This window comes from Acinetobacter sp. YH12023, from assembly GCF_013420135.1.
GTDB lineage: Bacteria > Pseudomonadota > Gammaproteobacteria > Pseudomonadales > Moraxellaceae > Acinetobacter > Acinetobacter amyesii.
This window is the reverse complement of record NZ_VOYU01000001.1, coordinates 230,687-315,109: the sequence shown is the minus strand read 5'-3', so window position 1 is coordinate 315,109 and position 84,423 is coordinate 230,687. Positions and strand designations below refer to the sequence as shown.

The window sequence follows — 84,423 nt, the reverse complement described above, 5'->3', positions numbered from 1 at the left end:
CTGTCGGAGCTAAATTTAGCGGGTTCCAACGGAACTGACCATCATTCATTTCACTAATTTTACCAATACCCGGAAATGGTAAATGTGCAAATGCAACGAAGGTTTGCTCTTGAGCAAAACGTTTAAAAATTGCTAAACGAGTTTCACTGGCTTTGACCGGATCGACATCAAAATCAACAGATAACTTGGGTTGTTCAAACTGTAAATGATACGAATGAACCACATCCCCGAGGATAGCAAAACTTTTAGCTTGCGACTTTAAGATAAAAGAATAATGCCCTGGTGTATGCCCAACACTCGGTAGTACTTCTAAGCCATTAATCACCGAACCAACGCTAAAGGTCTTAAAACTTCGCATAGTTTGATAAGGCGCAATCGCAGCTTTAATTTTTGCAACGGTCGCTAAATAACCTTCACGTTTTTCAGCAGCCAAAGTGTCGACGGTATTTTCACTTAACCAATACTGACTTTCTTGCTCATTGACGTAGACCGTTGCATTTGGAAACACGGCCTTGCCTTGTTTCGCAATGCCACATGCATGATCTGGATGTAAATGGGTTAAGAAAACACTGCGTACACGATTAAGCTTATAGCCGGCCGCTTCAATATTTTGTGCAATAGAACCTAAGTTTGGTCCAAAACAACTGGCTGCACCACTATCAACAAGACTGATGCCGCCTTGTCCATCATCAATCAGATAGGCATTGACACTGGTTTGTATGCCTTTGCTCTGATCAACCGCAAGCTTTTGGAATAAAGCACTGACTTCTTCTGGAGTTAAATTTTGTTTAAACAAATCAGGACTTAATTCGAGTGTCCCATCTTTTAAAGCAATGACTTTATATGCACCCACTTGGAAAGGATAAAATCCCATGGGCTGTGTCACATTCGTTTTGATTTCCGTTTGAATAACTGCCGGCTCTGCACTGACAAACTGGCTGGTTAAAAGTGTTGCTGCAAGCACAGCAAAACTAAAATTTTTCATTGTTGACCTATATCACTTTTATTATTTCATGCAATGAAGCAAAGGCTTCAAAATTAAAAATTTTAAACGCCTTTATTGTGCCTGAAATTCAGGCAAATTTTAAGTCTCATACTGGATAAACATAGCACTAACTTGATACAGGCACATGTAAATCATCCTAAACTTTTAAGCCTAATAAAATAAAAGCTGAATGCAAGAAAACTTTAAGCTTGGCATGCTATATTTTCGCCAGTTTTTAAATCTATACGTCTGTACAGTACTATGAGTGAAATTTCCCCGTTTAAAGGTAAATCTGGACTTAAACGAATTTTTAATGCAACGCAATATTCCCTCGACGGATTCAAAGCTGCTTATCAAAATGAAGCTGCATTTCGACAAATTGTCTGGATGAATATTGTGCTTATTCCCACCAGTTGCTTACTCGATGTGAGTCGTGTTGAACATGTCCTTATGGTAGTGGTGTGTTTATTTGCCTTAATTGTTGAGTTATTCAATTCTGCTATTGAAGCCGTGGTCGACCGGGTATCTTTAGACAAGCATCCACTTTCTAAAATTGCCAAAGATATGGGAAGTGCAGCTCAATTTGTCGCTTTAGCAATTATTTTTTTTACTTGGTCAATTATCCTTTTGCCTTAAATAAAGGGGGTCTCATTATATTTGCAGGGTTATGCCCTGCTTTTTTATATCGACACACTTCAATAAATGGATTTAAGAAGATTTTAAAGCCATAAAAAAACCCAGCTTTCGCTGGGCTTTTTTCGAATCAGTTCAATGCTTAGTGAGCAGCGAATTGGTTCATTGTGTTTTTCGCATCGTCACCCGCTTTAAGCGCGTTGTCACCAGCGAAGATTTCTTTGTGGTCGTCACCGATGTCTGAACCAGCCATTGCTTGGTGTTTCACACATGCAATACCACCGCGGATTTCTTTACGTTGTACGCCAGCAACATAAGCCAACATACCTTCAGAACCGAAGTAACCTTGAGCAAGTTCATGTGTAGAAAGCGCAGCTGTGTGGTAAGTCGGAAGTGTAATTAAGTGATGGAACACACCCGCTTCACGAGAAGCATCTGCTTGGAATGTACGAACTTTTTCGTCAGCTTCAGCAGCTAATTCAGAGTTATCGTACTCAGCGCTCATTAATTTAGCGCGGTCGTATGCAGATACGTCTTTACCTTCAGCAACCCAACGATCGTACGCTTGTTGACGGAAGTTTAATGTCCAGTTGAATGATGGAGAGTTGTTATAAACAAGTTTCGCATTTGGAACAACTTCACGTACACGGTTAACCATGTGAGCAATTTCTTCAACGTTTGGAGTCGCAGTTTCGATCCAAAGAAGGTCAGCACCATTTTGAAGGCTAGATACACAGTCAAGTACAACGCGGTCGATTTGCGTGTCTGGACGGAACTGGTACAAGCCAGAAGCAAGACGTTTTGGACGGTGAAGTTTACCGTTACGCTTGATTAGGATTTCGTCTTCTTGAGCTTCTGAAATGTCAATTTCAGTTGTGTCTAAGTAGCTGATGTATTGAGAAGCGATGTCGCCTGGCTCTTTAACCACTGGGATTTTTTGAGTCAAGTCAGCGCCTTCAGAGTCAGTACGAGCAACGATGATACCGTCATCAAGACCCATTTCTAAGAATGCATAGCGAAGAGCGTGGATTTTCGCGATGAAGTCTTCGTGTGGAACTGTAACTTTACCAGCTTGGTGACCACATTGTTTAGCGTCAGATACTTGGTTTTCGATTTGTAGTGCACAAGCACCCGCTTCGATCATTTTCTTAGCTAGTAAGTAAGTCGCTTCTTCGTTACCGAAACCAGCGTCGATGTCCGCAATAATTGGCACAACGTGAGTTTGGAAGTTGTCGATTTGAGCAGTGATTTCTGCAGCTTTAGCAGTATCACCTGCTTCGTTTGCTTTTTTAAGCGCACGGAATAAGTCGTTTAATTCTTTCGCATCAGCTTGGCGAAGGAAAGTGTAGATTTCTTCGATCAATGCAGGAACTGAAGTTTTTTCGTGCATAGATTGGTCAGGAAGTGGACCAAATTCTGAACGAAGAGCTGCAACCATCCAACCAGAAAGGTAGATATAACGACGTTCAGTTGTACCGAAGTATTTTTTGTTCGCAATCATTTTTTGTTGTGCGATAAAACCGTGCCAGCAACCTAATGATTGAGTGTATTTGCTAGAATCAGCATCATAAGCAGCCATATCACGACGCATAATTGCAGCTGTATATTTCGCAATGTCTAAACCAGTTTTGAAACGGTTTTGCATTTGCATACGTGCAGCATCTTCTGGGCTAATATCGCGCCAAGTGCTTCCGAATTTTGCTTTTAATTCACGGATTGCATCAATCGCTGTTAAGTATGTAGACATGATATGTTCCTGTAATAATATTAGGATTTTTCTGCAACGTAAGGCTAAAATCATACCCTCGAATGATTGTTCAGATTTAGAACACTTCGTTGCGATAGACACAGAGTAGATTGACTAAAAAAATTAATCCAATATTCTGCATTAATTTTCAGTATTTATTTAAAAAATATGTAGATTAAAGTCGTATTATAATAATTAACCAATATTTGCAAGCATTTGTATTTAAATACTTTTATTAATATATTTTGCTAATTTTTTTGTCTATTTTTCAAACATTTTGATGAATTATTCTTCATTAGACTTAAGTCGACTGAGCATTCACTTTTAAAAAAAACAGCATTTTTTACGCCATTTTTGCCCAAACTTACCAAACTAAATGCATGGTTATTCCGTCCTCAAATGATCATGTAAATGAGATATTTCATCTAATTTTTTTGTTTTATGAACATCGCATCACATAAACAAAATTGCTCCGTATTTTTATTATATTTATTTAAAAATATCGTTCTAAACGGGTAATAAGTGTTTAAGAAATATGTGCTGTCGCTTCAGCAAATTTGTCTTAAAACTGCCGAATTTTAGTACAATAGTACACGTCATTTTTTCATCCATTTTTTACACAAGCCTTAGTAGTTATGGCATAATCAGATAAATTTCATGATTTTATTGTCGGTATTTATTTTATGAATCTGGAGCGGGTCGATCTCAATCTATTAATTTATCTTGATGTACTTCTTCGTGAAAAAAATGTGACTCGTGCTGCCGAGCAACTGGGTGTAACTCAGCCCGCGATGAGTAATATTTTACGTCGTCTACGCAACTTATTTAATGATCCACTTCTTATTCGTTCTTCAGAAGGTATGACACCTACAGAACGTGCGCTTGAATTACAGCCACGTATCCGTGATGCACTTTCTGACCTTTCGATGATTTTGGAACCCCGTACCGAGTTCCGCCCTTACACCTCAAATCGTGTCTTCCGCATCATGACTTCAGATTATGCTGAAGCAACACTGGTGCCGCGCCTAGTAAAAGCTTTGCGCTCAGAAGCACCCAATGTGGTTCTCGATTTTTTAACGCCTAGTGATGTGTCTTATCGAGATATGGAACAAGGTAAAGTCGACTTGGCGATTAACCGCTTTAATGAAATTCCGCAAAGTTTCCACCAAGTTTTGGTCTGGCGTGACAGTTTTTCATGCCTTTTAAATGCCAAGCATCCTGCTGCAAATAATTTAAACCTGAAAAGCTATCTGGATGCACAACACATTTGGGTGTCTAAAACAGGTATGGGTGTCGGTTTTGGTGTCAACCCAGAAAAACAAGCGGGTCTAGGTTGGATTGATCAAGCCTTAGAACGTATTGGCCAAAAACGTAAAATTTCAGTTTTCACCCGTCATTATCAAATGCCGGGCTTATTGGCATCGAATGTTGACTTGGTTGCAACTCTGCCAAGCCGCATTGCTCGACTTCAAGCCAAAAGTCAAAACCTGTTACTTCGTGATCCACCATTCTATATTCCTGAATTTGAATTAAAAATGGCTTGGTGTCCATTACTTCATCATCACCCCGCTCATCGCTGGTTACGTCAACTTATCTTGTATGTTGCACGTCAAATGATTGAAGAAGAAAACCGCGAATACTTAATGAATAACTCTCAGTTTTCACAGTATCAGTAATTAATTCTTTAATTCCTTATTAATTCAAACGTATACTGTCACTATATAGGTAGTAGTTAAGACTACTACCTTGCCCATTTTTGTGTTAGAAATACAGAAAAATAGAATGAATCACAAACAGGTGTATTCGTGAGCCTTTTCCAAAATATTGTCATTATTATTCTCCTGATCGTCGGTGCGGGTTTTCTTTCACTAACAGAAATTGCCCTTGCGGGTGCACGAAAAGTAAAACTTAAAATTTTGGCTGAATCTGGAGATTCACGTGCACAACGTGTGCTTGACTTACAAGCCAACTCAGCAGACTTTTTCGCCGCATCACAAATTGGCTTAAATGCCGTGGCAATTCTTGGCGGTATTTTGGGTGAAGGTGCTTTTCGTCCTTATTTCATTAGCTTAGTCACTCGTTTTTATCAGGGCCCGTGGACTGAAACTATCGGTTTCACCCTGTCGTTTACTTTAGTCACCTCCTTATTCATTCTATTTGCTGATCTGATGCCAAAACGTTTGGCGATGATCGCACCTGAAAAAATTGCCGTTGCTGTTGTTGACCCGATTCAAATCTTTATTAAAGTGTGTAAGCCAATGGCGTGGGTGATTAATGCCATTGCCAATTTGTTGTTTCGTTTATTTAAAGTGAATACAACACGTGATGACAATATTACCTTTGACGATATTTCAGCCGTGATGGATGCCGGTGCTCAAGCTGGTGTACTACAAAAGCAAGAACACCACTTTATTGAAAACGTATTTGAGCTGGAAGAACGTAACGTCCCTTCAAGTATGACTACACGTGAAAACGTGGTGTACTTTACCCTAAAAGAATCAGAAGCCAGTATTCGTCAAAAACTCGCTGAATTTCCATATTCGAAGTTTTTGGTCTGTAGTGAAAATATTGATGACGTGATTGGCTATGTGGATGCCAAAGATATTTTGGTTCGTATCCTCAACAATCAGTCACTTCTACAGCTCAATGAAAATACTATTCGTAATGTCCTCACGATTCCAGATACATTAACACTGTCTGAATTACTCGATCGCTTTCGTTCAACCAAAGAAAAATTTGCCGTAGTAATTAACGAATACGCGTTGGTTGTCGGCGTTATTACCCTCTCCGACATTATGATTACCGTGATGGGCGACTGGGTAACACCGATTGAAGCAGAACAACAAATTATTAAACGTGATGCAGATTCTTGGCTTATCGATGGCAGTACACCAATTGAAGATTTAAAGCATGCCCTCGCTTTAGATGAAATGCCCGATGAAGAAAACTATGAAACCCTTGCGGGCTTTATGATGTTTAAACTACGTAAAATTCCACGTCCAGCGGACTTTGTTACTTATCATGGCTACAAATTTGAAGTTGTGGATGTAGACCACTTTAAAATTGACCAATTATTAGTGACCCGCTTACAACAGGCTGAAACTGAACTTGATACACCAGAAGAATCGGATTAATTCGATTCTTCTTTTTTCTAAAACAATAAAATATAAATACGATGGAATACGAAGATGTCTTTTTCACTTAAAGCGATTTTGACTTGCTTTAGTTTTTATACTGGGGCTTATCTGATCTATTATTTTTTCAAAGCTCATCCACAACCTTTATTTCTATTGCTCGGTGTTGCACTGATCGTCACTGCTTGGTTTTTAACGCCTTATCCTTATGAACGCGGTCGACAACAATATGACGAAATCATGCGTTTTGGTCTGTTCTTTTATAATCCCTTAATTTTTTGGTTCCGATTTTTTAGTTGGCCGATTCGGACCCTACTGTCTATTTTTGCTTAAGCGCACTTATTGTGATCAAACTGGATCTACACGCACTTACAGTTCTCTACAGATGTTGAATATATGTAAACAGACCATTTTTTTTGAATAAAAATTAAAATAAATCAAAAAATCCCGCTTCCCTAATACCTTCATTATTAATGACTATTTTTCATCAAAATAGTGATGTATTTCACATTTTCTCACCTTTGTTTTGACTGATGAAATTTCTCTTTATGCTCTGCCCCTGGATTTAAAAACAGCTTTATATTTCAAAGGAATGAACCATGTTAACCGTACTCGGTTTGGGCATGATCTTGTGCTTTATGTATTTGATCATGTCGAAACGCTTAAGCCCACTTGTCGCACTGACTTTAATTCCCCTACTTTTTGCCTTGATTGCGTGGTTACTTGGTTTTTATTTTGACAGCTTGTCACACATACAAATAAATGAAATTGGCGACATGATGATTGAAGGTGTAAAAAAACTTGCACCGACTGGCATCATGCTGCTTTTTGCGATTCTGTATTTTGCCATCATGATTGATACAGGTTTGTTCGACCCTTCGGTGAAATTTATTTTAAAAATGGTCAAAGGTGATCCCTTAAAAGTTGTCCTTGGAACCATTACCCTGACGTTAATTGTCTCTTTGGATGGAGATGGTTCTACAACCTATATGATCTGTGTTGCGGCCATGCTGCCACTCTATAAGCGCTTAGGTATGAGCCCATTGATTATGGCATGTTTGATTATGCTCTCTAGCGGCATTATGAATCTTACACCTTGGGGTGGGCCTACTGCCCGCGCCGCCAGCGCGCTTCATGTCGACCCAAGTGATGTATTTGTTCCGATGGTTTTACCGATGTTATTTGCCATCGGCTGGTTGTACTTCTTAGGAACGATGTATGGTCGAATGGAAAGAAAGCGTCTGGGAATTGTCCAATTGGATATCAGTCATGGTGAAAACATTCAAATCTCAGATAATCCAGAAGCCAACCGCGCAGATCTACGTTGGTTCAATGCACTGTTAACCGTCATTTTGATGATTTGTCTGGTTTTCAGTATTTTACCTATGCCTATTTTATTCATGGTGGCTTTGTGTATTGCGCTAGTCGTCAACTACAAAAATGTCGACTTGCAAAAAAAGTTAATCGCACATCATGCAGGTAGTGCTTTAAACGTGGTCGGTATTATTTTTGCTGCAGGTATTTTTACCGGTATTTTAGCTGGAACAGGTATGGTAGAAGCCATGTCCAAAGAACTTGTGGCAATTATCCCTGAAAGTATGGGCCCCTATTTAGCACCGATCACCGCTGTCATCAGTATGCCGATGACTTTCTTTATGTCGAATGATGCTTTCTATTTTGGGGTTTTGCCGATTCTTTCCGATGCTGCCGCTCATTATGGAATTGCACCTGTAGAAATGGCACGTGCCTCCATCGTAGGGCAACCTGTACACCTACTCTCTCCGCTTGTTCCTTCGACCTATTTACTCTGTGGACTTGCAGGTATCGAGTTTGGACAACATCAGAAATTTACCATTATCTGGGCTGTAATCACGTGTTTTGTCATGTTAGCAGCGGGTCTAATCTTTGGAATGTTTCCGTTTTATTCGAGCTTAACTTAAAAAGTTAAAGATAAAAAAAGCACCTGATGGTGCTTTTTTTATGCTTAACATTACTGAACTAGCCAGTGTTTTACACTCACAGGTTCATTTGTAGTGATTAATGCTTTGAAATTAATGCTTCTAGAACAGCTTCATAATGAATACGAATGTCATCTTCTAAAATTTTATAGACATTGTCGAATTGCACCATTGGCCAGCCTTCTTTCCAAAATGGGAAAATATTATGCAGGTCATGAGTCACCGTTGCGTCTTCACGTACAATTGCTTGTGCAACTTGTGACAATACTTGTGCAGTTTCAGCACCATCAATCGCTAAATAATCGATACCACGAACTTTCAAAATACGGATACGGTCTTTCTTATAGCGAATTTTTTTACTTTGGCCTTCATTTAAGCCTAAAGCCAAAGTCACAGCTTCAACAAATTTATCTTCAAATGCTTGATTTAATTTCACCAAAGCTTGTTTATGAGCCTCTTGACGACCAGCTTTCCCCCCACTACGAATCACTTCATTTGCTTCAGTATTTAAAACATCTGATTTCATCGACTGAAGAATGTCTAGAATTTCGATATCGCTTAATGTTTCAGGAGAATGATCAGTCATAAACTGCCTATAAAAACTTAATATTCAATAAGTATGTATTTTCGCATAAAAGCAGCGTGAAAACTGCGACCTTCGCTATAGAAATTGCGTTTTCTCTTATAATGTTCAGATATACAACATGATTTAGAAAAAAAATTCTGTCAAAAATATCGAAATCAACTATATTACTTTCACGCTTTAATATTAACGTCACAATATGGCTCAAAAGAAACAGGCTGCGCTTTACCTTCAACAACTGAAACAGCAATATCCAGCAGCCTTTAAACATAATTATTTATTTTATAGCCAACTGAAAACTCAAGGCATTTTAGACGAACTCAAAGAACTTATTCCTTGGGTTTTGGCGGCGATGATTTTTATTTCTTTGAGCATGAGTATTGGTCATGCAGTGCAACTGTATTTTCCTGATATGAGTGAGTTTCGAGCTCATGGTATTGCTGTACTGAGTATTATGCTGTTTTTCATGCTGGTTGTGCCCTTAGTCATCAAGCAAATCAAACACAGTTCAATGTCCCTGTATCAAAGTTTGAAGAATACGCCGTTCAGACTTGCGATCGTGATTTTATTACAATTACTCAATATCGCCTTTTTACAAAGCACCTTCGTTCAATCTGTATTGTTCTTTTTCGCCATGAGTTTCGGCTTTGTGCGTTTTTATAAAGAAAATCTATTCAAAGGTGGAAGTAACACGCAAGAATACTATTTTCTGCAAGAGACACGTCGTATTGCTTATTGGTCGTATAAACAAATGCTTAAAGCAAAATTACGTTTAACACTCAGCAATCCAAATCAAGCAAATCATAAACAGTTATCTGAGCGCTTTACACAGTTCCAAAATTTGCACATACAAATGCTACATCAGGAAAATCAGCTATGTAAAAAGCTAAAGCACCAAAATGTTGAACATTATCTTGATGAGTTAATGAAATAAGTTGACTTTGGTGTAGTGAAAAAAACTTTAATTCACTGCTCAAAATGTCATTCAATACATCAATATTTTTGAATATTTTCAACTTATATGCATGAATTGATTGATTTTAAAACAAACACCATCAAATACACTTGCCAAGGTCCATTTCGTCCTCTATTATTGCGCACATGCCCGAGTGGTGAAATCGGTAGACACAGGGGATTTAAAATCCCCCGCCCACAAAGCGTGCCAGTTCGAGTCTGGCCTCGGGCACCATTCTTATACTTTTAAGATTGGTGCAATAAAAGATCCAGCAATTTGCTGGTTTTTTTATGCCTAAAATTTATAAATCTATTATTATTCAATGCCAATATCTTCAGATTTTGATCTCCCTACACTACAACTCAAGCATCCCGATGCCTTTTATCAACGGCTGCTGTTTGCGCATTTCAAAATTATCAATCTAACGCCCACTGCACCCGTTTTAATCTTTAGCTTTTGCCTGATACTTTTTATCTCACTTGGCAGCGCCGCACTTGGGCATATACTTTCAACGGCACTTTCAATTCACGCCCCCAAAATGGCGTTCAATCTTGGTGTATTGATTATTCTTCCTTTGATCTATTGCTATGTTTGGTATGCACATTATCAAGCACGTTTTAGCAGTAAGTTTGCAGTTCAACGTCTGCAAATACAGCTGTATCTCCTTGGGGGATTCACACTTATCCTCGCTACTAACTTTAAATATCTACAAACAGATGTATTAAACCTCATCAGTCTCTGTGGACTTTTTTTCAGTCTTTTTTTATGTGTATTTACTGAATTGTTTTATAAACGTGATAGCAGTGCCATTGAACGAGTAAAACTACAAAAGCTTCGCCAACTGGCATTTTGGTCTTATCAACAATCCTTAAAACAAAAAGAGCATCAAACGTATTTCTACGCCCTACACTTACAAGCCATGCAAGAAGAACAGAAACTATCAGCATCGATCAAATCATCGTTTAAAGATTTTATAGACAAAGCTAAATAATTTTTTAAATCCCTAGACACAAAAAAGCCCTGTCACTACAGGGCTTTTTTTAAAGTTCAATTACCATTCTCGGTTAGCAACTAACTCTTCCATTTCAATATCCATATGGCCTTCGTCTTGCAGCACCATCATCATGGCTTCTGCAATATAATCTGCAGCCGTATCATCCAAAGACGAATCTAAATCTTCAAATTGAGGTTTCATCTTATTGAGCTGTGCTACCGTTTCATTGGCAAAATGGTAGATATCAGTTGAACTTAGATCTGCTTTTGCGATTTTCTTCGCAAATTGAACAACCAATAACTTCACCTCTGCAACCAACACATCTGGGTAATATTCATCATCAAACATGGGTAGCAGTAAATCTGCAAACATACGAAACTCTATCACAAAACATTCAGGGCGCTTATATAACACAAATACTACAATTCACCAAATTTATTGGGATTCAGTATTTTCAAATCACACTGCATTCTGCATGGCTTGCCAAACACGAATCGCATTTACCGTCGCTTTGACATCATGTGCGCGAACCATACATGCACCTTGTTGAATGCTGAGTAAATGCGCTGCAACCGAGCCTACAGCGCGATTTTGTGCATCTGCACCGCCAAGTGCTTCACCGATAAAACGCTTACGTGATAATGCAGACAGGATCGGATAGCCCATGTTATTCAATTGATAGAATTGCTGTAAAAGCTTTAAGTTTTGCTGCGCATTTTTAGCAAAACCAAAACCCGGATCAATCATAATATTTTCTGCACGGACGCCTGCGTCCAATGCATCTTGCACACGTTGCTTTAATTCATCGATGACGTCAGCAACGACATCTTGATACTGATCTAGATTATTCATCGTGGTGGGTTCTCCACGCATATGCATAATGATCACTGGAATATCCAGTTTTGCAGCGGTTTCTAAGGCATTCGGCCGAGTTAATGCACGTACATCATTCCAGATATGCGCACCTGCTTGAACCGCTGCCTCAATCACCTCAGGTTGCGAGGTATCGATAGAAATCACCACATTGTGTTTGGATAAGGCTTCAACGACGGGTACGACTCTTCGAATTTCTTCTTCAACCTCAACAACAGATGCACCCGGACGTGTTGACTCACCACCGACATCAATCACTGTCGCGCCATCCACTATCATTTGTAAGGCATGTGCTATAGCTTGGTCTTTACCATTATGTTTGCCACCATCACTAAAAGAGTCCGGTGTGACATTTAAAATCCCCATCACATGTGGCTCTGACAAATCTAATTGCAAATTACCACAGTTTAAAATTTTATTAGGCAAAGACACCAACTTCATAGTACACATCCCAGATTTTGCTGCGCTTATTTTAACGCTAAGTTTGCTCAGCATTGCGCTCACATGCATTTATTTTCATATAAAAAAACCACCCGAAGGTGGTTTTAAAATTTTATGCTTTTGGCAATGACGGTAATGGTGGTGGAACATCTGGACCATCCGTTGGTGTAACATCAATCACTGGATTTTCAGCGATGTACACTTTTGGTGGTTGAGGTTCACGACCTTCCATAATGTCACGGATTTGATCACGATCAATGGTTTCCCATTCAAGCAATGCTTTCACCATGGCATGTGCGATATCTTTGTTATTTTCAAGAATATCGCGTGCAACTTTATATTGTTCATCTAAAATGCGGCGAACTTCACGGTCAACTTCAAGCTGCGTTGCTTCAGAAATCACACGACTTCCTAAACCACCCATGAATGACTGCTGTGAATCATCTTCATAAACCATGACGCCCATTTTATCGGACATACCGTATTTAGTAACCATTGCTCGTGCCATTTTCGTTGCACGTTCAAAGTCATTTGAAGCACCAGTCGACATTTGGTTAATGAAGACTTCTTCTGCAATACGACCACCAAACAAAATTGAAAGTTCATTCAACATTTTGTCTTTGTAATGGCTGGTTTGGTCATGTTCAGGCAACTGCCAAGTCACACCCAATGCCCAACCACGCGGCATGATTGTCACTTTATGCACAGGGTCTGTACCCGGCAATATTTCAGCAACAATTGCATGACCTGCTTCATGATAAGCCGTCGCACGACGTTCTTCTTCACGAATCACCATCGATTTACGTTCAGGACCCATGTAAAGCTTATCTTTCGCATCTTCAAAGTCATGCATATCGACTGTATTCTTGTTACGACGTGCAGCAAACAGTGCCGCTTCGTTTACAAGGTTAGCCAACTGAGCACCCGAGAAGCCCGGTGTACCACGTGCTAAGACTTTGACATCTACACCAGTCACAGAAGGTAATTTTTTCAAATGTACATTCAGGATTTGCTCACGACCTTTAATATCAGGTAGAGACACCATCACTTGACGGTCAAAACGACCCGGACGAAGTAAAGCTTTATCCAATACGTCAGCACGGTTTGTTGCAGCAATGACGATAATACCTTCGTTGCCTTCAAAGCCATCCATTTCAACCAACATTTGGTTTAATGTTTGCTCACGCTCATCATTACCACCACCTGTACCTGAACCACGGTGACGACCAACGGCATCGATCTCATCGATGAAAATGATACATGGTGCATGACGCTTTGCTTGTTCAAACATGTCACGGACACGAGACGCACCCACACCCACGAACATTTCAACAAAGTCAGAACCCGAAATACTAAAGAACGGTACTTTCGCTTCACCCGCAATCGCTTTAGCAAGTAAAGTTTTACCTGTACCCGGAGGACCAACCATAAGCACACCTTTCGGAATGCTTGCACCAAGTCGTTTGAACTTAGATGGATCTTTTAGGAAGTCAACGATTTCAACAACTTCTTGTTTAGCTTCATCACAGCCCGCAACATCAGTAAATGTCACTTTGATTTGGTCTTCAGAAAGCATTTTTGCTTTTGACTTACCAAAACTCATTGGGCCATTCTTACCACCAGCTCCACCACCCATGTTGCGCATAAAGAACATGAATAACAGAATGATTAAAAGAACAGGGAAACTTGCAATCAGAAGTTGCATCAAAATACTTTGACGCTGTGGCGCTGTACCTTCAACAACAACATTGTTCTTGATTAGGTTCGGCATAAGTTCAGGATCTTGAACCGCAGGACGGATACTTTCAAACTCAGAACCGTTTGATTTTTCGCCACGAATTCTTTCGCCATCAATGGTGACTTGTTTAATCTGACCCGCATTTACGGCTGCCACGAACTCAGAATAGTTCATCGCGGTCGGTTGATTGCGGTCACTGACGTTGCTGAAGATTAAAACCAGCACGCCTAGGATAACCAGCCACAACACGGCATTCTTAAAAAGATCGCTCAAAGCTTTATTCCCATTTCTATCTAATTCGTTCAATCCCATTTACATGGGTGACTCTAATACTTACGCTGCAGAGTAGCTTCGCAATAATTTAAAAACGTACAAAATGCACAATTTTTAACGAGTTGGCAAGTAAACTTTACTTGAAAGCTTTCTTACGTCCCTGCCCGATTAAAAACACTTCTTTAGATCGAGCACGTGAAGCCGCCGGTTTTGCTGTTTTCAGCACATCAAATGTGTCTACAACTTGCTTACGGTATTCATCAAATCCAACACCTTGGAACACTTTAACAACAAATTGTCCATTTGGTCCAAGAACCTTTTGAGCAAAGTCGATTGCTAATTCACAAAGATAGATCTGACGCGGTTGATCTACAGCCTTATTACCTGATGTATTGGGGGCCATATCTGAAATTACAACGTCTACAGTACGTCCATCTAAAATTTTTAACAATTCATCGAACACTTCTTGTTCACGAAAGTCACCTTGCAAGAAGGTCACATCGGGTAAAGCATCCATGGGTAAAATATCTGAAGCAATCACCAAACCTTTGTCGCCAACAAGTTTACCGGCAATTTGCGACCAACTACCTGGTGCAGCACCTAAGTCGACAACGGTCATGCCAGGCTTGATCAATTTGTATTTTTCTTGAATTTCAAGCAATTTATAAGCGGCACGCGCACGATATCCTTCCTTTTGTGCTTTTTTCACAAAGGGGTCATCAAGATGCTCACGCATCCAGTCACGACTACTTTTGGATAATTTCTGGTTAGTAATGCGTGTAGCCATAACTCTCTAAATAAAAAAAACTTCTCAGTCTTGATTGTACGTGAAATTCTGCACTTTTGCAGTAGACATGTGTATCTAAAAAGCAGCTTAAATCATGTTTTTTTCAATAATCTTCATCGAGAAAATGCCGATTAAATACAGCGCTTCAACTTTGATTTTGCTATACTAGGTCGTTTTTAAAATTAGGTTATATTTATGGCGGCTTTATCTATTCAAGAACGTAAACGCTTACGTCAAATTGGTCACACCCTAAACCCAGTTGTAATGGTTGCGGACAAAGGCTTATCAGAAAGCGTTGTTGAAGAATTAAACCGTGCGTTAAACGACCATGAGTTAATTAAAGTGAAAGTTGTGGCAGAAGACCGTGAAGCTCGTGCTGCAATGATTACTGAAATTGCGACTGTTTCAGGTTCTGAAGTTGTTCAAACGATTGGTAAGATTGCTTTGATTTACCGCAAAGCGGCAAAACAAAATGCAAAACTGTCTAACCTTGTTCGCTACGCACACCTGTCTAACTAATCATTTATGGCAAGTTTCGAACTCAGCGCTTTTGATCGTCGCTTTCAGGCTGTATCAGTCGTTGGTGCTATCGAACAACAAAGCCCATATACTTTAAATGTGGGTTATTGGATTCGAGACCCAAACCAACTGATTCAATGGCCAGAATTGGTATCAGCTCACCCACGAATCGATTTTTTGTGGGAACAGACCTGCTTAGAAGTTTTTATTGGTGTACACAATGAAGACTTTTATCGTGAAATCAACCTCTCCCCTTCACAAGCTTGGCAGGCTTACCAGTTTGAAGAATATCGCTATCCAGAAGATATGCCGCCACAAGCTGCTTACGATATTGAACTGAATCAGTTGAAACGGACGCACTATGGCTTAAATGTCAGTCTTGATCTAACAGAATTTATGCTGAAGTACAAACTTAAATGGGAAGATCTCTATATTGGTCTAACTGCAGTACTGAAAACCTCTCAAGGTGAACAGTACTATGCCATGCAGCATAGTAGTCCAAATGCTGACTTTCACAACAAACGTGATTGGCTACATCAGTTCTAAATTTTTAATGTTTTGATCTTCGATAAAAAGCAAAAGTACGATCTTTTGTTTTTTTATTGCCTGTCTATTTTTAAATAACTGCTTTGGACTTAAATGTACCATTCACAATAAGGGAGCCATTAATGACTCCCTTATGCATAGTGCTAACTTGATGTTTAATTCGCTCTCACCCAATCCAGCTCCTTGGAATGACTAGATTTAACTTAAGCGTTTTAAAATTCATGTCATTCACAATTAACTTTTAAGATCTGTGGTTTGATCCGTAACATCAGCTTTCAGTGGTGAAACTTTTTTCCACGCTTCTAAAGTATGTTCCTTAGAACGCTTAAATGTTTCTGTTAGATGATCTTTGTGTTTTCCTGAAATTTGGGTCACATCTTCTTTCAGCTCTTTTCCAAGTTTTGAAAGATCATCAATAACCGTATTAAACTCAGTTTTCACAAATTCTTTGAGTTCACTAAAATCTTTTTGCGATGAACCAAATTGAACTTTTAGCTGATCAAGTTTATTCAACACATCTTGCTTCAACTGACGCAATTGATCTTGCACACTAGCATTCAACTGCTTTGCCTCTGCTCCGATCTTTTCTTTGCTTTCAGTGACCGCTTCTGTGGCTTGGACACTCGCTTCTTTTGCAACTTGTTCAAGCTTTTCAGCACCTTCGATAACGACTTCTTTCAGGGAGGATTTAGCCGCTGTTTGTTTTTGTTGTGTTGCCATGACTTTGTACCTATAGTTTTTGCTGACCGAACCACAATAGCGCTTATTGATAAATTTTAATTTATGATTTGTCTGACAATAATTAATTGCTTACATTTTTCTACGATTTTGCAAAACCAAACTTTATTCTAAAATGCAAGCGCTTTATCTGCTTTATTCCTAATATTTACAATGGACTTCCAGTGGCTTTCTGCGTATAATGCCGTGTTAAGTTCAAGCGAGCAGATGTAAGGAGGGTAGGTTTTTAAGCAGCCTTCCTTTTTTTTCGTCTTCTCGCTTTTTTACAGCCTAAATTTCAGGAGCTTTGGTTTGAGCACCCCAGCAATTTTAGCCCTTGCCGATGGTACTATTTTTAAAGGTACTTCAATTGGCGCATCGGGTAGTACGACTGGTGAAGTCGTTTTCAACACTGCCATGACTGGCTATCAAGAAATTTTGACTGACCCAAGTTATGCACAACAACTTGTGACCCTAACTTACCCACATATCGGTAACACAGGTTGTAATGATGAAGACGCTGAGTCAGGTCGAATTCATAAAGTATGGGCCAACGGATTGATCATTCGTGACCTACCTTTATTGCATAGCAACTTCCGTGCTGAGCAATCACTAAGTGATTACCTTAAACAACACAATGTTGTTGCTATCGCAGATATTGATACTCGTAAATTAACGCGTATTCTGCGATCAAAAGGTGCGCAAAACGGTTGTATCCTTGCTGGTGAAAACGCGACTGAAGAAGAAGCGTTAGCTAAAGCACGTGCTTTTGGTGGTCTTAATGGTTTAGACCTTGCAAAAGAATGCTGTGATCCGACCGGTTTCGAGTGGACTGAAGGCTCTTGGGCGCTTGGTAAAGGTTTCGCTCAACCAGAACTTAAATTCCATGTTGTTGCATACGATTACGGTGTCAAAACCAACATCTTACGTATGCTCGCAGACCGCGGTTGTAAATTGACTGTCGTGCCTGCGCAAACTCCTGCTGCTGATGTACTTGCTCTTAATCCAGATGGCGTGTTCTTATCGAACGGTCCCGGCGATCCAGCAGCATGTGATTATGCAATTGAAGCTGTAAAAACAATTGTAGAAGACGCACGTTATGTACCTGTATTCGGTATTTGCTTAGGTCACCAAATTCTTGCACTTGCATCAGGTGCAAAAACTGTGAAAATGCCTCACGGTCACCACGGTGCTAACCATCCTGTACAAAACTTAGAAAATGGTACAGTGATGATTACTTCTCAAAACCACGGCTTCGCAGTGGATGCAGAAACTCTTCCTGCAAACTTGAAAGCAACGCACAAATCGCTGTTCGACCAAACCCTTCAAGGGATTCATCGTACAGACAAACCTGCGTTCAGTTTCCAAGGTCACCCAGAAGCAAGCCCTGGTCCACATGACTGCGCACCACTGTTCGATCATTTCATCGAACTTATCGAAGCATCTAAGAAGTAATTAAGGAAGCATCATGGCTAAACGTACAGACATTAAAAGCATCTTAATTATTGGTGCTGGTCCGATTGTGATCGGTCAAGCATGTGAGTTTGACTACTCAGGTGCGCAAGCATGTAAAGCCCTTCGTGAAGAAGGTTACCGAGTTATTCTTGTTAACTCTAACCCTGCAACGATTATGACTGACCCTGCAATGGCAGATGCAACGTATATCGAACCGATTACGTGGCAAACTGTTGCAGCGATCATTGAGAAAGAACGCCCAGATGCAGTTCTTCCAACAATGGGTGGTCAAACTGCATTGAACTGTGCCCTCGCCCTTGATGAGCATGGCATTTTAGAAAAATACAATGTTGAATTGATCGGTGCGACTAAAGAAGCAATTGAAAAAGCCGAAGACCGTAAACTCTTCGACCAAGCAATGCGTAAAATTGGTCTTGAATGTCCAAAAGCTGACATCGCTGAATCAATGGAAGAAGCGTTAGAAATTCAAGCACGCTTCGGTTTCCCTGTGATTATCCGTCCATCATTTACGATGGGTGGTTCAGGCGGTGGTATCGCATACAACAAAGAAGAATTTATCGAGATCTGTGAACGCGGTTTCGACCTTTCTCCTACTCACCAACTTTTAATTGATGAATCATTGATTGGTTGGAAAGAGTACGAAATGGAAGTTGTTCGTGACAAAAACGACAACTGTATCATTGTATGTACCATTGAAAACTTTGACCCAATGGGCGTGCACACAGGTGACTCAATCACTGTTGCCCCTGCACAAACATTAACAGACAAAGAATTCCAACTTTTACGTAATGCCTCTTTAGCAGTACTTCGTGAAATTGGTGTAGAAACGGGTGGTTCGAACGTTCAGTTCGGTATTAACCCGAAAGATGGCCGTATGGTTGTGATCGAGATGAACCCTCGTGTTTCTCGTTCATCTGCTTTGGCATCTAAAGCAACCGGTTTCCCAATTGCAAAAATTGCAGCGAAATTGGCAGTCGGTTATACCCTTGATGAATTGAAAAATGACATCACTGGCGGTACAACTCCTGCATCATTCGAACCTGCGATTGACTATGTTGTGACTAAGATTCCTCGTTTCAACTTCGAGAAATTCCCACAAGCTGATGCAACTTTAACTACACAGATGAAATCTGTGGGTGAAGTCATGGCAATTGGCCGTAACTTCCAAGAGTCAGTACAAAAAGCGCTTCGTGGTCTTGAAGTGGGTGCTGCTGGCTTTGATGAAAAAATCGAAGTGGGTACTGAAGGTGCGAAAGAGAAAATCCTTCAAGAACTTAAAGTGCCTGGTCCTGAGCGTATTTGGTACGTTGGCGATGCATTCCGTCATGGTTTCACGTTAGATGAAGTGTTCGCTGCGACGAATATTGACCGTTGGTTCTTGATCCAAATCGAAGACATCATCAAAACTGAAGAGAAAATCAAATCTTTAGGTTTTGGTGACTTAAACGCTGACAACATCCGTTCGTTCAAACGCAAAGGTTTATCTGACCTTCGTATTGCGAAATTGATGGGTATTTCACAAAAACAATTCCGTAAACACCGTTGGAACTTGGGCGTGACCCCTGTTTACAAACGTGTAGATACATGTGCGGCTGAATTCGAATCTGATACAGCTTACATGTACTCAACTTACGATGAAGAATGTGAAGCGAATCCGTCTACTCGCGACAAGATCATGGTCATCGGTGGCGGTCCTAACCGTATTGGTCAAGGTATCGAATTCGATTACTGCTGTGTACACGCTGCCCTTGCAATGCGTGAAGACGGTTATGAAACTATCATGGTGAACTGTAACCCTGAAACGGTTTCTACGGATTACGACACATCAGATCGTTTGTACTTCGAACCAATCACTTTGGAAGATGTACTTGAAATCGTACGTATCGAGAAGCCTAAAGGCATTATCGTTCAGTACGGCGGTCAAACTCCGCTTAAATTGGCTCGTGCTTTAGAAGAAGCTGGTGCGCCAATTATCGGTACATCACCTGACGCGATTGACCGTGCAGAAGACCGTGAACGTTTCCAACAAATGATTCAACGTCTACAACTTCGTCAACCAAACAACAGCATCGTAAAATCTGCTGAAGAAGGTATGGCTGAAGCGGCAAAAGTTGGCTACCCACTTGTGGTACGTCCATCTTATGTACTTGGTGGTCGTGCGATGGAAATCGTGTACAACGACGAAGAATTGAAACGTTACTTACGTGATGCGGTTCAAGCATCTAACGAAGCGCCAGTACTTCTTGACCACTTCCTAGATGATGCAATCGAAGTTGACGTAGACTGCGTATCTGACGGTAAAGACGTTGTGATCGGCGGTATCATGCAGCACATCGAACAAGCTGGTATTCACTCAGGTGACTCAGCATGTTCTATTCCTCCTTACTCTTTATCTAAAGAAGTTCAGGACGAAATGCGCCGTCAAACCATCGCTATGGCGAAAGAGCTTGGCGTAATTGGTTTAATGAACGTTCAGTTTGCTGTTAAAGGCACTGACGTATACATTCTAGAAGTGAACCCACGTGCATCACGTACTGTTCCATTCGTATCTAAGTGCATTGGTGAATCTTTAGCGAAAGTTGCTGCGCGTTGTATGGCTGGTCAATCTTTAGAATCTCAAGGATTCACTACAGAGATTATTCCTGAACACTTCTCTGTAAAAGAAGCAGTGTTCCCATTCAACAAATTCCCTGGTGTTGACCCAATTCTTGGCCCTGAGATGAAATCTACAGGCGAAGTGATGGGTGTAGGTAAAACATTTGGTGAAGCGTTCTATAAAGCTGTGTTAGGCTCTAATGACCGTTTACCAGGCCTACCAACGGAAGGCGAAGTTAAACATGCATTCTTATCTGTTCGTCATTCTGACAAGCCTCGTGCTGTTGGTATTGCGAAACAGTTAACAGATCTTGGCTTCAAAGTCATCGCTACTGGCGGTACTTATGATGTGATTAAAGATGCTGGTATTGAATGTGAACGTGTGAACAAAGTGACTGAAGGCCGTCCTAATATCGTAGACCGCTTGAAAAATGGCGAAGTTCACCTCATTATCAATACAACTGAAGGCAAACAGGCTCAAGAAGATTCATTCTCGATCCGTCGCTCTGCATTACAAGGTAAAGTGTATTACACAACTACCCTTAACGGTGCTGATGCAGTATGCCAAGCTTTAGCAATCAAATTGCCAATGGATGTATACCGCTTACAAGACCTTACTAAAGGTTAATTAAGTTACCGAGAAGTCCCGCCACCTCTCGGTGGCGGGCTTTTTTTCATTTCTAGGTCAGTAAAAATTTTACTGATTTTTTCTTTTTACAAACATGAGGGACAACAATGCAACGTTATCCTATGACTCCCGAAGGCAAAATTGCCTTAGAGAAAGAATTACAGCAACTTAAAAGTGTTGATCGTCCACGTATTACTGCAGCAATTGCTGAAGCGCGTGAACATGGGGATTTGAAAGAAAACGCTGAATACCACGCTGCTCGTGAGCAACAAGGTTTCTGTGAAGGCCGTATCCAAGATATCGAAGGTAAATTGGGTGCTTGCCAAGTGATTGATGTTAAATCACTTGAGCAAAATGGCCGTGTGGTTTTCGGTGTGACTGTGACCATTGAAAACTTAGATACTGAAGAACAAAAGACTTATAAAATCGTTGGTGATGACGAAGCAGATTTTAAAATCAACAAAATCTCTGTGAATTCACCAATTGCGCGTGGTCTTTTGGGTAAAAACGAAGGCGACGATGTAAAAATCAACACACCACAAGGTGAAGTTGAGTATGAAATTTCTAAAGTTGAATATCTTTAATTCATTAAGATAAGCAATTTTAAGCCCCTCTTTTGAGGGGTTTTTTATATTCAGACAATTGATTATCAACAACCCCACTCTATCCTTCTTTTAACAATCCTGACGCAAAGACTTGAAAGGCATGTAATGCTTCTGGGAGTGCCTGTTCAGGATGCTCACTGGAGGCGACCCAAAGTGCGGCATTCATGGCAGCGCCATTTAAAAACACGGCAGCCGCTTCAGGATCTACTGCTTTAATTCGATCTACTGCCAATAACTGTTGTACGCACTCACGGGTAGACTGCAAACATTTGTTTTGACTGGGCCAATGTGCAGGATCTCCCAATACAGCTGGCCCATCACGCAGTACAATACGCTGAAATTCAGGATTCAAAGCATTTTCAATATAGGCTTGCCCTTCAAGCATCAGCCCTTCCCAAAGATCTTCAGGCTGCTCCAGATGCTGCTGGGCAGATGAAGCCATTTCTGAATCAATTTGATCGACCACAGCAGCAAATAAGCCCCGTTTGTCGCCAAAATGATGGTACAGCGCGCCACGGGTCAGCCCCGCGTCTGCCGTGAGTTTATCCATGGACGTGTCTGCATAACCATACTCAGCAAATGCACGACGTGCTACTTCAATCAGTTTCTTGCGGGTTGCCGCCATTTTTTGTTCACGAACAGACATTGCTTTGCTTACCTCATCCTTACCAAAATTTTAATTGACATACGGCCCGTATGTCAATTATGTTTACATACGAAGCGTATGTGAAAACTTATGCCGTTTTTAAAAATATTTTTTTAAATTTAACATTAAGCGAGAATGGTCATGACAAGAACTGCAATATTTCCCCAAGATCGGCATGCTTTGTATGAACAGCATGGTTACTCGGCTGCCATCAAATCGGAAGATTTACTCTTTGTATCAGGTCAGGTTGGTAGCCGTGAGGATGGTTCTCCTGAACCTGATTTTGAGAAACAGGTAGAACGGGCTTTTGAAAACCTGGCTGCAACATTGGCAGCTGCTGGTTGTACTTTTGATGATATCGTTGATGTCACCACCTTTCATACTGATCCTGAACAGCAATTTGAAAGCATTATGAAAGTCAAAAATCAGGTATTTACCCAAAAGCCTTATCCGAACTGGACAGCGATTGGTGTGAATTGGCTGGCGGGTTTTGATTTTGAAATTAAGGTCATTGCCCGTATTCCTCAACAATCTAAAACCACCTAAAAACTTAGTTTTGCCATCAGTTCATTTGTGGAATTGGATTGTTCACCAGCGTAAAGATCTATTCGGTATAATGGCACATTCCCTATTTTTGTATCCCAGTTATGTCTGAAAAATTGATTAATTCACCTGTCAATCATTGGTGTGAATTTGAGTTCATCTCTAAAACAGTGAAGAACCCAAATATTCACATCAAAGGTAATTATTCATATTATTCTGCATATTGGGATCAGGGTTTTGAGCGCTGTGTGGTGCGTTATCTGCATGATAAACCTGCAACAACTGAGAAGCCGATAGACCAACTACATATCGGTAATTTTGTCTGTTTTGGCGCAGAATGCGTGATTATGATGGGCGGTAACCAACTCCACCGCACAGACTGGATTTCAGCCTTTCCATTTGATACACGGAGTTTTGTCCCTGCGGGTGACACAATCATTGGTGATGGCTGCTGGATCGGCTCACGTGCCATGATTATGCAAGGCGTGACACTGGGTGAAGGTGCTGTCGTTGCTACAGGTGCTGTGGTGACTAAAGATGTGCCACCTTATGCAGTAGTAGGCGGAGTCCCTGCTAAAATTATTAAATATCGCTTTCCTGAAGAAGATATCAAAAAACTACTTTCCCTCAAGCTCTATGACTTAGATGAAAAGCAGTTTTTAAAGATGCGGGAAAAATTGCAGACGGATGATGTTGATACATTAATCAAATATCTAGATTAAATCCCGATTCAACATAGTTTTTCCAATCAATTATAAAATCATCGGAGTGTTTTAATTTCTGGATAGCAAAGGGAGTATAAGTTTCCAGCATATACAATTCTTTGGCATCTTGTTGTCCCACTGATACATATTTTTCATTCAATGTTACTTGTTTATTATATAAATTTCCTATATGAAATTCATCAATGAAATATTCAGTTCGTAGTTTACTGATAATAATATTTCCAAGAAATTTACTGTCACTAAAAGACAAATTAAATTTTTCAACTAACTTACTTAAAACTAAACGAAATATTTTCAAATCTTTTGAAAATTCCACACCAAATACAAACGCAATTAATATTAGGTTTTTTCTAAAATCATTAGTTTTCAAAATAGCATATTGATTAATTTTTCTTTTTAATTCACGTGAGTTGAAGTTTTTATAATTTTGTAATGCTAATACCCAAAAAAAGAATTCATTTAAAGCTTCTTTATGCTCCATCTCACCAATTCTATAAAGTTCTTCCTTCAATACATTTTCATAGTTAATATAAGGTTCCAAATTTGGAAATTTAATTGTTAAATCTATAAATTTTTCAAAATAATCAGCTGTTATCTCTGCTTCATAACCATAAAAATTCTGAACTGACTGTGATAATTGTGGCTTATTCATCACCAAAACAAAAACAATTTTAGGAATATCAAAGAAATGTTTAACCCTTTCAATTAATCGTATCGCAAAATCAGGACGACAACGATCCAACTCATCAATAATAAAAACTAAGGGATTTTCTAAACTTGCAGCTAACTCAGTTAATGTACTTTTAAAAGCCTGCAAAGATTGTTTTTCCTCTTCATAGCTATCAATCTTAGCTTGAATTGCTTCTGTAACTTTTTCTCCAATATTTTCAGTCACTTTATCAATTGCATCATCAAGTTTATCTGTGATTTGCTCACTATCAATTTTAATAAGTGGAATAATCCCACCCGTTAATGCACAGCTAATCATTGAAGCAATAAGTGTTGGAGCTAGAGTTAAAAGTCCTTGCTGCATAACTGCCGTTGCTTTCTTAAATTTATGCACTAAGGGCTTATTTTCGGCTGTTTTATCTAACTTTGAAGCAATTTCAGATGCAATTACCAAAAAAGGATCATCCAAATAATCATTAGCAAAAGCATCTAGGTAAATCACGTTATGCTGAGAATCATCTAAATGTTTCGCCCAGTGACGAACAAACCACGTTTTGCCTTCACCCCATCGTGCATCCAAAGCAAGAACAGCACCGCAGTTTAAACGATCGACGTAATTTGTAAGTTGCTCCCCTAAACGACGGCGATCCCAAAGATCACCTTCCCATGCAGTTTCAATATTCTCAAAATTATCTTTAGGCCAGTTTAATTGGTTATCTATCATTTCTATTTATATTCATAAAGTTAACTATGTATTGAGTATAGCAGTAGCGCTATAAATTAACATTTAACACATGAGCATCTCGTAACTTGTCATAGCCTTTTCTCCAAATTCATTCTATAAAGAACTCACAAAATAAAAAGATCACTACTTTTCAGGATGAATGATGACGAGAACCACTCAATTCTCAGGCATATTTATACTTTCCCTGCTGGCAGCAGTCGTCGCAACTTTTTGCGATGCGATTCATGTCTATACCCAGACGCTTAGTTATCCCAACCCATTATTTTTCCATCAAGCTTGGTGGGTATTCCCTGGCTTTTTTATTGCCTTTGCTTTCATGGCATTTAGCTATATTCAACTTACACAACGACTTAAACACTATGTAATGACTCAGCTCAGTTGCCATCACGATGGTACAGCTCCATTAGTTGAGGCTTTAGTACTCTTTGCGATTGTCTACATACTCAGTGGTTTTGGTAACTTCCACCCAGAAGCATTGTGTTGGATTTTCTATATTAGCTTTTTTATTCGCTGGTTATTTAGCTATGAGCGTACATGGCTACTGATATTAGCCATTATGCTTGCCATTGGTGGGATGTTCTTTGAAGGACTATTGGCTGAGTTTGCTTTAGTTAAATATCGCTATTCAGAAGTTTTTAATGTGCCGTATTGGCTCGGTGGCGTATATATGCATGGCGCATTTGCCTTACGTGCAGGTATGCGTCGTTTTGTTTATCGTTAATTTTTTAAATTTGGAAAATTGAGACATAAAAAAAAGACCACTCAATCGGAGTGGTCTTTTTTTGAATATGGTGGCTATGACGAGACTTGAACTTGTGACCCCCGCATTATGAGTGCGGTGCTCTAACCAACTGAGCTACATAGCCTTAAACTGTGCGCGCATTATGGAGGGATATTTAAATATCGTCAAGCCCATAATGCGCGTATTTGATCAAAATTTGTTGAAGTGAACCGATAAGCCGGGTTCTGTCGAGGACGATCATTCCTCTAGGCGTACAATCACTCATACGCTCAAGCGACCTACCCGGATCCAGCATGGGCCATGCCTAAAGGATCCCTATTTGGTCTTGCTTCCGGTGGGGTTTACCATGCCGTGAACTGTTACCAGACACGCGGTGCGCTCTTACCGCACCCTTTCACCCTTACCTCCGATTTCGATTGCTCGAAACCATAATGAAGGCGGTCTACTCTCTGCTGCACTTTCCGTCGGCTCACACCGCCCAGGCGTTACCTGGCACCTTGCCCTATGAAGCCCGGACTTTCCTCCCCTGCTTTAGTCACGGAGACCTATACACAGCAGCGATCGTCTGGTTCACTTCGGGGCGCATTCTAACAAATCTGACAACTAATTGCTTGATGTTTTTTGAGCAGTTAGTTTTTCGTACTTTTGTTGAAGCTGTTCCTGAGTTTCAGGATGTGCCGGATCCAATGGAATACAATCCACCGGACAGAACAACTGACACTGCGGTTTATCGTGATGCCCAACGCATTCCGTACACAAATCAGGGTTAATCTCATAAATGAGTTCCCCCATGAAAATCGCCTCATTGGGGCATACAGGTTCACAGACATCGCAGTTGATGCATTCATCAGTGATATATAAAGACACTCTACCAACCTTGCTGTTGTTTACGCTTAAAGGCTTCCACAACAGCTTGTGGTACAAACTGAGTGACATCACCATTTAAACGTGCAATTTCACGCACGAGCGTAGATGAAATAAACGAATATTGCTCTGATGGGGTTAAGAACACGGCTTCAAATTTACTGTCCAAACGGCGATTCATATTTGCCAATTGAAATTCATATTCAAAATCTGAAACTGCACGTAAACCACGTAACACGGCTGTTGCTTTTTGCTCGTTAAAGAAGTTGACCAACAGCCCATCAAAACCTACAAACTCAACATTTGACAAATGACTTAAAGACTCTTGCGCTAGTGCAACACGTTCTTCCAGACTAAACACAGGGTTTTTGTGATGTCCAATTGCAATTGCCACGACAACTTCGTCAAACATGCGTGATGCACGTGTCACTAAGTCGATATGACCATTAGTAATTGGATCGAATGTGCCCGGATAAATTACACGAGTTTTAGACATCCAGTTGTACTCTGTTATTTTGTAGATGGGTATTTTAACAAAATCTTGATTTATAGGTGAAGTCAGCTTGTAAATTTAAAAACTTCATCTTATTCAAAGTTCGGGTACAATAGTGCTAAGTTTGGAAGTTTTTGATTATGACGAAAGCAGTAGTTAAAAAAAATAGTAGCAGTACGATTGCCCTAAATAAGCGTGCGCGTCACGATTATTTCATTGAAGAAAAATTTGAAGCGGGTCTTTCATTACAAGGCTGGGAAGTCAAATCAATGCGTGCGGGTCGTATGACTATCGTAGAGAGCTATATTACGTTTAAAAATGGTGAAGCATTTTTATTCGGCGCTCAAGTGCAACCTTTACTGAGTGCTTCGACACATGTGGTGCCTGAAGCAACACGTACTCGTAAATTATTGCTGAACCGCCGTGAAATTGAAAAACTACAAGGTGCAATTAACCAAAAAGGTTATTCATGTGTGCCTTTGGCATGTTACTGGAAAGGTCCTCATGCCAAACTTGAAATTGCCCTAGTAAAAGGTAAACAGCTTCACGACAAGCGTGCAACGGAAAAAGACCGTGATTGGCAGCGCGATAAAGCCCGTATTTTTCATAAATAAGTTCAATAAAAAAACCTCCATCTTGGAGGTTTTTTTATTTTTAAATTGCAGATTTAGCAGAATTTCAATCCACCAAAACAGTTGGTCCGAACTTCCTGATTTCCCAATACCTGATTTTTTAACGTTAAATTGGCCGCACCGGCATTACTAAGGTTAATTGAACCTACATTTTTATAAATTGGCAGACCAAATGCTGCACCAACAGCAGAACCTAAGGGAATATAAATTGGTTCATTGGTTAAAATTTGCGATACTTTTTGTGCAACTTGAGGCAAGACGCCTGAAATATCCACTTCAGATGTTGGATTTAATTTGCCAATATTGATCGGGTCTTTAAATGACATCCACCAACCTGTACGTGCAATATCATCTGCATTGGCATCTGGCCAACTGATATCTTGAGATTGAAGCGATAAATAACCTGCTGTGCCATTTAATGGAATGTTATGAATCATATTTAAGGCTTGCTCAAAGGTAATATTCATTTTCAAACCATCAATTGATGAGCCAGAATCCATAAAGAACTGCGCCCCTTCTACCCATAACAAATTACGGTCAAGTTTGACCTGTAAACTACCACTATCACGGTTGAGTTGAATCGATGGCACTGTCGCACTGATATTTTTGGCAACGGCTTGAGTTTGTCGTTTTCCGTTGATAGTAATTTCAGGGACGGTAAACGGCACATTCATTGAGGGAATTTTTAAGCCCTTACTATTTTCGGGTTGGCTGATAAAGCTACGATCATTGTTCCAAATCGTATTAATCACCAAGTTACCGGATAAAGTCTCACTGCTGCTATCCCCAAAGATCGCTGCTTGGGTTTTTGCTGTCCCTGTAGTCGGTGCAATTTTCATATAACCGCTCAGTGACTTAATCCCATCAGTCGGCGCACCCGTGTTTTGAATACCTGTGGTCAATAAACCTGTAATTGATTCAGCACTGACACGGAAGCCTTTAACTTCACGTAATGCGGCTTGTTTTGGGTTTTTAATTGCAAATTCAATAAACGGATTTTTCAGTTCGGCACTGGTTGACGCTCGATCACCATTAAAGACGGGATTACCGTTGGTATCAGTTGAAGTAGCATTACCACTCAACGCCAGATGACGAATATCAATATCACAGCCATTTGACCCATTTACCCCACCACAGCCGAGTTGCAAACTTTTGACATTGACGTTCAGATCCATGACGGCATCTAAACTGAGTTTGTAGAAACCAATATTTTCATCGACCATTTGTTGGTTGACCAAAATAGGATCGGTATAGGACATATTCATCAATGCAGCACCATTGATGGCAGACAATTCTTCATCGGCTAATCCCACCAATCCTTCTGCTGCAAAAACAACGTCAGAAACACATAAGGTCAATGCCATTGCGACTATTGTTTTTTTCACGATTATTTAATCCTTTTTAATATTCGTCACTCATCCCGAGTGAAATTTATGAGAAGATTAAATCAATAGCGTTGGCGTAAATGAATGGCAATTTGTGACACGCATCACAACTCAATTATACAAAATGCCAATTTTCACGAATTTTAGGCCAATAAAAACCCCAGTAACATTTCCATCACTAGGGTTTTCAAAGATTTATAAATGATAGTTCAAACGATTTATTTACAAATTAATTAACTTTATTTAACAACAGTCCCAGATATTCACCAAACCAAATAGCGGTTTCTAAATCACCCGCAGGTGGCGTGACTTCAACAGGCGCATTATCCGATTGTGTCATTAAACCTAAAAAGCTCGACATCCGATTTAAATCTGTTGTGCTTCGTCCAGTTGGCATCAATGGAAGACCGCTCCACAACATGCCGTGCTGCATGGCGAATAAATTGATTTGCTGCAATACTGCCAATTTATCTCCACTTAAGCCGCCACCATTGGTAAAACCAGCGGCTAACTTGCCTTGCCATGTCCGTGCTAACCAGCGTTTAGATGATTGCTCCATGAATAATTTCATTGCCGCACTCATACTGCCCATATAGGTTGGGCATCCAAAAACGATGGCATCTGCACTGTCCAATTCATCCCAATCCACATGCTCTACATTCATGAGATTGACTTTTACACCGGCTTTTTCTGCACCTTGTACAATGAAATTCGCCACTTTGGCAGTGTGCCCATAGGGGCTGTGGTAAACAACAGCAAGAGATTTAGCAGTCAAAGACATAACATTTAAAAGTCGATAGATTCAGTCAAGTTTAGCATTTTCAAAGCATAAAGACGAATGTTGCCATACGTCCTGTTTTCGCTTCTCGGCGATAAGAAAAATATTCTTCAGCTTGCAAAAAGGTACATTGGTCGCCACCGGTTACAGCTTTAACCCCATGTAATGCAAGAATATAACGCGCTATCGCATAAAGATCAGCATAATATTTGCCTTCCTTTACACCAGCTTTAAATGCACTTTCAAGTTCTGGATATTTGGAACAAAAGGCAGCTTTGACTTCTGCGCCAATTTCAAAACTCTCTTGGCAAATAGCTGCCCCCAACCAAGCCCATGTTGGCTGAGTGTGCATGGCTGCAATGGTGTTTTCCACAATACCATTAGCCAAGCCCTTCCAACCTGCATGCAGATTGGCAACTTCTGTCCCGTCAGCATTACCCAAAACCACGGGTAAGCAGTCTGCGGTCATCATCATCAGGGCATGATGTTTAGACTGCGTGACCATACCATCGCCTTCGGGTGCAACAAAGTTGATCTGTTCATCAATGCGATGGCATAGCGTACTGTGCGTTTGGTTCATCCAACTGATTTTATTCACGCCATATTCAGCAAAGTCTTTGAGCAATTGCATCCGGTGCTTTTGCACACGCGCTGCATCATCTCCTACATGCAATGCCAGATTAAATCCTGCCAGCTCAGGTTGTTCAGCGGGTTGCGTCTGATCATGATGAACTCGAGTTTGTCCCACAAAAACACCCTGTGGAAGTCCCTGAACAAATTGCATGTTACCGTCCTTTTCTATCTATGGCGTGTAAATCAGTTTTAAAACTTAATAAGCTTTGTTTTCACTACGTAAAACTTCAACCAATTGATTAAAGTCTTCAGGCCATGGTGCTTCAAACATCATGTCTTCTCCTGTACGTGGATGAACGAGACCCAATTTAACCGCGTGTAACGCTTGACGTTTAAAGCCACGTAAAGTGTCATCTAATAACATCGACGCGCCTGCAGGCATACGTACACGTGGTACATACACTTGATCGCCCACAAGACCATGACCGATATAAGTGAAATGCACACGAATTTGATGGGTACGACCCGTTTCTAAACGTGCTTGAACGCGGGTAAAGTTTTGGAAACGTTCTTTCACATTGTAGTGAGTCACCGCATCTTTACCGCCCGGCAAGACTGCCATTTTGATGCGATCGACAGGATGACGTTTAATTGGTTCATCGACTGTACCGCCAGCAATAATGTTGCCATATACGATCAAATCGTAAATACGGTAAACCGATTTCTTCGCCAATTGCTTACTTAAAGAAAATTGGGATTCGAGGTTTTTCGCAACAACCAACAAACCTGAGGTGTCTTTATCAATACGATGCACCAAACCTGCACGGGTCAACTCTGAAGATTTTGGGTAATGGTGCAAAATTGCATTCACCAATGTGCCTGTACTGTTTCCAGCGCCCGGATGTACAACCATACCGACAGGTTTATTAATCACCATAATATCGTCATCTTCATAGACAATATTAAGTGGAATATCTTCAGGTAAGCTACGTGTTTGTGCTTCTAACTCGACGTCTAAAGTCAATAACTCTGTGCCTTCGCATTTGTACTTTGGTTTCACAGTGTTACCATTGACCAACAAATGGCCCTCTTTGAGCCACTGTTTTAGCTTTTCACGAGAAAAATCAGTCCAAACCAGTGCTGAAACCTGATCAATACGTTGTCCTAAGTAGCTTTCATCCAATTGAAATTGCAACGATAAACGTGTTGCAGTTGAGTCTGAAGTATGATTATCTGCATCCTCAGAATCTTCAAGTAAATTGAAATCAGTTTCAGGGAAATTAGAATTGGAAGATTGTGCTTGACTCATTTGCTCATTCAGACAAAAGTGGTTTAATAGTTCAATTGTAGCTCATTGCCCGTATTAACAGAGGAATTTTTATGTCGCTACCAAAATATAAAATGACAATGCTTGCTCTAACAATAGGCATTGCATCGGCAATGGTAGGCTGTAGCAGTAATCCAAAGAAAGAAGTGGTCGACACAGGTCCACAATCAAGCGAACAGATTTATATCGAAAAAGCACAAAAAGCGCTTGAACGTAACCAATATACAGATGCAGCAAAACACCTTGAAGCTCTAGAGACCTACTACCCTACAGGTAACTATGCGCAGCAAGCACAACTTGAACTATTGTATGTAAAGTTTCAGCAAAAAGACTATGAAGGTGCGATTGCACTTGCAGACCGTTTTATTCGTATGAACCCACAACATCCGCAAGTTGATTATGCGTACTACGTGCGTGGTGTTTCAAACATGGAGCAAAACTACAACGGTTTGCTTCGCTATACTTCTTTAAAGCAATCGCATCGTGATGTGAGCTATCTCAAAGTGGCTTATCAAAACTTTGTCGACTTTATCCGTCGCTACCCATCGAGTGAATATGCAGTCGATGCCGCACAACGTATGAAGTTCATCAGTCAAGAATTGGCTGAAAGCGAAATGAATGCGGCGCGTTTTAATGTGAAGCGTAAAGCATGGTTAGCTGCTGTTGAACGTTCACTTTGGGTGATCGAACATTATCCGCAAGCACCGCAAGTTCCAGAAGCTCTAGCGACTGTAGCCTATGGTTACGACAAACTTGGTGATAAAACCACGTCTCAGCAATACATTGAAGTACTTAAACTGAACTATCCAAAACTTGTGAAGTCAGACGGTACGGTCAATATGCGTGCTGCACGTAGTGAAGGCAGCTTCCTTAACCGTGCAACTTTGGGTATTTTCGGTAAAGAAGCACAGACGATGTCTGAGCAAACCTCTACAGACGTAGTTGAAACCGATGAAGAAAAACGCAGTTTAACCAATCGTTTAAGCTTTGGCTTATTGGATCGTCCTCATAGCGAAAAAACTGAGTCGTCAGAATAAGCTGAATAATATAGTCGCAACGAAGGTCGATTTTTCACAAAGGGCAAGTTAGAATACTTGCCCTTTGATCTTTTCAGGATCTACAGATTCGGTTAGATTAAAAGGTATACAATAGTTCGATGGACGATGCTGTACTGCATCTCCACCTGAACTTACAGCATTGCTGATTTCAACATATTTCACGAACTGCCCAAATTCAATAGATAGACAGATAAAACAGCATGGCCATTCCTCAACATACAATTGATCAAATTTTAGATCGCACCGATATTGTCGATGTGATTGGTCAATTTGTGAAATTGAAAAAGACTGGACGCACCTACTCAGGATGCTGCCCATTCCATCAGGAAAAATCGCCATCTTTCCATGTCTATCGTGATAAACAATATTTTCACTGCTTTGGTTGTCAGGCCAATGGTAATGCCATCCGTTTTTTAATGGATATTGGTAGCCGTAACTTCATCGAAGTAATGAAGGATTTATCTAGCCAAACGGGTATTGAACTACCGAAAGACAATAACGATTCCAATAAACTCAAATATAAACGCGAATCTAAACCCAAACCTGTACAAAAACCTGCAATCGAAGCAAAAGCTCTGCCGCCCAAAACAGGCGAAACCGACACAAATCCTGCTGCAGTAAATTTCGAACACGACCCATTTGCTGAGTTTCAAAATAACGAAGACGCCTTTTATGGGAGCGATCCGTTTGCTCACTTTGACCAAGTTGCCAATGGTTTTGAAGATGTGCCGCAAGACGGAAACTTATATGACTTGCTGGAAAATGTCGCACAGTTTTATGAGCAACAACTTCCGCTCAGTCCAATTGGGCAAGCTTATTTTAAACAACGGGGTCTCAGTGCAGACACCATCGCCTATTGGCGTTTAGGCTATGCCCCTGAAGATTGGCAACATCTGGAAAAAGCCTTTCCACAAGATATCGAAGGACTCAAACTTCTCGGTTTGATTCGCACCAGTGATAGTGGTCGTGACTTTGACTTACTGCGTGAGCGAGTGATTTTCCCGATTCGAGATGCGAAAGGTCGCGTGGTCGGTTTTGGTGGTCGTGCCCTAAATGATGAAATCAAACCGAAGTACATCAACTCCCCTGACTCTGAAGTTTTCCATAAAAACCAGTTACTTTATGGTTTATATGAAGGCCGTAAACAAAAAGCCCAAGATTGGTTAATGGTCGAAGGTTATATGGATGTCATTGCCCTACAGCAATATGGCATTCATGGCGCTGTTGCAACCTTAGGAACCGCGAGTAATCCTGAACATTTAAACATTTTATTTAAGCAAAATAGCCGCATTACCATTGCATTTGATGGAGATGCCGCAGGTCAAAAAGCAGCTCGACGTACGCTCGAAATTGCCCTTCCATTACTGAATGATGGTCGTGAACTTAAATTCTTTGTTTTGCCGAATGACCACGACCCAGATTCATTGATCCGTCGTGAAGGTATCGAAAATTTTCGACGTTTATTGGATACCTCACCGCTACTTTCTGAGTTTGTTTTTGCACATTTAACGCAAAGTCATAATGTTGCTTCGCCTGAAGGTAAAAGTCAGGTGATGGGTGAACTCAGACAGCTCACTGAACTGTTGCCGAAAGGTGGTTCATATCGTTATTTGCTACAACAATATTTCCGTGAAAAATTAGGGTTTAGCCGAAAGTGGCAGCCTCAAGTCAATAATGATGCATCATTGAGCTTTAGTACAAAAATTGATGCTGAAGAATATGTAATTGCGATTTTAATCAATCATCCTTATCTCTACATTCACTTTGAGCCTTTACGTGCCTTAGTGTCACAAGATCTCTTGCTTTATCACGTTTTAAATATTTTCAATGTGATTTTTGATGAATTGCCTGATGACCCAGAGTTATCCACCTATTATGTACTCGGTGCTTGTGCAGCACATCATCATGAATTACAACATATTTTAGAGCATGCCAATATCAGCGATTATACGTCATCACCTGAACAAGCAGATAAACTTGCGGCAGATTTATCGACAAAATTGCAATATCAATTCTTACAACTCAAGATCAAGTCGAATAAGTTTTCTAGCCTTGCAGAAATGCGTAATTTAAAACAACGTATTTATGATATTGATAAAAAAAGATCACTCACGCTCCTTGAAGATTAAGTTTTAATTTCAAGTTCAAGCTGTGAACAACATACTATTCAATGAATCAGCTTATTTATTTCTTTGGTTTACGGCGATTTTCAGCCACATTAACTAAATCTTGTTCTAACATTTCAAAATAAGCAGGGTCTTCCGCCATCGCTGCATTGCGCAGCACGATAGAGGTCGGATGCAATAGTTTTTGGGTTAAACGATGCGACATTTCTTGCATAATTGTAGCCGCATCTTCACCCTTTTGTAGACGATTCAGCGCCAAAGTCAGTTCTTCTTGACGCAATGACTCCCCATGTTCACGGTATGCATGAATCGTCGAGCCAGCCAAATTCACTTTTTGCTGTGTGATTAAATCTGTCGCAAGCTGATTGACCATGACTTCGGCTTCAACTGCCGCCTGACGACGCTGAGCCAAATTTTCTTCAATGACAGTTTGCAGGTCATCTACACCATATAAATAAACGCCATCTAAACTTTCGACTTTGGCTTCAATATCTCGTGGTACAGCCAAATCGACCAACAGCATTTGTTTATAACGGCGTTTTTTCAATGCTGCTTTGACATCCGCAAAATAAATCACTTGATGCAAGCTTCCAGTACAACTTGAAATTACATCTGCGCGATGTAAATTGTCTGCCAAATCTGCAAAATCAATTATTTCAACTTCTACACGATGAGCAATCTCTTGGGATAAAGCTTCGGCACGGGCACGTGTACGGTTACAGATAATAATTCTGCCCACACCCATTTCGGCCAAATGCTTTGCAACCAAGCTATTCATTTCACCAGCAGCAACAATCATGACCGTCAATTTTTCAGGCTGACTAAAAACCTGTAAAGCTAGCTGAGCAACGGCATAGCCCATCGACACTGCATGACTTCCTACGGCTGTTTCAGAACGCACTCGTTTTGCCGCATAAAAGGCATATTCAAAAATACGGTTTAAATTTGGGGAGACAGTTTCGGCATCTTTGGCTAAGGACAAAGCCGTTTTAACTTGACCTAAGATTTGAGGCTCACCAAGCATGAGCGAATCCAAACCGCTAGCCACACGCATGAGGTGTGTCACCGCCTGTGCATTTTCATAACGATACACATGATTTGACAATTGCTTTACATCAATACCATTTGATTGGGCAAGCCAATTCAATACCATGTCTGCATTTTCAGACATCGCATAGACTTCAGTACGATTACATGTAGATACCACCACCATGTCATTGAGTTCAGGTGCATGGCTTTGCTGTTCAAGCAGCGCTGTTAACTTTTCAGGGTTAAATGCAATCTGTTCGCGCAGTTCTACAGAGGCGGTTTGATGGTTGACACCCAATGCAAAGAAAGACATATCAGATCATCATTTCGCTAAATTTATGCTATTGTGCATTATCGGCGTCATAAAAAGCATTACTTGGATCAAGAAAAATTGCGTCTAACAAATAGCCGACTGAACGGCCAGACAATAAAGCAGTATTCTACCACATTCTTACTTGTTGGTAGCATGGCTTCTACTGCCCCAATTCGGGCCGTGGGAGAAGTTTACCATGCAAATTCAGGATATGATGCAATTAAACAAAGTATGATTGCAGAATTTGCCTTAGCTTATAACGACATCCCAACCGCGCTTCATAATTACACCGTGCTTGCAATCAAAAGTAAATCCACCATGGTCAAACAGCGTGCTTTAAACGTTGCTATTGAGCAAAATGATTTACAAGCAGCCTTAGATATTGCTACACATTGGGTTGTGCAAGAACCTGAAGATGTACCAGCATTATTTTATTTATCACATATTGCTTTGAAAGCCCATGAATATGAGCTTGCCGCCGAAACACTTGATAAAATTTTAACCATTGACCCAAATGCAGATTTAGAACAAATTTTGGCGGGTATTTCCCCTGAATCAGAGGAAGATCGCGCTTATCTGATTCAAGCACTGACCGCTAGCAAGGAGAAAACCAACCCTTCTATTTTGGTCTTAGTCGCAGGTTTACAAGCTCAAAATGGTGCCTTTGCTGATGCCTTAGACACCATTAATTTAGCACTGAAAAAACGCCCGAAAGTGACTGGCTATATCTTAATGAAAGCCAATTTACTTATGTCGTTAGGCGATGAAAAAGAAACCTTAAAATGGTTCGAAAAATCCAGCCGTAAACACCGCAACAATATGGAAGTTCGCTTAGCCGAAGCAAAATATTTAATTAAAATCAATCAGTCAGAATTAGGTCTAGAAAAACTCGAAGATATACTAAAGAAATGGCCATCTGCTGAAGAACCGCTATTTATGGCAGGTTTGACCAGTATTGACTTAGAGCTTTATGAAAAAGCCGAAAAGTATTTGGTGGAGTTACGTTATTCAAGCAAATACCAAAATGAAGCGTATTACTATCTCGCAGTAAATGCTGAACGCAAACAGCATTATGAAACGGCAAAAGCCTATTATCGCCTTGTTGATGGCAGTCTTTATACAGTTTCACGGCGCAATATGATCAGCATTTTTAGCCAGCAAAATAAGCTGCATGATGCACTGCGCTTTTTAACCCAAGAGCGGGTTAATTATCCTCAACATGCCAGTTTCTTATATCTTGCTCAGGCAGATATTTTAAAACGCATGAACAATAAAAAAGCAGCAGTCCGTTTGCTTGATGAAGCGGTAAAAAACTTGCCCGAAGATCCTGAGCTCATTTATGCCGAAGTTCTACTGCTCGACGCCCATCAAGATAAAGATAGACTCGACCAATTACTAAAACAATTACTTAAAATTGAACCCAATAGCCCGACCTATTTAAATGCATATGCCTATACCTTGGCGGTACAAAATAGACGCTTAGATGAAGCCCGAAAATACGTCGAACATGCCTTAGAATATGCTCCTGAGCAAGCCTCAATTTTAGATACGTTCGGTTATATTTGTTATTTGCAAAATGATTTTAGTACATCTGCATCTGTTTTGGCCAAAGCGTATGAACTGAGTAATAGTTTAAAAATTGGCATTCGCTATGCACGATCAGTCTTCATGCAAGGTGATATGCATAAATTTGACGCGTTGTTACAACAACTCCAACAAAAACATCCGAATGATCCGCAATTAGAGCAACTACATTCGTTATTGTTACCCCAACCCATGAAAAAGAGTTAGAAAGACTTTATGCAAGTATCTTCAAAATTTGGGGTATCTGCCCTGACCTGCTGCGCTTTATTTTTTACCGGTTGTCAGCAATATGTTAAAACACCCGATCAACCCAGCCCTGAAGAAGTCGCTGCAAATCAATTCAACTTACAAGGTAAGATTGGTGTGCGCACGCCACAACAGTCAGGAAGTGCTTTTTTTACTTGGGTTCAAGACCGCAATGAATATGACATTGAACTGAGTGGCATATTAGGTGTTGGAAAAACTCAAATCAGCGGTAAACCCGGTCAAGTTCAACTCAATAGTGCAAAAACCGGTTTGATTGAAGCAGCAACACCAGAAGAATTACTCGAACGTGCTACCGGTTGGCAAGCTCCCATTACCCACCTCATCGACTGGGTACAGGCGCGCCCTGCAACCACACAAGCAAAAATTCAACGCGATACTGCGCAGCGTCCACAACAGATTATTGAAGATGGTTGGACCGTTGACCTCAGTTATAACGAGACTGCGACGGTACCGAACAAGTTAATTTTAAAACAAGCACTTGAATCCGGTCAGGAAAACCGTATTACAATGGTGATTCAAAATCGTTAATTTGCCTAAAAGCTGAACTATGACTTCCATGATTCGTGTACCTTCTCCTGCAAAACTCAATTTGTTTTTGCACATTACTGGCCGACGTCCTAATGGATATCACGAATTACAAACGATTTTTCAGCTCATCGATTTATCAGATTGGATGGAATTTCACCCACTTGCAAATTCTGCTGATGAAAATTTTATTCAAATTGAGGGCTTAAACAGCGTTAATCTAGAGCAAAATTTAATTTATCGTGCTGCTCAAATACTCAAACCGTTTGCTAAAGCACTGACTGCACAAAAAATCCACATTGAAAAAAATATTCCGATGGGTGCAGGGCTCGGCGGTGGTTCATCCAATGCAGCCACCACCCTAATCGTGCTTAATCAACTATGGAAATGCGGTCTAAATACCGAACAACTTGCAGAGTTCGGCTTACAACTTGGGGCAGATGTTCCAGTGTTTGTACATGGTCTAAATGCATGGGCAGAAGGCATCGGTGAACACTTAACATTCATAGATTTAGCTCGAAAACAGTACATTGTGTTAAAACCTGATTGTTTTATCAGCACTCAACTGCTTTTTTCACAAAAAACGTTGACAAGAGACTCAAAGCCCACTAAATTTTGCGGCTATCAGGAAACGCCATCTGATTTTGGAAATAACTTTGAGCCTGTGGCACGAAGCTTATATCTCGAAGTCGATGAAGCAATGCGGTACTTAGATCAGTTCGGTACAGCAAAGCTTACAGGTACAGGTGCTTGTGTATTTACTGAAGTGACTGAAAATATGAATATTGATGACATATTGAAAAATGCACCATGTAAATCTTACTTGGTTCGCAGTTTGCAAGAATCACCATTACGTCATTTTGAGGTTTGATATAGGGGCGTCGCCAAGTGGTAAGGCACCGGGTTTTGATCTCGGCATCCGTTGGTTCGAATCCAGCCGCCCCTGCCATCATTTTTCACCTGTAGATGTAATTGCTGTAAAGTATTAGGGGCGTCGCCAAGTGGTAAGGCACCGGGTTTTGATCTCGGCATCCGTTGGTTCGAATCCAGCCGCCCCTGCCATTTACTTTATTCGCTATTTCATCAATTTAGGGGCGTCGCCAAGTGGTAAGGCACCGGGTTTTGATCTCGGCATCCGTTGGTTCGAATCCAGCCGCCCCTGCCATTTACTTCAAAAAAGACAGAGCATAATTTGCAGTATCTTTGTTGTTTCAACTTGACAAAATACTGTAAAAATATTAAAGTTCTGCCGCATTAGGGGCGTCGCCAAGTGGTAAGGCACCGGGTTTTGATCTCGGCATCCGTTGGTTCGAATCCAGCCGCCCCTGCCATCTAATTCTCCAATTTGCCAACCGCCAAGGGTGCTTCATGCCCAATCTTGTCGTTTTTAGTGGATCTGCACATCCACAATTCGCCCAAAAAGTCGTTAGCCACCTTCACATCCCTCTAGGTGCTGCATCTGTAGGTCAATTTTCTGACGGTGAAATCGCTGTCGAAATTACTGAAAATGTTCGTGGTAAAGACGTATTCATCGTACAACCAACTTGTGCTCCAACTAACGATAACCTTATGGAAATCTTAGTTATGGCTGATGCTTTGCGTCGAGCAAGTGCTGGTCGTATCACTGCTGTCATTCCTTATTTTGGTTATGCTCGTCAAGACCGTCGTCCACGTTCAAGCCGTGTGCCAATTACAGCAAAAGTTGTTGCAGATATGCTCACAACTGTTGGTATTGACCGCGTTGTCATGATCGACCTTCATGCTGACCAAATCCAAGGTTTCTTCGATATTCCTGTAGACAACATCTACGGTACTCCTGCACTTTTAGCAGATCTTCGTCAACAGTCACACGACAACTTAATGGTTGTTTCTCCTGACGTTGGTGGTGTAGTACGTGCGCGTGCTGTAGCTAAGCAAATGGGTGATATCGATCTTGCGATCATCGACAAACGCCGTCAAAAAGCGAATGAATCTCAAGTAATGCACTTGATCGGTGACGTTAAAGGCCGTGACTGTGTCATCGTTGATGATATGGTGGATACAGCAGGTACATTGTGTAAAGCTGCTGACGCACTAAAAACTTTTGGTGCTCGCAAAGTTGTTGCTTACGCAACTCACCCTGTACTTTCTGGTAAAGCTTTAGAAAACTTGAAAAACTCTGTGATTGACGAATTGGTTGTAACAGACACTATTCCGCTTTCAGAAGAAGCTCAAGCTCTTGGTAAGATTCGCCAAGTTTCAGTTGCAAGTATGGTTGCTGAAACAATTCGTCGTATTAACAACGAAGAATCTATTAGCGCAATGTTCGATTCTTATCTATAATATAGCGCTAAATTTAAAAGCCCTGCCTTTTGGTGGGGCTTTCTATCACTAGACTGGTCGAAGGTCTAGTCAATTAAACTTAAATAGGAATGTCTATCATGGCAAACTTCGTATTAAATGCAGTAGCACGTGAAGAAGCAGTACAAGGGAAAGGTTCGAGCCGCCGCCTTCGTCTTCAAAATAAAGTACCAGCAATCATCTACGGTGGTGCAGCTGAACCTGTAGCAGTTACTTTGGAACTTCGCGAACTTGTTAAAGCTTTAGAAAACAACGCATTCTTTGAAGAAGTTGTTGAAATCAACATCGACGGTAAAGCTGAAAGCGTTAAAATCCAAGCTTTACAACGTCACCCAGCTAAAAACACTCCTATGCACGCTGACTTCAAACGCGCATAAGTGTTAAATGGTGTAAATGAGTGAGTAAACTTTCACTGATTGTTGGTTTGGGTAACCCTGGTTCTGAGTATGCCCAAACCCGCCATAATGCAGGCTTCTGGTTTGTAGAACGCCTTGCAGAACAATATGGCATTCAACTCAAAGCTGATCCTAAATATAAAGGCATCAGTGGTCGTGGTAATATCGAAGGTCAAGACGTTCGTCTGCTGTTACCTACAACCTTTATGAACCTCTCTGGTCAAAGTGTTGTTCCCTTCGCTAAATTCTATCAAATTGCTCCCGAAGCAATGCTTATCGCACACGATGAACTTGATATGAACCCTGGTGTCATTCGCCTGAAAACTGGCGGTGGTCATGGTGGTCATAATGGTTTACGCGATATCGTCCCGCATATTGGTCCAAATTTCCATCGTTTACGTATTGGTATTGGTCATCCTGGTTCTAAAGAACGTGTCTCAGGCCATGTCTTAGGTAAAGCACCAAGTAGTGAACAAGGCTTAATGGATGATGCTATTGCACATGCCTTATCACGTACTAAATTGTTGGTAAGTGGTGAGATTCAGCAAGCCATGAACCAAATCAACGCTTACAAATAGAACTGACAATTCCACAAATTGTTGAACAATACTTATTGCCATCTGAATGATTTCAGAGCAAAATGCGCTTGCATTTGACTGCTCACCCAGCATTCAAGAGATTGTTCCACCATAAGATACGATCTTAGGTCTACCAAGGAGACGCTAGCCATGCTATCTCGTTTATTAAAAGCTAAAATCCACCGTTGCGTCGTTACACAAGCAGAATTACATTATGAAGGTTCTTGTGCAATTGACGGTATTCTTCTAGATTTAGCCGGTATCCGTGAATATGAAGAAATTCATATGTGGAACGTGACTAATGGTAAGCGTTTTACCACTTATGCCATTCGTGGTGAAGAAGGTTCTGGCATTATCTCTGTAAATGGCGGTGCTGCTCACCAAGCAGATATTGGCGACTTGATGATTATCGCAACTTTTGGCGATTTCACAGAAGCTGAAGCAAATGCACATAAGCCACGTTTAGTCTATGCGAACCCAAACAACACTGTGAACCACACAGCGAACTGTATTCCAGTTCAAGTTGCTTAATTCAAGCATTTAAAGATTCTAAAAAGCCCGCAAAATTTGCGGGCTTTTTTATGGCTGAACTATGCATTATTGACTGCAAAAATTCAGTATTAGACGCATATCACTACATACAACTCAACAGCTCAACTTATCTCCCCTGCTCTCGGGCCCTTCCACCATGCTTGGTTTTGTTTACAATCAAAGGGCTGTAAATGCTCTCCGACCAACCCCACCAACAAAGGCTGACCATTTTCTTGTACCTTTAGCTCTGCATATTGCGCATCGCGATAGCACGACTCCAAGCCTTCAGCAAATAAAAAGCTTCTCGCAGCGGGATATAAACCCTCAAATCTATTGTCAGGATTTTTGAGCAGCAGTTTTGTGGATGAGCTTGGATACTGCGCTAACAACTCTGGGTTGAAACTGGTTCGAATCACTCTACGCTGTGCATCAAGCTGCACATAACTCACAATACTTTTTTGATCGACAAAATAGTCACGGTGTAAATTTTCAGCATCGTTCACTTTGGCAGCCTGCCCATTGGCAGATTGCTCTTTTGATGGCTGACCACCAAAATAGAGCTGATAATTCAAGGCCATATAATCACCTTGAATCAAAGAGCGCGGATCGACAGGCTGCAGCTTTACATAAATACTCTGACTGTTTGCCAGATGCCATTCATGACGTGCAATCATCAGTACGAATATAAAAATACTGAGTACAGCCAAACCAACAGGAAATATTTTTTTATTAAGTATGGTCATCACACATCTCCCCCTTGTTTATGCTGTTTCGCAGATAACATCTTGGTAATGCCAAGCAGCAAAAGGCCAGAGATCAAAATCGTTAAACTTTTCAATAAAAAACTCAGACCCAAATTGTAGTACAGCATCCATAAGCTAAAAATGATCAACACGATGCTCAGGGCTTTAACCAAAGATTGCTGATAGACCTGCGCCCATGCCAATAAAAACAATAATAAGAAAATTTCAAAATAACCCATCGCAATCAGCACAAGACCCAATAGCAGTAACAACCATTTTTCGCTCCCCGCCTGTTTTTTCTGATTTGCGATGTAAAGGCCAAGCCAAACTACAGGCAACAGATAACCGATAAACAGGTCAAGAACACCATGTTGGGTCTGTTCAAACTGTAGAATGTTATTTGACAACGTCTGCAACACTACACCCGCCAATGCGATGCATAACATCCATAACACAACACTTTTTCGATACATCGTGTGCAACCACGCTGTTGCACTCCCGAGCAAGAAAATCAGTAGAATATAATTCAATCCGATCACAGCTAAGATGACATGTTCATCGCTCATAAAAAGATCGGCATCAAATAGTGTGGCCACTGCAAGGCCGTATCCTGAAATGAGTTGAATAAAAACAATAAACCAATGCATTCGACTAAACAAACAGAGCAATATAACGCCAATTTGCAACACTAAAATAAACGAAATGCTATTGGTTAAGCTCTCTGTATGTATGAAGACCGCAGATTGGCCACATACCCATAAGCAGTAAGCAAATTGGCGACTAAAGACAATTTTAGCACTTCGAATCAACCACCAAGCCACAGCCACAAAAACTAAGCCCATGACGATCGAAAACGCTTTCCAATAGGTCAGCAATAAGCTCGATAAAATAATGCCTGCCAACCATGCCCCAATAGCTAAAGGAATAACCGCAAATTTAGTCTGTGGCAGAAATTTCATCAGTGCCCAACTGATCACCGCAAACCAAGCAAATATCAGCAAGGCAAAAACCAACAATCCTGCACTCGAGTCAGATAAAATATGTTCTGCCCATTGGAAAATCAAAATACTGAAACTCGCGGCGAGACCTGCAGCTTGTAAACTGGTTTCTAATGCACGATGTTGTCGATAAAAATAGATAATCAGATAAATTGGAAGCAACAATGCAAAAATTAAATATTGCCATTGATACTGCTCTACCCCATTTCCACAGTATAAAAACATGCAATACATCGACATTAGTGTAATGAATGCAATAAATACAAAGCGCAGCGCAGCATAATATTTCAAACAAAACGTCACACAAATTGCCGTCAATATATTCATGCAAAGTAAATACCACCATGAATGATCAACGATTAAATAGCTTTGTTTAAAATATAAAAATAATGCCAATTGACTGATCAAACACAGTAACGCAAAGACTCCGATATTCGATCGATATAACCAAGGTAAAAGCAGCAAAGCCCAGACTAAAAATAACAGATAACTGTCTGCACCTGTTTGATAGACCTGCCCAATCACAGCCAAACTCAATCCGAGCAACAAAGCACTTAAAGCATCTAAACTTTGCTGAATCCAAACACGACTTGCAACATATACACTCGTCACAGCACTCAGCAGCAACAGCAACATTGGAATTGCCAATTGAATGAATTTTGGCAACATCAACCAGTTTGCCGCGATCAAATACACGAAACTGGCTGCTATCAGTGCAACACCGATTACTTGCAGATACCGAATAACCTGTACATCTTGGAACAGATCTGTTGAAAACTCTTGATCTAACTGTGAATGATGCAGCTTTATATTCTGCTGCTGAGAATGCTGAGGAGCGGTCATTTTTTATCATTATGCAATCATGGTTGATTTATCGGCACGATAGCATGCTTTGACACACTTTATATAAATGCTTACAAATCCAATCTTATAACTTTACTTATCTAAAATTTTGCAAATGATTCTAAGCAATAATCCCCCATCATCACTCAAACAGGTCTATACTCAAGACACATCGCTTCAGGGCGGGGTGAAATTCCCCACCGGTGGTAAATTTGCTGGGTTGAAAGCCCTGCAAAAAGCCCACGAGCCAATCGTTTAAACGCGATTCGCAGATCAGGTGCAATACCTGAGCCGACGGTATAGTCCGGATGAAAGAAGACGACGTCACATCTCTATATCATTGATCATTTTCAATATATATCGTAACGCCACTATTTCACATGTCCTGAAATGTTCAACCGTATCTAAAATTTACGCGAGCGTTTCAATGTCTAGTTTAATTCAACCCGAAATTTTCTTTTCTGCCCTTCCACCTGCAGAACAGCGCATGCTGCAAGCCTTAGAAGACATTCGTCAAGGCAAGCCTGTTTTAGTCATGGACGATTTTGACCGTGAAAATGAAGCCGACCTGATTGTTGCTGCAGAAACACTCACTGTAGAAACCATGGCACGTATGATTCGTGACGGTTCAGGGATTGTCTGCCTGTGTTTAACCGATGCTCAGGCTAATCATTTAGAACTTCCACCCATGGTGTCTGATAACTCTAGCCATTTTAAAACTGCCTTTACCGTCACCATTGAAGCTGCGGAAGGTGTTACTACTGGCGTTTCAGCAAAAGACCGAACAACTACAGTCAAAGCCGCAATTAAAGATGGTGCTGTTGCTAGTGACTTAAACCGTCCGGGTCATGTTTTTCCTTTACGTGCGCGTGAAGGCGGCGTATTGACCCGTCGTGGACATACTGAAGGGACTATTGATCTGGCACGTCTGGCCGGTTTAAAACCTACAGGTGTTTTGTGTGAATTAACCAACCCAGACGGCACAATGGCCAATGGCGTACAAGTTTTAGCGTATGCACAAACCCATCATTTGACTGTACTCACCATTGAAGAAATTGTGCAATATCGTTTACAGCACAATCTCTAGTGCGAATTAATTAAAGCTCTACACATTCATAAAAAGGCTGATTGAATCAGCCTTTTTTATTTTTTACTGCATATTTCAAATTAAGAATTAAACCGTGAATATGCTATAGATCCCGTAGATGGCAACTACCACTAAAATCAGCCCACACAGTGCCAACAATTTTTTATACCAGCGTGATTTCGACAATCGATGAAAAGACAAATACACAAAAGACAAGGTTGCGAAATCTAAAACAATCCAACTCAGGGTCAACACAATTAAACTCAGATTAAGATGAGGAGTAATTCCTACAAACTGCGGAAAAAATGACGCGAAGAAAATAATATCCTTAGGATTTGAAATCCCCACAATTAGTCCTTGCTTAAAACCCCCTTGTGCTGCTTTTAACTGCAGAGATTGTACAGTGGGCTGTATAGTTACTTCTTTTAAAATATCAAATCCAATATAAGCAATATATAAACAACCCAGTATTTTGATGCCATCGAGCCAATGCGCATTAACATTTAAAATGCCTTTTAAAATACATACTGACAGCACAATCAAAATCAGTGACGCAAAATTTGTCCCGACAATGGTTTGAAATGCCTTTTTATAGCCGCCTTGTAAACCTGAACTTGCGACCAACAGCATGACAGGTCCAGGCGTTGCAATCATTACGATGACTGCCACACAATATAAAAAGTACTCCGAATAATTCACGCTGAGATTCCTTTACTTATTTTTTTACATCACGATAAATTTCATAAATAAAAAAAGAGGACTTAGTCCTCTTCATCCATGTTTTGCAATAAATGCAAGCGAATGGCATCTGCTCTTAAAAATGCCAAATCATAGCTGGCTGTGGCGAGTGCTAAAACACGACGCTCAAATTCATCCCACAACGGTCGCACCTGTTTGTAATGTATCCCGAGTCCACTTTCATCTGTGAAATGACGGTTTTTTTCGCAGAGCTTGAGTGCGTGATACAGTTTGCGGCCTTTGCTTGCATCTGGACGTAAGCGAACTCGCTTAGACAAAACAAAACCTTCGACATGGACGATATCTGCTTGCGGCAACATCGGTATTAAAATTTGATCTAATTGTGCATCTAAACGACACCAAATGGCCGTGTGTTGCTCTGCTGTATAGGTATTCCATTTTATGACTTCATGGTTAAAGCGGCGGCAACCACGACAGACTGAATCACCAAATACCGTAGAACAACGCCCTGCACATGGGGTTAACGAGGCAATTCGACGATCAGTACTCAAAACCGGCTCCATTCAATCAATATTTATGGGATAAAAACAACTCGGCATGACTATACACGCTAAAACCACTGAAATGAAGCTATGATCAAATGTGTGGTTAAAAGCCATCGCTTTACTCGCTTATTCATCCAAATCACGGTAGAATGTGCGCCTTAATTTTTATCCTGTTTATTCATTTGGAGTACTCCATGAACGCTACTGTAGAACAGCTTGCACCTGTAGAACAGCAAGCGACCTCTGGTTGGGTTGTTGCCGCACTTTATCAATTCAAAGAAGTTCAAGATCCTGCCGATCTTCAACAACGTCTTTTAGACTTGGTAAAAACCATCAACCTTTGCGGTACTCTAATTGTGGCAGATGAAGGTATTAACGGTACTGTTGCCGGTGACCGTAAATCTGTAGATATCATCCATCAGTTCCTTCTCAATGAAGGCTTCAATGCGATGGAATACAAAGAATCGCATAGTACGGATAAACCATTCCGTAAAATGAAGATCAAACTGAAAAAAGAAATCGTGACTTTAGGTGTGGAAGTGAAACCACGTGATTTAGTCGGTCACTACCTTGATCCTAAAGAATGGAATGAACTAATTACACGTGATGACGTAATCCTAATTGATACACGTAACGACTATGAGTACAAAGCAGGTACATTTAAGGGTGCGATTGACCCGAAAACTGAGACTTTCCGTGAATTCCCTGAATACGTGAAAAAAGAGCTTGAGCAGCATAAAGATAAGAAAATTGCCATGTTCTGTACAGGCGGTATTCGCTGTGAAAAATCAACCTCACTTTTACTTCAAGAAGGCTTTAATGAGGTTTATCACCTTAAAGGCGGTATCTTAAAATATTTAGAAGAAACCCCTGTTGAAGAAAGCATGTGGGAAGGTGAATGTTTCGTATTTGACGGTCGTACTGCTGTCACTCACGGTATGGAAGAAGGCGAAAATATCAAATGTCACGCATGCGGTTGGCCACTGGCTCCTGCTGAAGTTGAACTTCCGAGCTACGAACACGGCGTATCATGCAAATACTGTATCGACAAAACCACGGAACAACAAAAAGCTGGCTTCCGTATGCGTCAATCACAAATTGTGGCAGCAAAACGTAAGCGCCTCTAAGGAAAATTTGTTGTAACGATATATAAATAAAAGCCCTATTTTTAGGGCTTTTTTTACGCATTCTCAACAGTGACTTAATTTTTTTGACAAAATAACTATATCTGGTTATTTACGAGAATCAGTTCGCGCATTTATGCTTATTCTGATCAATTGATCCGAGAAAATCATTATAGATAATTGAAAAGGAAAGCATTATGCCAAAATTAATCAACTCTCCAATTGCAACCTCAAGGCGCCTTGCTTTACCCGCTCCCCGTGTAAAAGAAAGTGTAGGAGAATTAAAACACCTCCTTAACCAACAGTCGCATATTTTGATAGTCAGTATTGCTACATGCATTGGTGCAATTTTTGCCTTATTTATTGCTTATACATTGCACTTACAACCCACTATGCTCAACATTCTTGGACTGTGTGTGATTCCATTTGCTTTATCTCTAAGCTTACGCCAAGTCTATATTCACACACTGTTAAATATGGAACATGATGATTAATTTACGCACCTTACAACGTCACTTATTGCAACCTAGTCCTACGCTGTTCAGTACATAAAACGATTTTTAAAGCTGCTAAAGCTCCGAAATCTAAATAAAATCCAAACTGAACAGCGTACACTCAGTACTTTAAAAACTATGATCTAAGCCTTTCAATTATTCAGCCTTATATCATTCAGCATATCTTAAGGCCATCACGTATTCATACTTTTCCTTCTAATTCAGCCTACCTGCTACCTAATACAAGGTGAACTCAATATTTGTTGTTTTTGCTTAGGTGGTTTCAGGAATATTTAAAACGGAACTTTACCCACTGCGCTTTTCAACATAGGATAAATACACCTTTTCTCTGCCTTAGCTACCATGACTTTAACTGAATGGATCATTTCAATCATGGAACAATTGGGTTATCTCGGTATTGCCCTACTCATGTTTCTTGACAATGTCTTCCCCCCAATCCCCTCTGAAATCATTATGCCCTCGGCTGGCTATTCTGCCTCCCAAGGTCAACTACTCCTCATTGGTGTCATTATTTCAGGTTGTGTCGGTTCTTTACTGGCGGCTGCATTGCTATATTGGATTGGTTATAAATTTAAGCATGAATCCATCTTTCACTTCGTCGATCGCTATGGAAAGTATTTATTTATCAAGTCGGCAGATGTAAAAAAATCTCTAGCATGGTTTGAGCAATACGGTCACCGCATTGTATTTTTCGGACGAATGATTCCAGCTGTGCGTTCTCTCATTAGTATTCCTGCTGGAATGAGCCGCATGCCATTTTGGAAGTTTATGTTTTATAGTGGTTTAGGTACGATTATTTGGACCACTTTTTTAGCTTGTATGGGTTTTTATTTAGGTGAAAATCAGCAGTTAATGCAGCAAATATTTAGTAAAGTTGGACATGTGATTATTCTGATCACAGTCATCATTATTGCTTGGATTTTGTACCGTCGACATCAACGTCGACCTCGTTAATTTTTTGTTTTTGGGGCTTAAATGAAACACTATCTCCTACACTTTGCTGCTGTTTATAGCATCGCCTTGGTGCTTTTGATTACCGTATTAATTTTTGGATTAAATCTAGGTGGTATTACATTAATTCCTACATTGGTGGCATGTGCATTAATCAGCGTTGGGCATTTTGTAAAGAAAGAACAACGCGTGCCTAGCAACCATGAAAAGATTCAACTGGTTTGGGGCTCCAGTGCCGTTGCAATCATCATTGGTAGCTTTTTTGTGCTGTTCTTGGTGCTAATGAATCCCAATGCCGAAAGCATTATGAAGTCTGTAGATCATGCAGGCATCGGGCTAACTGCTGTGGTTATGCTTTGTTTGGTCGCCATTCATGGCACAATATTTCATATTGCCTATGGTTGGTATGCAGACTATTGCGCTAAAAAATTATAAATTTTTTCAATGTATTGCGTTAAAATTTAAATCATCACCACTTCAATGAAAGTTAAAATTCAGTGAAGACACTTCAGGTAAGTTATACTCGCACTTTATATAATGAAAACATGAACATTAAATAATGAAAAAATACATCATCACATTTAGCATTGCTTATGCACTCGCCATGGTTGCTGTCGCAGCCATCGAATCTTTCTTTGATTTACCTGGTGGTTCATCTATTACCTGTCTCATCGTGGGCGGTCTTGCTGCAGCATCTAGCTTTGTTAAAGACCATCAGCGAGTGCCAAATAAGTTAGAAAAGCGAACTTTGATTTGGAGCTGTATTTTAGCTTCCGTACTGATTAGTGTCGTCGCGACTGTCATTTGTCTCTTGATCTTCCCTGAAACCCAAGCCTTTATTCAAATGGCGCTAACGCAATTACCCGCTTGGGTCTGGCTGCTTGCTATCAGCTTTACCTTATTCATCCATTATCTCATGTTGGCTTTATCTTTTGGATGGATGGCAAAGAGCTTCTTAAAAGCCAAACGTAGTTAAGCCTTTAGACTAACTTTGAATTGAAAAGGTATAGCGCTAAAAAAAGCACCCCAAGGTGCTTTTTTTAAATTTCGTCGAAATTAATTTGGTGTGTGATACATCAAATATAATTCGTTCAAATTGGTTGGGATTTCTTCTGCAAGTTCATCCATCAACTGACCATTACGACGGAAAGATTCCATTTGTGGATCTTCTTCATCAATGCCGCTGAACACCATGATTGGCAAAGTTAAATCTACCAATTGTTCTTCAAACTCGTCGGTGAACCATGCATCTTCGTTTAGGAACATGGCATCAACGAAGCCAACACTCCAGTCACCAAGACTTGATTCAACATCGGCTTCTTCAATTTCAAATGGAAATTCAATACCATCTTCATTGGCAAGATTCTGACGAATCGATTCGAGCCATGCTTTTACTTGTGCTATAATTTCAGCAGGTACTTTTTTCTGATTGTTATCAAAAAGTTCGTCTAGCCATTTATCAAAAGCTGGGCCTACTGCAATTGCACATAAAAAACCATGAGTCGCTGCAAAATCTAGACCATGCTCGTTGTCATCGCCGTCTAGATAGTCACTCAAAAGGTCTAAATCTAAAGCACTCATTTCAAATCCAGAGTTAGAAACTTAATGCGTAAGCATAGCATTTTCAAGCGCTATGCTAAATCGCTATTTAGTCTTCTTCGTCATCAAAATCATCGTCATCGTCGATGTCGTAATCAAAATCTTTAAGCTCACGTTCAAGACGGCGCTGAGCCAGAAGGTCATCAATAAGTCGGCGCTTTTCTAACGATTCTTTCGCGCTAGTTTTTGCACTGGCCTCATCGAAATTCACATCATCATCACCGTAGTTATCATCTAGTTCAAAATCTGTAGAAGACACCAAAACTACCTCATAATGAAAAAAATTGAAGGGGTCTAGCCGCTATTTATATGGGATATAAAATATTGTCAAGTTTTATTTGTTTTTTTAACAACTAAACTTTAAAAATAGGTCTTTTTTTCTTACCAAAACCTGTGGCATGATATAATCCACCCTGCGTCCTTCATTTTCATGACAGTCAAAGATGGCTCGTAAAATAATCGATGCATGGGATGAACTTGAAAACAACAATTTCAGCCCCACCTAAATTACTGAATTTAAATTTTTAATATCTCATTGGACAGCTTGATGCTGTACCGTCCTAATGGGATAAGTCAGCTATTAACAAGATTTAATGAGACGATCGTGCTAAAATGCACGGTTTTTTACTGCCACAGATTCAACGAAGAGTAAGCAAAGATGAGCGATATGACTTCCCCTACTTCTCAAGTAGCGGCTCTGATTAGCCGAGGCAAAGAGCAAGGTTACCTAACTTTCGCCGAGGTTAACGATCATCTCCCGGACTCAATCACTGAAAGTGAACAGATTGAAGACATCATTCAGATGTTGAATGACGTGGGTATTCCGGTACATGATCGTGCACCAGAAACTGACGATACAATGTTTGAAGGTGGCAGCGAAGCGACTGACGAAGTTGCTGAAGAAGAAGCCGCTGCTGTACTTGCATCTGTTGAAAATGAACCCGGTCGTACCACTGACCCTGTGCGTATGTATATGCGCGAAATGGGTACAGTTGAGCTTTTGACACGTGAAGGCGAAATTAGCATTGCAAAACGCATCGAAGAAGGTATTCGTGACGTTTTACATTCTATTGCTTATTGGCCAAATGCAGTCGAAGTTGTATTGCAAGAATATAAAGATTATGAAGCGGGTGAACGCCGTTTAGCTGATATTCTTTCTGGTTATTTAGATCCAGAATCTGACGAAGCCATCCCAGAAGTGATCGATGAAGATGATTCTGAGATCGATGAAGATGAAGCGTCAACCAACAAGCCAACTAAAGATGTCAAACTTGATGATGACGATGAAGAAGAAGAGTCTGAAGGTGATGATGATTCTGAAGGCGAATCTGGTCCAGATCCTGAAATTGCTAAAGCACGTTTCACTGAGCTTGAACAAGCATGGTTAGTCACTAAAGCTGCAATTGAAAAACATGGGCGTAACAGTAAAGAAGCTGCTGCTGCACTTGAAGCACTTGCAACTGTGTTCATGATGTTCAAATTCACACCACGTTTATTCGACATCATCTCTGATTTGATTCGTAATACCCATGACCAAATCCGTACTTCTGAACGTGAAGTTATGCGCTATGCAGTACGTCGTGGTCGTATGGACCGTACTCAATTCCGTACGTCTTTCCCAGGTCAAGAATCTAACTTTGCTTGGTTAGATGAACAAATTGCTAAAGCACCTGCAGAAATGAAAGGCTATCTTGAAAAAGTCCGCCCTGACGTTCTGGCATTCCAACAAAAAATCGCTGACATCGAGAAAGAACTTGGTTTAGATGTTAAAGGCATCAAAGACATTTCTAAACGTATGTCGATTGGTGAAGCGAAAGCTCGCCGTGCGAAAAAGGAAATGGTTGAAGCTAACTTACGTTTGGTAATTTCGATTGCGAAAAAATACACCAACCGTGGTTTGCAATTCCTCGACTTGATCCAAGAAGGTAACATCGGCTTGATGAAAGCGGTGGATAAATTCGAATATCGTCGTGGTTATAAGTTCTCTACTTATGCAACTTGGTGGATTCGTCAGGCGATTACGCGTTCGATTGCCGACCAAGCACGTACCATTCGTATTCCAGTACACATGATCGAAACCATTAACAAGATCAACCGTGTATCTCGCCAACTTCTTCAAGAAATGGGTCGTGAACCTACACCAGAAGAATTAGGTGAACGTCTAGAAATGGACGAAGTGAAAGTTCGTAAAGTGCTTAAAATCGCGAAAGAACCAATTTCAATGGAAACACCAATTGGTGATGATGAAGATTCGCATCTTGGTGACTTCATTGAAGACGGTAATATCACCTCTCCTATTGACGCTGCAACGTCAGAAGGCTTAAAAGAAGCAACACGTGAAGTTCTTGAAAACTTGACTGAACGTGAAGCGAAAGTCTTGAAAATGCGTTTCGGTATCGATATGCCAACCGACCATACCTTGGAAGAAGTGGGTAAACAGTTTGACGTAACACGTGAACGTATTCGTCAGATTGAAGCAAAAGCTTTACGTAAATTACGTCATCCTTCTCGTTCTGAACACTTACGTTCTTTCCTTGAGAATGACTAATCTATCTATAGGATAATGCAGGCTTGAATATGGGGGGTTCTCCCCCATAATATGAGCATGTAGCAAAACAATACAAAATACCTGCTCATTGCAGGTATTTTTAAATAATGAGGTGTCCCATGACTGATATGACTAATCGCGCTCCTTCACGTGAATTGCAAGAGCATCTTTGGGTGTTCCCGATGGATTATCCAATTAAACTGATTGGTCTTGCAGGCGCGGAACTCCGTCAGGCAGTAAATGATATTTTCGTTAAACATTTTCCTGAATTTGACGGCAGTGAAATGACTGTAACGCCTTCACGTACAGGTAAATACCATTCAGTAACAGCAAATCTTCGTTTTGAAGAGCTTGAACAAGTTCACGCAGTTTATGCAGACCTTGCAGCTTGTCCATTAATTAAGACAGCACTGTAAGTACTGAAAAACACGCTTTCGAGCGTGTTTTTTTATGTGAAAATAGAGCATTAAATTACAACTCACACCGTTCAACGCCCCCCATTATTCTGCCAATTCATTATAATAAAACTCTATGTTTGACCATAAAGGACGCAACACGCGTGACTGAAACTGTTCAAAAACCCGAATTAATCATTCGTCAATATAACCACCTTACCCCTTATGCAGACCGCTTTTTAGAGATGAAAACTCTCACCGAACAGCGAGATGAATACTCACCCGATGAGCTGTGGATATTGCAACATCCCGATGTATTAACTCAGGGGCAAGCTGGCAAACCTGAACATATTTTGGTGCAAAGTAACATCCCTGTGGTACAAACAGACCGTGGTGGACAAGTCACTTGGCATGGACCGGGTCAGTTGGTCGCTTATTTCATGTTTGACTTAAATCGCTTAGGTTGGAACGTGCGTACGCTGGTTTCCTATGCAGAAAACTTGATGATCGAACTGCTGAAAAAGTACGGCATCGACGCTTATGCCAAGCCTGATGCACCCGGTGTTTATGTTGCAGAACGCAAAATTGGTTCTCTCGGTTTTAAAATTCGTAAAGGCCGCAGTTATCACGGTTTGGCACTGAATATCGATTGTGATCTATTTGGTTTTCATACCATTAATCCATGTGGCTATGCTGGATTAGAAATGGTTCGTATACAAGATTTGGTGCAAGATTACCCTAAATTTGAAAACTTATGCGTCGATATCATTGATACTTTGAAAAACAGTGGTTACTTTAAAGACGTAACAGTCAAACAACTATAAAAGACTTTGCTTTCTCAAATAAAATAATTTAGAGTAAAAGCTCTAAATTAATAATTATAGATAAGGGATGTACACGTGATTGCAACTAAATCCGTTAAACCCGCGCTCCAGCAGGCCTATGTCAAACTCATGATGGATGTGATTGGCAGAGGTCTGGTCATGGCGAGCCAGGTCGATGAAGAAATTAAACAAGAAGTTGCTAAATTTCCAGTTAATTTTATTTTATCTATGAATGTTTTTCCTAATGGTGCTGCATTTGTCGCGCAAGTCACGGAAGACCATCAACTCAAACTCCTCACACCCGGCACTCAAAAGCCTGACTTAACCATTACGTTTAAACATTTGAATCATGCCTTTTTGGTCTTCTCATTTCAAGAAAGTACCGCACAAGCCTTTGCCAATGACCGCATGATCGCCGATGGTGATTTGTCTTATGCCATCCGACTGGTGCGTTGTCTCAACAAAATGGAAGCGTTAATTTTACCTAAATTGGTGGCTGAATTGGCTGTCAAAGAATATCCAACACATTTAAGCCTAAAAGAAAAACTGAGCGGTGCTGCAAATATTTATTTAAAAGTAGCCCAGTCTTATTTAAAACGGAGCGCATAACACATGGCTAAACCATATTACGAATTTTTCTGTCCTGTAAAAGTGATTGCTGGCCATGCTGCTTTAGAACACATCCCATTCGAACTGTCTACTTTGGGTGCTAAACGCCCCATGATCATTACCGACAAAGGTGTTCGCAGTAATCAATTACTTGCACCAATTGAAGCGGCATTTGAAAGTACCGAGACGGTGATTGGCTATATTTTTGATGATGTTCCGCCAGACTCAAGTTTAGAAACCGTACGTAAAGCGGCTCAACTTTACCGCGACAACCAATGTGATGCCATTATTGCCGTCGGTGGCGGTTCAGTGATTGATACCTCTAAAGCAACCAACATCTTGGTATCTGAAGGTGGTGATGACTTACTGAAATACTCAGGTGCGCACAACTTACCAAAACCTTTAAAACCATTTTTTGTGATTCCAACAACCTCAGGGACAGGTTCAGAAGTGACTATGGTCGCTGTGGTTTCTGACCCTGAAAAGAATGTTAAAATGGCTTTTGCATCGAATTATTTGATGCCACATGCAGCAATTCTTGACCCACGTATGACGCAAACTTTGCCACCTCATCTTACAGCAATGACAGCGATGGATGCGATGACGCATGCCATTGAAGCCTATACGTGCATGGCGGCGAACCCGATTTCAGATGCCTATGCAACTGCCGCAATCAAGAAAATTAGCAATAGCTTATTTGGTGTATTAGATAATACCAGCGATGCACATGGGCGCTTAGAACTTGCACAAGCGTCTACAATGGCAGGAATTGCATTTTCGAATTCGATGGTTGGATTAGTCCACTCATTGGGTCATGCTTTAGGTGCTGTTGCTCACCTGCCCCATGGATTATGCATGAATTTATTCTTGCCGTATGTGTTGGAATACAACAAAGAAGTGAATGGCGATAAGATTGCTGAATTGCTATTACCACTGGCTGGTCCTGATATTTATGCACAAACACCAGCACATCTTCGTGCAGATAAAGCAATTTCAACGATTTTAACTATGCGTGATCGCTTGTATAGCTTGACCAAATTACCACGTACTTTGAGTGAAACAGGTAAAGTGACTGAAGCTCAATTAGATGAAGTGGCAGAGAAAGCACTGAATGATGGATCTATTATTTATAATCCTAAAGAATCCAGCTTAGAAGACCTCAAAACTATTCTAAAAAAAGCTTGGTAATTGCTGAAAAATAAGCGAATATAGCGAAAAATTAAGCCTGATGTTTTTTTAAACATCGGGCTTTTCACTTGCAGAAGGCAATATCAGTTATTTTTTAATCAAACTGGCATAATTTCTGCTAAAAATAATTTCAAAGTTACTGACAAAATGTACCAATTTGGAGTAGATTGGCGCACTTTTGTTTTAAAACGTAGGGGGGATCGTTCGTCTCAAACGATCCTTAGAATATGACTGATCCTTGATCAACGATAAGAGGATAACGCCGTTGACAAATATCTCTGGGACTCAATCGGCAGCTAAACTGCAAAAAACGCTTGGACTCTGGCACATTATTATTATTGGTTTGGCTTACATCCAACCAATGACTCTATTTGATACTTTTGGTTTAGTATCTGAAGAAAGTCATAGACACGTGCCGACTTCTTACATTATTGCCCTTATTGCAATTCTGTTTACCTCGATTAGTTATGGTCATATGATCCGTCGCTACCCTTCTTCGGGTTCTGCGTATACCTATGCCCAAAAATCTATTCACCCGAACGTAGGTTTCATGGTGGGTTGGTCTTCTTGGTTAGACTACCTATTATCTCCAATGGTGAATATTATTCTTGCAGTGATTTACCTTGAAGCACTATTTCCAACAGTAAACCACTGGGTATGGGTCATTGTGCTAACGGCATTCATGACTGGAATTAACTTACGCGGCGCGCGTTTTGTTGCTAACTTCAACAGCCTGATTGTACTTGTGCAGTTATTAGTAATTGGTATTTTCACGTGGATGGTCTACAGCAAGCTTCAAATGGGCTTCAATGCTGATGGCCCGATTTCTGCGGCAGAACGCTATCAATTATGGAGCCTTGAGCCATTTTGGAATGAGCTGACGTCTGTGGGTGCGCTGATTACAGGTGCAACATTACTGTGCTTCTCGTTCACTGGTTTTGACTCATTAAGTTCATTGGCAGAAGAAACCAAAGATACTGAGAAAACACTGCCGAAAGCGATTTTCTTAACTGCTTTAATCGCAGGGATTATCTTCATTATTAGTACCTACTTTATGCAGCTGTTCTTCCCTGCTGAGCCGGGTAACTATTTCAAGAATATTGCTGAAACACAGCCAGAGATACTCTTGCTCGTCGGCGGCTCACTGTTCCAATCCTATGTGTTAACTTTTGCGATTGTGACAGTAATGGCATCAGGTATTTCTGCACATGCTGGCGTATCACGTCTGATGTATGTAATGGGTCGTGATGGCGTCATTAACAAAAAGATTTTTGGTCATATTAGTCCGAAAAACTTCACACCATCGTACAACATCATGATCGTAGGTGCGGTTGCATTAACTGCGGGCTTTATGAATCTTGATATTGTCATTTCGATGATTAGTTTTGGTGCATTGACAGCCTTTACTTTCGTGAACTTATCTGTGATTTCACGTTATGCACTTCGTGATGGCCGCACAAAAACAGCCAAAGATATTTTTAGCTTCGTGGTTATTCCAATGCTTGGCTTTATCAGTATCTTTGCGATGTGGTTAGAAATTGAAGAAACTGCATTGAAATATGGTTTGTGGTGGGCAATGTTCGGTATTTTATACCTTGGTTATAAAACTAAAGGTTTTAAACACCCTGCACCGCAACATAACGAATTTGATGATAAATTCTAATCAAGTTTATCTCTAAACAAAAAAGGCGCTTAAAGCGCCTTTTTTGTTATTCTAAATATACCAATTAAGGTTGTATGGCTTTTCTAGATTGCTGAAATTGAATTGAAATTTCTTCACACTTGTCTGGTGTATTGCCTTTTAATTCAACCGATGCTCCATCACCGTGTGACCATATACCATCTTCAACAGTCTCTAAATTTACAGCTGCTTCAAATATATGCTGTTGTTGTGGATAGAGTTTGATATCTATAGGTGTATCACATACTTGTTTTGGAAAATATGGTCTAACCTGCTCGAATAATTGCATGGTTAATGGCATATCACATTGCAAATGAATAGTGACTGGTACGCTATTGGTATTTTTTAAGATCAATTGAACATTTTGCGAATTAAGATCCGCTTGGGCAGCAGGTATTTCTACATACGTTTTTGTGTCAATCGACTGACGATCAAATGGATTGAGGAAGGCTAATTTACGTTCCACGCCATAACAAGAATCCTGCACGGAAGCTGAAAACTCTAAATATCGTGTCCCCAAGATAATTGTTCCGCGGCCATCCCCTGCATGACCGATATCAATGATTGGATCACCTGTACCTTCAATTGTAACCCCACCACTTCGAAAAAATTCTATGTCACAACCCGCTAAAACGCTGATCAAGCCACAAAGGGTTAAAGTCTTAAAGTTTAATTTTCGTATCATGTTGATAAACTCCAAAGCGAAATACACGATTTGCTTCAGGATTTCCCTCATCCATTTCGCAACGCTCCGCGGCAAGTTTTAAAAGTTGTAGTGAGTATTTTTGCCAAAGCTCTAAACTCATTTCATGTAATTTATTAATCGAGTCTTCTGTTAATTCGTCAGCACAAATGGCTTGTTCTAAGTATGGCATTTCATCAGGATTCAATAAATTATGCAAACCTGCTTCTAAATGCGCTTGAACGTTTCGCGTTAAAACTTTGCGTGCTTCTAATTGTGAAGGATCTGGAATAAAACGACGCTGTTGTAAATACACCTGCCCATCTTTTTCAGTGGCAATTTCCAAACGAACAAGTTCATTGAGTACCGAACGCGGATGACGTTCTGTTGAAATTCTTTTCACCAGCATTTCAAAGCTATTTTCTGACTCACTGCTAAATGGTAAAGAATCCCCCCAACCTTCTGCTAACCATAAACCAATCACACGTGATGGCACACTAATCGGCTCTGAAACAGTCGCTTCGGTCAAATCCTTACCTTCAGAAATCACTTCTTTATAAGCTGTCACGTCTTTACGGTGTAGGCCTGAAAGTAAACTGATCGCAGAAATCGTGGGTTTTTGATCGATACGCTCTAACTCACGTACAGCTTGTTGAAAAAATATAGGCTTCAATGCAGCAGTAAACTCAGTATATCCAACACCTGATCGTATCAACCATTGGCTCAACTCATTCATCAGCACCAATACTTGCTGTAAATTTTGATCTGCCTCATTGGTGAGAAGTTTGCTCATTGAATTGCCATGAAAATTAGACTGCATAAGTGAAATTTTCGCATTATTTAATCTACTTCACAATTTTTATCTGATGAGATCTTGAGGATATTCAGTAAAAAAATGATTATTTACATTAAAATGCGTAAATGACACGCTGATCGATATATCCAAACTTTCAACGCTATGCCACCAGCCAATTGGGATAAATAAGGTTTCTCCAGGTTGCAAAATGCACTCAAATGGCGTCACTTTTTCTAACAATGGATAGTCTGCTAGATCAGCCTTTGCGACGTCTGAAACCTGACTGAATACCCAATGATCGTTATACATATACGGCATTTGCCATGCAGGAATCAAAGTCACTTTTTTACGTCCATAGATTTGTGCCAACATATTATTGGTTAAGTCATAATGCAGTGGTGTAAATGTGCCTGCAGGGCCAAACCATAAAAAATGTCGATTTTTGATCTCTTTTTGACAATAAGCTTTGGCGAAGTCACCTAGATCTTCACTAATCTTTTGCATAAATTGCTTATTTTGAGCGGCGTTATTCGCAGTTAAATAAATGTCATTGCTGTGCTTAGTGGCTTTAATTTGTGCGACAAAATCTTGCATCAAAATAATACGTTTCAATTGTACCGATTTTTTTTCAAAATCTTGATGCTGCTCACGATGCATCTGGACTTCAACCAACTCATTTTCAAAATGCTGTGCAAAATAATCAGGACTCCATTTATGCAGTGCAGGCCAATGTTGTATCCCACCTTTTAAAATGACTGGTCGCATCTGGCTATAATACCGCTCTATAAATGTTTCAAAATCAGGTGTTTCTATGCAATCGATTGTGGATGGAATGTGGTCGTTCAATTGATTCAATTGACCCATCACCTGTAATAGCCAACGCTGTTTATTCTGCTGTTGCTGTACTTGCTTCAGTTTTTTAAAAATTACGTTATTGTTTACACGCTTTAAAAACTGAATGATCAAATGATTTGAAATATTTTTTTGCTTAATTTTTTCTAAAATTTCATCTGTCTCTAAGCCCTCAAGACTGTAGTCCAAAAGTTCATTTTGCAGCTGTTCTGAAAGTTGATCTGCATCAGAAAATAAGTATTGATCCGCCCTTGGGCTTAATCCATGTGATTGTAAAATTAGACTTATTTTCTGTACATCGCAACCATTTTCAATATTTTCATTCAACCAATTTTGCCATTCCGTCGGTAAGGACTGATACCAATTTTTACTTTGCTTTAGATGTTCACTCTGGCTTTCTACATTCATCTTCACCACTCCACCCTCTTTACAAGTGAAGTATAAATGATCTATTTTAAAAATGCTAAATTTTCGCATTTTATAATTATTTAAACACCGCGAATGTTATGAATCCGAAAAACTCATGCGGAATGACATAACAAAGTAAAGGAGAAAGTTCATGAAAATTCGTCATTTAGTCATTGTTAGCAGTCTGTCTTTAGCTTCAATACCGGTATATGCAGGTTTTGCCGATACCATGCGTGATTTAAGAAATACGCTGAATCAATTTAATGAAACATCCAAAGAAGTATCGAATACCGCAAAAGAATGGACAGGTAGTCGGGCCACGACTAACTCAAATTATGCTGCAAATGGTTTCAGCATGGGACAGCAACTCAGACCTAAAATTAATAATCTACCGCTTTATCAAACTGCCGATAAATCGAGCCAAGTCATTAATAAACTGTCAAAAAATGCAGACATTATTTTTGCGGGAAACATGACTAAAACAGGTTTGATCGAAGTCACTACAGAACATGGCAATGGCTGGATTGAGTCACACCTTGTGCAATAAATCTAGATTTTAAAAGTGTATACAACGGCATCAGCCATACATAACAACTTCACTCTATTGAGCACTAGTCATGAATAATAATCACAAAATCAGCATTATTGCTGCTGTATTTACAACATTGGTGGGCTGTGGTGGATCAAGCTCCAATAATGGTGGCGCGACACCTACACCTACACCTACACCTACACCTACACCTACACCTACACCTACACCTACACCTACACCTACACCTACACCTACACCTACACCTACACCTACACCTACACCTACTCCAACGCCTACACCTACACCAACACCAACGCCAACGCCAACGCCAACGCCAACGCCAACAACTGTAGCGGATAAATTCACAGGAGAATGGATTCAAGGGAACTCTACCCTCGGTAACAGTAATTGTGATTTGCCACAAATTTCAATTCATAAAACCAGTGAAAATTCAGTCAGTTCACTGAACGAAGAACTAAAATATGCGGTACACAATAGTTCAAGTAAAACTTGCAGCGGTGAATTTGTTTCCAAACGCTATCAATTACTTCATGACATGGTTATAAGTGAAATACAGCCGGCTGCAACACTAAATAACTTTGAATATCATTCGATTAAGTTTCAACCAGTCAGAGGTGGCGCGACGAGCAACCGTGTCTTAACTTTTTTAAATAATAATTCTTTCTGTGTAATTAACGCGACGATTTCAAATCCAAGCTATATCATCATGCAACGAGGTCTAATTACCGACCCACTCAAGGACAGCCGCTGCTATACAAAAAATTCCAATGAATTCTTCACCAATTTAAAACCTAAAACCAAAATCACAACTGCAGATTTTAAGTCTGAGAATTTTATTAATACCACCGACACAGTAAACTTCTTGGCTCAGCTCAATACAATGGGACAAAGCGGTTATAAGTTAATTGGCTATGATACTAAAACCCTGGACAATGGTAATGTTAATAGCTACATGAAACTTGCCAATGAAAATACGCGTTTCAATCATATTGTTGCAGACCGTGCAGCACCCTCTACCGCTGACATATATTTTACATGGCGTAATCAGTTAAATGAAAAAGGCAAATCAGGCTATCAATACTTGCATAGCGTCAGACCAACCAATACCCTGAATTTCAAAGATTATTTCATTAAAAAAGAAAATGATACCGCGACATATACCTACGACAGCGGCTATGTTTCCTCGCTCGTAGACCCAGTGCAACTGGAAACTATGCTCAATACACTGGGTGCCCAAGGCTGCCGTATTATTCAATTCAAAAGCTATTTCACAGGTTTTCGTCCTGAAATTCTGAACGGCAATCAAAACAGTCCTAAAGTTGCAACCTGTATAAATAGCAGCGCACACCATGGCACTTACAGCTATCGCTATAAAACTTACCCAACCGGCAGCAATAGTGTAGAGCGCAGCTTAAAATTACAGGAGATGATCGATGAGCAAGCAAAAGACGGTTACCGCTTAGTCAGCCGTGCTTTAGATATGAGTTCAACCACCAAAAACGGCATGCTGTTTATGAAAGACAGCGAAAACACTAATGTCGGTGAGTTTAAAGTCTTTAGTGAAACTGTCTTTGCAACGTCGACATTTAACGACGTCTTGCTGAAACGTCTCCAGCAGCAAGGTCAACTCGGTTGGTTATACACCAGTGGTCAACTACTGTTTGCAAACAATCCAAAACATCTACAAACAGAACTGAGTGACTTTAATTTAATTGATTAATTCACGAGGTAATTTGAGCTTTTAAAAGTCCTTGAGCTTTTCCATGTCCTTGTTGTTTCGACATCAAGGACATTAATTATTGAGATGAATCAAAAGGGTTTCAGCAAACCACTTATTTTAGGCGGCAATTAAAACCCATCTTGGTATCTACAATATTTTTTTCATAACCTAAACTTTGAATAAATTGATTTCGATCTGCTACTAACTGCTGATCGGCAGGGCTAAGACGCGCTTTATTTTTTTGAGCCAAGCTGTATGTTTCATTGACTAAGTCTTGATATAGCCCACATACTTCCTGACGCTTTGCTTTTTTCAATTGACGACCACCATACCATGAACGTTCAAAATCGTCGGCTTTTAGTGTTTTTCCCCATTCCTCAATACGCTGATTTTGTCTTTGCTGCATTTCCAGCATGCCCTGCTGGATTTCAGCCTTAGTAAAAGGCTTGATCACCTCAACCTTCGGTACAACTGGAACATTTTCTGTAGTTGCAGTGACGGTCACTGCTGTCTGTTCCGTTGTGGTTGATACGGTTGGATTAGCCCAACTCATTGATGAAATGAATCCGGCCGCAATCACGACACCAAAAGCTTTTAAATTTATAGATTTCAAGTTTTAAGTACCCGTTTTATTTCTTCACAGTGTTCTTATACACATTTTTATATTGATGCTGAAGTTTTTAAGCCCTTATTTTACAAAACTTCATTGCTGTAAACGGTTCACTGTGTTCACTCCCAATAAAAAACCGCTCGATAGAGCGGCTTTTTGAACAGATCACACTTAGACCAATTCTTTAAAGTCTTGCTGACGCCAAGCTTCATATAAAATCACAGCAGTAGCATTAGACAAGTTTAAACTACGCGAATTTGGTGCCATCGGCAGGCGAATCCAATGTTCTTTTGGGAACATCATACGGACATCTTCCGGCAAACCACGTGTTTCTGGCCCCATCAACAGTGCCACAGGACGATTTAAATTAGAGGTATGCGGTGTTTCAAAACCTTTGGTGGTTAATGGATAAATGGCATCCATCTCAATACCTTGCGCTTTTAAGCCCGCAAGGCATTCTTCAAAGTTTTCCCATACTTTCATGTGTGCCCATTCATGATAATCCAAACCGGCGCGGCGGAGTTTTTTATCATCCAGCTCAAAACCTAATGGCTTGACCAAATGCAACTGCGCTCCAGTATTGGCACATAAACGAATGATATTCCCTGTATTTGCAGGAATTTCTGGCTCGTATAAAACAACATGTATCACGTATATTCTCTATATTAAATTATTTGATAAATACATATTTACCAAGATTTGACCAACTTCACTTTTGCAATCCCCCATGGGACTGCTTCAAGTCCTGACGATTCATCATTTAGAAAATCTTCAATTTCAGACTGCCTTGAAGAATCATCAAATAAATTATTGTAGTTAAGGTCTAAATTGAATTTCTCACAAAGCCTATCTGCAAGATGGTGACAATGAAAACTGTGAAAATCTCCACAAGGTTCTATGCCAATATAGTCATAGCCTAAAAGTAATTCATTAGTATCTTCAGGTTCAACAATTACCTTCTTCAAACATGAATAAAGGCCGACCTCTCCTATATTAGGAAAAGCAGGTTTATAAATTTCAAGAATATCCTGTCTATATTCTTCATCAATATACATTGATAATAAGTGAACGTTTTGACAATGCTCAAAGAATTTATGCTTATATTCTAAAGCAGTTTCAATATCGTAAAAGAGGCTGATCCAACCAACCTGATCTTGCAAACTATGTTGATCAGCCCACTTCCGCAAGTTACTCAATTGCAAATTAGACAAATTAAACTTGCTTTGTACATCTTCTATTTTAAAATGAGCATTTTTAACGCATGAATAAGACCAATCGCTAATCAAATGATCATTAATGCAAGAACTGCAAGTACGAATAAATTGATTAGCCCTGTTCAATAATGCATGTTGTTTAAGCCGCAACAAATAATAGCCAGCAAAATAATAGGCCATCCATCAATCCAGCCATTGAAGTTGTTCACGCAGACTCACCACATCACCAATAATCGTCAATGTAGGCGCCTGAATTTGGTATTCACTGACTTTAGATGCAATATCTGCCAATGTACCGACCACGACTTTTTGCTCTGGGGTTGTGCCTTTCGATACCAATGCAACTGGCATATCCGGACGCTGCCCATGCGCGATGAGTTTCTCACAAATTTTTTCTAGACCGACCAAGCCCATATACAGCACGAGCGTTTGATTTTGATAAACCAACTCATTCCAAGGTAGCTCAGGTGAACCTTCTTTGAGATGCCCTGTCAAGAAGCGTACACTTTGCGCATAATCTCGATGCGTTAAAGGAATCCCTGCATAAGCCGAACATCCAGAGGCAGCAGTAATTCCCGGAACGACTTGGAAGGCAACGCCTGCCGCAAAGAGTTCCTGAATTTCTTCACCGCCGCGGCCAAAGATGAACGGATCTCCACCTTTTAAGCGACAGACGCGTTTGCCTTCACTTGCGTATTTTACCAGTAAGGCATTAATGCCTTCCTGTGGCACTGCGTGATTCGATCGAGCTTTACCTACATAGATTTTTTCGGCATCGCGGCGGCAGAGGTCCATAATCGGCTGAGAAACCAAACGGTCATAGATCACCACATCCGCTTGCTGCATTAAACGCAGGGCTTTTAAGGTCAGCAGTTCAGGATCACCCGGCCCTGCACCCACCAAATACACCTCACCTTTCGGCTGTTTCCATTCCAATAAGGCCTGTTCAATCAAACGATTGGCTTCAGTCAAATTGTCATTAAATACCTGCTCTTTGAGCGGGCTTGCATACAAGTCTTCCCAAAAAATACGGCGTTCATCTGGATTGACGATTTTGGCTTTAACGGCTGCGCGCCATTGGCCTGAGAACTCAGCCAGTTTGCCCATGCCATGCGGAATCGAGCTTTCTAACTGGGTGCGTATTTGGCGCGAGAGTACTGGCGATGTGCCATTAGATGCAACGGAGATGACCAGTGGAGAACGGTCAATGATCGCAGGAACCATAAAACGGCAATGCGGCGGATCATCGACACTATTAACCAAGACATTTTCAGCTTCGCAGGCTTCAAAAACCGCCTGATTGACCGCTTTGTCATTGGTTGCTGCAATCACTAAACGAAACTGACGCAGCGCAATGGCATTTTCTTGATAAACCGATTCGTGATAAATCGAGTTGAGATATTGACCTTGGGTTTTATTAACCAAGGTCAATAAATCATCTTCAATTTCGGGTGAGCAAACTGTCAGCTGAGCGCCCGCTTTTGCAAGCAGCACAGCCTTTCTATATGCAATTCGACCACCACCAACAATCAGACAAGGTTGCTGCTGCAACTTCAAAGAGATTGGAAAGATATCCACACACGACCTCAATAGTTTAAATCTGATTGTCTTAAGCAATTTTTGTGCACAAATGTATGCACTTTATCGACTATTAATCGATAAATTCAGCACCGCCCATATATGGACGAAGTACTGCTGGAATTTCAATTGAACCGTCTGCACGTTGATAGTTTTCCATCACGGCAAGTAAAGTACGACCAACTGCCAAACCTGAACCATTCAGCGTGTGTACAAACTCAGTTTTCTTTTGGTCAGCACGGTAACGCGCTTTCATACGGCGTGCTTGGAAGTCACCCATGCATGAGCAAGATGAAATTTCACGGTAGGTATTTTGACTTGGCACCCAAACTTCTAAATCATAAGTTTTGATTGCACCAAAGCCCATGTCTCCGCCACACAGAACGACTTTACGGTATGGTAAGCCTAATGCTTGAAGGATACCTTCAGCATGACCCGTTAATTCTTCCAAAGCATCCATCGAAGTTTCAGGTTTTACAATCTGAACCATTTCTACTTTGTCAAATTGGTGTTGACGGATTAAACCACGTGTATCACGGCCATACGAACCCGCTTCACTACGGAAACATGGCGTATGCGCTGCATATTTTAATGGCAAACGTTCTGGATCAATGATTTCATCACGCACGAAGTTGGTTACAGGCACTTCTGCAGTCGGGATCAGGTAGTATTCTTTTTCGCCTTGAAGTTTGAATAAATCCTCTTCAAATTTAGGCAATTGGCCTGTACCACGTAAAGAATCTGCATTAACCAAATACGGTACATAAGCTTCGGTATAGCCATTTTCCAAGGTATGGGTATTTAACATAAATTGGGTAATTGCACGTTGTAAACGCGCCAATGGGCCTTTGAGTACGCTAAAACGAGTACCTGTCAATTTGGTTGCGGTTTCAAATTCTAAACCGCCCATCATTTCACCCAAGTCAGTATGGTCTTTGATCTCAAAATCAAACTGACGTGGTGTACCCCATTTTAAAACTTCAACATTGTCATTTTCGTCTTTACCTTCTGGCACAGACTCATGAGGTAAATTCGGAATCGATAAAGATTTGGCTTCAAGTTCAGCCTGAAGCTCAGAAAGTGCAACTTCTGCGGCTTTAATTTCATCACCAATAGCAGACATACGTGCCATGATTTCAGATGCATCACCGCCAGCTTTTTTAATTTGACCAACTTGTTTTGCACCAGCATTACGTTCAGCTTGTAACGACTCAGTTTTAGACTGAATTTCCTTACGGCGAGCTTCAAGGTCTGCCCACTCTGCTACGTTAAGTTGAACACCACGTTTTGCTAAGGCTAAGTTTACAGCCTCAATATTATTTCTGAGTAATTTCGGGTCGATCATAGCCAATCTTAAGTAAAGAAAAAAACTGGCTATAGTGTAAGCTCTTAACACTCAAAAATACAGTGACCGTGCTTACAGCTGCCCCTTATTAGACCAATAATCTTGCTTCAAATTGTCTTATTTGGTGTCGTAATTTGGCAAACTTGGTAAATATTCAGGTTTAAATAGTCCTTTAGCCGTAAAATATGGAAGTTTTAGCTCAGGCATGCCCTCTGCATAACTCGCCAATTCATACAGTGGATAAGCAAATACAATCCCGTTCGCACCATAATAAAAATTATCGCTTAACTGAAGTTTTGAACGTTCAATATTATGACTATCTAACCACATATAGTTGGCATCAAAAAGTGCGCTAATCACTTTCGCATCTGCACCTTTGACCAAGACATCTTGTAAAGCCAAACGTTTTTTGGCTTTTAAATCAAAATTGACATATTCAACATGGGACATACCATGAGCCGCATGCGCTGCGTAGGTATAGCTTTCGATTGCAAAAGTTGCGATATGTCCCCACTGACTAATATATCGAACAGAAGTTGTACTTTGACTTAAGCCTGCATCCGTCTTGTCTGATAAATCGATTTTTTGATTCGGCTCAGTTGAAAATGCAATCGGGTCTGCTTTTTTAATCCGATCAATAAAATATTGATTAATCCAATCAACATTGGTTTCAACCGTTTGAATCCTATATTGGGTACAACCTTCCGCATCGCAAGCTTGAGCTTTTGGTAATTGCATCTCGACAGATTTAGATTGAATAAATGGAATCGCATCAGCGACGACCGCTGGCTTCTGTTCCGTTGTTTCACCTTCAACAGGTTCATTTCGAGGATGGCAGGCCGTTAATGACCCGACTAAAACCACAGCTGAAACAGCCCAAGCTATATTATTCATATGATTTTTTTTCATCCCAAAATTCCCTATAGCAACAGTCAAAACCACAAGTCACTTCATTTAAGCAAACTGTGAATATCAGCATACTACTAAATTTCTCTTATATTCAGCTTGCTGGCTTTACATTTCTCCATAAAAAAAGCAGACGGATGTCTGCTTTTTTCGATTATGAGAATTATTGATCAATAATGTCCGTACCTTTTGGAGGTACAAAATTAAAGGTTGATGCTGGAATAGACGCATTCACCTTCACATTATTGAAACGTACATGGGTTGTTTGACCTAATGAGTCTTGGAGAATCATTAAAGTCGGCGCATTTTTCGCACCAAAACTAATAGTTAAGCTTTGAAACACACCATCATCACTTTTTGGATATAAAGTGTAGTAAGTTTTGGTCTTATTCGGCTGTGTAATACGATAAGACTTCATGATTTGAGCCGTATTACCTGACAATAATAATGCAGGTGTATTCGCAACTTGGTCATCTAAGCTTTGGCGTACCGCTTGTTGTAGGTCTGGGTCATAGATCCAAACTGTTTTACCTGTGGTCGCAATGGTTTGCTTAGATGGGCTGGTTGTTTCCCAATAGAATTTACCCGGGCGCTGAACTTTCATGACCCCAGTAAAAGTTTGGTTCATATGCTGCGCACTTAAACCTTTCTTTTGAGTTGCTTTGGGGTTAGTCACTTTTGTAGTTTGCTGAAAGTTAGCTGTAAAACTTTTAATACCCGATAATTGTTTCACCAAATTGGCAGTTGCCTGCTGCTCCGACGCTGCAACTGGTGCCGCGAATACTGTCGTACTCATAACCGGTGCCAGTGTCGCTGCACCTAATGCCATAGCACAGATGGTTTTACGAAGCATTTTCATAGATTCACCTTTTATATTTGCATCAACGCAATTTGTTAGATGGCTCCATCTTAAACCACTTTCATTGACTAAATTTAGAGAAAATAAGAAGTTTTGTATGGTTATTAATGCAAATTGCTGTTTTTTATTCATCATGATGGAGAAATATAAAATAAAAAGGCACTTGATTTGATTCAAATGCCTTTCAAATAGTTAAACAACGATTTAGCAATTTTAATAATCCAATATTAAGTTACTTCCATTGCCAACCGATCGATGCACCAGCGCCAAAGTCACCTTCAGAGTTCCCTGTTGCAGCCAATTTATACACATATTTATTGCTCTCAGTTACTCCACTAAAACCTACTGCATAGCCTTGTGAACCTTCCCAAGTCCCCATACCTACACTGAACATGTTATATCCAGCATCTGTGGGTTGAGGTAAGGAGGCGATTGCAATACTTGAAGCAACAGCACCGTAAACATTATCTTTAAATTTATTGAAATTATGGTTCAATTCATTCACACGTTGATTGGTATAACTATTGGCTTGATTGAGTACATTTGCCCCATGCTGATCTGTATATGCTTTTGAACTATTTAACACTACTAGATCTGCTTGACGCATTTGTTTCACGTTTACCGCATCGGTGTCTGCCGTACCAGCTGCCACATGGATAATTTGCCGCTCTGCACCAGCCGAGCCAACGGAAACCGTATTATTGCGGTCAGAGCTTGAACCATTGCCAAGTACAACAGCATTATTTGCAGAGGTGTTGATATTGTTACTAACCACATAGGTATTATTACCTGTGACTGTTTGAACCTACTGCACCAGATCCATCACCACTGACTGTATTGTTTACACCGAGGGCAATAGACTGATTACCATCAGCTTTATTACCTGCACCGACTGCAATCGCATCTTGTCCATTCGCAGTTGGTTTAGGTGCTGTATTGGCAACGTTTGATTGTATTTTAATGTACGAATCTATTCCTTTTAAGCTTAACAACCATTCAACTTCAGTACAGACAAATCCATTTTTTATCGCAAGCTCATACGCACTGAAACCATTTTCACCGGTTAGCCCTTGTGCGCCAACTGCACCACGTAGACTTTCTAGCCATTGGTCTTCATTACCTTCATAACCATTGTTCACCGCAACTTGATAAGCACTTGCACCATCTAAACCATTGCTGCCATTCAGACCGTTCAACCCATCCTTACCATCGATACCGTCTCGGCCATTGAGTCCATCTTTCCCGGTTGCACATGTAGCGCCTGTTGCTCCTGTATCGCCTTTTTCACCAGCAGGACCTTGAGGACCTATTAGCCCTTCTGGGCCAGGAATTCCACTATTGCAACGATTACAAGTATGCTCAGGTATAACGAGCCATTTCCACCAGCCCATGCAATTGAACCTAGAGAAAGCAAAATACTCACAGCAAGTAATTTTGGTACAGCTTTAATAGCGATTGAAGTTGTTTCACCAAGTCCTAGTGTCTTTTCAAATTCAATTTGTTGGCTTTTATCAGGACAATTCCTTTTCTGATAGTCAGCACCGATAAAAACTGTATTCAATATTTTATTCATGTCCCTATCCTTTTTTTGTATTTGTACTCCTCTATTACGCTCTTTATTTTTTTGTGATTTAAATCACTATTTATGGTGAATTTATTGATTTGTACATCATTTGTAACAATCTAAAATAATACCTCACATTTTCTTCAGACGAAAAAAAACCCGCAAAAAATGCGGGTTTTTTTCTATTCAAGCTTACGCTTCAACAGATACGTAGCGACGACCGAATTGGCCTTTCACTTCGAATTTTACAACGCCGTCAGCAGTTGCAAATAAAGTATGGTCACGGCCCATACCTACATTTACACCAGCGTGGAATTCAGTACCACGTTGACGAACGATGATGTTACCAGCAGTCACAGATTGACCGCCGTAGATTTTAACACCCAACATTTTTGGGTTCGAGTCACGACCGTTTTTAGTCGAACCACCGGCTTTTTTAGTTGCCATGTCTACTTACTCCTCGTAATTAGCCTGAAATAGCTGTAATTTTCAACTCAGTGAACCATTGACGGTGACCTTGTTGTTTACGATAGTGTTTACGACGACGCATTTTGATGATGCGGATTTTGTCGTGACGACCATGGCTAACTACTTCAGCAGTTACTTTAGCGCCAGCTACTACTGGTGCACCAATTTGAATGCTGTCACCGTTAACAAGCATCAACACGTCATCAAAAGTAACAGTTGAGCCAGTTTCAGCTTTCAATAATTCTACTTTAAGGGTTTCACCCTCAACTACACGGTGTTGTTTACCACCGCTTTGGATTACTGCGTACATTTAAGTACTCCAAACATGCCCGTGTTGTCGTGCCGGTAAAGGGATATACCGATCTTAAAACGATCGTCACTGGGGTTTCGCAAAGGCAAAGATTTTAAGGGATAACCCGAAAAACAACAAGTCATTTCCGTAAAATATTAGATGAGTATGCGTTTATTATATAAACAGTGTCATTAAAACCATTAAAATGAGTGCTCTATTTCACTTACCATGCTTTTGGCAAGGTTTGACATAGATTTTTAGCAACAATTCGCTAATATACACTGGACTGACATCAACAACATGCTGTTCAAACAACATGCTAAAGATAAAAGTCTGTTAAAAAATAAGTACAATACTTCCGCTTGATGAAAAAAATCACTTAAGATTAAGTCAATTGAGTAAGTTCTTATCTGTTATTCATATAACAAATTGCTACACTACGTCTGTAATTCAAAAATTATTGAGGTTTCTCTTCATATGACCATCGACTTTAAGCAAGATATTCTCGCGCCTGTTGCTACTGACTTTGCTGCGATGGACAAATTTATTAATGAAGGGATCACGTCTAAAGTTGCCTTGGTCATGGCAGTCAGTAAACATGTAGTTGAAGCAGGCGGTAAACGCATGCGTCCCATTATGTGCTTACTTGCAGCAAAGGCATGTGGCGCAGAAGATTTAGAAAAACACCGTAAACTTGCAGCAATTATTGAAATGCTACATACCGCAACCTTGGTACATGACGACGTAGTCGATGAATCGGGTTTACGCCGTGGTCGCCCAACCGCAAATGCGACATGGAATAATCAAACTGCCGTACTAGTGGGGGATTTTCTAATTTCACGAGCTTTTGATTTATTGGTGGATCTAGACAGCAAAGTATTACTCAAAGACTTTTCAACGGGTACCTGTGAAATTGCTGAAGGTGAAGTTTTACAACTTCAATCACAGCACCAACCCGAAACTACTGAACAAACCTATTTAGATATTATTCACGGTAAAACTTCGCGTTTATTTGAGCTCGCTACCGAAGGTGCAGCGATTCTGACTGGTACACCAGAGTACCGTGAACCGCTTAGAAAATTTGCGGGACACTTTGGAAATGCCTTTCAAATTATTGACGATATTTTAGATTACACCTCAGATGCTGAAACATTAGGTAAAAATATTGGCGATGATTTGATGGAAGGTAAACCAACTTTACCTTTAATCTCTGCCTTAAAGAATACCACTGGCGAAGAACATGACATTATTCGCCGCAGTATTGCCACAGGTGGTACGGCAGATTTAGAGCGTGTTATTCAGATTGTACAAAGCTCTGGGGCACTTGATTATTGTAGCCAACGAGCGACTGAAGAAACTGAGGCAGCACTAGCCGCTTTAGCAGCGCTACCAGATACTGAATATCGTCAAGCTTTAATCAACCTCGCAAACTTGGCATTACACCGAATTCAATAATTAACAATATTCATCGTAATTCCCCTTGCCTATGCATATAAAACTCAATGATATCTTTTTGACCATGCAGCAACAGCTCGATACCCCTCGGGCTGTGCTGGATGAAAACTTGCTGATCGAATTGGTCAACCGAATTCGACCAGAAGATACAAAAAATACCGACGAAATTAAGAAAAAATTTCAGGCTTTCATCCAAGCTTTACTCATCACGCCAGATGCAGCCTCTACCCTGCAAAGTTTTGTCCTAAAGCTCATTAGCCGATATAAACAAACCAGTTTATATGCGGACACGGGTATTTTGTCTCTCGATGGTTTCTGGGGACAACTGTTCCAACGGCTTGGCGCACATTTTCTTCCTCTGATCAATGACGAAACTCAATTACAAGATTTAGTCCGTCGAGTTTTTTATCGTCATAGCGACAAATATTGGCTGGACAATATTGATGATCAGCAATGGGTGCAGCTATTTCGACTATTTAATCAAGGTCATAGCAATCAGGAAGAAAAAAAGAAAATTCGCCGTGAGTTAATTAAAGCTATTACCGTTTTGTCTTATCGGGTGAGTGGTATTGGCTTATATCCTGAATTTATTAATGCACAGCCTGAACTGACCGAATATGAATCACCTTTTTTGGTGCAAAACCGCGAAATAAACGATTTTATTCAGCAGTATAAAAAGCTCCATCAAAGTGCTGAAGAAATGAGTGCTGTGCTACCGCCAGATGCTTCTCAAGCGTTGGTAATGTTGGAACAATGTCGTGATGTGGTGCTGAAGATTCGGCGTGCGACCAAACGAATTGGTGTAAGTGTCAGCCTGACTTACTTATTGTCGCTTTTAGAACAGTGTTTAGATCGCTTAGAAATCTTACTCAACCTGATTGTTGAAGAAGATGATGTCCGCTATGTGTCTATGGGTAGTTTACTCAGTGATGTGACGTCAGCGATTTATAGCGAGCGCAGTGTGCGCGATTTGCTCGCCACCAATAGTGAATTGGTTGCCCTACAAGTCACCGAAAACGCAAGTAAAACCGGCGAACACTATGTAAGTACGGACAAACAAGGCTTTATGAGCATGTACCGATCTGCGGCAGGTGCCGGTGTGATCATTGCCTGTATGGCAACTTTAAAAGTACTGATGGCCCGTGTCAGCATGGCACCGCTCATGCAAGCCATTTCATATAGTCTGAACTACTCTTTCGGCTTTATGCTGATTCATGTCTTACATTTTACTGTTGCCACTAAACAGCCTGCGATGACAGCTGCCGCCCTTGCCTCGACGGTTCAGCATCGTAAAGGCTCGAAAATGGCGCAGATTGCCGAGCTTGCCGCGCTGATTATTAACATCATTCGAACCCAGTTTATTGCAATCTTAGGCAACATCAGTATTGCGATTCCTGTTGCAGCATTGATCGCATTAAGTTGGGACATGGCTTTACATGAGCCATTAATGAATCATGCAAAAGCAGCTAAAACCTTACACGACCTCAATCCATTTACCTCACTGGCTGTGCCACATGCTGCGATAGCTGGAGTATGTTTGTTTTTATCAGGTTTGCTTGCTGGGTACTTTGACAACATGGCGATCTATCGCAAAGTTGGACCACGGATTCAAGCACATCCAAAGTTAAAACGCATCATGGGTCAAGAGAGACTGGATAAGCTTGCCGCTTACATTGAGCGAAACTTAGGTGCTTTGGCAGGTAACTTCTTATTCGGGATCATGCTGGGCAGTATGGGAACGATTGGATTTATTTTTGGTTTACCTTTAGATATTCGCCATATCGCCTTCGCCTCGGCCAACTTCATTCAAGGCCTCATCAATATTAATGGTTCACCAGACATTGGCTTAATCATTGTGTCATTCTTAGGGGTTATTCTGATCGGTCTGACTAACTTATTCGTCAGTTTCACGTTAACCATTATTGTGGCACTACGGGCACGTCGCGTAAGATTTGAACAATGGAAACCACTGGCTAAACTGGTGATGACTCATTTTCTAACGCGACCAAGTGATTTTTTCTGGCCACCGAAAACCCCACTTGAAGTTGAAGATGGCACACAAGCCAGTAAGAACAATCATTAGCAGATTTGTGTTTTATTTTAGTAAGATGTAAATGAACACAAAAAATAAAATCAGTATGATTTACACATACTTGAAATAAAGTGTACTGATGAGTACACTTTAGTCCATTAATTAACCGAGCTCAAACCGGTTAAAATGACAAGGAATAAAATATGCCACGAACGCTACTGTTTGTTGGTTTTTTTGCATTAATTATCAGTGTGTTGTCGCTTTATTCTAGCTATTTAAATCTATTAGATTTAAATATCGTGGAATGGATGAGTCAGCACCGTATTGCTGTTTTTAATCAAATTGCCATCGGACTTTCGGCGCTAGGCGGCATGCCTTTTGTATTATTTTTCACCACGCTATGGTGTTTACACTTTGCGTGGTATAAAAAATATACAGAGATTGTTTTTATCAGTATAGGGATCTTCGGAAGTATCGGCCTTGCATGGTTGCTTAAATTTACGTTCACCAGACCGCGTCCCCCAGAAATGTACTATCTTGTAGCGTCTTACGGGAGTTCATTCCCAAGTGCACACAGTTGTTATGCTGCATCGCTTGCGTGTCTGATGATCTTGATTTACCGACAACATGCTCAACATCGCTTGATCACCATTTTGGCATTGTTATGGATGCTGTGTATGGGTGTTTCGCGAGTATATGTTGGGGTTCATTTTCCGACAGATGTCTTATCCGGTTGGAGCATAAGTTTTATTTGGATCGCGCTACTTTATTTGAGTTACATCAAAATCAGTAAAGCGTAAACAAATGAATAATTTAGATAAATATCTAATTGAGGTGGAACAATGATGTCTGCAAAGCTTTGGGCTCCCGCCCTGACTGCTTGCGCATTGGCAACAAGTATTGCACTTGTTGGTTGTAGCAAAGATCCTAAAAATGCACAGCAAGCTGCTGCTGCACAGCAAATGCCACCAACTGAAGTCGGTGTCATTGTTGCCCAACCGCAAAGCGTTGAACAATCTGTTGAACTTTCAGGCCGTACATCTGCCTATGAAATTTCAGAAGTACGTCCACAAACCAGTGGTGTAGTACTGAAACGTTTATTTGCAGAAGGTAGCTATGTTCGCGAAGGACAAGCCTTGTACGAGATCGACTCGCGTACAAACCGTGCTTCAGCTGACAGTGCTCGTGCTGCTTTAAGACGTCAACAAGCAAATTTAGGCGTGTTACGTGTTAAAGAAGGTCGCTACCGTCAGCTTGTGGGATCAAATGCGATTTCTAAACAAGAATATGACGATATTGTTGCGCAAGTAAAACTGGCTGAAGCAGACGTTGCTGCATCTCAGGCAGAACTTAAAAATGCAGAAATTAACTTAGGTTACTCAACTGTACGTGCGCCAATTTCAGGTCAAACCAACCGTTCTACAGTCACAGCGGGTGCATTAGTTACTGCATCTCAGGCTGATCCATTAGTCACAATTCAACGTCTTGATCCAATGTACGTTGACATTAACCAATCAAGTGCTGAACTTCTTCGCTTACGTCAACAATTAAGCCAAGGCAACTTAGACAGCAGTAATAACACCAAAGTGAAATTACGTCTTGAAGATGGTAGCGAATACCCAATTGAAGGTCGTCTTGCATTTTCTGATGCAAGTGTGAACCCCGATACAGGTACGGTTACACTTCGCGCTGTGTTCTCTAACCCGAACCATTTATTGCTTCCGGGTATGTTTGCCAATGCTCGCATCGTTCAAGGTGTGATTCCAAACGCTTACCTGATTCCACAAGCTGCTATTACACGTACTCCTACAGGTCAAGCAATGGCAATGATTGTTAATGCAAAAGGTGCTGTTGAATCTCGTCCTGTAACCACTGTTGGTACACAAGGTTCGAATTGGATCGTGACTCAAGGCTTGAATACTGGCGATAAAGTTATTGTTGACGGTATTGCGAAAGTTAAGCCAGAACAACAAGTTGTAGCCAAACCGTATCAACCTCAGGCTGCTGCACCTCAAGGTGCGCAACAACCTGCTGCAGCAAAGCCAAACGCTAAAGCCGCAGAACAAGCAGCGCCTAAAACTGAACAAAAAGCTACTTCAAACGCATAGGGAGTAGACTGAATGGCTCAATTCTTTATTCATCGCCCCATTTTTGCGTGGGTGATTGCATTGGTGATTATGTTGGCGGGTGTACTCACGCTATCTAATATGCCAATTGCACAGTATCCGACCATTGCGCCGCCAACGGTTTCAATCTCTGCGACTTACCCTGGTGCGTCTGCAGAAACAGTTGAAAACACCGTAACCCAAATCATTGAACAACAAATGAATGGTTTGGATGGCTTACGTTATATTTCGTCAAACAGTGCGGGTAACGGTCAAGCATCTATTACATTGAACTTTGAACAAGGGATCGATCCAGATATCGCCCAAGTTCAAGTCCAAAACAAACTCCAGTCTGCGACAGCGCTATTACCTGAAGATGTACAGCGTCAAGGTGTAAAAGTCACCAAATCTGGCGCAAGCTTCCTACAAGTTGTAGCATTCCACTCACCGTCGGGTAAGTTGACTGCGGACGACATTAAGGACTATGTAAACTCGAATATTTCTGAACCTCTCAGCCGTGTGGCAGGTGTAGGTGAAGTCCAAGTATTCGGTGGTTCTTATGCGATGCGTATTTGGCTAGATCCAGCCAAAATGGCAAACCTGAAAGTTACACCGAGTGATGTGGCTGCGGCTATCCGTACACAGAATGCTCAGGTTGCTGTTGGTCAGTTAGGTGGTGCGCCTGCAACTGAAGGTCAAGTACTGAACGCGACAGTTACAGCACAAAGTTTGTTGCAAACACCAGAGCAGTTTAAAAACATTTTCCTGCGTAACAGTAGTGATGGTGCTCAGGTACGTTTAGGTGATGTTGCACGTGTTGAATTAGGTGCTGACAACTATCAGTTCGACTCTAAGTTCAACAACAAACCTGCTGGTGGTGTAGCGATCAAACTAGCAACTGGTGCAAACGCATTAGATACAGCCGAAGCTGTTGAAGCACGTTTAAAAGAACTACGTCCAAACTACCCTGAAGGTTTAGAAGACACGCTTGCATTTGATACGACTCCATTCATTAAGTTATCGATTGAAAGTGTTGTACATACCCTTGTAGAAGCCGTGATTCTCGTATTCTTTGTGATGTTCTTGTTCTTACAGAACTGGCGCGCAACGATTATTCCGACATTGGCTGTACCTGTAGTGGTATTGGGTACTTTTGCTGTCATTAACATGTTTGGTTTCTCGATCAACACACTCACCATGTTCGCGATGGTACTGGCGATTGGTCTCCTCGTGGATGATGCTATTGTTGTCGTAGAGAACGTTGAACGTGTCATGGTTGAAGATCATCTTGACCCAGTGACTGCAACTGAAATCTCAATGAAACAGATCTCGGGTGCCCTTATCGGTATTACCTCTGTGTTAACCGCTGTATTCGTGCCGATGGCATTCTTCGGTGGTACGACAGGTGTAATTTATCGTCAGTTCTCAATCACGCTGGTAACAGCAATGATTCTGTCATTGATTGTGGCATTGACCTTTACCCCTGCCCTATGTGCGACCATGTTGAAACAACATGATCCAAACAAACCAGAAAGCAACAATATCTTTGCCCGTTTCTTCCGTTGGTTTAACAGCTCTTTTGATAAGGTTGCGCATAAATACCAAGGCGGCGTGAACTTCATGACGCACCACAAGATTTTCTCTGGTGTGATTTATGCAGTTGTAATCGGGTTATTAGTGCTTTTATTCCAAAAGTTACCTTCATCATTCTTACCTGAAGAAGACCAAGGTGTTGTAATGACACTGGTACAGTTACCACCGAATGCCTCACTTGAGCGTACGGATAAAACTGTCACTGCAATGACCGATTACTTCCTGAAAAACGAAGAAAAATATGTCGATTCTGTATTCAGTGTTGCCGGTTTCTCGTTCACAGGTGTAGGTCAAAACGCAGGTCTTGCATTCATCAAGTTAAAAGATTGGGAAGACCGTACATCACCTGAATCTCAAGTGGGTGCGATTATTCAACGTGGTATGGCATTGAACATGATCGTGAAGGATGCTTCATACATCATGCCAATCCAATTACCAGCAATGCCTGAATTGGGTGTAACTGCCGGCTTCAACTTGCAGTTAAAAGCTTCTGCAGGTCAAACCCATCAACAACTTATCGATGCCCGTAATATGGTGCTCGGTATGGCTGCTCAAGATAAACGCCTCATGGGTGTTCGTCCTAACGGTCAAGAAGATACGCCACAGTACAAAATCACGATTGACCAAGCTCAAGCCGGTGCAATGGGTGTGAGTATTTCTGAGATTAACACCACAATGGGTATGGCATGGGGTGGTTCTTACATCAATGACTTCGTTGACCGTGGTCGTGTGAAGAAAGTCTATGTACAAGGTGAAGCTGCGGCACGTATGATGCCTGAAGATCTGAGCCAGTGGTATGTCCGTAACAACCAAGGCACAATGGTTCCATTCTCGACCTTCGCTACTGGTGAATGGACTTATGGTTCACCACGTCTTGAACGTTATAACGGTATCGCATCTGTGAACATTCAAGGTTCACCGGGTGTAGGTGTAAGTTCGGGCGACGCGATGAAAGCGATGGAAGAAATTGTACAAAAACTTCCTTCGATGGGCGTTCAAGGCTTTGACTATGAATGGACTGGTTTATCTCTAGAAGAACGTGAGTCTGGCGCACAAGCACCATTCCTATACGCACTTTCATTGTTAATCGTCTTCCTATGTCTTGCTGCCTTGTATGAAAGCTGGTCTATTCCGTTCTCAGTATTACTGGTTGTACCATTAGGTGTATTGGGTGCGTTATTACTAACTTTCCTTGGAATGGTGTTCTTCAAAAATCCAAACTTGGCGAATAACATTTACTTCCAGGTGGCTATTATTGCCGTCATTGGTTTGTCCGCGAAGAATGCGATCTTGATCGTAGAATTCGCCAAAGAACTTCAAGAAAAAGGTGAAGATCTGTTTGACGCAACATTGCATGCCGCTAAAATGCGTCTACGTCCAATTATCATGACCACTTTAGCCTTTGGTTTTGGTGTACTTCCGCTTGCGCTTTCTTCGGGTGCAGGTGCAGGTAGCCAGCACTCCGTAGGTTATGGTGTATTGGGTGGCGTAATCAGTTCTACCCTACTTGGTATCTTCTTTATTCCTGTGTTCTATGTATGGATCCGAAGTATCTTTAAGTACAAACCAAAACAACAAAATAATCAGGAGCATTTATCGTGATGCAAAATGTATGGTCTATTGCAGGTCGTAGCATTGCGGTTTCTTCACTTGCGCTTGCTTTGGCTGCCTGCCAAAGCATGCGTGGTCCAGAGCCGGTTGTTCAGACCAATATCCCCGAAAGCTACACAGCAAGTGCTTCAGGTACTTCTGTTGCTGAACAAGGATATAAAGATTTCTTTGCTGACCAACGTCTGGTACAAGTTCTTGACTTAGCTTTAGCCAATAACCGTGACCTACGTACGGCTGCTTTAAATATTGAACGTGCACAGCAACAGTATCAAATCACTGCCAATGGTCAATTACCAACCATTGGTGCAAGTGGTAATGTACTTCGTCAAGACACGTTGAATACACAAAAGCCTATCACCTCTTATAATGTCGGTTTAGGTGTCACTGCCTATGAACTTGATTTTTGGGGTCGTGTACGTAGCTTAAAAGACAATGCTTTAGACAGTTACCTTGCAACTGCAAGTGCCCGTGATGCAACACAAATTGCGTTGATCGGTCAAGTGGCTCAAGCATGGTTAAACTACGCGTATGCCAATTCGAACTTGAAGCTTGCGGATCAAACCTTAAAAGCTCAGCTTGAATCTTACAACCTCAACAAAAAGCGTTTTGATGTCGGTATTGACAGTGAAGTTCCTGTTCGTCAGGCTCAAATTTCTGTAGAAACTGCACGTAATGATGTTGCGAACTACAAGACTCAAATTGCTCAAGCGCAAAACTTATTGAACCTTTTAGTGGGTCAACAAGTGCCTGCGAACTTGCTGCCGAACCAACGTGTCAATCGTATTACTTCGACCAATACCATTGGTTCAGGTATTCCAAGTGATTTGTTGAACAACCGTCCAGATGTACGTGCAGCTGAATACAAACTGTCTGCCGCTGGTGCGAACATTGGTGCAGCTAAAGCACGTCTGTTCCCTACGATTAGCCTGACAGGTTCTGCGGGTTATGCTTCAACGGACTTAGGTGATCTATTTAAATCAGGCAACTTTGTATGGTCTGCTGGCCCTAGTCTAGATATTCCAATCTTCGACTGGGGTACACGTCAGGCCAATATTAAAGTTTCTGAAACTGACCAGAAAATTGCATTGTCTGATTATGAAAAATCAGTTCAGTCTGCTTTCCGTGAAGTGAATGATGCGCTTGCAGTTCGTCAAAACATCGGTGACCGTATTGCAGCACAGCGCCGTTTAGTTGATGCAACCAATACAACTTACAAACTATCAAATGCTCGCTTCCGTGCTGGTATTGATAGCTACCTAACTGTGCTGGATGCGCAGCGTGCATCTTATGCAGCTGAGCAAGGTTTGTTGTTGCTTGAACAAGCAAATCTCAACAACCAAGTTGAATTGTATAAAACACTTGGTGGTGGTATCAAAGCCAACACTTCTGATGCTGTGCAATACCAACCTTCTACTGCTGAGCGTAAAGCTGCATCAAAACAATAATTTGAGTTAGCCTAGCCCGTAATATTTGAAAAGCTCACTTCGGTGGGCTTTTTCATTTTTAGATCGGAGCTACAAAATAAAAATGAAGATATTGCTTTTTGCTAAAGAGTTTCCTATCTTCAATTCACCTTTTTATATTGATAACTAAAAATGCTTTTAAGTAATCTTGAATCTGTTCCGGGTCATACCATTACACAACAACTTGATGTCGTTTATGGCAGTACTGTCCGCAGTAAACATGTTGGTCGTGACTTTATGGCTGGCCTAAAAAATATCGTGGGTGGTGAACTCAAAGGTTATACAGAACTACTCGAAGAATCTCGTCAAGAAGCCATGAGCCGTATGATTGATAAAGCACGTGCCTTAGGCGCGAATGCGGTCGTCGGCATCCGTTTTTCAACCTCAAATATTGCTCAAGGCGCCTCTGAATTATTTGTGTATGGCACGGCTGTTCGCGTAGAAGCCAACTCAGCAAAACTCCCAGACCCATTTCCAACTCAGGACTAAGTCATGGATGCCTTTATTTTTAAAGTCCTGATCTTTGTGGTGCTCTTTTGTATTGGTTGGGGCTTCGGTCGCCATATCGAACAAAAACATCTCAAAGAACTCGAAGCTCAAGAAAAGCGATTGGCACATATTCGCATAGACAACAACCGCTTTAAAACTACTGAACATTTCGGACAACTTATTTCGAGTAATGTAGTGATTTCACATGATTATTTTAAATATGTGATTGCCAATATTCAGAACTTCTTTGGCGGACGTTTAACCAGTTATGAAAGCATCGTCGATCGGGCACGTCGTGAAGCCGTGGTGCGTTTAAAGCAAGAAGCTGAAAAAATGGGCGCAACGCAAATTATGGGTCTGCGTTTAAGCACCACTGAGCTGGGTATGCAAGGCGGCATGGTCGAAGTCTTTGCGTATGGGACTG

General features: G+C 40.7%; 86 protein-coding genes, 6 tRNA genes, 1 other RNA gene and 1 riboswitch (1 of these 94 running past the window's edge). Of the genes, 52 read left to right on the top strand and 41 right to left on the bottom strand.

Annotated features, from left to right (window positions below):
• The coding region (locus tag FTT92_RS01550) for an MBL fold metallo-hydrolase (protein WP_218951540.1) at positions 1 to 985 on the bottom strand (985 nt) is incomplete at its 3' end.
• A gap of 261 nt (positions 986 to 1,246) precedes the next feature.
• Here FTT92_RS01550 and FTT92_RS01545 point away from each other — a divergent pair.
• Positions 1,247 to 1,621 carry a diacylglycerol kinase gene (locus FTT92_RS01545; protein ID WP_180171242.1) on the top strand — a complete coding sequence of 125 codons (375 nt, stop codon included), beginning with the start codon at positions 1,247 to 1,249 and terminating at the stop codon, positions 1,619 to 1,621.
• 139 nt (positions 1,622 to 1,760) lie between these two features.
• Here the strand turns inward: FTT92_RS01545 and FTT92_RS01540 are convergent, their stop codons facing one another.
• Entirely contained in the window at positions 1,761 to 3,365 is a 1,605-nt protein-coding gene (locus tag FTT92_RS01540; RefSeq protein ID WP_078192152.1) for an isocitrate lyase, read from the bottom strand.
• A 683-nt stretch (positions 3,366 to 4,048) separates the two neighbouring features.
• Here FTT92_RS01540 and FTT92_RS01535 point away from each other — a divergent pair.
• From FTT92_RS01535 to FTT92_RS01520, 4 genes are all read left to right on the top strand, one after another.
• Complete coding sequence (locus FTT92_RS01535) at positions 4,049 to 5,041, top strand: LysR family transcriptional regulator (protein ID WP_078191331.1); 993 nt, start codon at positions 4,049 to 4,051, stop codon at positions 5,039 to 5,041.
• A 129-nt stretch (positions 5,042 to 5,170) separates the two neighbouring features.
• Complete coding sequence (locus FTT92_RS01530) at positions 5,171 to 6,499, top strand: hemolysin family protein (protein WP_078192153.1); 1,329 nt, start codon at positions 5,171 to 5,173, stop codon at positions 6,497 to 6,499.
• A gap of 54 nt (positions 6,500 to 6,553) precedes the next feature.
• Entirely contained in the window at positions 6,554 to 6,832 is a 279-nt protein-coding gene (locus FTT92_RS01525) for a hypothetical protein (RefSeq protein ID WP_180171241.1), read from the top strand.
• A 266-nt stretch (positions 6,833 to 7,098) separates the two neighbouring features.
• Positions 7,099 to 8,439, top strand: a complete 1,341-nt coding sequence (locus FTT92_RS01520) for a CitMHS family transporter (RefSeq protein WP_180171240.1) — start codon at positions 7,099 to 7,101, stop codon at positions 8,437 to 8,439.
• A gap of 97 nt (positions 8,440 to 8,536) precedes the next feature.
• Here FTT92_RS01520 and FTT92_RS01515 read toward each other — a convergent pair whose 3' ends face one another.
• Positions 8,537 to 9,043 carry a hypothetical protein gene (locus FTT92_RS01515; protein ID WP_078191335.1) on the bottom strand — a complete coding sequence of 169 codons (507 nt, stop codon included), beginning with the start codon at positions 9,041 to 9,043 and terminating at the stop codon, positions 8,537 to 8,539.
• Between the two features lie 196 nt (positions 9,044 to 9,239).
• On the opposite strand from FTT92_RS01515, the gene FTT92_RS01510 reads away from it, so the two are divergent.
• The 3 genes from FTT92_RS01510 (at position 9,240) to FTT92_RS01500 (ending at position 10,986) form a co-directional block, all read left to right on the top strand.
• Entirely contained in the window at positions 9,240 to 9,974 is a 735-nt protein-coding gene (locus tag FTT92_RS01510; RefSeq protein ID WP_180171239.1) for a hypothetical protein, read from the top strand.
• A gap of 169 nt (positions 9,975 to 10,143) precedes the next feature.
• A tRNA-Leu gene (locus FTT92_RS01505) sits at positions 10,144 to 10,229 on the top strand.
• 88 nt (positions 10,230 to 10,317) lie between these two features.
• Positions 10,318 to 10,986: a hypothetical protein gene (locus FTT92_RS01500; protein WP_180171238.1), complete on the top strand. Its 669-nt coding sequence runs from the start codon at positions 10,318 to 10,320 to the stop codon at positions 10,984 to 10,986.
• Between the two features lie 60 nt (positions 10,987 to 11,046).
• Here the strand turns inward: FTT92_RS01500 and FTT92_RS01495 are convergent, their stop codons facing one another.
• The 4 genes from FTT92_RS01495 to rlmE all read right to left on the bottom strand — a co-directional run bounded on the left by FTT92_RS01495 (position 11,047) and on the right by rlmE (position 15,101).
• Entirely contained in the window at positions 11,047 to 11,361 is a 315-nt protein-coding gene (locus FTT92_RS01495; protein ID WP_078191338.1) for a DUF5713 family protein, read from the bottom strand.
• 87 nt (positions 11,362 to 11,448) lie between these two features.
• Positions 11,449 to 12,303 (bottom strand): dihydropteroate synthase, encoded by an 855-nt coding sequence (gene folP / locus FTT92_RS01490; RefSeq protein ID WP_078192158.1) that lies wholly within the window; start codon positions 12,301 to 12,303, stop codon positions 11,449 to 11,451.
• Between the two features lie 112 nt (positions 12,304 to 12,415).
• Positions 12,416 to 14,314 (bottom strand): ATP-dependent zinc metalloprotease FtsH, encoded by a 1,899-nt coding sequence (gene ftsH / locus FTT92_RS01485; protein WP_078191443.1) that lies wholly within the window; start codon positions 14,312 to 14,314, stop codon positions 12,416 to 12,418.
• A 136-nt stretch (positions 14,315 to 14,450) separates the two neighbouring features.
• The gene (rlmE, locus tag FTT92_RS01480) at positions 14,451 to 15,101 is read right to left on the bottom strand and encodes a 23S rRNA (uridine(2552)-2'-O)-methyltransferase RlmE (protein WP_078192159.1); all 651 of its coding nucleotides are present in this window, start codon (positions 15,099 to 15,101) and stop codon (positions 14,451 to 14,453) included.
• 195 nt (positions 15,102 to 15,296) lie between these two features.
• On the opposite strand from rlmE, the gene FTT92_RS01475 reads away from it, so the two are divergent.
• Both FTT92_RS01475 and FTT92_RS01470 read left to right on the top strand, forming a co-directional pair.
• Positions 15,297 to 15,620 (top strand): YhbY family RNA-binding protein, encoded by a 324-nt coding sequence (locus FTT92_RS01475; protein WP_078191340.1) that lies wholly within the window; start codon positions 15,297 to 15,299, stop codon positions 15,618 to 15,620.
• Positions 15,621 to 15,626: 6 nt separating this feature from the next.
• Positions 15,627 to 16,166: a DOMON-like domain-containing protein gene (locus FTT92_RS01470; RefSeq protein WP_180005425.1), complete on the top strand. Its 540-nt coding sequence runs from the start codon at positions 15,627 to 15,629 to the stop codon at positions 16,164 to 16,166.
• A 234-nt stretch (positions 16,167 to 16,400) separates the two neighbouring features.
• Here FTT92_RS01470 and FTT92_RS01465 read toward each other — a convergent pair whose 3' ends face one another.
• The gene (locus FTT92_RS01465; protein ID WP_180023242.1) at positions 16,401 to 16,886 is read right to left on the bottom strand and encodes a hypothetical protein; all 486 of its coding nucleotides are present in this window, start codon (positions 16,884 to 16,886) and stop codon (positions 16,401 to 16,403) included.
• 309 nt (positions 16,887 to 17,195) lie between these two features.
• Here FTT92_RS01465 and carA point away from each other — a divergent pair, with 309 nt between their 5' ends.
• The 3 genes from carA (at position 17,196) to greA (ending at position 22,166) form a co-directional block, all read left to right on the top strand.
• Positions 17,196 to 18,338 carry a glutamine-hydrolyzing carbamoyl-phosphate synthase small subunit gene (carA, locus tag FTT92_RS01460; protein ID WP_180171237.1) on the top strand — a complete coding sequence of 381 codons (1,143 nt, stop codon included), beginning with the start codon at positions 17,196 to 17,198 and terminating at the stop codon, positions 18,336 to 18,338.
• A 13-nt stretch (positions 18,339 to 18,351) separates the two neighbouring features.
• On the top strand, positions 18,352 to 21,582 hold the full coding sequence (gene carB, locus FTT92_RS01455; RefSeq protein WP_078192163.1) for a carbamoyl-phosphate synthase large subunit: 3,231 nt from the start codon (positions 18,352 to 18,354) through the stop codon (positions 21,580 to 21,582).
• Positions 21,583 to 21,689: 107 nt separating this feature from the next.
• Positions 21,690 to 22,166: a transcription elongation factor GreA gene (gene greA / locus FTT92_RS01450; RefSeq protein WP_078192164.1), complete on the top strand. Its 477-nt coding sequence runs from the start codon at positions 21,690 to 21,692 to the stop codon at positions 22,164 to 22,166.
• Between the two features lie 79 nt (positions 22,167 to 22,245).
• On the opposite strand, the gene FTT92_RS01445 is transcribed toward greA, so the two are convergent.
• Positions 22,246 to 22,833 (bottom strand): TetR/AcrR family transcriptional regulator, encoded by a 588-nt coding sequence (locus FTT92_RS01445; RefSeq protein WP_078192165.1) that lies wholly within the window; start codon positions 22,831 to 22,833, stop codon positions 22,246 to 22,248.
• Between the two features lie 141 nt (positions 22,834 to 22,974).
• Between FTT92_RS01445 and FTT92_RS01440 the strand changes: the two genes are divergently transcribed.
• Both FTT92_RS01440 and FTT92_RS01435 read left to right on the top strand, forming a co-directional pair.
• Positions 22,975 to 23,379: a RidA family protein gene (locus tag FTT92_RS01440; RefSeq protein ID WP_078192166.1), complete on the top strand. Its 405-nt coding sequence runs from the start codon at positions 22,975 to 22,977 to the stop codon at positions 23,377 to 23,379.
• Between the two features lie 101 nt (positions 23,380 to 23,480).
• Complete coding sequence (locus FTT92_RS01435) at positions 23,481 to 24,098, top strand: CatB-related O-acetyltransferase (RefSeq protein WP_078192167.1); 618 nt, start codon at positions 23,481 to 23,483, stop codon at positions 24,096 to 24,098.
• Here the strand turns inward: FTT92_RS01435 and FTT92_RS01430 are convergent.
• The gene (locus FTT92_RS01430) at positions 24,082 to 25,494 is read right to left on the bottom strand and encodes a P-loop NTPase fold protein (RefSeq protein WP_180083786.1); all 1,413 of its coding nucleotides are present in this window, start codon (positions 25,492 to 25,494) and stop codon (positions 24,082 to 24,084) included. The genes FTT92_RS01435 and FTT92_RS01430 overlap by 17 nt on opposite strands.
• A 163-nt stretch (positions 25,495 to 25,657) precedes the next feature.
• On the opposite strand from FTT92_RS01430, the gene FTT92_RS01425 reads away from it, so the two are divergent.
• Entirely contained in the window at positions 25,658 to 26,236 is a 579-nt protein-coding gene (locus tag FTT92_RS01425; RefSeq protein WP_180171236.1) for a hypothetical protein, read from the top strand.
• A gap of 68 nt (positions 26,237 to 26,304) precedes the next feature.
• On the opposite strand, the gene FTT92_RS01420 is transcribed toward FTT92_RS01425, so the two are convergent.
• The 4 genes from FTT92_RS01420 to coaD all read right to left on the bottom strand — a co-directional run bounded on the left by FTT92_RS01420 (position 26,305) and on the right by coaD (position 27,617).
• Positions 26,305 to 26,381, bottom strand: a tRNA-Met gene (locus FTT92_RS01420).
• A gap of 73 nt (positions 26,382 to 26,454) precedes the next feature.
• Positions 26,455 to 26,834: RNase P RNA component class A (rnpB, locus tag FTT92_RS01415), an RNA gene on the bottom strand.
• Between the two features lie 26 nt (positions 26,835 to 26,860).
• A complete protein-coding gene (locus FTT92_RS01410; protein WP_078191349.1) occupies positions 26,861 to 27,124 on the bottom strand; it encodes a YfhL family 4Fe-4S dicluster ferredoxin in 264 nt (87 codons plus the stop codon).
• A 1-nt stretch (position 27,125) separates the two neighbouring features.
• A complete protein-coding gene (coaD, locus tag FTT92_RS01405) occupies positions 27,126 to 27,617 on the bottom strand; it encodes a pantetheine-phosphate adenylyltransferase (protein WP_078191350.1) in 492 nt (163 codons plus the stop codon).
• A gap of 137 nt (positions 27,618 to 27,754) precedes the next feature.
• On the opposite strand from coaD, the gene smpB reads away from it, so the two are divergent.
• Positions 27,755 to 28,228 (top strand): SsrA-binding protein SmpB, encoded by a 474-nt coding sequence (gene smpB, locus FTT92_RS01400; protein ID WP_078191351.1) that lies wholly within the window; start codon positions 27,755 to 27,757, stop codon positions 28,226 to 28,228.
• A 53-nt stretch (positions 28,229 to 28,281) separates the two neighbouring features.
• On the opposite strand, the gene FTT92_RS01395 is transcribed toward smpB, so the two are convergent.
• From FTT92_RS01395 to rluD, 4 genes are all read right to left on the bottom strand, one after another.
• A complete protein-coding gene (locus tag FTT92_RS01395) occupies positions 28,282 to 29,631 on the bottom strand; it encodes a hypothetical protein (RefSeq protein WP_373684086.1) in 1,350 nt (449 codons plus the stop codon).
• 229 nt (positions 29,632 to 29,860) lie between these two features.
• Positions 29,861 to 30,412, bottom strand: coding sequence for a flavodoxin family protein (locus tag FTT92_RS01390; protein ID WP_180171235.1), 552 nt, complete (start codon positions 30,410 to 30,412; stop codon positions 29,861 to 29,863).
• Positions 30,413 to 30,452: 40 nt separating this feature from the next.
• Positions 30,453 to 31,193: a peptidoglycan editing factor PgeF gene (pgeF, locus tag FTT92_RS01385; protein WP_180083782.1), complete on the bottom strand. Its 741-nt coding sequence runs from the start codon at positions 31,191 to 31,193 to the stop codon at positions 30,453 to 30,455.
• Between the two features lie 45 nt (positions 31,194 to 31,238).
• Positions 31,239 to 32,291, bottom strand: coding sequence for a 23S rRNA pseudouridine(1911/1915/1917) synthase RluD (gene rluD / locus FTT92_RS01380; protein WP_078191355.1), 1,053 nt, complete (start codon positions 32,289 to 32,291; stop codon positions 31,239 to 31,241).
• Positions 32,292 to 32,362: 71 nt separating this feature from the next.
• Between rluD and FTT92_RS01375 the strand changes: the two genes are divergently transcribed.
• Positions 32,363 to 33,346, top strand: coding sequence for an outer membrane protein assembly factor BamD (locus FTT92_RS01375; RefSeq protein WP_180065829.1), 984 nt, complete (start codon positions 32,363 to 32,365; stop codon positions 33,344 to 33,346).
• A 48-nt stretch (positions 33,347 to 33,394) separates the two neighbouring features.
• On the opposite strand, the gene FTT92_RS16635 is transcribed toward FTT92_RS01375, so the two are convergent.
• Entirely contained in the window at positions 33,395 to 33,529 is a 135-nt protein-coding gene (locus FTT92_RS16635; RefSeq protein WP_257231541.1) for a hypothetical protein, read from the bottom strand.
• A 38-nt stretch (positions 33,530 to 33,567) separates the two neighbouring features.
• Between FTT92_RS16635 and FTT92_RS01370 the strand changes: the two genes are divergently transcribed.
• Positions 33,568 to 35,496: a DNA primase gene (locus FTT92_RS01370; protein WP_180171234.1), complete on the top strand. Its 1,929-nt coding sequence runs from the start codon at positions 33,568 to 33,570 to the stop codon at positions 35,494 to 35,496.
• A 55-nt stretch (positions 35,497 to 35,551) separates the two neighbouring features.
• Here FTT92_RS01370 and hemA read toward each other — a convergent pair whose 3' ends face one another.
• Complete coding sequence (gene hemA, locus FTT92_RS01365; RefSeq protein ID WP_180171233.1) at positions 35,552 to 36,835, bottom strand: glutamyl-tRNA reductase; 1,284 nt, start codon at positions 36,833 to 36,835, stop codon at positions 35,552 to 35,554.
• A gap of 78 nt (positions 36,836 to 36,913) precedes the next feature.
• On the opposite strand from hemA, the gene FTT92_RS01360 reads away from it, so the two are divergent.
• The 11 genes from FTT92_RS01360 (at position 36,914) to panD (ending at position 43,055) form a co-directional block, all read left to right on the top strand.
• Entirely contained in the window at positions 36,914 to 38,626 is a 1,713-nt protein-coding gene (locus tag FTT92_RS01360) for a hypothetical protein (RefSeq protein ID WP_180171232.1), read from the top strand.
• 9 nt (positions 38,627 to 38,635) lie between these two features.
• Positions 38,636 to 39,214, top strand: coding sequence for a lipoprotein insertase outer membrane protein LolB (lolB, locus tag FTT92_RS01355; RefSeq protein ID WP_180126312.1), 579 nt, complete (start codon positions 38,636 to 38,638; stop codon positions 39,212 to 39,214).
• Between the two features lie 28 nt (positions 39,215 to 39,242).
• Positions 39,243 to 40,082 carry a 4-(cytidine 5'-diphospho)-2-C-methyl-D-erythritol kinase gene (gene ispE / locus FTT92_RS01350; protein WP_180171251.1) on the top strand — a complete coding sequence of 280 codons (840 nt, stop codon included), beginning with the start codon at positions 39,243 to 39,245 and terminating at the stop codon, positions 40,080 to 40,082.
• A 3-nt stretch (positions 40,083 to 40,085) separates the two neighbouring features.
• Positions 40,086 to 40,160 (top strand) — tRNA-Gln (locus tag FTT92_RS01345).
• Positions 40,161 to 40,198: 38 nt separating this feature from the next.
• Positions 40,199 to 40,273 (top strand) — tRNA-Gln (locus FTT92_RS01340).
• A gap of 28 nt (positions 40,274 to 40,301) precedes the next feature.
• Positions 40,302 to 40,376, top strand: a tRNA-Gln gene (locus tag FTT92_RS01335).
• Between the two features lie 91 nt (positions 40,377 to 40,467).
• Positions 40,468 to 40,542 (top strand) — tRNA-Gln (locus FTT92_RS01330).
• A gap of 37 nt (positions 40,543 to 40,579) precedes the next feature.
• Positions 40,580 to 41,533, top strand: coding sequence for a ribose-phosphate pyrophosphokinase (locus FTT92_RS01325; RefSeq protein WP_078191360.1), 954 nt, complete (start codon positions 40,580 to 40,582; stop codon positions 41,531 to 41,533).
• 98 nt (positions 41,534 to 41,631) lie between these two features.
• Positions 41,632 to 41,928 (top strand): 50S ribosomal protein L25, encoded by a 297-nt coding sequence (gene rplY, locus FTT92_RS01320; RefSeq protein WP_078192179.1) that lies wholly within the window; start codon positions 41,632 to 41,634, stop codon positions 41,926 to 41,928.
• 20 nt (positions 41,929 to 41,948) lie between these two features.
• Positions 41,949 to 42,524 (top strand): aminoacyl-tRNA hydrolase, encoded by a 576-nt coding sequence (gene pth / locus FTT92_RS01315; protein WP_168378106.1) that lies wholly within the window; start codon positions 41,949 to 41,951, stop codon positions 42,522 to 42,524.
• A gap of 150 nt (positions 42,525 to 42,674) precedes the next feature.
• The gene (gene panD, locus FTT92_RS01310; protein WP_078192181.1) at positions 42,675 to 43,055 is read left to right on the top strand and encodes an aspartate 1-decarboxylase; all 381 of its coding nucleotides are present in this window, start codon (positions 42,675 to 42,677) and stop codon (positions 43,053 to 43,055) included.
• A gap of 122 nt (positions 43,056 to 43,177) precedes the next feature.
• On the opposite strand, the gene FTT92_RS01305 is transcribed toward panD, so the two are convergent.
• Positions 43,178 to 43,798 carry a GDYXXLXY domain-containing protein gene (locus FTT92_RS01305; RefSeq protein ID WP_180171231.1) on the bottom strand — a complete coding sequence of 207 codons (621 nt, stop codon included), beginning with the start codon at positions 43,796 to 43,798 and terminating at the stop codon, positions 43,178 to 43,180.
• Entirely contained in the window at positions 43,798 to 45,639 is a 1,842-nt protein-coding gene (locus FTT92_RS01300) for a DUF2157 domain-containing protein (RefSeq protein ID WP_180171230.1), read from the bottom strand. Before FTT92_RS01300 ends, FTT92_RS01305 begins: the two co-directional genes overlap by 1 nt.
• Before the next feature lie 170 nt (positions 45,640 to 45,809).
• Positions 45,810 to 45,963, top strand: a riboswitch (FMN riboswitch).
• A gap of 103 nt (positions 45,964 to 46,066) precedes the next feature.
• On the opposite strand from FTT92_RS01300, the gene ribB reads away from it, so the two are divergent.
• Positions 46,067 to 46,726, top strand: a complete 660-nt coding sequence (gene ribB / locus FTT92_RS01295; protein ID WP_180171229.1) for a 3,4-dihydroxy-2-butanone-4-phosphate synthase — start codon at positions 46,067 to 46,069, stop codon at positions 46,724 to 46,726.
• Between the two features lie 87 nt (positions 46,727 to 46,813).
• Here ribB and FTT92_RS01290 read toward each other — a convergent pair whose 3' ends face one another.
• Entirely contained in the window at positions 46,814 to 47,425 is a 612-nt protein-coding gene (locus FTT92_RS01290) for a LysE family translocator (protein WP_180171228.1), read from the bottom strand.
• Positions 47,426 to 47,487: 62 nt separating this feature from the next.
• Entirely contained in the window at positions 47,488 to 47,976 is a 489-nt protein-coding gene (locus FTT92_RS01285) for a DUF1289 domain-containing protein (protein ID WP_111885315.1), read from the bottom strand.
• 188 nt (positions 47,977 to 48,164) lie between these two features.
• On the opposite strand from FTT92_RS01285, the gene FTT92_RS01280 reads away from it, so the two are divergent.
• From FTT92_RS01280 to FTT92_RS01260, 5 genes are all read left to right on the top strand, one after another.
• On the top strand, positions 48,165 to 49,097 hold the full coding sequence (locus tag FTT92_RS01280) for a rhodanese-related sulfurtransferase (RefSeq protein WP_180171227.1): 933 nt from the start codon (positions 48,165 to 48,167) through the stop codon (positions 49,095 to 49,097).
• Positions 49,098 to 49,291: 194 nt separating this feature from the next.
• Positions 49,292 to 49,588, top strand: a complete 297-nt coding sequence (locus FTT92_RS01275; protein WP_078192186.1) for a hypothetical protein — start codon at positions 49,292 to 49,294, stop codon at positions 49,586 to 49,588.
• Positions 49,589 to 49,951: 363 nt separating this feature from the next.
• Entirely contained in the window at positions 49,952 to 50,563 is a 612-nt protein-coding gene (locus FTT92_RS01270; RefSeq protein WP_111885305.1) for a DedA family protein, read from the top strand.
• A 21-nt stretch (positions 50,564 to 50,584) separates the two neighbouring features.
• A complete protein-coding gene (locus tag FTT92_RS01265) occupies positions 50,585 to 50,995 on the top strand; it encodes an ABZJ_00895 family protein (protein ID WP_111885304.1) in 411 nt (136 codons plus the stop codon).
• Between the two features lie 124 nt (positions 50,996 to 51,119).
• Positions 51,120 to 51,536 carry an ABZJ_00895 family protein gene (locus tag FTT92_RS01260; RefSeq protein ID WP_180089143.1) on the top strand — a complete coding sequence of 139 codons (417 nt, stop codon included), beginning with the start codon at positions 51,120 to 51,122 and terminating at the stop codon, positions 51,534 to 51,536.
• 80 nt (positions 51,537 to 51,616) lie between these two features.
• Here the strand turns inward: FTT92_RS01260 and FTT92_RS01255 are convergent, their stop codons facing one another.
• Positions 51,617 to 52,141 carry a YecA family protein gene (locus FTT92_RS01255; protein WP_078191372.1) on the bottom strand — a complete coding sequence of 175 codons (525 nt, stop codon included), beginning with the start codon at positions 52,139 to 52,141 and terminating at the stop codon, positions 51,617 to 51,619.
• Positions 52,142 to 52,208: 67 nt separating this feature from the next.
• The gene (locus FTT92_RS01250) at positions 52,209 to 52,418 is read right to left on the bottom strand and encodes a PA3496 family putative envelope integrity protein (protein WP_078191373.1); all 210 of its coding nucleotides are present in this window, start codon (positions 52,416 to 52,418) and stop codon (positions 52,209 to 52,211) included.
• A 399-nt stretch (positions 52,419 to 52,817) separates the two neighbouring features.
• Here FTT92_RS01250 and rpoD point away from each other — a divergent pair, with 399 nt between their 5' ends.
• From rpoD to FTT92_RS01220, 6 genes are all read left to right on the top strand, one after another.
• Positions 52,818 to 54,707 carry an RNA polymerase sigma factor RpoD gene (rpoD, locus tag FTT92_RS01245; RefSeq protein ID WP_078192191.1) on the top strand — a complete coding sequence of 630 codons (1,890 nt, stop codon included), beginning with the start codon at positions 52,818 to 52,820 and terminating at the stop codon, positions 54,705 to 54,707.
• A gap of 128 nt (positions 54,708 to 54,835) precedes the next feature.
• A complete protein-coding gene (locus tag FTT92_RS01240) occupies positions 54,836 to 55,123 on the top strand; it encodes a YbeD family protein (RefSeq protein WP_078192402.1) in 288 nt (95 codons plus the stop codon).
• 143 nt (positions 55,124 to 55,266) lie between these two features.
• A complete protein-coding gene (gene lipB, locus FTT92_RS01235) occupies positions 55,267 to 55,926 on the top strand; it encodes a lipoyl(octanoyl) transferase LipB (protein ID WP_180023222.1) in 660 nt (219 codons plus the stop codon).
• A 75-nt stretch (positions 55,927 to 56,001) separates the two neighbouring features.
• Positions 56,002 to 56,535: a hypothetical protein gene (locus FTT92_RS01230; protein ID WP_180011534.1), complete on the top strand. Its 534-nt coding sequence runs from the start codon at positions 56,002 to 56,004 to the stop codon at positions 56,533 to 56,535.
• Positions 56,536 to 56,538: 3 nt separating this feature from the next.
• Entirely contained in the window at positions 56,539 to 57,723 is a 1,185-nt protein-coding gene (locus FTT92_RS01225) for an iron-containing alcohol dehydrogenase (RefSeq protein WP_180076732.1), read from the top strand.
• A gap of 265 nt (positions 57,724 to 57,988) precedes the next feature.
• Positions 57,989 to 59,386, top strand: a complete 1,398-nt coding sequence (locus FTT92_RS01220) for an APC family permease (RefSeq protein ID WP_111885298.1) — start codon at positions 57,989 to 57,991, stop codon at positions 59,384 to 59,386.
• A 64-nt stretch (positions 59,387 to 59,450) separates the two neighbouring features.
• Here the strand turns inward: FTT92_RS01220 and FTT92_RS01215 are convergent, their stop codons facing one another.
• From FTT92_RS01215 to FTT92_RS01205, 3 genes are all read right to left on the bottom strand, one after another.
• The gene (locus FTT92_RS01215; protein WP_078192196.1) at positions 59,451 to 60,089 is read right to left on the bottom strand and encodes a hypothetical protein; all 639 of its coding nucleotides are present in this window, start codon (positions 60,087 to 60,089) and stop codon (positions 59,451 to 59,453) included.
• Positions 60,067 to 60,879: a DUF6502 family protein gene (locus FTT92_RS01210; RefSeq protein ID WP_180171226.1), complete on the bottom strand. Its 813-nt coding sequence runs from the start codon at positions 60,877 to 60,879 to the stop codon at positions 60,067 to 60,069. Before FTT92_RS01210 ends, FTT92_RS01215 begins: the two co-directional genes overlap by 23 nt.
• Positions 60,880 to 60,945: 66 nt before the next feature.
• Positions 60,946 to 62,142 (bottom strand): cupin-like domain-containing protein, encoded by a 1,197-nt coding sequence (locus FTT92_RS01205; protein ID WP_180066752.1) that lies wholly within the window; start codon positions 62,140 to 62,142, stop codon positions 60,946 to 60,948.
• 151 nt (positions 62,143 to 62,293) lie between these two features.
• Between FTT92_RS01205 and FTT92_RS01200 the strand changes: the two genes are divergently transcribed.
• Positions 62,294 to 62,689, top strand: coding sequence for a hypothetical protein (locus FTT92_RS01200; RefSeq protein WP_078192198.1), 396 nt, complete (start codon positions 62,294 to 62,296; stop codon positions 62,687 to 62,689).
• Positions 62,690 to 62,759: 70 nt separating this feature from the next.
• Positions 62,760 to 64,415, top strand: coding sequence for a PT dipeptide repeat lipoprotein (locus FTT92_RS01195; RefSeq protein WP_180171225.1), 1,656 nt, complete (start codon positions 62,760 to 62,762; stop codon positions 64,413 to 64,415).
• A 112-nt stretch (positions 64,416 to 64,527) separates the two neighbouring features.
• Here the strand turns inward: FTT92_RS01195 and FTT92_RS01190 are convergent, their stop codons facing one another.
• The 12 genes from FTT92_RS01190 to rplU all read right to left on the bottom strand — a co-directional run bounded on the left by FTT92_RS01190 (position 64,528) and on the right by rplU (position 73,269).
• Positions 64,528 to 65,028 carry a hypothetical protein gene (locus tag FTT92_RS01190; RefSeq protein ID WP_218951539.1) on the bottom strand — a complete coding sequence of 167 codons (501 nt, stop codon included), beginning with the start codon at positions 65,026 to 65,028 and terminating at the stop codon, positions 64,528 to 64,530.
• 168 nt (positions 65,029 to 65,196) lie between these two features.
• Positions 65,197 to 65,676: a tRNA (cytidine(34)-2'-O)-methyltransferase gene (locus FTT92_RS01185; RefSeq protein WP_111885295.1), complete on the bottom strand. Its 480-nt coding sequence runs from the start codon at positions 65,674 to 65,676 to the stop codon at positions 65,197 to 65,199.
• Positions 65,677 to 65,714: 38 nt separating this feature from the next.
• Positions 65,715 to 66,419 (bottom strand): hypothetical protein, encoded by a 705-nt coding sequence (locus tag FTT92_RS01180; protein ID WP_111885294.1) that lies wholly within the window; start codon positions 66,417 to 66,419, stop codon positions 65,715 to 65,717.
• A 3-nt stretch (positions 66,420 to 66,422) separates the two neighbouring features.
• Positions 66,423 to 67,817 (bottom strand): siroheme synthase CysG, encoded by a 1,395-nt coding sequence (gene cysG, locus FTT92_RS01175; protein WP_180171224.1) that lies wholly within the window; start codon positions 67,815 to 67,817, stop codon positions 66,423 to 66,425.
• Between the two features lie 73 nt (positions 67,818 to 67,890).
• Positions 67,891 to 69,162: a serine--tRNA ligase gene (serS, locus tag FTT92_RS01170; RefSeq protein WP_180007573.1), complete on the bottom strand. Its 1,272-nt coding sequence runs from the start codon at positions 69,160 to 69,162 to the stop codon at positions 67,891 to 67,893.
• Between the two features lie 117 nt (positions 69,163 to 69,279).
• Complete coding sequence (locus tag FTT92_RS01165; protein WP_180171223.1) at positions 69,280 to 70,071, bottom strand: RsiV family protein; 792 nt, start codon at positions 70,069 to 70,071, stop codon at positions 69,280 to 69,282.
• A 160-nt stretch (positions 70,072 to 70,231) separates the two neighbouring features.
• Entirely contained in the window at positions 70,232 to 70,927 is a 696-nt protein-coding gene (gene lolA, locus FTT92_RS01160) for an outer membrane lipoprotein chaperone LolA (protein ID WP_111885313.1), read from the bottom strand.
• Positions 70,928 to 71,159: 232 nt separating this feature from the next.
• On the bottom strand, positions 71,160 to 71,702 hold the full coding sequence (locus tag FTT92_RS01155) for a YadA family autotransporter adhesin (protein WP_373684085.1): 543 nt from the start codon (positions 71,700 to 71,702) through the stop codon (positions 71,160 to 71,162).
• A gap of 10 nt (positions 71,703 to 71,712) precedes the next feature.
• Complete coding sequence (locus FTT92_RS01150; RefSeq protein ID WP_180171222.1) at positions 71,713 to 72,318, bottom strand: hypothetical protein; 606 nt, start codon at positions 72,316 to 72,318, stop codon at positions 71,713 to 71,715.
• Positions 72,237 to 72,500, bottom strand: a complete 264-nt coding sequence (locus tag FTT92_RS01145) for a hypothetical protein (protein WP_180171221.1) — start codon at positions 72,498 to 72,500, stop codon at positions 72,237 to 72,239. Before FTT92_RS01145 ends, FTT92_RS01150 begins: the two co-directional genes overlap by 82 nt.
• Before the next feature lie 183 nt (positions 72,501 to 72,683).
• Positions 72,684 to 72,938 (bottom strand): 50S ribosomal protein L27, encoded by a 255-nt coding sequence (gene rpmA, locus FTT92_RS01140; protein ID WP_067764378.1) that lies wholly within the window; start codon positions 72,936 to 72,938, stop codon positions 72,684 to 72,686.
• Between the two features lie 19 nt (positions 72,939 to 72,957).
• Positions 72,958 to 73,269, bottom strand: coding sequence for a 50S ribosomal protein L21 (rplU, locus tag FTT92_RS01135; RefSeq protein WP_078191390.1), 312 nt, complete (start codon positions 73,267 to 73,269; stop codon positions 72,958 to 72,960).
• A 459-nt stretch (positions 73,270 to 73,728) separates the two neighbouring features.
• Between rplU and sdsA the strand changes: the two genes are divergently transcribed.
• From sdsA to FTT92_RS01095, 8 genes are all read left to right on the top strand, one after another.
• A complete protein-coding gene (sdsA, locus tag FTT92_RS01130) occupies positions 73,729 to 74,706 on the top strand; it encodes an All-trans-nonaprenyl-diphosphate synthase (protein WP_078191391.1) in 978 nt (325 codons plus the stop codon).
• Positions 74,707 to 74,737: 31 nt separating this feature from the next.
• Entirely contained in the window at positions 74,738 to 76,789 is a 2,052-nt protein-coding gene (locus FTT92_RS01125; protein WP_180171250.1) for a site-specific recombinase, read from the top strand.
• A 152-nt stretch (positions 76,790 to 76,941) separates the two neighbouring features.
• Positions 76,942 to 77,538 (top strand): phosphatase PAP2 family protein, encoded by a 597-nt coding sequence (locus FTT92_RS01120; RefSeq protein ID WP_180171220.1) that lies wholly within the window; start codon positions 76,942 to 76,944, stop codon positions 77,536 to 77,538.
• Positions 77,539 to 77,580: 42 nt separating this feature from the next.
• Positions 77,581 to 78,846 carry an efflux RND transporter periplasmic adaptor subunit gene (locus FTT92_RS01115; protein WP_180171219.1) on the top strand — a complete coding sequence of 422 codons (1,266 nt, stop codon included), beginning with the start codon at positions 77,581 to 77,583 and terminating at the stop codon, positions 78,844 to 78,846.
• Between the two features lie 12 nt (positions 78,847 to 78,858).
• Positions 78,859 to 82,038: an efflux RND transporter permease subunit gene (locus FTT92_RS01110; protein WP_111885287.1), complete on the top strand. Its 3,180-nt coding sequence runs from the start codon at positions 78,859 to 78,861 to the stop codon at positions 82,036 to 82,038.
• The gene (gene adeK, locus FTT92_RS01105; RefSeq protein WP_180171249.1) at positions 82,038 to 83,492 is read left to right on the top strand and encodes a multidrug efflux RND transporter AdeIJK outer membrane channel subunit AdeK; all 1,455 of its coding nucleotides are present in this window, start codon (positions 82,038 to 82,040) and stop codon (positions 83,490 to 83,492) included. Before FTT92_RS01110 ends, adeK begins: the two co-directional genes overlap by 1 nt.
• Positions 83,493 to 83,642: 150 nt before the next feature.
• Positions 83,643 to 83,999: a YbjQ family protein gene (locus FTT92_RS01100; RefSeq protein WP_078192212.1), complete on the top strand. Its 357-nt coding sequence runs from the start codon at positions 83,643 to 83,645 to the stop codon at positions 83,997 to 83,999.
• A 3-nt stretch (positions 84,000 to 84,002) separates the two neighbouring features.
• Positions 84,003 to 84,423, top strand: partial view of a YbjQ family protein gene (locus tag FTT92_RS01095; protein ID WP_111885285.1) — the 5' portion only. 23 nt of this gene lie beyond the right edge of the window; the window shows 421 of its 444 coding nt (coding positions 1-421); it begins with the start codon at positions 84,003 to 84,005; its stop codon lies off the right edge, out of view.

What these genes read in the sequence shown, in the direction of transcription:
- FTT92_RS01425 (WP_180171236.1), top strand. Translation starts at nt 25,658, where the DNA reads ATGACGAGAACCACTCAATTCTCAGGCATATTTATACTTTCCCTGCTG.
- smpB (WP_078191351.1), top strand. Translation starts at nt 27,755, where the DNA reads ATGACGAAAGCAGTAGTTAAAAAAAATAGTAGCAGTACGATTGCCCTA.
- FTT92_RS01150 (WP_180171222.1), bottom strand. Translation starts at nt 72,318, where the DNA reads ATGGGCTGGTGGAAATGGCTCGTTATACCTGAGCATACTTGTAATCGT.
- FTT92_RS01125 (WP_180171250.1), top strand. Translation starts at nt 74,738, where the DNA reads ATGCATATAAAACTCAATGATATCTTTTTGACCATGCAGCAACAGCTC.
- FTT92_RS01525 (WP_180171241.1), top strand. Translation starts at nt 6,554, where the DNA reads ATGTCTTTTTCACTTAAAGCGATTTTGACTTGCTTTAGTTTTTATACT.
- FTT92_RS01225 (WP_180076732.1), top strand. Translation starts at nt 56,539, where the DNA reads ATGGCTAAACCATATTACGAATTTTTCTGTCCTGTAAAAGTGATTGCT.
- FTT92_RS01445 (WP_078192165.1), bottom strand. Translation starts at nt 22,833, where the DNA reads ATGTCTGTTCGTGAACAAAAAATGGCGGCAACCCGCAAGAAACTGATT.
- FTT92_RS01300 (WP_180171230.1), bottom strand. Translation starts at nt 45,639, where the DNA reads ATGACCGCTCCTCAGCATTCTCAGCAGCAGAATATAAAGCTGCATCAT.
- rpoD (WP_078192191.1), top strand. Translation starts at nt 52,818, where the DNA reads ATGAGCGATATGACTTCCCCTACTTCTCAAGTAGCGGCTCTGATTAGC.
- FTT92_RS01260 (WP_180089143.1), top strand. Translation starts at nt 51,120, where the DNA reads ATGAAAAAATACATCATCACATTTAGCATTGCTTATGCACTCGCCATG.
- FTT92_RS01110 (WP_111885287.1), top strand. Translation starts at nt 78,859, where the DNA reads ATGGCTCAATTCTTTATTCATCGCCCCATTTTTGCGTGGGTGATTGCA.
- ispE (WP_180171251.1), top strand. Translation starts at nt 39,243, where the DNA reads ATGATTCGTGTACCTTCTCCTGCAAAACTCAATTTGTTTTTGCACATT.
- FTT92_RS01390 (WP_180171235.1), bottom strand. Translation starts at nt 30,412, where the DNA reads ATGTCTTTGACTGCTAAATCTCTTGCTGTTGTTTACCACAGCCCCTAT.
- coaD (WP_078191350.1), bottom strand. Translation starts at nt 27,617, where the DNA reads ATGTCTAAAACTCGTGTAATTTATCCGGGCACATTCGATCCAATTACT.
- FTT92_RS01100 (WP_078192212.1), top strand. Translation starts at nt 83,643, where the DNA reads ATGCTTTTAAGTAATCTTGAATCTGTTCCGGGTCATACCATTACACAA.
- FTT92_RS01495 (WP_078191338.1), bottom strand. Translation starts at nt 11,361, where the DNA reads ATGTTTGCAGATTTACTGCTACCCATGTTTGATGATGAATATTACCCA.
- ribB (WP_180171229.1), top strand. Translation starts at nt 46,067, where the DNA reads ATGTCTAGTTTAATTCAACCCGAAATTTTCTTTTCTGCCCTTCCACCT.
- FTT92_RS01325 (WP_078191360.1), top strand. Translation starts at nt 40,580, where the DNA reads ATGCCCAATCTTGTCGTTTTTAGTGGATCTGCACATCCACAATTCGCC.
- FTT92_RS01535 (WP_078191331.1), top strand. Translation starts at nt 4,049, where the DNA reads ATGAATCTGGAGCGGGTCGATCTCAATCTATTAATTTATCTTGATGTA.
- FTT92_RS01265 (WP_111885304.1), top strand. Translation starts at nt 50,585, where the DNA reads ATGAAACACTATCTCCTACACTTTGCTGCTGTTTATAGCATCGCCTTG.
- FTT92_RS01435 (WP_078192167.1), top strand. Translation starts at nt 23,481, where the DNA reads ATGTCTGAAAAATTGATTAATTCACCTGTCAATCATTGGTGTGAATTT.
- FTT92_RS01205 (WP_180066752.1), bottom strand. Translation starts at nt 62,142, where the DNA reads ATGAATGTAGAAAGCCAGAGTGAACATCTAAAGCAAAGTAAAAATTGG.
- lolB (WP_180126312.1), top strand. Translation starts at nt 38,636, where the DNA reads ATGCAAGTATCTTCAAAATTTGGGGTATCTGCCCTGACCTGCTGCGCT.
- FTT92_RS01180 (WP_111885294.1), bottom strand. Translation starts at nt 66,419, where the DNA reads ATGGCCTATTATTTTGCTGGCTATTATTTGTTGCGGCTTAAACAACAT.
- FTT92_RS01145 (WP_180171221.1), bottom strand. Translation starts at nt 72,500, where the DNA reads ATGAATAAAATATTGAATACAGTTTTTATCGGTGCTGACTATCAGAAA.
- FTT92_RS01195 (WP_180171225.1), top strand. Translation starts at nt 62,760, where the DNA reads ATGAATAATAATCACAAAATCAGCATTATTGCTGCTGTATTTACAACA.
- FTT92_RS01200 (WP_078192198.1), top strand. Translation starts at nt 62,294, where the DNA reads ATGAAAATTCGTCATTTAGTCATTGTTAGCAGTCTGTCTTTAGCTTCA.
- FTT92_RS01255 (WP_078191372.1), bottom strand. Translation starts at nt 52,141, where the DNA reads ATGAGTGCTTTAGATTTAGACCTTTTGAGTGACTATCTAGACGGCGAT.
- FTT92_RS01440 (WP_078192166.1), top strand. Translation starts at nt 22,975, where the DNA reads ATGACAAGAACTGCAATATTTCCCCAAGATCGGCATGCTTTGTATGAA.
- FTT92_RS01120 (WP_180171220.1), top strand. Translation starts at nt 76,942, where the DNA reads ATGCCACGAACGCTACTGTTTGTTGGTTTTTTTGCATTAATTATCAGT.
- FTT92_RS01165 (WP_180171223.1), bottom strand. Translation starts at nt 70,071, where the DNA reads ATGAAAAAAAATCATATGAATAATATAGCTTGGGCTGTTTCAGCTGTG.
- FTT92_RS01520 (WP_180171240.1), top strand. Translation starts at nt 7,099, where the DNA reads ATGTTAACCGTACTCGGTTTGGGCATGATCTTGTGCTTTATGTATTTG.
- FTT92_RS01280 (WP_180171227.1), top strand. Translation starts at nt 48,165, where the DNA reads ATGAACGCTACTGTAGAACAGCTTGCACCTGTAGAACAGCAAGCGACC.
- rplY (WP_078192179.1), top strand. Translation starts at nt 41,632, where the DNA reads ATGGCAAACTTCGTATTAAATGCAGTAGCACGTGAAGAAGCAGTACAA.
- FTT92_RS01430 (WP_180083786.1), bottom strand. Translation starts at nt 25,494, where the DNA reads ATGATAGATAACCAATTAAACTGGCCTAAAGATAATTTTGAGAATATT.
- serS (WP_180007573.1), bottom strand. Translation starts at nt 69,162, where the DNA reads ATGATCGACCCGAAATTACTCAGAAATAATATTGAGGCTGTAAACTTA.
- FTT92_RS01275 (WP_078192186.1), top strand. Translation starts at nt 49,292, where the DNA reads ATGCCAAAATTAATCAACTCTCCAATTGCAACCTCAAGGCGCCTTGCT.
- FTT92_RS01240 (WP_078192402.1), top strand. Translation starts at nt 54,836, where the DNA reads ATGACTAATCGCGCTCCTTCACGTGAATTGCAAGAGCATCTTTGGGTG.
- FTT92_RS01515 (WP_078191335.1), bottom strand. Translation starts at nt 9,043, where the DNA reads ATGACTGATCATTCTCCTGAAACATTAAGCGATATCGAAATTCTAGAC.
- FTT92_RS01540 (WP_078192152.1), bottom strand. Translation starts at nt 3,365, where the DNA reads ATGTCTACATACTTAACAGCGATTGATGCAATCCGTGAATTAAAAGCA.
- folP (WP_078192158.1), bottom strand. Translation starts at nt 12,303, where the DNA reads ATGAAGTTGGTGTCTTTGCCTAATAAAATTTTAAACTGTGGTAATTTG.
- FTT92_RS01470 (WP_180005425.1), top strand. Translation starts at nt 15,627, where the DNA reads ATGGCAAGTTTCGAACTCAGCGCTTTTGATCGTCGCTTTCAGGCTGTA.
- FTT92_RS01210 (WP_180171226.1), bottom strand. Translation starts at nt 60,879, where the DNA reads ATGAGCAAACTTCTCACCAATGAGGCAGATCAAAATTTACAGCAAGTA.
- FTT92_RS01500 (WP_180171238.1), top strand. Translation starts at nt 10,318, where the DNA reads ATGCCAATATCTTCAGATTTTGATCTCCCTACACTACAACTCAAGCAT.
- FTT92_RS01215 (WP_078192196.1), bottom strand. Translation starts at nt 60,089, where the DNA reads ATGATACGAAAATTAAACTTTAAGACTTTAACCCTTTGTGGCTTGATC.
- FTT92_RS01375 (WP_180065829.1), top strand. Translation starts at nt 32,363, where the DNA reads ATGTCGCTACCAAAATATAAAATGACAATGCTTGCTCTAACAATAGGC.
- greA (WP_078192164.1), top strand. Translation starts at nt 21,690, where the DNA reads ATGCAACGTTATCCTATGACTCCCGAAGGCAAAATTGCCTTAGAGAAA.
- rplU (WP_078191390.1), bottom strand. Translation starts at nt 73,269, where the DNA reads ATGTACGCAGTAATCCAAAGCGGTGGTAAACAACACCGTGTAGTTGAG.
- FTT92_RS01370 (WP_180171234.1), top strand. Translation starts at nt 33,568, where the DNA reads ATGGCCATTCCTCAACATACAATTGATCAAATTTTAGATCGCACCGAT.
- rpmA (WP_067764378.1), bottom strand. Translation starts at nt 72,938, where the DNA reads ATGGCAACTAAAAAAGCCGGTGGTTCGACTAAAAACGGTCGTGACTCG.
- panD (WP_078192181.1), top strand. Translation starts at nt 42,675, where the DNA reads ATGCTATCTCGTTTATTAAAAGCTAAAATCCACCGTTGCGTCGTTACA.
- FTT92_RS01270 (WP_111885305.1), top strand. Translation starts at nt 49,952, where the DNA reads ATGACTTTAACTGAATGGATCATTTCAATCATGGAACAATTGGGTTAT.
- FTT92_RS01115 (WP_180171219.1), top strand. Translation starts at nt 77,581, where the DNA reads ATGATGTCTGCAAAGCTTTGGGCTCCCGCCCTGACTGCTTGCGCATTG.
- pgeF (WP_180083782.1), bottom strand. Translation starts at nt 31,193, where the DNA reads ATGCAATTTGTTCAGGGACTTCCACAGGGTGTTTTTGTGGGACAAACT.
- adeK (WP_180171249.1), top strand. Translation starts at nt 82,038, where the DNA reads ATGCAAAATGTATGGTCTATTGCAGGTCGTAGCATTGCGGTTTCTTCA.
- FTT92_RS01545 (WP_180171242.1), top strand. Translation starts at nt 1,247, where the DNA reads ATGAGTGAAATTTCCCCGTTTAAAGGTAAATCTGGACTTAAACGAATT.
- FTT92_RS01475 (WP_078191340.1), top strand. Translation starts at nt 15,297, where the DNA reads ATGGCGGCTTTATCTATTCAAGAACGTAAACGCTTACGTCAAATTGGT.
- FTT92_RS01510 (WP_180171239.1), top strand. Translation starts at nt 9,240, where the DNA reads ATGGCTCAAAAGAAACAGGCTGCGCTTTACCTTCAACAACTGAAACAG.
- lolA (WP_111885313.1), bottom strand. Translation starts at nt 70,927, where the DNA reads ATGAAAATGCTTCGTAAAACCATCTGTGCTATGGCATTAGGTGCAGCG.
- FTT92_RS01305 (WP_180171231.1), bottom strand. Translation starts at nt 43,798, where the DNA reads ATGACCATACTTAATAAAAAAATATTTCCTGTTGGTTTGGCTGTACTC.
- FTT92_RS01465 (WP_180023242.1), bottom strand. Translation starts at nt 16,886, where the DNA reads ATGGCAACACAACAAAAACAAACAGCGGCTAAATCCTCCCTGAAAGAA.
- hemA (WP_180171233.1), bottom strand. Translation starts at nt 36,835, where the DNA reads ATGTCTTTCTTTGCATTGGGTGTCAACCATCAAACCGCCTCTGTAGAA.
- sdsA (WP_078191391.1), top strand. Translation starts at nt 73,729, where the DNA reads ATGACCATCGACTTTAAGCAAGATATTCTCGCGCCTGTTGCTACTGAC.
- rluD (WP_078191355.1), bottom strand. Translation starts at nt 32,291, where the DNA reads ATGAGTCAAGCACAATCTTCCAATTCTAATTTCCCTGAAACTGATTTC.
- rlmE (WP_078192159.1), bottom strand. Translation starts at nt 15,101, where the DNA reads ATGGCTACACGCATTACTAACCAGAAATTATCCAAAAGTAGTCGTGAC.
- carB (WP_078192163.1), top strand. Translation starts at nt 18,352, where the DNA reads ATGGCTAAACGTACAGACATTAAAAGCATCTTAATTATTGGTGCTGGT.